This window comes from Caldicellulosiruptor acetigenus (assembly GCF_026914305.1).
GTDB classification, from domain to species: Bacteria; Bacillota; Thermoanaerobacteria; order Caldicellulosiruptorales; family Caldicellulosiruptoraceae; genus Caldicellulosiruptor; species Caldicellulosiruptor acetigenus.
This window is the reverse complement of sequence record NZ_CP113866.1, coordinates 1,057,501-1,172,843: the sequence shown is the minus strand read 5'-3', so window position 1 is coordinate 1,172,843 and position 115,343 is coordinate 1,057,501. Positions and strand designations below refer to the sequence as shown.

Sequence of the window (115,343 nt, the reverse complement as noted above, 5' to 3'; positions counted from 1 at the left end):
TCTGCCCTAAAACAGCCCATGCAACTTTATTATTAGAATCAATTCTCAGAGCTTCTTTAGCATAATCTTCTGCTTTTTTCAGATTATCAGATTCCAATTCTATAACTGAAAGTTGAATATATGCTTCTGCATTTAAAGGGTCTTCTTGTAAAATGTTTTGAATAACTTCACGTGCTTTTTCATAATTTCCACTTTCTAAATAATGCAAGACAAGGTCTCTCTGCACACCTCATAACCCCCCTGCTAATTTAGCAACTACTGCTCCTATAGCTAATCCTATGCCTACTTGTATTAAAATTCCCACGAACACAACAGCTGCCATTGGCTTGTAAAAACCATTTTTAACAGCATTATAATATACAATCTGTCTCTTTTCTAAGATTCTATAAAGAAGCAAATATAGTACATTAAATAATCTTACAATAATTTTCCTGTAAGATTTAATATCATTTTTTCTTTCATTCGTAATCTCATTTGATTTCTTTAACCGTTCTCTGATGTCAACAATTTTCTCTTTAGTCTTTCTCTCTCTTACTTCTGTAATTGTTTCATAAGTAATAACACAAGCTTCAGCAGCATAGAATAAAATAGCTAATAATATAAACACATTAATTATTTTCTTGCCAACACCCATTGTTTTTAAATTTCCAATACAAACAGCTGCTAAAGGAATAATGCCCGCAAGAATAGCCACCCACCAAAAGTTTTGAGACTTATAAATTCTTTTACTCTCATAATTTTCCAATATGGGTTCAAAAAGTTCCTGGTTCCCTTCCATCTCTTCTCACCACCTATATTTATAAATGTCTGCAGTATTTGTTAATAAACTTTGCAACATCATCAAACCTTCCATCTTCATTTGCGAAAGTAATATAGTTTTTCATGATTCGCAGCCATTCAATAGTAGAAGGTTTAACCTTTTCAATTGCTTTGAGCAAATCTCCAGTAGTTATTCCTCTTTCTTTCCCTCCGCTCAATATTTCATCTATAATCGCTTCCGCAGCAGTTTCTACTACATTTTCAATATCCGCTCCTGAGAAAAAAGAAGTCCTTTGCGCTAATAAATCGTAATTTATCTCACCATCCACAGGTCTTCCCATCAACTTTACTCTGAAAATTTCTCGTCGGGCTTCTAAATCAGGAGGTGGAACAAATATAAGTCTGTCAAATCTTCCTTGTCTTAACAAAGCCATGTCTAAATCCCATGGAGTATTAGTAGCACCAATAATAAGTATTCCTTCATTTTCAGATTTGAATCCATCCATCTGCAACAGTAATTCATCTGTGAGCACTCGGAAGGATTCTTGTCTTTGTTTTACTCTGCTATAACCAAATGTGTCAACTTCATCAAAGAAAAGTACACACGGTTTGTGAAAGCGAGCATACTCAAAAACTTCTTTTAAGTTTTTTTCGCTTTGTCCAAAATATGGATCAAGTATATCAGAAATGTTAACAGCTAAAAAAGGCAAATTACACTCACCTGCTAAAGCCCGTGCAAAAAATGTCTTACCACAGCCTGGTGGACCATAAAAGAGAATACCCCCACCTATCCTTTTCCTAAATTTCTGGAAAATAGATGGATTAAAAAGAGGTTTTATAATCCTTATAGTTAGTATGTTTTTTAACTCCTCATAGCCGCCAATATCACTAAAAGTAAACTTTTCTTCTCTTTCTTCAATAAATTTGTGTATTTCTCTTTTAGTTTTAAAAACTTGAAAGTCAATAACATTTTCTAAATGTTCATCATTACCATTTGCTTCTTCGACTTCTTCAAATTCCTCTTCTAATTCTTCCTTTTCAGCTTCTTCATACTCCTCTTCTTTTACAATTTCTTCATCCTCATCAAATTCACCATCTGCCTCAAATTCATGGTTTATTTCTATGCATTCCTTTTTGGGATTTGAATACTCTTCAATTTTCACCACCTTTTTGTCCTCTTGTATATCTGAAATTTTAGAATTCTCCTTTAAATCCGTTTGTGGAGCCTTCTCTTTTTTAACAACACTACTCATAGCAGCTACTATTAAAAGCTTAAGATCTTCCTCATTGCAATTTTTCAACGCTGCTATAAAATAATTCATGGCAGCAGTACTATTTCCATTTTCCGCGTATTCAAGCCCGAGCAAATAAAGTATTTCACTTTTATCAGGCATTTCTTGAAGCAATTTTTCAAGTACTCTTATCTTGCTCATATTTTTTATATTTTTTATATAAAGTTTGCCTAAATTATATACTATACCTAGCTAACATGTCAATATGAGGATTAAAAGCTATTATGAGAGATTGTGGAACAAAAAAGCTATATTACTGTCAGAAAGAAGATGTGTTTTAAAAAGTGCTTGGTTACAACTATTAGTTTTTCCATGACATCATTACTTAACAGCTTAAAAATAGATATTTGTTATCAGATGATAAATTTTTCAATCTCAAAATTTTTTATTATTTAACACTCTTGTAAATATCTTTTTGATATACTGGATTAGTCTATAGATATATGTAGATAAATAGCTCAAAATACTGATAAGTAGAACAAACACACTCCAAATAGTCAAAGCTGAATATTGTTTAAGTAAATAAAGTATTAAAGAAATTCCAACAAAAATAATATATAGTAGTTCTGAGGAAATTTTGCTGGCTAATCGATTTATAAAAAACAAAGGTGAATTAATCATTTTTAAGTATTCCATTATCTTCAATAAATTGTAATCTGTTGGTCTTTCTTTAAAAGCAAGTTTTGCATATTCATATGCTTTCTTGAAATTTGACCGATTGTATTCATATAAAATTAGTAACACATAAATATTCTCAATATCCATGGTAGATGAAAACAGCTTTCTGATACTTTCATTTGCTTTTTGATAATTCATTTGGTAAAGATTTACATAAAATTCATTTTGTAAAATAAGCGAATTTGTAGGTTCTAATGATTGGGCATATTTTAAAATATCTAACCCTTTTTCAACAAAGCCTGTCTCAATCAAAAGTTCACTGTAAGAAACTAATACTTCCACAAAGGCACTGTCTATTTTCAAAGCCTGTAAATAACATTTTTCTGCCTGAGAATATTCCTTTTTTAAATGATATATTTTGCCTAAAACAGCCCACACACCTTTATGATTAGCATCTATACTTAGCGCTTGCTTAGCATACTCCTCTGCTTTCTTTAAATTTTTTTCTCTAATTTCAATTAAAGCAAGGTTTAAATATAAACTAATATCATACGGATTTTCTTTTAGCAGGCCAAAAATCAAATCTTTTGCTTTTTCATAATCACCCTTGTCAATGTAAAACGATATTAAACTTCTATCTTCCATTATTTCATCCCCCAATTAAAAACCGCTAAAAATATTTGATATTGCATACAAGAAAGCTACTACTGAGAATTCAATAACCACTATACCTATTACCAAACCTATCATTGGTTTATATAGATTATTTTTAGAAATGTAATAGTATAGAATTTGTTTCCTTTCTATTCTTTTATACAGAAGAAGATATAAGACATCGAGTAATTTTTGCCCCAATCTAAACATACTCTTGTAAATTCCTGCTATTTCTCTTTCTTTTTTTCCTCTAAAATGCCTTTTCTGTACTCCTCAATAGTACTATAACCTCTTTCTTTATGTATCAATAATTTAGTAGTATAGTAATAAAAACCAAATTCAACTGCAAAAATCAAAATGGCAAGAACTAAAAACGTATTTATAACTCTTTTACTTAAACCAAGTGTTTTTAAATTAGAAATACATACAACAGTCAATGGAAGAAGACCTGCAAGTATTGCAACCCAGATAAATTTTCTTGAATCGTATATTCTTCTTTCTTTAAAGTTTTCCAATGAAGGTTCAAAAAGAAGGTTATTGTTTTCCATCCCCCAATTCCCCTCTCTTTAATTTTAAGTTCTCTTGCATTCACAATCACAACTATTATTTTATATAAATTTTAGTTATATTGTTATAATTATAACACAAAATAGTAATTGTTAGAAGCTCCACTTTGAAAAGCTGTGGTGTTTTTTAATTATGAATATATTTGAATTTAATCAAAAATTATCTTGATTGTTAAGAGTTTGTCAATCAAAATTTTGAATTTAATAAAAGAGACTTTTCAAAAGAGATTGGGTGTTCTAAAATAAATGTAGAGATAAAGAGAATACCATTTTTACTAAGTATCTTTAAATGTTTTTTTCTATTTCTTGAATCAGAATTAATTGTGATGAAATATATTGAGAATACAAAAGCAAAGATTGTAATAGGAAAACTTGTTGAAATTGGAATGGAATGCGAGATAGATACCATTGAGTGCTTGGAAAATCCCTCAGTAGCTAATGGCTCTTAGGTTAAAAATCAAAGGAAATTTGAGTATAACTTTTATTACAAAAGATTCTAATTTTGGTACAAAGGAGACGTGCTACAATGGAAGAGAAAATAGGGCTATACAGGCTGTGTTTTGAAAGTCTAAAAGTCTATCGAAACCTTCTTCATGATAGTGTTCTTGAAAAGCTGTATAATCTTATCTGCTATATTGACGATGGAAATCATGATTTGAAAAAAGTTATAAATCTTTACAGCACAGTTTATTACAATCTTTTAGAAGCCGGGAAAAGGTGCAGTTTAAAAGAATACATTATTGCGAAAATTCTCTTTAGTGAAAATACTTTTACAAAATTAGCAGCAAAAAGTATTAACAATATAGCAATAGACGAAAGTCTTAAAAAAGCCACAGCTCATGATTTAGATTGTCTTGAGTTTATATCAAACTTTTCAGGAAAAGAGATAAGGGATTACTTAAAAGATTGTGCCACCTTATCAGACTTTTTAGCTGAAAGTTTTTTAGAGTTTAAAGTCACAAATACCATGTTGCACAACACCATTGATAATTCTACAAAAACCATCATTGAAAAATTTTTGAATATAACTCCTTGGAGCAGTTTAATTGAGGAGCTTATAGAATTCCACAAGCAAAATGGCTTTGGAATTTTCGCAAGGTACAAAGGTTTTTCATGGGACGGAAATAATCTTGTGGGTATTGAAAATTTAGACCCAATAAGACTTGATGACCTTGTAAATATTGAAAGGCAAAAGAAGATTGTTGTTGAAAATACTTTGGCGTTTTTAAATGGTAAGAAGGTCAACAATATTTTGCTCTATGGCAGCAGAGGGACTGGAAAGTCATCAACTGTAAAGGCTCTTTTGAACGAATTTTCTCACAGAGGTTTGAGAGTTGTTGAGGTGTTCAAAGACCAGCTTTACACTTTTCCAAAATTAATAAGAATCTTAAGAGATGTCCCGCTTAAGTTTATAATCTTTGTAGATGATTTGTCTTTTGAAGATATTGAGGAAAATTATACCAAACTAAAAGCCATATTAGAAGGATCTTTAGAAGCAATGCCTCAAAATGTTGTGATATATGCAACTTCAAACAGAAGACACCTGGTAAAAGAAAGGTTTAGCGACAGAAGCAGTTTTTCTGATGATGAAGTACACTGGCAGGACACTTTAGAAGAAAAACTTTCTCTTGCTGACAGATTCGGAATAATAGTCACATACCCATCCCCAACCCAGCAGGAATACCTTGCAATTGTTGAGGAGATTGCAAAGAAAAGAGGAATTGAGATTACAGAAGAGCTGCACAGGCTTGCACTGCAGTGGGAGATGAACTACAATGGCCGGTCACCTCGAACTGCAAAGCAGTTTGTAGACTGGTATGAGGCAAACCAGAAAATGAAAAAGGGCTAAGGCGGCACCAGATGTGTACTTAGCCCTTTTTGGTTTTTTTAATATCTTTCTACTTTTACAGCAATTTTAAATTTGATCTTTTGACAAAATCTTCAAAAGATAATATCTCTACTAAGTCCCCCTCTTTTATGTAGTCAACGTGCTTTTGATTTAGATAAAAATCTTTTGCTTTCTTAGTATATCCTGTTCCACTAATTACAATATAAGCTTTTTTATACCTTGGATTTTCTTTTAAAATTTTTACTAAAGTCATTATCTCATAAACTATTTTTTGCTCTGCAGTCCCACGTGTTTGCTGCCATTTAGCACTTATAATTATCTCATCATTTAAAACAAAATCAGCTTTATATTTATTCCCGAAGAGATCATTGCCAATTACAACCTGTTCTTTAAAAGCACCAGCGTAATTTTCTAATAACGCTTGTTTGATAAGTTTTTCATGAACTCTTCCCGTTCGAGTACCTCTACCACCTGGTGACACAATAACACCTTCTTTTCAATAATTAGTTATAATAACTTCTTTATGACCTGTCCTCTTTCCAGCACTTGAATTAATAAGCCTTTTTGTTTCTATTACCTCAAGGTTGTAACTTTTATAAAGTTCTCTTATAAATTCTGAATCTGAGTTGCTTATCATAACAAAACAACCCTTTTTGCTAAGATTATCACAAACATTTTTCAGCCTTACCTGCTCTTCTTTTGTAAAACCTGCAACTGTGTAGTCAGTAAAATTAGCTGTTTTGGACACAGGCATGTATGGAGGATCAAAATATACAAAATCAAACTCAGAAGCTTTCTTAACCGCTTCTTCAAAGTCTGCATGTAAAATTTCAACAGACTGCAGCATTTCTGAAAAGGCAAATATTTCTTCTCTACTTGGCAACTTAGGATTTTTATATCTTCCAAAAGGAACATTGAATTCGCCCTTTGAATTTACTCTGTAAAGCCCATTGTAACAGTGTCTGTTCAAATAAAGCAATAATACTGCTTTGAGTAAATTTTCATTTTCAATTGTATTCAGACTTTTTATCTTAATAGAATTGTAAAGTTCTCTTGCCTTATAGTAATCGTCTTCAGTGTTTTTAAAATCTAAATTTTTAATATAGTAAACTACCTCATCTGGACAATTTCTAATTGCAGTGTAGAGGTTTATGAGATCAAGATTAATATCTGAAACTACAGCACTCTTTAAAATTCCTTTATTATAAAGCTCTATTAAAAGTGCTCCGCCACCTAAGAATGGTTCAAAATATGTAGAAAAGTGGTTGGGCAGTTTTTTAAACAAACTTTTTATTATCTGTCTCTTGCCCCCTGCCCATTTTACAATTGGCGAAACCTTTTGTGGTAGAAAAGTTATTTGTGTTCTCATTGAAAATCTAACTCCACTGATTAAATTAGTTTTGATTTGATTATACCATACATTTGTTTGGTGTGCAAGTATTTATTTTCCTATTATTTTTTCACCTTACAAAATGTAAGAACGCTTGTAATAAAACAATTATTCAAAAATAAAATAAATTGAATTATCATAACTTTAAAATCTGAATGTTTTCACAAATTATAAAGCCACTTAAATAGATTCCACTTATTATTAATGTTATGTAATCTTCACTTTTTTCAAAATACAATTTAAAAATTTGATCCAATTCTCCCTCATCGATTTTTATCTTTTCGTAAGAAAACTCAAATTTGTAAACATTTCTACAAATAAAACTTAACTTTGGTTGTGATTTGGGATTGTAAGGCAATGTTTACATTTTAATAGTTATTCTTATTTTGGTAATATTGTAATATCCTCAATTATATCATCATGAAATGTTGGAAAGTAACCATAGTCGGATATAATAGCATCAGCTCCAATTAAGCGTTTTATTAATAACAACTCCTTAAGCTTCTCTAAAAATGATGATAGTAGTTTGCCTTTTGTTACTATTAATTATATATTGATAACAAATTTAACCAATTCTTCAATAGGTTTGATATTTATAATTTCACTTATTTTTTTGCCTCCACCTAAAATATCATTGTTTATCTCCAAAATCGATGCCAAAGATAATTTATTTTTCTCTTTATCGCAGTATCTATTTCTAACTTGTTCGTCTATAAATAAATCTTCTATTTCTCCATATAATATAAATACCCCTAGTTTCTTTAGATCATTTATTAATTGCATCAAGTTATAATAAATCTCTTTATCATTTTCAAAGCTTGATATATGTTTTGCTTTTTCAAATTCACCTGGATATTTTTGTTTTATCTTCTTTCTTAAAGCCTTTAGAGCTACAAATATATCCTTATTATCAGAAAAAAATTTTTCAATATCTTCAATATTTGATTTTTTAACAATCCGTCCATTTTCATCTCGTTTTTCATCACGAAGAAGATAATCAAAGTCAGCTAAAATAGCACATTTCAGACCCAACTTTTCCTTTATGAGTTCTAAATATCTAATAAAATTATTTTTTCCACCAGTCTCTATAACTGAAACATTATATAAATCTAATTGATAAGGCATAATTTCATCAGCTACAAATTTTACTAAATACATATCATATCCTTCACATAGTATAACTTTTTCAGCAAAAAAAAGCTCATTCTGATTATTATCAAGAAGTAAATGCTTATAGGATTCCAATTTAATTTCTCTTGCTCTCGTTGAATTACCAACTTTTGTTACTATATATATTGTGCTCTTCTTATCAGCTCCTTTTAAGAACTCAACATTATGTGTTGTCATAATAACTTGATTAAAAGGTTGTTCTTCATTTTGAGTATTATATAGAAATTCATTGATCTTTTTGTTAATAACTCTACAACCATGCGGATGCAAAAACAATTCCGGTTCTTCAATACAAAGTAAAGAAGATGTTTTATTGGTTGTATGTTTTGTATAAAATGCAAATAAATCAATAATTACAGCACTCTGAATTCCGCTTCCTTTCTGTGTTAACTCACTTTTAAAACCATCATCAACAAATATTTCTACATTCTTATACAAATCATCAATTGTATCATTACACATTTGAAAATTAACATCTGTTTCAGGAAAACCAATTACAAATATTTCATTCTGTATTTGACTTTTTATATTTTCAAATATAATATCACTCTTAATATTTAAGGCATTAATTATTTTTTTTAATTCATTATCAGAAGTCTTATCAATTAAATTTTTGAATAACTTTCCAGACCAACTATAATTATTTAACTTTAATTGTTCGTTGGGACTCCTAAACGAAGGCATAACAAAACTCTTAATTAAACTATTTTTAATAACTGGAAAGTAAGGATAAACATATAAAGAGGTTGTTCCTTGTTGAGAATGATCAAAAACAAAAAATAATAGTTTTTTACTCAAATTTTCACAATTTCTAATGGCAAAAAATAGAAAGGCATAATGCTGATAATTTTTAATTATTTGCTCCCATGTAAATTTCTTTTTTTCGAAATCCACTCCATTTCTATCTGAAAAATCATCATCTCTAAAAAATTCAGTTATTCTTTCCAGTTCATTAAAAGTGGGTTTATATGAAGATATATTAAATACATAGAAAACTCTTTCTTCATTTGCTTTTTCGAACTCAAAATTTTCACTTTCCGATTTTCTCAAATCACAATAAATCATCAATTTGCTTTCAAAATCATTCCTTTCTTTATCATAGTAAAAATCATCGATTCTAATGTTTTTGTAAACAGGGTTAGCTTCTCCCAACACCAAATCAATTGCTTTTATAATATTACTTTTTCCGGCATTGTTTCGTCCTATAATAATATTTTTTCCTTTCGAAAATTTGATTTCTAACTCTTTTAAACTTTTATAATTTTTTACCATCAAATAATTTAAGTACATTACTTTTGCCTCCTTCCATAAGATTTATAAACTTCTTCCCTTAATTATACGCAAATTCAAATAACTGATATTATTTTAGCAAATTATTTAAATCGAAATATATCGATTTTTGTCGAAATTATATAAATAAAGTTTAAAATAAAAAACCTATTCACTCCACCCCCTACACAACCACTCTTTTCTTTGTTCATTGTCCAAAATTCTTTTGCAACTCTCCCAGTCGACTTTTTCGACATGATCCTTATATTTTATATCAAATGGGTGTTCGGAATTTAGTATCTCGACCGTTTTGACTATTTCCATCCACTCATCCTTTATAATCTCTGGAAGTGATCCAATCATGTCATATGTAGCTTTTATTCTGCCAGACAAAACCGCATGAATCTTATCTTCAATAGAATCCTTGTATCTTAAGTTATACACATATACCTTGTCAAATTGCTGACCTATCCTCCTTATTCTTCCCTGGCGCTGTTCAAGTCTGATAGGGTTCCATGGAAGGTCGACATTTATAAGAGTGCCAAGTGTTTGCAAGTTCAAACCTTCTGCAGCTGCATCTGTTCCAATCATAAGTCTAATTTTCCCATCCAATACAAGTTCTTTTATTTCATCTCGTTCAACCTTTGAATAAACTCCATTTTTGAATATGCCAGATTTATCGCCACCTGCATAAATTGCTATCCTTTCATCTGGCAAAGATGAAGACAATTTTTGTGCAACAGTCCATGCTGTGTCAAAATACTCAGAAAAGATTATGCAGCCTCTTTCGAGCCATCCCATATTCTTTAAGATATGCAAAATCATATTTAGCTTTGGATCATTGTCCTTGTTAAATTCAAGCAGCTCTATTATTTCCTCTAAACAGAAAAGCTCATCCCTGCCTGTGATGTTAATCCTATCCGGCATTTCATCGTCTTCATCATCTTCTGAAAAGTCGTCTTTGACGATCGCCCTCTTTTCATAAATTGCCTTTGCAGTGTTCAAGCCCGCCTGCATGGAAGAACCCATCCTTCGCAAAAGAAGTGTTTTGTAAAATCCCTTAGCACCTGTTTTTTGCCTCAATAAATTTGTAAACTCCTCAGCATACTCATAAGCTTTTTTGAGCGGTGCAGAAAGTACAAGTCCTTCATCATCCCCTTCACCATAAAGTAGCACATCAATCTTTTTAAGGTAAGGCTCGCCTGTCTCTGGATCGATTGTATTTTCAAGCGTGGATCTCTTTCTCTTAACAATGTGCCTGATAAAAGGATTATACTTTTCCATGAAGTTTTCTTCTATCAACTCATCTACAATATCCTGCTGGGATGGCAAAAGAGCATCATAATCATCATACGAAACATACTCATCATCGCTCATACCAAGTGATCTTCTGAGTTTCCCAATTGTAAATGGATTTTCTTTTGAAGGAGGCAAAGGATTTCTTATCCATCCCCAGTAATAAGCCTTGCTTGAAATCTCCTTTTGTCCGCGTACTAAATCAATTGCTTCTAAATGTCTTTGATACCAAAGGCTGAACTCATTGCCTAAAACCTTTGGTGAGCCTTGTGCAAGTATGTATAAAAGGTCCCAACCTTCAACAGGATGCAGCTGAATCGGAGTTGCAGTTGCTAAAATCATTGTTTTTGTCCTTTGCGAAAGCTCAAGCAAAAACTTCATAAGGTTGTTGGGCTCTGGCTTTTCAGCAGGCTTATTTAGATTTTGGCGCCTTGCCCTGTGTGCCTCATCAACAATCACGCATTCATAATCAATTTCAAGCAGTGGTTTTGTAATATCTGAATTAGAAGTAATCAAACCCTGGGAAATTATTCCTATTCGCCTTGGACACTGCAATATTGGTGGAATCCCATTTGCCTGTGGCCTATACTCTTGCCCTGTTTCAACTATCCACTTTTTACCGTCCCACACAGCAGAAGGTATGTCAAACATTGTTTTGAGCTCATCCTGCCATTGCCACAAAAGTGTCTTTGGAACAATTATCAAAACAGGTTTGTCCCCGTAGAGTGCTGTTAGCTGAGCAATCATACCAAGCTGGGCAGTTTTGCCAAGCCCAACCTCATCTGCAAGAATGTATCTTGCCCCATCTTTGCAGTGCTCTTCAAACACCATTTTTACAAAATACTTCTGGTGATTCCAAAGCCCAAAACCTTCTCGGTAAACAGGTGCTTCTATCACGGGTGAAGCAGGGTCAGGCCATTTTTGCCACTCTTCAACGCTAACAACATTCTTTTCTGCCAGCCTTCCTATGTTTTCAATTATTAAATCACAAAGCTCACAGGCATAAGGACTATTCCAGAAAAAGTCAAACTCATTTTGCACCCACTCCACGCTCTCAATACTGTCATCTGCCCAAAGTATCTCATAGTTTCCTTTCCAGGCAGGTAGCGTTTCATTGACACTTCCAACAAATGCAATCTTTCCGCCATCTGATAGGGTGATGACACCAGCTTTGCCATGTACAAGTCCATACACATCATTTGGTACAACCCTTACCTGGAGTTTTCCGCATTTTAGAAGTTCATAGAGTTTTTTAAACCTATCTGGAAACTGTTCAGCCTTTAATTCAGGTTTTGATTTGAACCACTCTCTGACAAGCTTTTGTTTTGCAAGCTTTGCCACTAAAACGTCCTTGCTCTCAACCTCAGAGTTGCAAACAACCCTTGCAATTCCTTCTATGCTCTCAATTGCCTCACCTGCAATTTCTAAAATAGATGAGCTAAAATAGCCTGCAAGTCTATCATAGCTTTTAGCATTTCGCAGGTGTTTGTTCAAAAACCCCTCTGCAAGGTCAATATGACGCGATGAATATCTTTCAAGCATATTTTTAAAAAGGCAATACCCTGCATCCTTTTTGCAGGATACTGCCTTTTTTGACACCTCCTTCTTACTTAAAATTTACAACCTATCGTTTGCCACACGCTCAGCAAGATATGACGCTATTTTTGAGTCGTCTTGCCAATGCTCCATTCCGCTTATTTCTTCAAGCTTCGCAAGATATCTAAATATTATTTCTATCTTGCTTTTGTTGTTCCAGTACTTTGTGCCAAGTTTGGTTTTTAACATCTCATGTGAAAGAGCAACTGCCTCGGCAGTGTCATTTATTTCCTGGTCCTTTTTTATTGCACTATTTATAGCCAAAAGACACAAGCGCAAGATTGTTGTGCTAAATGCATGTTTTGTATCAACCAAATCTTGACCAAGCTCGCTTGCTGTCTTAAGTCTTGCCGAATTTGATTTCTTGACTGCAAAAAGTTCATCATAATCAGCAACACCAAGACTCCTTGCAGCATCTTGATATGCACCTATTCTTTTTTCGCCTCTTATTTCAAACTCTATGCCTCTTATATAAAACTTCTCATAGCTTTCCATCTTGCGCCAAATCTCATAAATGGTATCTTGATCAAACCCAAGGTATTTCAAACCTTCTGGTACTATGTAGCTGCTTGCATATTCGCGCATAGAATCCAAAAACTCTTTAATCTTTTGATTTGTAGCTTTAAGATTGCAGGATGTCAAAACGCGCAGTGCTGCATAGTAGCCTGATAGTTCCAAATCTGTTGGACTAAAATTAGGTTCTGCCTCATCCTTGTCAAGCTCGTACATCAGCTTTATCTGCCTCTCAACCTCTTCTTTGCCAAAAGGATATAACTCCTCAATAAATACAGGCTCAAGCTGAGTTCTATCAATCTTTTTTAAGACAACACACACAGTTGACTGTACAAAATTGCCCTCTGACATATTGTCCTCTCTCTCTGTTGCAACGCTCCATGCATTGACAGACAAAAGCCCAGATTCAAGCAAAATCTCTGTTAGGTCTGCAAAAACTTGTGAGTCTTGATGAGTAAACATTAGAACAAAATAGCCATTTTCAGGCATACTTGACACAATGTTTCTTAAAATTCCTGTAAAAGTTTCTTTGAACTGCTGTGCTTCACCTCTAACTGCCAATGCTCTTTTACTGTCTGTATACCACTCTGGAAAAACCTCTTTCAAAAACTTCTTATCCCATGCTAAGAAGAACTCTGACAGCTCATGGTAGTTTATAGCATCAGCATAAGGTGGATCTGTTATCCAAATGTGGCAAGGTAGATTTATATCGCGGGCATCGGATAACATCATAAAAACTTTATTTTCAGTAGTATCAAAAAGATTGTTAAGTCCAATAATAATATGCCCCTTTAAGTATAGAAATGACATAGTTGAATAATCATAAAGCGTATTTAAAGCCTGATTATAAAAGGTATCTATCACTTGTTCGTTCTTTCTAATCCATCTTGAAAGTTTAGAATTCCAATTACAGCACCTATTTACCCCCAACAACCCCACAATCTTCTCCTCTTTTGTCTTTGCTTCTTTGTCAATCAGCTCCATCAAAAGCCCATGTAAAAGTAACTGTCGTGGATTGAAAAGCTGGTGCCAATATGCCCAACCTCTTTCTCTGTACAATCTGCTTGTTTCTTCACCTTCTTCAATCATATCACTTGGAATATAACCTTTTTGCTGCCACTCATCAAATCTTTCTTTCAAAAGATCTATAACTTTCTTTTCCCTTTCCAAATCCTCATCATCCGGGGCTTTGTAGTATCTTTGCCCTTTTTCATCCTCATATCTTATGCAGTACAATCTTTCTTGAAAAACATCATCTTCTCTTGGTATAAATTCATGTTTTTCCCAGCGTCTTAGTCCCCAAATTGTTTTGCCACTTTCATCAACCTTATCTCCCCTAATTGACGAAATACTTGTCTCCATTTTACAATGTGGACAAATTAGATAACCATCCTTTACAGTCCCATTTTTGGCTGCTTGTTCGAGCTCTGATTGGCTGACATTCATTTTGATTTCTATATCAAACCCTTTTTTAGCTGGGTTTTCGTGCAATACTGCAATGGTCTTAGAATTTTTGCCAATTACTAAAGAGGGTATAAGAGGTACTTTGAACCCACACTCAGGGCAAATTGTTTCTGTGCAGTATAAATATGCATTTGCTCTATGCCCTTTTGAGTTGTGCTCAATCCCCCATTCCGTTACAATCTTGTCTGCCTGCTCAAATACTCTTTTTTGAAAATCTTTTAGCTTTTCAATCTCATCTTCGGGCAGACTCAAAAGATTCAAAGCTGCCCATGTAAGAAGCATTGCAATTGGATTTAGGTCTGATGCAAAAACACCAAACCCAAGCCTTGCTGCTTCAAATGGAATACTCCCTCCACCGCAAAAACAATCTCCAACTGTTGGAATCTGCCCAAATCTTTTTTTGCCAAGCTCTTCAACAAGGGCTTGATATGAATATGCGTTTGTTCCAAGATGCTCATTTATCTCATCCCAAGCGCTTTTGGGTAGATTTTCTACCTCTTCGGGACGCTTGCAATATCTTAGCTTCTGTTCATATGGCATCCTTTTAAATATTCTTTCTTGAAATTCTTCCCTCTCAGCTTTTTTTAAATCTTTTTTGTAGCTTATTTTCCCCTCATCTGCAACATCAAAATATTTTGCCTTTTCTTCTTCTGTTGCAAACTCATAAGCATCCTTTGCTGATATGCTGCTTTTTCTTCTTAGCTTCAATCCCTCTTCATCCATAGTCATAAGCTTAAGAAAAATTTTCATATCTTTTTTGGGGTCATCTGTTGCAGGCAAAAGAAGCCCCAAAAGTAGTGCGCGCACAAGCACAAGAGGTTTTCTGCCCCACCATTTTCCAAGACCTGTTAATGTCTGCCCTGCACCTGCTTTTCGCTCTTTAAATGCCTCCTTTGAAAGTTTTGAAACTGGAAATTGAACCTCTATTAAAGATTTCTCCATCTTTTTCCATCTCCTTAAGTCAAAAATTTTTTGTCAGTATTATTCTTCATATATAACTGTTTGTCCTTTGATACTTTCAAAGTCAAGCTGTTCAATCTGCTTTTGACTTACTGGATTATCAAGCAAGGCATATTTTAGTGCCATTCTCCAGCCTTTTCTGTCATTTACCTTGCCTGTTGCAGCATTTGTAACTCCGTACAACCACCATCTCTCTTCAGGTCGCAAACCTTGCCAGTTGACAATCGCAACAGGCACCTGCGAATCATCGGTGCAATCTTCCAGTGCCCAAAGCAAAACCACAAGTTCTTTTCCCAAAAGCCTGTGAACGGGGTTTTGCCCAACCTTCCACTTAGATTTCTTAAAACCCTCCTTTTCAAGCCTGAAATTGAACTCCTGTGCAACATACGGTGCAACCCTCTGCCACAACCATTTAGGAACAGCTACTTTGAGTTGGTTGCGAAGAGGGCTGCCCTCATTAATATCTTGTATATCTTTGTCTTTATCCCAGATAAATCTTTCGTATACCAATACTTTTTCATTTTTCCCTTGAGGAATAACTACCATAAAGTGATGCTGCGTCTCCTCTGGTACATAGCCAAAGCCAACTGATGCTACAGCATTTTTCTTTTTTGATTTACTCATCCTGTGTTATTGCCTCCTTGAAGTCCTGCAGAGCTTTCCCTTTCTGTTTTGCCCATTCTTCAAAATCTTTTGCTTCTTCAAATAAGAGCTCTGTAATAACTCCTATTACATTTTGAATACCTTCGTTATAAAAATCAGACTTAACTTTTTCAATAAGCGCAAACACTTCTTCAGGGTCTGTGCCTTGTGGTTTTTTGCAGGTTAGCACAATATAGTTGTCATCATCTTTATATACGTCAAGAGAGTAGCTAACAAGTTTCCCATTGCAATTTTTTAAAAGTTCAATCTCTCTTTTAAGTTCTTCTAAACCGTAAATTAGAATTTTCTTCTTATTTAAAAGTTTTAATCTTACATGTTTTGTATAATCAAGTTCAATTTGCTTAATTAATATATTTCCTGTAACATCTCTTTTCACAGGAATATTCTTTGTCTCTGAAAAAACGCCATCTTTTTCTGCAACTACAATAATAACCTTTGCATCATCCGGAATTACAATATCACCATTTTCAGCAATTTTCCCATCATAGCGCGGGTTTGTACCATCAGTTGTATATTTTACAGTAGCCTGTGGTGCTGTTCGTACTTTTATATGAGCTCTCCCTTCTTGGTCAGTAAACCTCACATTGTCATCAATTAAAATCGGGCACACGTATTTTACGACATCACCTTTTGGATGATACCCTGTGGAATCGATGCAAAGAAAATTAACTTTAGCAGCTTTTGTCCTGAACTCATTGACATTTGGCACAACCGGTGAGTTTTCGGTTACTTCCTTATCACCTTCTTCATAGTGTACAACATCACCAAACATTGGAATGAGTTTTAAAACTACTTCACCTGTGTCAAAGTCAGCAGACAGAAAATTGACCTTTACTGTTGTTTTGTCTTTTGCTGCCTCACCTCTTAAAACAAGCCCTGCACTTTCTTTCCACAAGCCTTTTGAAAGCATCTCGCGCTTTAAGTTTTCAAGAGCTTCTGGCGGATGCCAGAACCACCTTGCATCCCGCGCTGCTCTTTCAATAATCTCGTTCCAGCTCATTGATTCTCTTGTGAACAAAAGATTTTCTACCTTTTCGCGAAACTCGTCAATGTCATTTACTTCTATGTATTTTTTCCCAAGTAGGACTTTTTGTATGACAATCTCTCCATCTCGGTTGTTGCCAAGAAGAGCCCTAACTCCATCTAACCCTTTTGTACCTTGAGAATCACTATTTTCACCTGCTGGCAGATATTTTAAATCCTCAGGGATAAGTTCAGCAGTCTGCTTGGTATATGGCCTTTGTGGATAGTAAATCTTGTTGAAAGTCTCTCTTAATGCTGATAAAACTGAATTTCTCATCTTACTCTGCTCATTTTCTGCACGTTGATACTCTGTGTCTGTCTCTGGTACACCTTCTTTTCTGAGCTCACTTAGCACGTTTTCCCAACACATGTACTCTCTTATCTTTTCCAAAAGTGCATTATACATAGTGGTAGAGCCTGTCAAAAAGAGAAGTCTATTTTTGTAAGTTTGATTTTGCCAAAAACCAATCAGCGTAGGGTTAAGAGAACCTTTTGAGTCATAAGGCTTTGAAATTACCAATATTACACTATTCATATCCACATTGATTTTGGATATGTCATTTGGTAAAGCGATGATTTTCTGGTACACCTTTTGATAGCAGTTTAGGTTCCTCGGTGAGAAATACTCATAAAGAAGCCTCTCTAACACTGCCTCTGCTTCATCTAAGGTATACATGCTTTTGAACTTTCTTATACGCGCAATTACATTTTCCATTGGTGTGAGATATATTCTATCATTTGCATCTATTCTTGTGTGCAATGAATTTTGCTTAAATTCTTCAATTATGTTCGCAAGACTGCTTAAATCTTTGTTTGGAGAGCTCATATATGCAAAAAGCTCACTTGTTGTAAGACCTAATGGAGATTTTGTAATTTCAGACAGCGAAGACAGCAAAATCAGTTTTGCAACTTCACTTGCTAAGTTCGTATTGTATTTTTGGTCAATAGCCTTCGCAGTTGTAATGTGAGCTGTTGAATAAACATCATGCATGACAGCATTTTCTAAACTCTGTTTTATGTTTGTAATCTCTTCGCGTGTATTGTAATCGCTTAGGTCAAAGTCATACGGTTCAATGAGATACTTCTGCTTTGCAAGTTTCCCATCTTCACTGTAAAGATATCTTATGTAGTGCCTCATAAGACGAATAAGTCCTCGTGTTTGCTGGAAATTGACATTTTCTCTGAACCTGCTAACAAGCTCCATTATTGCTGGGTGAAATGGGTATGTTCTTTTTATCTCTGTGTAAATTCTCTCAGGCTCAACTGTGGTCTGCCCTTTTTTGTTGCCTTCTTCAATAACCTCTTTGTAGGCTTTTGCAATCTCTTCTACATCTGGATCATTTTCAGGGTCTTGAGGATACTCTTCAAAAAATCTTTTTCTCAAAATACAGTATACATCATTTGTGACCATATCAACCGGCTGGATAGAAGAGGCAACACGGGTTGCTTCTTTGTCAAGCTCAGTCGCTAAAGCACTTTGTAAAAGCTTCCCTCCTTGCTCATACGCTGCTTGAAGGTCTGCCACAACCACCATTACGTTTGAAAGCTCTTTTTTCTGGATTGCATTGAAAAGATTCGAAAGCCCAATTGAAACAACCTTTCCAAAGTTGCTCTCACCAACCGGGATACTCTGGACATACTCAAGATATAGCGGAAGCTCATCAAGCAATATCAAAAGCGGATCTCCTGCAAGAAGCTCAGTCCACTCTCTATCACCCGGTGCAAACATATGGTTCTGAAGGGCTTTATTCAAAACCTCCTGCTTGCCCAGTTGATTGGCAATCTCTACCCACGGAATAGAATTTGTCCACCGCCCAGTAAATACTGCAAGTCTTATTCTACCTGTGTACATATATGGATAATCATCACCTAAAACCTTTTTTCTGAGCTCTGGGTATTTTGCCAAAAGACCCAAGGCAATCATGTTATGGGTCTTGCCACCACCCATTGCTTGCCTTAAAACAATCATGCCTTGTTCATCGTCAATACCTTTAAACCTTTTAAAAGCAACATCAAATAGTCTTTTCATACCATTTGTTATATAAGTTTGTTCAAAAAACTTTTCTGGGTTGATCTTGTCAGAAAGAAGGTCTGAAATCTCTTGCACATCTTCTGAGCTTCTTGTTGTGAACACATCATCCCTGGGTTTACAAAGTTCGAAAAGGGTTTTCATGGGTGTTTACCTCCAGTGAATTTTGGTTTTTATTTATAATTTACTGCATTTATGTTGTAAATAAACTCTTTCTAACGACCATTTTCCCCTTGCTTTTCTTCACTAATAATTTTAAATTTTTCTTTAATTTCATTATATCAATCCTGCAGGAAATGACAAATACTTTCTTTGATATGTTGTGAATTCTACTCCCCAAACCTATAAACCTGATCTTTTATAAACTGCCACTCTGGTGTTATTAAAACATCACCAAAGTTTATTGAATACCAGGGATTGCCATCTTCGTTTGCTGGGTTTTTTAAGATGTGAATGTCTTGGGCTGGCAGGTTATGAATAGTGTTTAAAGTATTAAAAACCATTCAAAATTTTATTAAAACACTATTCTTTGTTAGGCTACATTCAGCCTAACCGGGTGTAACCCCACACCCTCTATCCCCTCCGCAAATGCTTCGGGGAATACTTTTCTTATAATGTTATATCCGCTGTTTACATCAGCATTTATTAATATTCCTTTGTTGCTTCTAAATAGCCCTCTTCTTATCCTGCGACTTGGATCATAATTTTCTTTGCCCACTTCTTCTCCATCTAAAAAACTGCATCCACTTGTATAGCTCTCTTCGGTAATTATTAGATTAATTCCCTCTTCTTCGCATTTGTACTTGAGCATCTCTATGAACTGATAATAAGGAATACTCACAAAATTTTGATTATTTACCTTCCCTAACTTTATCTCCTGTTTCCAGTTTGGATTATAACCAACTATAAGGGTGTCTATTTCGTGTTCTTTACACCATTTGACTACAAAACGGCTTACTTTGTGCATGTAATCCTTAATCTTGTTATTTCTCTTTAAAGTCAACTTCTCTATCCTTCTGCTACTGCCTCTGTTGCCTACATAACTCATCAATTCTGCCTTTTTCTTGTTGTAATACTGGTTTATCGACTTAATAACTTTGCCATTAATAACAATAGGCTTTATGCCTATGTTATTTACTAAAGTTACAAAGTTATTAAGTCCCAAATCTATACCTGCTATCCTCTTTGAAGGTTTTTTTGTTTCAGCTATCTCTTTTTCATAAACTATTTCAATAACATAAACACTTCCTTTTGGGATTACTCTCACTTCTTTTAATCTGTTTTCCACCCTTGTTTTGAGCTTTAAATCTGTTCTGGGAAAAGATAAATATCCATCTTTGATTTTGCACTGTTGATTAGTAAATACAGCTATACTCCTGCCATCTTTTTTCTTATACTTTGGCAATTTAGGCCTACCTAAGAATTTACTTTTATCTTTATTCCATTCTTCTATAGATCTAAAAAATGCTTTCCAATTTCTTTCAAGAAGTCTTAAGATTTGCTGTGATGTTTGGGCAGGCAAGTTTTTATAAACCTCATGTTCTTTTAACATTATATCAAGTTCTCTATATCTTATCCACCTGCCATTGTTTATAAATTCCTGTCTTACAATGTAGTTAGAATAATTATATAAGTTTTTTGCTGCAAAACATGTTTCATCACAATAATTCCACAATTCATGATTTCTATTTATTTGTATTCTCTCCACTCTCTTGACTATTATCTTCAAACACCCCGCTTTCTAATTTTGCTTTCATATTTGTATCACCCACAAAGTGAAGTAAACATATTTTATTAAAAAACTTTAATATGTTAAATACATTTATTATTTTCTAGCACCATATGACCATAGTTTTGCCTGATTGGATTATAAAATTTTTCTTTTCTTTTATAAATTACTTGCGTCCAATACTCGTCAAACTCATTTCCATAAATCGCCTTGCATCCATTTCTTAAAATCAGCTCTAAACCCATTTGTGAAGTTAAAATGAATTTTATCATATTGCCTGTTCTTATAAAGATACTCTGAATAGAGCCTTATGACAGCATCTGCACACTGCTGCAGATCTCTTGTGCTAACATCTATGTCAATTACTGCAACATATACGTCGTTTGGTTTTTCTTCACCATTATAGTACCTCACTTTTGTGCCATGGGGCTTGAATGGTAGATTCCTCAAGTATTCAGCAAAAGATCCTCTTGGAACTTCAACTCTTTCATACCCTTTTGGTACTTTTATTCCTTCGCCTATCGTTTTGCCATGGCTATTTATGAGACTTTCTTTGTAACTTTGTTCTGGTGTATTTGGCAGGGAAGAAATACCATTCTTCTTTTCTAACTTTGGTTTTTCTGCAATTTCAGTTTTTTTATTCAATTGGGATTGTTCAGATGTGCATCCAACCATTAAAGCAAAAATAAGGACAGCTGCTGCCCCTAACTGCATTATTTTCCTTAGCATAGGCATTGAATCAGCTCCTCATTTAAACAGCTTTTTCAAAAGAGTAAATATGCTAAAAGTTGTTTTATTGTATATTTTGTTGTACACGTACTTCTTGGGATTAGTCACCCAGCCATAACCACGTGGTGCTTTTAAACCCAAACTGTGCCTGATAAATCTCTTAACACTCGTCCTGGTAGCTATGCTTTTCCTTATACTTGGTTTTCTCATGCCAAATTTCATTTTAGCTACCCCCTCGCAATAATAAAAAATATTTTAGCCTTTTGCAGAAACGCTCAAGATGAGCGTTATCAAGCTTTATATAGAATCAAAAAAGTCTGGACCCCCTCCTCATAGTTGTAGTAAAATATGTGTATATAAAACAAATTTTCTACTATGAGGAGGGTCCAAAATGTTCAAAAACAAACCTAATCAGCTTTCATTTTTAGACTTGTATTCCCACATAAAGGCCTCGGCTCTTTACAAGCCTGAAAGCCTCTTGGGCTTGTTCAACAAATTCATCGACTTGTCCAACTACATACCTTCTTCTTTCTACAAAGCCTACTACAAATACTTCGGTAAGCATAGATACTTCTCTTTAGAATCTATGCTTCTTTGCTTTTTTGTCCAAAAAATCCTTAAACTCAATACCTTAACCCAACTTCGCGCTGTCTTGCTTAACTCATATGAACTTCGCTCATTTTGTAATCTACATGGCAATGTCCCTTCTATCTCTACTTTCTCTCGCTTCAGAAAAATATTTGCAAGCGAAATCCAAAAACTTTTCCAAAATATCTCTATCCATGCACACAATATCTCTATCCAACAATGCCCTGAACTTGCTTCAATCCTAGTCTTCGATACAACCGGTATTGTCCCAAAGGTTCGTGAAAACAACCCTAAATTCATTCAATCACTCTTGAAAAATACCTCAAAAGCTAACCCTGAGCTGTCTTCTGACAAAATCTACTCTCTTGTTTATTCTTCTTTGCCTAAAACTGCTAACGCTAATTCTAATATCCGCCTTATGTTCGTAAATGGCCATTTCTGCTGGGCTTTAAAATTTGCTGTCATTACCAACGCTCTCGGTATTCCTTTAGCTTTAGTTCCTCTGTTTGACTCTGATTCTCCTTCGTCAGACCCACTGCAACATAAAGCTATCTCTGACTCTAAAGCTTTAATTCCTTCACTCGAAACTCTATTCTCTTATCTACCTAAAAATTTCTCTACTTTCATCGCTGACAGTGCCTTGGATTCACACAACATCTACTCCACTTTAAAAAATTCTTTCAACTTCTCCAAAATTGTTATCCCTCTAAATACAAGAGCCTCTAAAAATACTACACCTACTTCAGACCCTAATATCGTTATATCTGAAGATGGTGTCCCAATCTGCAAAAAGTTCAATAAACCTTTTAAACCTGAAGGCAAATGTCAAGGCAAAAATCGCTCATTGCGCTTTAAATGGATTTGCCCTATGTCTTGTTACAAAGACGGCAAACGCATCTGCTCTTGCCCTCAGCCTTGTACTACCTCTAAATCGGGCAGAATGTTCTATACATACCCAGATAACTTTCGCTCTTTCCCAGGAATCAACAGAAATTCCCAAGAGTTTTTTGACCTCTACAAAAAACGTGTCGCTGTAGAGCAGACTATTTACCACCTAAAATCCTACATGGGCTCTGATACAACACAAACTCTTGATCATATTCCTATTTTCTCTGATTTCTTGCTCTCTGCTATTACTTATTCGCTCTTATTTATCCTTGCTCACAACATTAAACTCTATTGTTCTAAATTAACTATCAAAAAACTGAGCAAACTTAAAAAACTTATAGCTTAAAACTACAATTTTTCTTGAGTAATTAATCCACTAAAGTTAACCTACTAACTAAAGGTTTATGATTTTGTTTTTTATTTAACCTTCTAAAACTTAGAGTTTAGAAGGCTTAGGATGCTATTGTCTTTTTTGAACTTTTCAATCCTTGTCGTATATTTGCTCCTGAATACTTTTGTTATCATTGATAATATATGGTTTCAATCCTTCTCTTCTTTTTATATTTTAATTGTATTTCCTGTTTATACTGGCATCTTTTCCCTTCAATCACCACCTATTTTGCAAACGGCTAATAAAAAATATTTTTTTATTATTAGGACTCACTCTTTTTTTCAATCCTTCTGACAATCTCAAGCAAAAGACCTGTCTGGTCATTTTTGTCAACAAGTTTATATGTCCCATCCATGTTAAGCCTAAATTTCCAATAGCTTTGAATTGGTTTTCCATTAATTTTAACATCCCATATGTTGTAAAATGAAATCAAAGCCTCATTGTCGTTAAACTTTTCAAATACAGTTTTGTGTGTACATTCTATAGGAGTTTGAAAATTGTAAATCATATAAAGCCTCTTGATGCTTCCTGATTCTATAAAGTTCCATCCTGTTATCTCTGAAACTTTTAGTAAAAGGTTATATGCCTGTTGAAAATACCAGTTGTTAGAAGGCTTTGTTTGAACATATCTTGCTATTTTAACATTTTCCTTGCCAATGCTTTTCAAATATTCTTTAGCGTAGTCATAGATTTTTTCTGAAAACTGGTAATTCAAAAGAAGCTTCTTTGTCTTTTCACTTCCAAATATTCTTTCGATTGACTTTGAAAAATACTTCCCCTGTCCTGTAGGTATTGTAAGAAAAATACTCTTTATACTACCATCACTATTCAGAAGAATTTCACCCTTTGCAACTTCAAGCCCCCCTAAGGCCTCTGCAGCAAATTCACTATTCACAAAAGAAAAACCCGCAAAAGAATACACAACCCCAGCCATGACTTTATTTTTCTCATACTCTTTAAACACAATTTTATAGTCCACAAAAATCTTTTCAGAAAGCGGAGCTATCGAATAAAGTTTTGCTTTTCTCAGATAAACATTGAATGCTTCTTTGATAGCATCTCCAATATCTTTTCTGTTTACCCAAGGTGGCAGTTTAATCTCATATTTTAATGCACAAATTCCTATATTTTTATCTTTTACCTTCTCAATAAGTACTGCCGCTGAGTTTTCATATTTTGGCCAATCTCTATCAACACATACAAACCATTTATAAACACTGCTTGACACAGACTCTTGTCCGCTACCTAAGTTACTGAAGCCATATGAGTACTTTAATATTATCTTCCCTATCTCTTTATTTACTCCCCACCACGGCTTATCTTTATTAAAATCGACTGCTGGGACATACTTAATAAGTGTACCTGAGTCTGAGGAATAAGAATACAAATGAGATTTGCCGTTTTTTTCAAATATTTCAATATGGTAATCATTATTAAGAACTGTGTTGGCTAAGCTAAACTTTTTCCTTGTTTTATTTATGCTTTTCACAATAGTTTCAATATCTTTTTTGTCAGTAATATCTACTTTAGCTGGCAAGTCAATTTCTTTTTTGCTTCCAGCAATTTCGATTAAGGTAGGGATACTCTTTTCTATTTTTATCTTTTCAATATTTTGCGACCAACTTTTAACATCTTCTTGGGGCAAAAACAGACCAAATGCAAGATAAACAGTGGCAAATATTGCACAGGCTGTCGCCAAACAAATATAAATTTTCTTGAATTTATGAGTATCGCCTTTCTCTACTTTGTTTTCTGCTTCAGCTAATATCTTAATTCTATTTTTGAGCGAAGGGTGTGACTGAATCTTTTCTAAAGCGTTCGAAACATCAGCTTTTATGTAATTGATAGCATATAGAGTTTTTAAAGCATTTTCATAGACCTCTTTCTTTACCCCACTTTCCAAAACAAACAAATCAGCTTCTATTTCGGCAGTTCGGCTAATATAACTTGGTAAAAAGAGAAACTGAATTGCTCCTATCAATAAAATTGCCAATCTTATAAAATTTAACATTTTAGATTCTGAAACAAAATAGCCAGCTAAACTTTCAAGACCAAATACAAGTGCTAAATAATAAAGTATCGCAATAAGCCAACCAAATAGAATTTTCTGCACATGTTTTGCTTTTATATGACCTATCTCGTGAACCAAAACTGCATCAAGCTCATCTTCTTTTAGATTTTCCAAAGCATACGACGTTACTAAAAGCTGAGGCTTAAAAATGCCCGCCGCAAAAAGATTTGCAAATTTTTGTCCAAGTGTATCAAGCACAGTCACTCTGAGTGACTCAATACCAAACCTTTTTAAAGTATTTTTTATAATCTTCTCTTCACCCTCATTAAGTCTTCTTTTTGGATACTGCAAATTTAAAAATATTATATAAAACAAATAATTACCAATAAAAAAGGCAACAGGCAGAAAATAAATATATTTAATATTATCGCTTCTTAAACTTTTAACAATAGGCAAAAAAATTATACCCAGCATTACAACGTAACCTAAAAGTCCAGACACAAACTGACGAACCAAAAATAAACCTTTCACTTTCTGATTTAAAATTCTTGCTTGTACAGTTGTTGTCACAAATACTGCTACTATAAAAATTTCAAGTACATAAATTAGTAATATAAAGAAGTCTGCCAAGTAGTTGTGTCTTTTTGAATCCAAAATTCCAACTAAAAAGCCGCCTATTGCTCCCATTGCTAAGCTAATTATAAAAATTGCTCTTATTAAAAAAGTGTTCAATCTCGTTGCTTCTTTTTCTTTTTCCTCACTTTTTTCGTATCTGCTTATTATATACTTTTTCAGTGCAATCATAATTAAGATGTAAAATATAAGAAATGCCAAATTTGCTATGACAATTTTAATCCAAAACACAAAACTTCACCTCTCATTGTTTATAAACTAAGCTTGAATATTTATAACAATAACATTTTATAACAAAAAATCCTTCAAATCAACAACAATAGTTTTGCATTTCAGAAATAAAGAAAAAGAGCAAATAATAATTTTCAGAAGAAAAAGCCTAAATTAGACGGCAAATGTCCAAAAAAATCAAAAAATTTTAAAAAATTTGACTTTTTCTGACCTTGACAAAGTATTAATTTGTAATAATATTTAATATTGGAAGGTTGTATGGTCCTCCTTTAAGAAAGAAAGGAGGTGCAATAAAGTGGCAGCAAAAGAGACAGCAGCTCAGAAAACTCAAGACACAGCAGCTCCAAAAATTCAAGAGACAACTATTCTTCAAGATGCTGTGAAGCTCAAAGACCTATCTAAAGCTGCACCTGAACTTTTTGGTGTAAAGACAGGAGTTGAAGGGATAGACAAGCTATTTTACAAGCTTGAGTTTTCAAAAGAGCAGGGAAAACCTGTGATAAAACCACTCGGTGGGATTCCTGCGTACTCGGTCATAAACGTAAGTGGTGTTGCAGACACAGGTAAAAGCCTTTTTGCTGAACAGTTTGCTGTTGTGCAGGCAAATGAAGGAAATAATGTCCTGTATGTTACCGTTGAGACACCTGCTGAGTTTTTGTACTCATCATTATTATTTCGTGCAAATGCAATGAACATCGATAAATCTAAAGTGGAAGAAAACATCTATATACTTGACGTGACAAGAGATTTTAACATCCGTGGAAATACAAACAATTTTATAAAGACCATTGATAATGCCGCATCAAAGTTTAACATAAAAAATGTTGTCATTGACTCTATCACTGGCCTTTTTGAGTCTAAAGAAATCTACGCACGAGAAATTGTAAGGACAATTTATAACTTTTTGAAGTCAAAAAAACTTACCACTCTTATGATTTCACAAAAAAGAAGTGGGCAAGAACACCTGTCAGCAGAGGCTGCAGGTGGATATGCTGTAAGCCACATTGTAGATGGTACAATTGTATTTTCAAAACAGGTTATCATGAACAAGTTTGACAGCTCTACTTTCAAAAAACCAATCGGTGAGGTTATTCGTCTTTTGAGAGTTGATGGGTGTAGAATGTGCGGTCACGACTCAAAAACATATGTGTTTGAAATAGACCAAACAGGACTTATTAAAGTGCTGTACCCTCTTTCTACTCTCACCAACCAAAACTCTAGTGAAAAGGAATGAGATAAAAAACTGGTAAAACAAGGGAGGTGCAAGCCATGAAAAGGATTGAACTTTTAAAACAAGACATGGACAAGGTGATAAAAGAAATATTTATGATTGCTATAGACATCTTAGGTGGACCTAAAAAGCTTGTTGAGTACAAGAGGCTTACATGGCTTGCATCATTGATGGAAGCAATATTTGTGATTTATCTTCATAACGAAGAGAACCAATCAGCAGATGAAATTGCTGAGTTTTTAGGAATCAGCAGTCAAACAGCAAAGGCAATCTTGCAAAGCAAACCTGAATATGCAAAGATCAAGTTAGAAAGTGGTGAAAGCAGTGAAAAAACCCATATTGCAGGCGGTATAGCAAAGATTGCATACAAAAAATGGAAAGAAGAAAATGAAAAAGGCTCTATGTCGCATCAAGAGGCATAGAGCCAAAATTTTATATCCCGACATCAAACAAATCAGTAGACAAATATCTCTCCCCTGTGTCTGGAAGAAGAACAACAATCATCTTCTTTTTGTTTTCTTGCTTTTTTGCAACCTCTAAAGCACCATAGAGTGCTGCACCAGATGATATCCCAACCAAGATGCCTTCTTCTCTTGCCAAATACCTTGACATCTCATATGCATCTTCGGCTTTTACCTTGATTATTTGGTCATATATTTTTGTATTTAATACCTTTGGCACAAACCCTGCACCAATTCCCTGTATCTTGTGAGGACGAGGCTTTTCCCCTGACAAAACTGCAGAGTCAAAAGGTTCAACTGCAACAACCTTAACAGACGGCTTTTTCTCTTTCAAAACCTCACCAACTCCTGTGATTGTTCCACCTGTACCAACCCCAGCAACAAATATGTCAACATTACCATTTGTATCATTCCAAATCTCAAGTGCGGTTGTTTTTTTGTGAATTTCAGGGTTTGAAAGGTTTTCAAACTGCTGTGGCATAAATGCATTAGGAGTTGAATTATAAATCTCAAAAGCCTTTTCAATCGCACCTTTCATACCCTTTTCACCAGGTGTCAGAACAATTTCTGCTCCATATGCACGCAACAATTTTCTTCGCTCTATAGTCATTGTTTCTGGCATTGTCAGTATTAACTTATACCCTTTTACAGCGCACACCATGGCAAGAGCAATACCTGTATTGCCGCTTGTTGGCTCAATTATAACTGTGTCTTTGTTTATCAAGCCCCTCTTTTCAGCATCCTCAATCATAGCAAGACCAATTCTATCCTTTACACTTCCGCCGGGATTAAAATATTCTATCTTTGCAACTATTTCTGCATCATACTCTTTTGAAAGTTTATTTAATCTTACAAGTGGTGTTTTGCCAATAAGTTCTGTGATATTATTATAAATCATAAATATACCCCCAATTCCAGTCGAAATAGTATGTTTTTATTTTATTATAATCCTTTTTTATCCTTGCAGTCAAAAAAAATTAAAGAAAAGGTCTTACTGATTGTTAATTTTAGAAAGCTCTTCTCTTATTATTTCTCTTATTCTCTCTTCTGAAATAACTTCTGACTTTGTTGCAAGGTTCATCTTGTTTAAAATATTTTCAACCTGTTTTGCAATATAGTCGTTGAGCTCCTTTTTTTGCTCTTCGCCCTTCTCCATAATCTTATTTACCATTTCCTGTACTTCATTTTTGCTAATCTCACCTTTTTCGGCAAGCTCATTGACGAATTTTTCTACCTTTTCTTTTGAGATGGCAAAAACTCCAAGCCCAATGTTGATAATCTTTTCTAATAATTCTTTCATTTCTTACACCTCCATAAATATTATTTTTCTTTTCTGATAATCATAACAAGCATAATGATAATAAGAACAATCAATATTAATATACCCAATCTTAAAGCCCACAAATACCATGCTGATAAAATTGTTTTATACAAGGCTGGAGATAATAACCCTCCAACCGTCATACCTGCAATTATTATGCTAACTGAAAGAAGAATAACCGAAAGCGAAACCTTGTTTGCGAGTCTTTCCATTTGGTGCAGAATCTTGTCTATGTTTTTAATCTCGATATTAACTGTAAGTTCGTCCTCTTCAAGCTTTTCTAATATTGTCTCTGTCTTTTTGGGCAAAAACTCAAGTAAACTGAAGTAAGATGACAAGATGTTAAACAAATTAGCAATGCTGAGTTTGGAAAGCCTATTTTTGAACACAAGCCTGTTTACATAGGGCAAAATGGCCTCCAAAATATTTAACTCAACTTTCAAAAGAGCAATGTCATTCTCAAGAAGGCTGAGCGTCCTGCCAAACAAAACAAACTGCTGCGGAATTTTTAGCTTGTACTTAAACGTAAGCTTAAAAACATCATTGAACACATCTGCTACCTTAATAGAACTGATGGGCTGGTTTATATAGTGATTAACAATACTTTCAATATCATTGTAAAATTTGTTGGCATCAATGCCTTTTTGAATTATTCCAAGTTCTTTGAAAGCCTTTAATGTCCTTTTTTTGTCGTTAAGAACTATTCCCAAAAGCAAGTTAGAAAGATTTTCCCTGTCTTGTTTGGTAAGATAGCCCATCATTCCAAAGTCTACAAAGGCAATCTCGTGATTATCTGTAATTAAAATATTGCCTGGATGAGGGTCTGCATGAAATGTCCCAAGCTCAAATATCTGCGAAAGATACAGATTTACAAGTTTTTTGCCAAGCTTCACCCTCTCTATCAACGGAATTTTTTCAATTTCTATAGTGCCTAAGGTGCTTGCATCAACAAAACTTGTAACAAGAACCTCTTCAGAGCAAAGCTCATCATACACATCAGGAATAATAACTTCTTTTGTTGAAAGAGCTTTCCTGAGCTTTTTTATATTGTTTTGTTCAAACCTGAAATCTATCTCTTTTAAAAGCACATTTGCAACTTCGTTTACTATATCAGAAAAACTGACAATATTTTTCACTGGTGAGTACTTGTCCAGAATTGAACTAATTCTTTTTAATATCTCTATATCAGTTTTAACTTCATTATCAACATTAGGTCTTCTTATTTTCACAGCGACCTTTTTGCCATCTATATAACCTATGTGGACCTGGCCAATTGAAGCTGTTGCAATTGGCTCTTTTTCTATATACTCAAACTTATCAAAGATGCCATTTCGGACCAAAATACTTTTTGCCTCATCAAAAGAAAATGATTTTACGTTTTCCTGAAGATTTTTAAGCTCTGCTATAATGTCTTCTGGCACAAGGTCAGGTCTGTTAGCAAGAAGCTGACCCATCTTTATAAATGTTGTTCCAAGTTCCTCTAAAGCACTTTTGAGCCTCTGACCCCTGTTTGCCTTGTTATCAGAAAACCTTTTAAATTTTACAAGTGGTGTGCTGCTAAAGATATAGCCAAATCCGTGTTTTACAAAGACATTTATTATAGTCTTAAGCCTGTTTATCCTTTTTCTTTTTGTGTTTGGCAAACAAACTCACTCCATTAAAATCTTTTCTACTTCCTCGCAGGATGAAGCTTTTACTAACTTTTCAAAATCCTCTTCGTTCAAAATCTTAACACCAAGCTGCTGAGCTTTTGTAAATTTGCTACCAGGGTCCTGACCTACAATCACAGCTGTTGTCTTTTTAGATACACTTTCTGTCACTTTTGCCCCAAGACTTTCTAAAATCTCTTTTGCCTCATTTCTGCTATACTTTGACAGTGCCCCTGTCAAAACAAATGTGTAGCCTTTTAAAATATCCGATTTTGCTTTCTTTTCAGAAACTGTATTGACACCAGCTGCTTTTAATCTTTCTATTAGGTGTCTTGTCTGCTCCTGCCTGAAAAATGTCACAACGCTTTTAGCCATCTTTTCACCAAAGTCAGGAAGACTTAGAAGCTGATCTTCTGTTATAGTAAAAAGGTCATCTATAGACGATATATGCTCAGCAAGAGTTTTTGCAGCTTTTTGCCCAATGTGCCTGATACCAAGCGCGTATATGAGCCTGTCTAATGGTCTGTTTTTAGATGCCTGTATAGCTTTCAACAAATTATTTGTCGACTTTACGCCAAAACGCTCTAAATTTACCAAGTCTTCAAACTTCAAATAGTAAATATCTGCAGGAGTCTTTATAAGACCTCTTTCAAACAAGGTTTTTACAACCATTTCGCCCATGCCGGCGATGTCCATCGCATCGCGCGAAACAAAGTGCAAAATTAACCTGTAACTTTTAGCAGGGCATTCAACACCTGTGCACCTGTAAGCAACCTCATCTTCAAATTTTATAACATCAGCTCCGCAAACAGGACATTTTTTGGGCATCTCAAAAATTCTTTCTTGCCCCGTTCGTTTTGAAAACACAACCTCAACAACCTCAGGAATAATCTCTGCAGCTTTCTGCACTATCACAGTGTCGCCAATTCTAATGTCTTTTTGCCTTATATAGTCCATGTTATGAAGAGTTGCTCTTGAAACAACAGAACCTGAAATTCTAACAGGCTCTAAAATTGCTGTTGGTGTAAGAATACCTGTTCGTCCCACATTGACTTCAATATCCAAAAGCTTTGTCTCCTTTTTTTCAGGCGGGAATTTATAAGCAACAGCCCATCTTGGCGACTTTGCAGTCGCACCCGCAATATCTCTCAGTCTTAGCTGGTTCAGCTTTACAACAGCACCGTCTATCTCAAAAGGAAGCAAGTCCCTTTTTTCTTCAATCTTCTTTATAGCTTCAAATGCTTCTTTAATATCCCTGCAAACAACATAGTCAGGTGAAACTTTAAAACCAAGACGCTTTAAAAACTCAAGCGCTTCTGCATGTGTTTCAATCTCTTTTTCACACCATTGGACATTGAACACAAATATATCAAGCTTTCTTTGGGCTGTTATTTTTGGGTCAAGCTGACGAAGCGACCCCGCCGCTGCATTTCGTGGATTTGCAAAAAGAGGTTCTTCATTCTCTTCCCTTTCCTGGTTGAGCTTTATAAACTCATCCTTTGGCATGAACACCTCGCCGCGCACAACTATTGAGATGTCCTCTTTGAGCCTTAGCGGAATAGACCTTATAGTCTTTAAGTTTTCTGTCACATCCTCGCCTACATTCCCATCCCCACGGGTTGCACCTCGGACAAAAAGACCATTTTCATACTCAAGTGCAACAGAAAGCCCGTCAATCTTGTACTCAACAACATAGTCAAAATTAGATGTACCAAGAAGTTCCTTTAGTCTTCTGTCAAAATCGTAAAGTTCCCCTTCATTGAACACGTTTGAAAGTGAAAGAAGAGGCACACGATGTACAACCTCTTTAAAGCCCTCTTTTACCTTTCCACCAACCCTTTGAGTAGGAGAATCTGGAAACACATATTCAGGGTATTGCTTTTCAAGCTCAACAAGCTCACGATATAACATATCATATTCATAGTCGCTAATTTCTGGATTATCTTCAACATAGTATTTATAATCATGATAATTGATAAGATCAACAAGCTCTCTTATTCTCTTTTTTATAAACTCACTCATGCGCCTTTTTCACCCTCTTTGTTTACAATTTTAAAATTTAGGTTTAGTAAATGTTTGTAAAGCTGGTATTGATTTTGGATTTATATATTTTCAGATCATCTTTTTTCTTAAAGTCTTCAAAAAGGCTGTAAACGATATCCACAAACACCTTCTCGCTCTCATAATGACCAAGCTCTATTATGCTCATGGATAGCGACTTTGCCAACAAAATCCCGTGGTGACCAACTTCCCCTGTGATAAGACAGTCTGCACCTTTGAAATATGCATCCTTTATAAGATCCTTACCAGAACCACTGACAATGGCTATCTTCTTAAAAGCATCTTTTTGAATGCTTGCTTTTACAAAGTCAAGTCCAAGTTTTTGTTTTAGCTCTAAAATAAGTTCTCTTGCCAAAACCTCTCTTTCACCAATAACTCCTAAACTTTCATATGATATTTCATTTTCAAGCCGGTATATGTCATATGCAACCTCTTCATAAGGATGAGCTTTTAACATCGCTCTTATCACATTTTTAAGCTTATCTTCAGGTACTATGCTCTCAAGTCTCACCTCTTTAACCCTTTCAAGCTTACCTACCTCTCCCAAAAAAGGTTTTGCACCTTCTTGAGGTTTAAAACTTCCTTCACCTTCTGTGGCAAAAAAGCAGTGGCTGTATTTTCCAACAAAGCCCGCACCTTCATTTGCCATTGCCTCTAACACATTTTGAACATAGTCTACCGGCACATACACCACAACTTTAAAATACCCATTTTTTTGTTTGACGCTCAAACCTTCAATGTTTTTAAGACCTATGAGATTGGCAAGCCAGTGGTTTATACCGTATTTCGAGACATCTGCACTGGTGTGAGCAGAGTATATATTTATGCCGTTTTTGATAGCATCTATGATAATCCTTCCTTCTGGTGTGTCATCTTTTATGCTTTTGATTCCCTGAAAAATAAGGGGATGATGGGAAATTATAAGCTTTGCTCCAAGCTCTAATGCTTCTTTTATAACCTCTTCTGTTATATCAACACAGATTAAAACCGAATCTAATTTGTCTGAATAACTTCCAACCTGAAGACCACAGTTGTCCCATTCATATGAGAGCTTTTTGGGAAAATAGGTCTCTATAAACGAAATTATCTCCTGAACACTTACCACTTTTTCAATTCCTCCTCAATCATAATTAAAACCTTTTCTTCATATGAGGTATCTAAAAAGCTCTTCTTTTTCATCCCTATGATTTTCTTCATCTTTTCTTTCATTTTCAAAAGAAATTCGTAAGCTTCTTCTGTTCTGTCAAGAATGTGTCTTCCAATGTAAATATCTTTATCTGAAAAAGATATTTTTTCCGGCAAGTAGCTGGATTTTATAATAACATAAAACCTGTTTTTGTCTTTTATAACTTTTTCCTTTAATATATCAAACCCATTTTCAAAAAGCCATTTTCTTAAAAGCTCAACATCTTTCATTGGCTGCAATATCAAGGTGGTATTAAATATTCTGTCCTTTGCCCTGGATAAAATACTACAGATGTTTTCTGCTCCCATCCCTGCAATAACAGCTTCATCAACACTGCCCTCAATTGGGTCAAATCCGTTGCCAAGTAAAAACTCTATTTTATCATCCACATTTTCTTTTTTAGAAAGCTCTTTTGCTTTCAAAAGAGGTTGAAGATTGATGTCAACTGCAAAGACTCTATTTGCAATTTTTCTTTTGATAGCTTCTACCGCAACATATCCGTGGTCACATCCTATATCAGCAAGAGTATTGCACCTATCCAATAGATTTATGATTTCCTCAATTCGCTTTGAAATCACTAAAACCTTTCTCCCCAAAATCTATCTTTTTCTTTCTAATAACAATTATAATTTTTGTCAATAATAATATCAAACACTTTACTTAGCAGGAATAAAAGAAATGAAAAAGCCAAGTGATATTGAAAGAATAACAGAAACATTCCAAAACTATTTGAATCTTAGCAAGGAAGATAGTCAAAACAATCTCAAAACAACCATAGAAAATCAAAATACACCAATTTTTAAAAAATTAGAAGAAAAAAAGAGGTTGTGAGAAACTTACACAACCTCTTTGTTCTTTTCTTCACTTTTAACAAGCTCTTCAATGAAAAGCCTTGCTAAGAGGTAGCAAATGGTAGACTCTGCACCCTGGTTCTGGTTAATGCCATCCTCTTCTATACCGTCTCTACATCCTCCTGTTTTTTCATCATACAGAGGTTTTCTGTGAATATTTTCACCCAAAAACCACCTGAAAGCTTTGAGAGCTTTTTCTTTGTATTCTTTTTCTTCAGTGATTTTATAAGCCTCAGTATAGGCAATCACACAGTCACATGCATCAATTGGTTGTTCATCAAAATAAGGACGTTCTTTCCCTTTTTCATACCATCCTCTGTTCCCTATAACTCTCAAAAAGCCATTTTCAAATAAAATACCAGACAAGAAATCAAGAGCTTCTTTTGCAACCTTTAAATACTTTTCTTTTTCTGTAACAGCAAAAGCTCTAAACAAAGCATAGGGAATTATCGCATTGGCATATGTGAGCTTGTCTGAAAACCATTTCCAGTTTTCATCTGAGTGTTTGTGGTAAAAGTTTAAAAGTTTTTCAGAAAGAGCTTCTAAGTACATTTTTGCTTCACTTGAAAACTCTTTTATGTCGTGCAGTATTGAAAGTGCAATCACTGAATATGCAATGCTAATTGGATAGGTGAGATGCAAAACATTTCTGAGCGAGCGTTTTAACATCACATACGCAAGCTCTTTAATAGAGCTATCAAGTATCTCAGAGCTGTAAACATACGAAAGAGCAATCAAAGACCTTGCAAAACAGTCTTCTGTGCCTTTCTCGTCCAGAAACACCCTTGAATAATTCATAAAGTTTCTGAAAAAGCCATCCTCAGTGTAAGCATTGTATAAAAACGCCATGTATCTGTAAACAAGGTCAAGGTAAGATTTGTCTCCTGTCTTTTCATAAAGCCTCAAGGCAACAATCAGCGCTCTTGCATTGTCATCTGTGGTATATCCTTCTTTGTAGTTTGGGACTGAGAATTTAGCGTGCTGCAAAATTCCTGTTGAGTCTGTCATTCTAAAAAGATGTTTTGTGTTCAAAGAAGGAAGGGCAAGCCTTTTTGTTCCTCTTTTCATGCTATCACCCCTACCTTCTTATTTATCTCAACAACATCATAGAATATATCTATCATTCTCTTTGCAACATTGTGCCAGTACATTTCTTTGCCAATCTCCAATGTCTTTCTTTCAATCTCTTTCCTGAGACTTTCATCTTTCAAAAGCATCAATATACCATCTGCAATCGACTGTGCATCTTCAAACTCTACAAGAACACCTCTGCCACTTGATAGCATCTCCTGAGCGTAAGTATAAGGCGTCGAAACTATAGCCTTGCCAGAACCAATAGCATATGCGAGCGTACCTGATACTGCCTGCTCCCTCCCTATGTAAGGAGTCAGGTAAATGTCGCTCAGTCGCAAATACTCCATTATTTCTACTTTTGTTAGATATTTGTCAACAAACTGGACGTTGTTTTCTAACTTTAATTCTTTTACCATATTCATAAGTTTTTCTCTATACTCTTCGCCCTTTATTCTTTTGATATTTGGATGTGTTTGACCCAAAATTAAATACACAGCCTCTGGAAATTCTTTTCTTACCTTGTCCATTGCTTCAATCGCATACTCTAAACCCTTGCCAGGGCTAATAAGCCCAAACGTGGATATCACTTTTCTACCTTTTAATCCATACTTTTCTTTTAAAGTCTCTCTATCTTCAAGTTCCATATAAGGAACACCATGATGAACAATTTCAATCTTTTCTTCTTCTATGTCATACACTTCCATGAGAATATCCTTTGTTGTTTTTGCCATTGTGATGACCTTGAAACTTGCATCTGCCAACTTTTTCAGTATCTCAAATTGTTTTGCAGTTGGATTTTTCAAAACTGTGTGGAATGTTGTAATGATTGGTTTTTTGATAAGCTTCACAAATGGGATTATATAATCTCCATCCTCCCCGCCAAATATCCCATATTCATGCTCAATTACCACAACATCAATGTCAGACATATTAATAAGATTAGCTGCTTTTACATAATTTGAAAATTTATCTTGGTTAATATCATATATTACTCTATTGTCATAAATATGCTTGTCTTTGCTCAGAGCAATTATATAACAACGTCTTACATCATTATATTTTTCAATTGCATTTACCAAATCCTGTGTAAAAGTGGCAATACCACATTCTCTCGGAGGATATGTGCTTACAAACACTGGCTTTATAGCCATTCCAATCCCTCCTTTTCAAAAAATATTTAGCTTGTAGCTAAAATTATTTTTCCCACTGCCACTTTTACTTATACCTTACTTACGAAAACCGCTGGAAACCCACAGACGACATGAGACTTTGACTTTATACCCTGACTTGTTTTACTTTGACCTTCCTTGATTTTCATTATACCCATCTGTGAATACTTGTCAATTATTAAAAAAGCCTATTTCGGGCAATTTAAGACCAAAATCCACGATTATTTTTTAATTTTTTGAGAAAAACCAATTCTATCTTTAATTATCTCCTAAAATCTAATGTTTATTATAGAAATCTTTTGCAAAAAATTATTTTTAAAAATGTTGACAAAATGAAAAAAGAGGGTATAATAAATAAGTGATAGGGGTATATGGTATAGGGAGGGTTTGAAAGTGGATGAACTGAGCAAGGAAAAAGAGAATCTACTGCTGAGACTCAGAAAGATTGAAGGACAGATTAAGGGTATCCAGAAGATGATTGAGAATGACAAGTCTTGCAACGATGTTTTGACACAGATTGCAGCTGTAAAAGCTGCACTCAACAAGGTAGGAGCAATCATACTTGAAAAGTATTCAAAGTCATGCATTGCCGAGTACAAAAATACTGAAAATGAAAAAAGCATTGATGAGCTGATTGAAACCTTATTAAGGTTTATCAAATAAATAAAAAATGGGTATATATAAAAATTGAAAGGGGATGTGATAAAGATGGCAAATAATATTGTAACCCTGACAAGTGAAAACTTTGAAAGAGAGGTCTTGCAATCAGATATTCCTGTTGTTGTTGATTTCTGGGCAGCGTGGTGCGGACCTTGCAGAATGGTTGCACCTGTTATAGAAGAGCTTGCTCAGGAATATGCAGGGAAAGTAAAATTCGCAAAACTCAATGTTGACGATTATGGCGACATAGCATATGCATTTAGAATCATGAGCATTCCGACAATAATGCTCTTTAAAAATGGCAAGGCAGTTGACAAGATTATCGGTGCAAGACCTAAGAGCGACTTTGTAAACTTTATAAACAGAAATCTGTAATATCTTAATGCTACTTGAAAAAACTACCTGAAAAGGCGGCAGTGATAAAACTGCCGCCTTTTTGCATATATTTTAGAAAATCTCAATATACCAATGTTACCTCTGCCTTTATCTCAATTGTTCCAGGCTGAATTTGGGTTGATGTTGAAGAAGCCATAGCTTCTGCTTTGTAGTAGACTATAGGAGGATTGTTCACATAGCTATTTTCAGTAACAGATTTTGGCTTGCCAAGGCTTATGCCAAGCCCTTTTGCAATTGTTGATGCTTTTTGCTTTGCATTTTCAAGTGCTTTTGAGAGTGCCTGGTTGTAGTAAGACGATGAGTTTGAGACATCAAATGTAAGGCTACTGAATGTATTTACACCATTTTTGAATGCAGTATCAATCACCTTCCCAACAATAGAAAGATTTCTTACAGTTACAGTCAAATCAGTTGATGCATAAAAGCCCACTATCTTTGAAGTGCCGTCATCTTTGTTGTAAGAATATTTTGGATAAACATTTACTCTGAGTGTCTTTATATCCTTTGGGTCAATTCCAAGCTTTTTTACTGCATCAATGGTTTTGTTAATCTTTGCTGCAGTCTGAGAGTATGCAGCATCTGCACTTATATCTTCACTCACAACTCCAAATGTCAAAATGGCTATGTCAGGTTCTACATACACCGATGCCTGTCCTTTTACAGTAATCTCTGTTTTTGGCTGGACAGATGCAGATGAAGCATCCACCTTTCGCGCAAAAAATACCAAAAAAGTTGCCAGCAGCAGCAGCAAGCTTGCCAAACTCACAGCTACAATCTTTTTGTTTTTCATTTTCGATTAAATTCCCTCCCATAAAACAATTTTTTCTTGTTTTTCACTCTACCTTATATAACGCTTCACTTTCATAAATGTTGTGCTCCTTAGAAAATTTTTTAACCAAATAGCCTTTTGAACTGCATTGGAGTTATACCTTCTAATTTTTTGAACATGTAGCAAAAATAACTTGGATTTTTGAATCCAACCTCATAGCATACTTCTTTTATTTGAATCATCGGATTTTTTATCAAAAGTTCTTTTGCTTTTTGAATCCTAATTCTTATCAAGTATTCGTAGGGCGTTGTTTGAAAAGTCTTTTTAAAAACTGAGCAAAGATGCTGCGGTGAAAGACCAATCTGCTTAGAAAGTTCATCTAAGGTGATGTTTTTAAAATAATTCTCTTCAATATATTTCAAGATTGGAAGTAACTTTAAATAGTTGCTCTCAAAATTTCTCTCAATTTTATTTTGCAGATTTAATGCCATGTGAAGGATGAAGCTATAAATGAGCTGTGAACATTCAATCGACACTATATAATTGTAAAATGATGCTTTGTTTGAAATAGCTTCTAAGATGCCTTCCAAATATTGCTTGCTTGAGAGTTTAAATATTTCAAAAGGTTTTATTCCCATAGTTTTTAATATCATTTCAGAGGCAGGTCCATTGAAAGTAAGCCACACTGTTGACCACTCAGAAGATATTGCATAATATTCATGAGGCACACCTGGCCACAAGAAAAATGCAGTAAACTCATCAACAATGTATTCCTTCCCATCCACAATTAAAACTCCACTACCGTGTGCGGTATGAAGATAATGAAAATCCGGATGCCCATTCTTTCTGATAATATGCTCTTGACACTGATTGTAACCCACACTCTTGAGATAAATAGGAAGTCCTTTTTCCAAAGAAGTGTTGACTATAAAACATGTCTTCATACTGCTGTCTTTCCCCTCTTAAAAGTCTTTAATCTACATTTTTCCTAAAATAACTTCTCAGCCCAGTGCAACAAATATAGAACCTGCGGCAATTAGCAACACTCCAATTGCTGTGTAAAATGAAACCTTCTCGCCAAGAAAAATGGCAGCAAGTACAATTGCAAACACAACCGAAAGCCTGTCGATTGGCGCAACCTGCTGAACCTTCCCATTCTTGAGAGCCAAAAAATAGAAAAGCCATGATAGAGCTCCTGCAACGCCACTTAAGACAATAAACAAAATAGCCTTTTTATCAGCTAAAACATCTGAAACCTTGCTCAGTCTCCCCTGAAATGCAACTACAATGATTAAAAAAGTAGCCATAATCACAGCTCTTATAGCTGTTGCAACGTTTGTATCAATGCCTTTTAGACCAATCTTTCCAAATATTGCAACAAGAGATGCAAACAGAGCTGATAAAAGTCCGAATATTAGCCACAAATAGTTCATTATATGAATCCCTCCGTTTTCATCAGATGTATAGTTAATTACATTTTAGCCAATAATCAAAATGATAGCAATTAAAAAATTTTAAAACAGAGGGAGAGGTATTGAGGTCAAATGAAAGGGTCAATTGATATTTTATCTCAGATTTCACAGCTCAAAGAGGTTGACTATAAGACTACTTTGATGATAACCTCGCTGATTGAAGTTTTGGTTGACAAAGGTATTATCGCACGAAAAGAAGTTTTTGAAAAATCTATATTTTTGGATAGACTTATAGAAAGCGAAGCACAAAGGAGGATTGAGAAGAGCACATAAAAGTTGTGCTCTTTTTCAATTTTTGTGGTATTATTTATATATATCGCACTTTTTTAGAAAGGGGAAATGAAGGCTTGAAAGGAACTGTTGTTTTAACCTGGCTTGAAACAATTGGAAATATATGGGGAGATGATGTTAAAAAGTATGCACGGCAAGGTATGGGACTTGACGAATCGGTGATAATTTCACCCACAGATGATATTGACGATGAGCTTGTTCACAGGATGATTGAAAAGGCGTGCGAAAAGGCAAATATTCTTCCATCGCAGATGTGGAGAGAGATTGGAAAAAACAACATAAGAACCTTTAGTAAATGGTTCCCTTCATATTTTCAAAGACTGTCTCTCAAAGGCTTTTTGGAATATATGGACGATGTTCACAGCCAGCTTACCCGAATGATAAAAGGTGCAAAGCCTCCGCGAATAATCTTTGAAGAGATATCACCAAACGAAGCCTACATAACGTATGTATCCAAAAGAGGATTTTACGATTATTTTCTTGGTCTTCTTGAAGGAAGCGCTGAATTTTTCAATGAAAAGCTTGATTTTGAAGAGCTTGAAAGATTTAAAGATGAAGAAGGATTTTATCATTTAAAAATTAGAATTAGATTTGAAAAGACAAATCGAAAGGTTAAAAAAGCTTATTTTAATATAATAGCGGGTTTAGGTTTTATAAGGTCTTTGGAGTTTAAGATTTCTATATTCTCATCAATCGCAGTTATAGTTTTAAGTTTTATATTCGAGTCAAACAAAACTGAATATGCCAGCCATCTTCTTACGGCAGGCCTCACTTTTATAACCACATTCTTTGCTGCGTTTTTCATCTTAAGACCTTTAAAGCCTATTTATGATGAGTTAAATTCTCTTAAGAACTTGGATTTTAGTGGCTCACTGATTATAAAGACAAATGACAAATTAGAAAACTTTGCAAAAATGTTAGCAACCACAAAATCTTCTGTTAAAAAAGATTTGCTTTTGCTCAAGGGTGGAAGTGACGAGATATACAATTTCTCAAAGAACATAAAAGAGATTGCTGACAAGATGAAAAGTCTTTCTGATTCAGTATCTGGCATTGTAAACGATGTTGCTCAGGGTGCAGTACATCAGGCAGAAGAGATTGAAAAGGCTATAACAACTCTGAATGAAAATATTGAAAATCTAAAATCAATTGTGTCACAGCAAACTCAAACAAAAGATATTTTGACAGACGTCAATCAAATACTTAACAATTCTGGAAAAGACATAAGTGAAGCTGCAAAGGATATAAACATAATTAGCACAGAGTTTTCTGAGATAGTTCAAAAAGGTAGTAAGCTTTCTGAAGAGGCAAATGAGGTTATGAAGATAACATCAACAGTTGCAGAAATTTCAAACCAGATTAACATGCTTGCACTCAATGCCTCAATTGAAGCTGCAAGGGCTGGAAATGTTGGTGTTGGATTTGCAGTTGTTGCAGATGAGATAAGAAAACTTGCAGACAGCACAATGTCATTTGCAAAGACAATTAATAAGAATCTCAAGACCTTTGTTGAGGAAATTGAAACTCTTTCAACCACTTTAACTCAGCAGTTTGAAAAACTTACAAAGAGCGAGTCTACTTTAAATGACGTTGTGAATAGAAACAACCAAAACATTGAAAGAATATCAAATGTGGTTGAGACTTTGATTGTGCAAATTGAATCTCTTTCGCAGGAAGCTGAAAGGATTTCAAGCGTATTTGAAACAATCACATCTCTTTCGGCAATATCACAAGAAAACTCTGCATCTGCGCAGGAGATGGCAGCTTCAATTTCTATGTATGCAGAGAGTATAAAAGATCTTTTGAGCAAGGTTGCTGACCTTGAAAACCTCTCAAATGTATTTAAAGAAGAGCTTTCGAAATACCGATTATAAAAATTAAGGGGAGGGTTTTGAAAATGTGCAAAACTTTTATAGCTGCAATTTTAGTTGACAACAGGCTACACGATGCACCAAAACTTCAGGAGATTTTGACAAAGCACGGATGTCTTATCAAAACAAGACTTGGAATTCATGAGGCAGGTGAGAGCTGTTCAAACCAGGGACTTATCATCCTTCACATGCAAGCAACAGAGGATGAAATAAAAGCATTTGAAAACGATGTGAAACAGCTTGAGCATGTGAAACTTCAGTATATGAATCTTGAATGCTAAATGTTTTTAAATGAAATTAGCTGAGGGGATTTTGTTATGGCAATTTATAATGTTCAGGATTTTATTGCGCAGAAATTTTCCCAGATAGCGCAAAGAATATCAAGCAAAACTAACCTGCCCCAAAATTTTAAAGATATATTTGTGCAGAGCTTTGAAAATGCCGTTCAAACAACCAATGTAGAAACTGATACACCAATTTTGAGCACACAGACAAAAGCTGCAGATATTATTTTGAACAAAAGACTTGGCAGCTACAACCTGCAAAGCTCAAGCTATTCTTTTGAGCCTTCGACCGACAAATTTAATCTTAGCAAAGACGATATAATATCAATCGCAACACAAAAGGCAAAACAATATGGAGTTTTGCCAAGCCTTGTCTTGAGCGTAATTGAAGCAGAATCAGGTTTTCGTCAAGATACAGTCTCTAAGGCTGGCGCAATTGGTCTTATGCAGCTTATGCCCCAAACCGCAAAATCTCTTGGTGTAAATCCATATGACCCTATTGAAAACTTAGACGGTGGTATAAGATACTTGAAGGAAAAGATTGAAGAGTTTGGTGGAAACATTGAACTTGCACTGGCAGCCTACAATGCAGGACCAGCAAATGTTTTAAAGTTTGGTGGAATTCCACCGTTTGATGAGACCATTAATTATGTTCAAAAGGTACTTTTGAACTCTCAAAAATATAGAGAATATGACTAAAAACACTGACAAAATTTATTGAATTATATGAAAGATTTTGCTAAAATTTATTTGTACTTTCTTAATTCTAAGGGACTATGAACTTATGCACAGAGGTTGAGAACCCCTCGGTGGGATTCGCTTACTGTAAGACTTTTAGTCTTGCATAGTTAGACGCCGAAATAATGGTGTGCATAAGGGAGTCAACCAATCAAGAATTAGAAAGTATTCCCCGAAGCGTTTGCAAGAGGGGATAGAGGGTGTGGGGTTACACCCAGTTAGGCTGAATATAGCCTAATAAAGAATAGTGTTTAATAAAATTTTGAATTGCTTTTAATAGCTTAAGCACTATTCATAACCTGATGTATAATCCCCCTCATAAGTTGCACACATTAATAGAAAGAGGGGGAGATTTAAAGATGGTCAGAACAAGAAAGCTGTATAATCGCCAAAGAAGTAGGTACAGCATGCTCAAAGCAAAAAAGAATATGCTGTGTATGCTTGGGACATACCTTACAGGGCTTTTTAAGGGTATGATGATTGGAATGATAATTGGAAAAAAACTTAGAAAAGATTAAAAGGTTTTAAAAATTTTTTAGCGCCACCTTGTAAAATGGCTCAAAAGAAAGCGGGGTGGCGCTTTTATTTTGCGCAATTCTAAATTGATTTTTGACACAAAGTATTCTATACTGTTTATTTGTAAAAAACAAAAGATTTTCATAGGGGGCAAAAAAGAAAAATGCGACTTGGAATAGTTGGACTTCCAAATGTAGGAAAGAGTACTCTGTTTAATGCAATAACAAAAGCGGGTGCAGAAGCTGCCAACTACCCGTTTTGTACAATTGAACCCAACGTGGGAGTTGTTGCAGTGCCTGATGAAAGACTCGATGTACTTGCAAAGATATACAATCCTGAAAAGGTGACACCTGCTTTTATTGAATTTGTCGACATTGCAGGGCTTGTAAAAGGTGCAAGCAAAGGTGAAGGCCTTGGCAATAAGTTTTTGTCTCATATAAGAGAGGTTGACGCAATTGTTCATGTTGTTCGCTGTTTCGACGACACCGATATAGTCCATGTGGAAGGAAGTGTAAACCCAAGAAGAGACATTGAAACAATCAATTTAGAGCTGATATTTGCTGACATGGAAGTGCTGGAAAGAAGGCTTGACAAGACAAGAAAACTTGCAAAAAACAGCAAAGAAGCAGCACATGAACTTGAAATCATGGAAAAGATTTATTCTACACTGGAAAGTGGCAAAATGGCAAGAACGCTCAAATTCGATGATGAAGACGATTTGAAGTTTGTAAACTCGCTCAATCTTCTTACATTCAAACCTACCATCTATGCAGCTAACATCTCTGAAAAGGATATTGGAAAAGAAAATGAATATGTAAAAGTAGTAAAGGAAATTGCAGCAGAAGAAGGGTCAGAAGTAATTGTCATCTGCGCTAAAATCGAAGAGGAAATTGCTGCACTGCCAGATGAAGAAAAGAAAGAATTCTTAAAAGAGCTTGGCATTGAAAAATCGGGACTTGACAATCTAATCCAGGCAGGATACAGGCTTTTAGGACTAATTTCGTTTTTGACAGCGGGAGAAAAAGAAGTAAGAGCATGGACAATCAAAAAAGGAACAAAAGCACCTCAGGCGGCTGGCAAAATCCACAGCGATTTTGAAAAAGGATTTATAAGGGCTGAAGTTGTGCCGTTTGAAGTGCTGGTAGAGTGTGGCGGGTTTGCCCAGGCAAAAGAAAAAGGACTTGTCAGGTCAGAAGGAAAAGATTACGTCATGCAAGATGGCGATGTGGTCATTTTCAGGTTTAATGTGTAAAGATTTCAACTCTTCAAAATTCAAAAATAAATGGGATGTGCAGCTGATGGATTTTGTGCACATCCCCTTTTTTATCTTTTCATTCACTTAGCTTTTTGATATCTTCAAACTCAAGTTTTACTTTTTTTATGTCTTTATAAGAGCTTATTTTTAATCTCATTTCGGGAACATCGTTAACCTTTCTCACTTCTCTTTCCATCTCTATTCTTTGCATCTTTACAAATCTTATACCAATTGTTGATGTCCAGCGAAAAATTGCAGAGGCTACATCCTCAAAGTTTTGAGCTTTTGTTATAACCCCAATCTTGTAAGCAGGCCGACCTTTTTTCATGAAAATTGGAGTAAAATAGACATCCAAAGCACCGCTTTGCATTATTTTCTCAAGCGCAAGCGAAAGATGCTCACCCGTCATATCATCAATGTTTGCAAATATCTCAAAATAATCACCGTCAGAGTTCAGTTTTTTTTTCCAGCTATAGCTCTTACAACATTGGGAATAGGAAGTTCTTTTGTCCCTGCACCATACCCAATCTTTTCGATGGTCATGCTCGGCATTTGTGAAAAGGAGCTTGCAACTGCTGCTGCAATCCCAATGCCCGTTGGGGTTATAAGCTCAGATTCAATATCCTTTGTGGAAAGTGGAATGCCATTTTGCCTTGCTATCTCCAAAACAGCTGGTGCTGGCACGGGAATAATACCGTGCATCGATTTTGTAAAACCTCTGCCGTCACAAAGAGGCGAAAAGATTATTTTTTCAGGCTTTAAATAGTCTATACAAAGAGAAAATGCAACAATATCCACTATTGAGTCATCTGCTCCAACCTCGTGGAAAGAAATTTCTTCTGGGTTCTTGCTGTGCACTTTAGCCTCTGCCAAGGCTATTTTCTCAAATATCTTTATTGACATTTCTTTTACAGCCTCTGGCAAAGAGCTCTCTAAAAGCATCTTTTTTATGTCTTTAAAAGTTCTGTGATGATGGGTGCTATCGCTGTGATGTTCATGGTCATGTGAATGAGTATTTACTATAAACCTTTTTGCCTTAATACCATTTACAAATTTCTCTTCAACCGAAAGCTCTACATCAAGCTTTAAAAGTGAAATATTTGATTTTATATACTCAAAATCAACTCCACAGTCAATCAGCGATGCAACAAGCATATCACCCGCAAGGCCCGAGATTGCATCAAAATAGAGAATCATAAAAACTTTTCCTCCTCTTTTCTTCCTTCTTTACAAGTTCTGATTTGCAAGCGAATTTATCATATGGGCAACAATGGCCGCACCAAATCCGTTGTCAATGTTGACAACACAAACACCGTTTGCACACGAGTTTAGCATGGTAAGAAGGGCTGAAAGCCCCTTAAAATTTGCGCCATAACCAACAGATGTTGGAACAGCAATAACAGGCTTTGAAACAAGCCCGGCAACAACTGACGCAAGTGCACCTTCCATACCGGCAACTGCAACAACTGCGTTGGCTGACTGAATATCATCAAGGTGGGCAAACAGCCTGTGGATTCCTGCAACACCAACATCGTACATCCTCTTTACATTGTTCCCCAAAATCTCCAAAACTATAGCCGCTTCTTCCGCCACCTTCAAATCGGCAGTTCCAGCAGACACAACCGCAACGTGTCCTTTTGGATTTTTGATAATCTCAACCCTCTTTGCACAGATAATTCTACCTGTTTCATAATATACCACATCATCTTTTAGATGTTCTCTCAAGTATTCATACTGCTCTCTGCTTGCCCTTGTCCCAATAATGTTTATTTCTCCTCTTTCAATCATCCTCTCAAAAATCTTTAAAACCTGCTCTTTTGTCTTCCCTTCACAAAAGATGACCTCAGACATGCCCTGTCTGAGCTTGCGGTGATGGTCAATCTTCGCAAAGTCAATGTCTTCAAACGGCATCTTGGCAAAAGCCTTCAATGCCTCGTCAACCGAAATTTTGCCGTTTCTGACATCCTCAAGTATTTTTCTTACATCCATATTGTACCTTCTTCCTTTCGTGTCAAATCAGTTCATGCTTCCTGTTCTGTAGCCGGAAAGGTCAAGCGTCACATACTTAAATCCCAAGGCTTTCAAAGCGTTTGTAACTTCATCAATCAGTTTAAGGTCGAAAAACCTTGAAATCTCATCCCTTGCAACCTCAATTCGAGCAGTGCTACCGTGATGTCTTACTCTCACCTGTGAAAATCCTTTTTGAACCAAAAAATCTTCCGCCTTTTCTATCATTTGAAGTTTTTCCAATGTAATTTCATCACCATATGGAATTCTTGTAACCAAACATGCAGCAGATGGTTTTTGATATGTAGAAAGCCCAAATTCTTTCGACAAATACCTTATCTCCTCTTTTGTAAGTCCTGCTTCAAACAGGGGGCTTTTGATACCTTCTTCCTGAAGAGCTTTTCTGCCGGGCCTGAAATCCTGAAGGTCATCTATATTTGAACCTTCAACTATCTCGTTTAGATTTAACTCCTCTTTTAATACTTTTAATCTCTTTATCAAATCTTTCTTGCAATAATAGCATCTAAGCCTATCATTTTTCATAAAATCCTCATTTGAAAAAACGTCTCTCTCTATAACAATCAGCCTTGCTCCAATGTCTTTTGCAAGCTTTGCTGCATCTTCTTTTTCCCTTTGCGGGCTCAAAACTGAACTTGAAAATACTCCAATGGCTTTTTCCCCCAGAACATCAAACGAAACCTTTAACAAAAATGTAGAGTCAACTCCCCCCGAAAATGCAACAAGTACGCTTTCATATCCTTTTATAATTTCTTTTAGCCTTTCAAGTTTTTGATATACAATTTTTTTATCGACCAACGTTTTAATCCCCGCCTTTTTTAATTACTCATTTACAAGTTTTATTGCAAACCATCCTTCAAAGATTGCTCCAGGTTCTAAGTAATAAAACTTGTTATGAAGATATCCTTCATGCTCGCCCATCCAAGGCTCAACACATACAAAGTCAAAATCTTTTAAAGACCAAACTACTATGTTTTTGAAATTCTCATCTTTCAAAAGCACTATTTTTTTGTCCCTGTCAAGAGTAATTTCAACTTCGCTACTTCCTACATCCAAAAAGTCAAGATTGACCTCAGGTTTTGAAAAATCAATCTCTTTGAAATCCTGAAGGTCAATAAACCTTTTTTCAACATCGTCAAAACACTTTTCACATTCAAGCTTGAGAGTAAACTCGTCTTTATTGCATAAAAAATAAGGGTGAAATCCTGCATAAAAAGGCATTATACTGTTATCCTCATTTTTAACAATCATCTTCACTTCAAACATTTCATCGCTTAGCAGATATTGCATCAAAAGCTCAAAGTCGTACGGATAAAACCTTTTTGTAAACTCGCTGCTTAAAAGCCTTAAGACTATACCATTTTTATCTGGCATATCAATGTAACCTGCTATGTTGAAACTGCTGTCTCTTGCAAACCCATGATTTTTCATCTCAAACTCTTGACCTTTGAAAAAAATCTTGCCGTCCACAACTCTGCCACATATCGGGAACAAAACTGGTATTCCACCTCTTATGTTTTTTGTTCTGTCAAAAAGTGTCGCCTCATTCAAATAAAGAATCTCTTTGCCTGAAAGATTGAGTAAAACAACAATTGCACCCCGCTCGGGTGCAACTGTAAAATATGAATTTTTTGTCTTTGAATATATCTTAACAAGCTCCAAACCATTTTCAAATGATTTTTCAACAAATTCCAAAACAGCTTTCCTCCCCTATTCAAAACTTCTGACTACTCAACATGAACCGAATAGTTTGGTGCTTCTTTTGTAATATAGATGTCATGCGGATGGCTTTCTCTGACACCAGCCTGGGTAACCTTGACAAACTTTGCCTTTTGTTGAAGCTCTTTTATAGTCCTTGCACCGCAATAGCCCATACCAGACTTTAAACCACCAATGAGCTGGAAAACAGTGTCTTCAAGCGGACCTTTATATGGAACTCTACCCTCAACCCCTTCAGGAACAAGCTTTGAAGCATCTTCCTGGAAATATCTATCTTTACTTCCTGCTTTCATTGCAGAAAGCGAACCCATACCCCTGTAAACCTTAAACCTTCTTCCCTGGTAAATCTCACACTCTCCAGGGCTCTCTTCACATCCTGCAAAAAGACTTCCTATCATGACAACATCAGCACCAGCTGCCAGCGCTTTTGTTATGTCCCCCGAATACCTAATTCCACCATCAGCAATGACAGGAATGCCATATTCTTTTGCAACCTCAGCAACATCCATTATGGCAGTTATCTGCGGCACACCAATACCTGCAACAACTCTTGTTGTGCAGATAGACCCAGGCCCAATTCCAACCTTCACACAGTCTGCTCCAGCCTCAATCAAATCACGGGCAGCCTCAGCCGTTGCAATATTGCCCGCAACAACCTGAATGTGTGGATACCTTGACTTTATTCTCTTTACCGTTTCAATTACACCTTTTGAATGTCCGTGAGCTGTGTCAACAACAATCACATCAACCTGAGCTTTAACAAGAGCGTCAACACGCTCATCTGTGTCTCTCGACACACCTACAGCAGCAGCACAAAGTAGCCTTCCTTTGCTGTCCTTTGCCGCATTTGGGTACTTTACTGCCTTTTCAATGTCTTTTATGGTGATAAGACCTTTTAGATTTCCTTCATCATCAACAATAGGAAGCTTTTCTATCTTGTGTTTTTTCATGATCTCCTTTGCTTCTTCTAAGGTGATGCCTTCCTTTGCAGTGATAAGGTTACTTGATGTCATAACCTCTTTGATTGGCTTTGAATAGTCTGTCTCAAATCGAATATCCCTGTTTGTGATGATGCCAACAAGCTTGCCATTTACTGTTATCGGAACACCTGAAATGCGATACTTTGCCATGAGCTCCATCGCTTCATATATCTTGTTGTCGGGGGACAAATAAAACGGGTCAACTATTACACCATGTTCAGACCTTTTTACCTTGTCTACCTCGCTTGCCTGCTCTTCCACTGTCATGTTCTTGTGGATAACACCAATTCCACCCTCACGGGCAATGGCAATTGCCATGCGCGACTCGGTAACAGTGTCCATACCAGCTGACATAAGAGGAATGTTGAGTTTTATCGTCTTCGTAAGATAAGTTGACACATCCACATCCTTTGGCAAAACTTCGCTGTATTGAGGTACAAGCAAAACATCATCAAATGTCAGTGCTTCTTTGATTATTTTGTCTTCAAATGCCATCCCAATCTCAATCTCCTTTAGAAAAATTTTTATCTATAAATTTGGTAAGGCTTTTTCTGGAAGAACTTGTTTATTGCCTGAACTATCTCTTCGTTCGGCTCAAACAAGATTCTTGTTTTTTTGCCTTCTACATTGGCAACAATAGCATACACATTCTCATCGCCACTGTTTGACGTGCAGTCAAATGACTGGACAATACTCTTGTCGTTCTTTTGAGCGTTGAACATACTTGAGTCTTTTGAAGAAATAAAATAGTCAATCTTTCGGATATCCAAAGACACAACCCTGCTTCGCTTTCTCTGAGCAATTATCTTGTCTATGTCAAGATAGTGGTTTGTTACAGCATATTCATACTCAATGTTGTAGTTTCTCGAAAGATAAATTGCACCCCATATAGCCAAAACTAAAAGAACAGGACCTAAGGTGTTTATGATTGGTATAAAGAATGTTATAAGTCCAACCAACACCCCGCCGATAATAATCAGTACTTGTTTTACCTTTTCACCAGAGGTCTTTTTTCTAACAATCAACTGTTCATGGAAAACATCATTCATAACTTACAATCAACCCTCCGAATTACTCAAATTTTTGTAAAACAACAAATCTATTATAAAGATAAATTTTTATTGCCATTAGCGGTTTTTAGCCTCGATCTATTTTACTACTCCTGCGCGGCTGAGTGGCCATACCCTGAAGACTACCTTGCCTATAATATCGTCTCTTGGAACATACTTGTGTTCCCAGAACCGGCTGTCGTGAGAGTCGTTCCTGTTATCACCCATCATGAAATAGTGTCCAGGCGGAACTTTATATGGTCCAAAACTTCCTACCATGGGTTCTTTCAGATAATTTTCTTTATAAACTTTACCGTTGATGTACAAAACACCATCTTTGATTTCTATAGTATCGCCTGGAAGACCTATGACTCTCTTGACGTACAAAGTCTTTTTATCATCAGGATACTTAAAAACAACAATGTCTCCTCTTTTGACATCTTCTATATGAAGGACATAACCAAGCCTATATACAAAGAGCTTATCATTTAGCTGAATTGTATTGAGCATCGAGCCGGTTGGGACAATCACAAGTGAAAAGACATAAGTGCGCAGGATAAGAGCAATAAGCACTGCACCGCCAATCCATAAAATCCACTCAACTGCTTCTTTTACCACTTTGTTTTGAAGTTTGAGCGTTTGTTGCTGTTCCATCATCAATATTCGTCTCCTTCTTTTTTAAGTTAAAAAATAGAAGCTTAAATATAAGTTTAATTGAATTTATCTGCCAAGTCAATATCAAGAAATTCATTAGTCTTTCAGCTCAACCACTGTTACACCCTGCTCACCTTCACCATATGTTCCGTCTCTGAATGATTTTACATGCGGATGTCGTCTCAAAAAATTCCTTATCGCTTGGCGCAAAACCCCCGTACCTTTCCCATGGATTATTGTCACCTGTTTTAGTCCCGCTGTGTATGCATCATCCAAGTACTTGTCAACCTCTAAAATGGCATCGTCGCTTGTCTTGCCCCTTACATCAATGGACATGTCAATACTTTTTTGATTGACTTCAACCGCTTTTTTAGAAGAAACCAGGTTTTTGGTAGCTGTTTCTTCCTCTATTTCAAAAACGTCTGATATGTTCACAGAAAGTTTCATAATGCCAATTCTAACTGTAAGATTTCCTTTAGAGTCAGGCAGTGACTCAACAAACCCTTCTGCATCAAAACTTTTGACATATACCTTTTGCCCAAGCCGAAGGTTTTCAGGTAGCTTTGACTGCAGTTTTTCCTCTTTTTGTGATGCCTGCTCTATGCTCTTTACAAGGTTTTCATACTCTCTCTTCTTCTCCTCAAGCTGTTTTAACATCTCTTTTTCCTTTAAAGCTTCTGCAATCTTCCTAAGTTCTTTGAATAGCTTTTCAACCTCATCTTCAACCCTTTGCACAAACTCACGTGCTTCTCTCGAGGCTCTTTCTTTTATCCTTTGCTTTTCTGCTTCAAATCTTCTTCTTTCTTCTTCCAAGGTTTTCTTTAAGTTCTCTGCCTCAATCTTTAGCTTATTTGCATTTTCCAGGGTCTCTTCCAGTTCTTTTCGTTTTCTTTCCATCTCGTTTATAATGTCAGTCAGCTCCAGCGTCTTTTTAGACATATAGCTTTTGGCAAGCTCTACTATCTCTTCTTTCAAACCCAGATTGGAAGATATATAAAGCGCATTGCTCATACCGGGAATTCCAATCAAAAGCCTGTATGTTGGTTTTAAAGTATTGATATCAAACTCACAAGAAGCGTTTTCAAACCTCTCTTCCTGCTGAGCGAATGTTTTAAGCTCTCCATAGTGTGTTGTAGCAACAACTTTAGAGCCTTTTTTAAAGAGAAACTTTAAAATTGCTTTTGCAAGCGCAGCGCCTTCTTCGGGGTCTGTGCCAGAACCAATCTCGTCCAAAAGAACAAGTGTTGAGCTGTCTGCATTTTGTGTTATCTCAATTATATTTTTCATATGTGCTGAAAAAGTTGAAAGGCTCTGAATTATGCTCTGCTCATCGCCAATATCTGCAAATATCTTTGAAAATACACACACCTCAGACCCTTCATCTGCCGGAAGAAACATTCCACTTTGAGCAAGAAGACAGAAAAGCCCAATGGTCTTTAACGTCACAGTCTTGCCACCTGTGTTTGGCCCTGTAATGACAAGAACGTCAAATTCTTTTCCCAAATGCACATCAATTGGCACAACCTTTTCTTTTTCAATTAGCGGATGCCTTGCTTTTTTGAGATTAATATATCCTGCTGTGTTGAGGATTGGCTTTGAAGCCCGAAATTGATGTGCCCACTGCGCTTTGGTAAATAGAATATCAAGTTCAGAAAGACTCTCGAAATTTTGTTTTATCTCATTATAGCTATCTGAAATAAGCTGAGAAAGCTCCTGCAATATTCTCTCAATCTCTTCTTTCTCTTCTGACCTTGCAACCCTTATCTGGTTTGAAATTTCAACACACACAAACGGCTCAACAAAAAGTGTTGCACCTGTTGCAGACTGGTCGTGAATAATACCCTTGATGCTGTCTTTGTGTTCAGCCTTCACAGGAAGCAAAAGCTTATCGCCTCTAACTGTTATAATCGGCTCTTGCAAAAACCTCTGGATTTTAGGATCTCTTATCATTTTGTTCAGTTCATCTCTTATCCTTGCCTCAAGCCGTCTTATCCTATCTCTTATCTCTTTTAGCCTTGGCGATGCAGTGTCTAAAATCTCCTCAGGTGTCAAAAACGTCTGGTCAATACGGGCTATAATCTCTTTCAGATTAAAAAGCCTCTCTCGAATAGTTTTTAGATAGCTACTATCTGCATTTGCAAGATATGACCTTACTTCTTGTGAAAGCTTTAATACCTTCTCTACTTCTAATATTTCGTGTGGTGTCAAAATTGCCTGTGCTTTTGCCTTTTTCAAAATCAATAAAATATCAGAAAACTCTAATGCGGGTGGTCTTCCATATTTTAGTATATAGATAAAACACTCTTCAACCTTGTCAAGTTCTTTTTGGATAAAATCTTTATCGCTTGAGGGCACAAGGTTTTGAAAGTACCTTTTTGCAGGTTCAGAATGTGCCGCAGTCATTAGCATTTCTAATATTCTGTCATATTCTAAAGCTCTGAAGGTCTTTTGATTCAAGCTTGCATTACCCCTTCTTGTTCAGTTTTTAAATCGCAGCAAAAGTGCTTCTTTTGTTTTATTATAGCACATAAGACTTTCTTTCATAAAGAAAAAAGGACAACAACATAGTCGTCCTTAGTTTTTATCTTTGTGTCATCCATATAATACTATCCCTTTCTCCTCAATACTTTTATAAAATGGCAATATCTCTTTTAGTTTTTCAAATCTTCTAAAGGGAAAATCTATAATCGAAAATACTTTTAAAGTCTTATATCCAAACTCGGTTGCAATGGCATCTAAGCTATCTTCATACTTTTTTAATTGATCCTCATCTAAATCTACTAAAACTGCTATATCAACATCAGACTCTAAATCGTACTTTCCTGTAGCGTATGAACCAAACAAAATCACTTTTATTAGCTTATCACCATAAATTTTCTTCAGCTCCTGGGTAATTTGTTCTAAATCTTGACGCAAATGAATGTCTTTAAATCTTGTTTTTTGTTCCATATAATAAACACCTCTAAACATTTATTTTCTTATTTGTCCGCTGCCATAGATGATATATTTTATTGTTGTGAGCTCTTTTAACCCCATAGGACCTCTTGCATGAAGTTTTTGAGTTGAGATTCCAATCTCTGCTCCAAACCCAAATTCAAAGCCGTCTGTGAACCTTGTTGATGCGTTCACATACACGGCCGCAGCATCTACATAGTCCAAGAACTTTTGAGCGTTGAAGTAGTCCTTAGTTACAATAGCTTCTGAATGTTTTGAGCCATATTTGTTAATATGTTCAATTGCATCATCAATGCTGCTAACTACCTTAACACCCATTATCAAATCTAAATACTCTGTATACCAGTCATCTTCAGTGGCTTCTTTTATCTCAATTCCATTTTTACTGCAAATCTCAACTGCTGTGGGGCATCCTCTTATCTCAACGTTTCTTTCCATCAACTCTTTTATAATCATCGGCAAGAACTGCTCTGCAATGTTTTTGTGTACAAGAAGCTTTTCAGCAGCATTGCAAACACCCGGTCTTTGAGTCTTTGCATTTATCACAATTCTTTTTGCCATCTCAAAATCAGCGCTTTCATCAACAAAAACGTGACAGTTTCCAACACCAGTCTCTATCACAGGAACTGTTGCGTTCTGCACAACAGTTTTTATAAGGTTTGCACCACCGCGTGGAATCAAAAGGTCCAAATACTCATTCAATTTCATCATGGCAACAGCAGTCTCACGTGATGTGTCCTCAACAATCTCTATACTACCTTCCTCAATCCCAGCTTCAAGTAAACCTTCTTTCATTACCTTTACAAATGCAATATTTGAGTTTATCGCTTCAGACCCGCCTCGCAAAAGAACACTGTTTCCAGCTTTTAAACACAAAATGGCTGCATCAACAGTAACATTTGGTCTTGCCTCATAGATTATTCCTATTGCACCAATCGGCACTCTCTTTTGACCAATCACAAGCCCGTTGGGACGCTTCCACATAGAAATAACTTCGCCAACCGGGTCAGGAAGTTTTATAACATCCTCAATTCCCTTGCAAATTTGCTTTATCCTATCTTCTGTGAGTTTTAACCTGTCCAAAAGTGCTCCTTTGATGCCTTTAGAAACAGCATTTTCCATATCTTTTTGGTTTTCTTGCAAAATAAAATCCATCTTCTCTAATATCTTTTGAGATATGCATGAAAGTGCCCTATTCTTTTCATTTTCAGAAAGGTTCATGAGCTTTTTTGACGCTTCTTTAACCTTTTTTGCTTTTTCAATCAAATCGCTCATCTTTATTTCCGCCCCCTTTGCATTTATCTTGAAACGGTGTTTTTACTAACAAACAAAGTTCCTATCTCCTTGCCCTCTAAAATCTCTTTTACAATTGACGGATTTTCACCGTTTGCAATGACCATAGGAATCCCATGTTGCATTGCAATCTTAGCAGCTTCTATTTTGGTCTGCATACCGCCTGTTGAGTTGACAGTACCTGCACCACCTGCAATACTTTCTATATATGAGTCAATCTCAAAAACCTCTTTTATAAGCTGTGCATTTTTATCAAGTCTGGGGTCACATGAGTAAAGCCCGTCTATGTCAGAAAGAATTATCAAAAGGTCAGCATCAATTATTGTCGCAACATAAGCAGACAGAGTATCGTTGTCGCCAAACTCAAGCTCTTCAATCGCAACAACGTCGTTTTCGTTCACAATTGGAATTGCACCATATTTAAACAGGTATTCAAATGTGTTCTTAACATTCAGCATCTTCTTCTCTTCATCGACAACATCCTTGGTAAGAAGCACCTGGGCAACCACAACTCCGTATTCACCAAAAAGCTTTTCGTAAATCTGCATTAAAATTCCCTGGCCAATTGCCGCGAGCGCCTGTTTTTCTTGAGTTGTTTTGTGATTTTTGGTAAGCCCAAGCCTGCCCAAACCTGATGCAACAGCACCAGATGTGACAAGCACAACGTCCCTTCCTTCATTTTTTATGTCAGAAAGAACTCTTGCAAGTTTTTCTAAGCGCGAAAGATTTAGCTTACCTGTGGGATATGTTACAGTGCTTGTTCCAACCTTTACAACAACCTTTTTTACATTTCCAAAGTCTCGCATTTTCCACTTTCTACTCCTTTTCTATGGTAAAATCTTTCAAGCTATTGTTAAAAATGATTTTATACTTTGAATTCTCGTCAACCACGTAAAGCTGGGTTTGGGTTACAATATCAATATTTATTCTGTTTAGAAGCTCTTCTTGTATGATGGAAGCAATATTTGATATAAACTTCTTCGGGTCGTTTTCATCAAGGCTTTTGATGTATATTGGAAGTTTGCCTTGTTGTGGTTTGTAAATTTCAACGTTTATGACACCTGGTGATACAGGGATGTCTGTTGGATATAAAAGTTTTACGTTATAAAGTACTTCCATAATGCCCTTCCCCCTGATAAAATTTAAGATATGAGCTGTTTATATTTATTCTACCAAATAAAATGTTACCGTTCAAAGATTTTTCTAAAAATTCAGTATTGAAAGGAATGAAGATAGAATGCGAACATTCATTGGTATTGACTTTCCAAAAAGCTTAAAAGAGCAGATTGTTGAAGTGCAAAGCTTTTTAAAGTCAATCAGCAAAAAAGGCAGATGGAAGTACATTGACAACTTTCATTTAACCCTCAAATTCTTGGGTGAGATTGAATATGAAAAGGTGGAAAAAATCAGACAGGCGCTTGAAAAGATTCTAAAAGATTTTTCCCGTTTTTCATTGAAAATCTCATCGTGCGGATATTTTAAAGGGCATGGAAACTTGAGAGTTGTGTATCTAAAACCAGATGGCAATCTTGAAAAACTTAATACCCTTTTTTCTCTTGTTGAGGATGCAATGGCAGAGCTTGGATTTGAAAGAGAAAAAAGAGAGTACACACCCCATATAACAATTGCCCAGGATGTTGTATTAAATGAACCTTTTGAGAGTTTTCAAAAGTATGTTGAAAGCTTTTCTTTTGATGAAATTCCTGTTGAAAAGGTCATTCTTTTTTTGAGCGAGGAGATAGATAGAAAAAGAGTCTATACACCTATATTTGATATTGAGCTTGAATAAATAAATATTTCTTAAATTTTATAGGAAGGGATGAAAAATTGTGCCACAGCTCAGTTCAAAGCAGGGTTTAAAAGTTCTTCTTTCAAGTATTTCCTTGTTTATTTTGGCAAATGCTTTTATGGGAATTGGCGGTGGGATAAACGACACAATATTTAACAACTACATTGCTGCAACATACAAGATATCCCCCATGGCAAGAGGAGTTCTGGAGTTTCCGCGCGAAACCCCTGGTTTTTTAATTATCTTTCTTATTGGTTTTTTATACTTTCTTGGCGATCTGAGGGTAAGCATTATTGCTACTTTTTTATGCTCATTTTCTTTAATTGGTCTTGGATTTCTTGCCCCAAGCTTTCTACTTTTGATTGTTTGGACAGCCATATACAATACAGGCACACATCTTAATATGGTTCTGACCTCAAGTATTGGAATGGAGCTTTCAAAAGAGGATGAGTATGGTAAAACTTTAGGACTCATTGGTTCTGTTGCAACAGCGGCATCTATAATTGGATATTTCATAGTAATGGTGGGTTTTAAGTTTTTAAATTTTTCTTTTCAAACTGCGTATGTTGTTGCTGCTGTGATGTATCTTTTTGCAGCCCTGTTTCTTGTGCCAATAAAACTTCCAAAAAAGACACAGCACAAGGGATTTAAGTTTGTAATAAAAAAGGATTACTGGCTTTACTATGTGCTTTCAATCTTCTTTGGCGCAAGAAAGCAAATATTTATCACCTTTGCACCCTGGGTTTTGATTAAGATCTTCAAACAGCCTGTTGCGAATTTTGCACTTGTGGGAATCATCTGTTCATTTTTGGGAATTGGTTTTAGAAACATAATCGGCAGGCTCATTGACAAGCTTGGCGAAAAGAAGATACTCACATTTGATGCGGTAGTAATTTTTCTTATATGTCTTGGATATGCTGCAACTGAGAATATAAAGATAAAATGGCTTGCGCTTGCCATTGCCTATGGGTGTTACATCATTGACAACTTGATGTTTGCAACATCAATGGCAAGGTCAACATACATAAAGAAGATAATAAAACATCCTGATGATCTGACTCCTACTCTTTCAACAGGCACAAGCATGGACCATGCAGTTTCAATGAGCCTTCCAATGCTATCTGGTTTTCTGTGGAACAAACTTGGGTATGAGTACGTATTTGTCTTAGCAGCAGCTTTTGCGTTGGGGAATTTGTATTTTGTGAGGAAAATAAAGATTGAAAGCTAATTTTGATTTAACTTTATAAGTGTGATTTTAAGCAAAATTTAATTTATAATTTTTTTAGAAGAGCTATCATTGGGCATTGAGGTGGGATTTGGAAAATTGATAGAAATTTGTATCTTCTATGGCATAAGGATTACAATGTATTTTGACGACCATAACCCTCCTCTAATGAGAATTAATCCTTTAGTTTAAGTTCTTTGGGGTGATTAATATATGATGGAATATTACCCTGAGGTTGTGCAGGTTATTCCTACCGAGGATTACAAGGTGTATATATACTTTGATGATGGCAGCATAAAACTTTTTGATGCTTCTACCCTGCTTGAAAAGGGTGAATTTCAAAGACTCAAAGATAAAAAATTCTTTATGGAAAGATGCACTGTTCTAAATGGAACACTTGCGTGGGATGTAAGTGGAAACTACGATGAGACAACCTGCCTTGACTTAGACCCACTTGTTCTGTATGAAACTTGCCCTGAGGTGGAGGAGCCTACATGGCTTTTTGAAAAGATTGAAAATGAATTTAGGCAAAAGACAAACAAAGAAGGGGCTTTTTAAGCCCCTCTTATTCTTTCCTGTCAAACCCGGATGGAAACTGGGTCTGTTTGTACTGGGAATAGTCTTTCAACGCCTCTTTTTTGTACCGCATGCTTTTTATAGTCTTTTTTATCTCATAAAATTTTGCTCGAATTAGAATATTATTCTTTTCGTCTATGTCCTTTATAACCTGCAGTTTTTGCAAAATAGATGATGTGAGGCTTTTGAGCAAAATACCCGTTTCTTTGTCAATATCTGTTATCTCATCAAAACTTTTTATTCCTTTTTGTTTTTTGATGCGTTCAAACTCCTCTAAAAATTCGCTGTCTATTCTATTTATTCTCTCAATCAAATCCCCTTTTTCATCAACAATCTTAGAAAGTTCATCAAAGTTGTCATTTAAAATATACTCCTGTTGCAAAGTGGTAAGAGTCAAAAACCTATCCACAAGCTTTTCCTTTTCTTCGAGAAGACTTACAAGCTTATTATACATAAACCCCAGCCCTTTTTATTTATTCTTCTGCTGTCTTGCAATCTTTATTGCCTCTGCCCAGGTGTTTCGCAAATCCTGCACAATCTCAAGTGCCTCTTCCAAATACTTTTTGTCTTTTTTGAGATTTGCTTGAATGAGCCATCGGTAAACAAAATCATAAAGGCTCATTAAATTTTTAGATATTTCATAGCTCATATCAAGTGTTGACATGAGCTCTGTGATGATATTCTCTGCCTTGATAATATTCTCATTTGCTTTGTCAAGCTTTTTTTCATCAATTGCCTGCATTGCAAGTTTTATAAATCTTATGCATCCATCATAAAGCATCAAAGTGAGTTCCTCTGGTGGCTTTGTCATTATTACTTCTTCTTGATATCTTGCAGCTGCGTCCATAAAATCTTCCTGGTTATCTAAACTGTACAAAAGTGTACAGTTTAGATAGCTGGGGTATTTGTAGTCCGCCATTCAAACTTTCCCAGCCCCAGCAGGCGGTATTTGGGAAAGCCATAGCCCCTGTCCCAAGAAACAGGAACTTACGCCCTTTTTAGCCGGGTCTCCCCACTTGTCCTGAAACCAGAAGCAGTTTCAGGACAGAGAGGTCTCTTAAAACCCTCTCAGGAGAGAGTGGAGTTACCACCGCTACCCTGAGAACTCGCCAGAGATTACAGGATAATTTCCTGTGACTATCCTCGCTTGTTCCATCCAGAGACTCGGATAGCCTCCCTGGCTCACTCCCAGAGCTTTGTAAAATCTTTATCGCCCAGTCTATCTCCCTGAGCTGTCTTTTACTAACGTTCGGGTTCTTGACCGTCTTTTTCACGTGTTCCTTCAGTTCTTCCAAACTGTTTACATCAAGACTACTGAGGTGCTCCATGTAGTTGTGCGGTATCCTTTCTTTTAATCCAAGACCTCTTCTTGCTATCACATACGCTGCCGCTACATCCTTGCTTACCATGAACTGCGGCGCGTACTTCAGCATACCTATTATCGAAGTATAAGCCGGGTCTGCTTCTATAACCTCTATTCCTTCCCGCTTTGCCAAAAGTTTTACCTTCTCTAAAAGTGACCTGTACCCAAAATAGTGCCTTATACGTCTTGATTTTCTACCTGAAAAGTCTCCTCTCCTGCCCCTGTCCTTTATGTCCAAATTCTCGATTACTATGGCTTTTTGTTTCTCCTTTGCCATTGCTACTATCATGTGAGCGTACTGCCACCTGTAATACTCCCTCTTGTCAAAGTTTCCGCTCTCAAGCTCCGGCATTGGTATCTCACCGTAGCTCAGAAATTGTCCACTGCTGTCTGTTTCTACCCATGCCAGGTGTTTGGGATATGCGTTCGTATCTATCCCTATAACTCCGTTTGCTCTTGTTATCTTGACTTTCGGGAAAACCTCTTCAACGGTAAAATAAGCATATATCTTGCTGTTTTTGAGCTTCAATTCAACAGAATAGGGCTCTCCTGAGGTGGCAATCGCCTGCAGAAGTTGATTCCTGTCTGTGTACGTTCCACCTTTCACTTCCCATCCAGGCCGTATAATTGCATATACATACTCCCTTTCATCTACGTTTATTCTGAGTTTTGTGCTGTTTCCGTCTATCTCAATCCTTGTGTTGAGATTCCCTTTCTTGCTCCTGTCTCCCCTTGAGTACAGATTCCCTTTCCTCTTCTCCTGCCACTCAAGCTGAAGTTTCCTGTACGCCCTGCCGTTTATATGCCTCTTTTGAAGCTTTTCAAACAGCGTTCTTCCACCAAAGATTACCTTTTTGGGATTTTCTCCCTTCTGTTCGCAAGATTTTTTAACACTTTGCGACTTCATTATCGCATCATCAACGTATCGGGAGTTCAGGTTGAAAATCCCCTGAAGCTGTCTTTTGAGTTCATTTCTCTTATGTCCTTCTAAAAGCCTTTTGTATGCATATCTCATACAAGCCGACCATTTTCTCATAAGGTTTAATACTTTCTGCTTATCCTCGCTGCTGTCAAAAATCAGCTTAGCCTGGATGGTTAGCATGTCTTTAACACCTCTTATAGCACGTAGCTCTTTAACATTCTTTATAGTTAATAACATTCATTGTCATCCGACTAAAATTATATCATTTTTTACTACTAATTTCAACTGTTTTGACCTCCTCAACAAACAAATTTTCTACTATTGCACCCTTTCAATTATTTTGCGCTAAACTGCTGGGAAAGCCATGAACTTTGGGTGTTCATCTGCGCAATCAATCTCTCAAGCTGGGTAAACTGACGATAATACCTATCTTCAATTTTCTGAAGTCTTTCCTGTTCTGCATTCATCTGGTCTATAATACTCCTCAGCTGTTTTCCTATCGAACTGTTGGGATCATAAGAACTTGTAAAATATGGTTTGCCTGCTTTGTCATAAATCTTTTTGAGAGTATCATTAGCAATATTGTAAAAACGCTGTAAAATTCCATCATCTTCAATGGTGTTTGTATCGCTACCACTTGATGTAAAAAGCTTTACAAATGCATCAAAATTATTTGAAATTGCCTGTCTTAACTTGCTTTCATCTTTTATATAAATCTTTCCTTCTTTGCTTTCAAAGTAGCTATACGTTTCTATACCCGCTTCTGAAATTGTATCTAAATTAGAAGGAAGCCCTGGAACTGCTTTGTATAGGTAATAACGCAAATTGTTCAAAAAACCTGATAAAATTGAGTCACCATATAAAAGCCCTTTTTTAGCAGCTTCTTCCCATTTTTGAATGTCAGTATCTTTCATTTGAGACTTTTGTTCTTCTGTCAGCGGCAGATAATCTCTGTTTCTCTTTTCTGTGATTTTGCTGTATATCTTGCTAACAAGTTCATTGTATTTGTTTATAAGCTCTTTGATGTTGTTTACAATAGCATCAACATCTTTTGAGATGGAAAATGATTTATAATCATATGTGTTTGTTTGAGCATTATAAGTCGTTTTATTCAGAGTAATACTCATACCATATACATTAATTGTATTTGTAGCTGAAGAAGGTACTTGTGACTCATTGCCAAAACTATCCTTGATATAAGCTTTTGCATCTGTACCAGTCCCACTTGCTATTACAGTATTATTGTTATTTAAATCTTTTACAGTAAAGCTAACACTGCTGCCAGTTTTTTGAGAAGTTATCACAAGCTTATTTAAAGTTGAGTCATAATAGGCTTTTAAGCTACCATCAGTACTGAACGCTGAATTTATTGCCTTCGCTAAATTAGCACCAAAAGTTGCTACAGAATCCCCTGGATTCCAAGTAAGCTCTACTGTCTTTGTAACAGTTGAACCATCAACTGTCAAATCAATCTGAAGCTTCACGTTGTTTTGAGCATCTCTTGTGATCACTGTCAGATCATTTACAACAGCATTCGCTTGGGTTGCAAGCTGCTCAACCTTTATTTGATAATTTCCTTCAAAAGTATTGGCTGTTCCTGTAACAGATACATACCCTGCATCTACTGCTTCACCAGCAGTTTTATATTTTACAAAGTTACTGGAAAGTTTGAGGTTGAACACATAATCTTTAAAGCTTGATATGGCACTTGCCATATCCATATAATCCTGTCTTTGCCATTCAAGAAGCTGCTTTTGTTGATAGAGTTTATTATACTTTGTCTTTTCAACACTCATTAAACCTTGAATAATTGAATCTGTGTCAAGTCCGCTTGCAAGCCCACCAATTCTTGTGTAATATTTGTATGCATCGTAGGGATTTGTGTAACTTGTAGAGCTTGTTGAATTAACATTCATCTTTTATCACCACCTATCTTCTCTCATCCACAAAAATGCCTGCAAGCTCCCACAGCTTTGCAATTATATCTAAAATCTTCTCTGGTGGTATTTCTCTTATAAGCTCATTTGTTTCTTTGTCATACACCTTTACAACAATCTCATGTGTCTCTTTGTGAATAGAAAACTCAAGTCTTGTGTATTTTGCTTCAAATGCTTTGTTTGCCTGGTTTATCATCTTTATGAGTGTATCTTCATCAAGTTCCTTCTTGTCATCCTTCTCTGTAAATTTATCATTAACTCCTTCTTTATTTATACCCTTTTCGTCTTGCCAACTAACCTCTACATTTTCAGGTCTTGTTCTGCTTTCTTGAATTCTTGATACTGCATTCGATATATCAATGGTTTTGACTCCAATGCCATCAACAACCATTATCGTTTCCCTCTCTTTTTGGTGTTTCTCTATATATTATCGGTTGGGAAAAGGGAAAAATTTAATGAATGCTTTTTTTGCACTCTTTGGTTCATATTAGGTTGAAATGTCAGTCCCATGTTTCTCATTGCGTAAGAGACTATCTCCCTTAAGTAAGGTCACAAAAATCTTACACTTTGAATTTCCAAAAATTTCTGAAAGTCTTCATTTGTAAATACCCTGTTATTATTGAGACATTTTCCCCTATAGATTAATTTAATTTCAAAGATTTTAGAATCCTCATAATTCCCTTCTAACTTCATATCAACATACATATATCCTTCATTTTCGCTGATAACCTTACCCCAACTTTTCACTTCCAAATGAAATGGTATCTCCCCTAATTTAACATTAGCAAAACTTTCAGTTCTCCTTACATTCATTTCTACTAATTCTGTACTAATTAATTGGATAGGATGATAAACAATATCTTCCCATTTAAGCATTTTCAATCAAGCACTCCTTAATAATTTTTTGAACACTTTAATATAAATAAAAACCTGCGTTTATTTCGCAGGTTTCAAATACATTTTCATTTATATTATCCAATTTTTCTTGAAAAGTAAATTCTAACTTTGTAACTTCATTCAAATCTAAGTCCTTACCAACATTAACTCTTTCCAATAGCCTATTTTTTACACTCTTAAAAATTTCATATAACCAATCAATTATTTCATATGAATCGTTATTTTCCATTGCATCTTCTAAATAGAACATGTAATAATCAATAATAGCATCAAAATTTTCTACATACTTTCCATATCTCTTAACAACTTCAATTAAATCATTTAAATATTGCTTTCCTTTTTCTTCAAACCACTCATCAAACATTTCTTTTTCTCTAATGTCAATTTCCGAATTTTCAAAAATAAATAAAAGTGACTTGAGATATAAAGCCAAAAAAGAAACCAATTTTAAATATTTTTTATCAATACTTTCAAACAAGATTTCCATTTTATTCTTGATATATTCAATACTAACACAATTTTTCATTATAATCACCTGCTCTGCTTTCACACTAATTAGGAAAACTTATTGCTATTTAATTATATGCATAACAAAAGCGTTAGTCAATAGTCGCCTATTAATATTATCGAAAAGTGCATAATTAAATATTTTTCAGCCTTAATAATAATTTTTAAAACCTATACTTAGTGGAATATAAAACTTATATATATATGTATTATACCCCAGAAAATAACGTCTAAACTACCTCATTCTTTTATATTTGAGTAATTTAATAGATTTTCTGGCTGTAACTTTAATAAAATTGTATTATTAATTGCTAAATTAAAGCACCTCGGAAATATAATAAGCAGAAAATATATTTTCTTTAAAACAGCCTCTATTTAGTCTTAACCTTAAATACTTTCTTCATCTGCAACTCATATACTTCATTGATAAGTTCTTCATTGCTAAAAAATGAATGTTGACCAGTTGTTTGAGGAAAATACCTAAAAATAAGACTCTCTTCTAATGCACGCTGATCTACTTGTACCCATTTCCCCATCAAATGATTGATAGCTATGTTGTGATAACTCAATAAATATCGTCCAATTATAAGTGCTCTGTGACATTGTGCAGGATCAAATTCACTACACATCAAAGCTATTGTTTCTCTTTCCGCAAGATCAAGTAAAGTTTCTATACCTTCTTTAAACTCCATTGACTGGATTATTATATTGTAGTTCCAATAACCCTCGGGAGTATAATAAGAAGGGTTTTCTGGCTTTCCGCCAAGGAGATTCCCAAGAAATAAGTAGCCAATATTAGCCTGTTTTAAAGCTTTTTCTAAATTTTCTTTCCTATACTCTGGAACGAATCTTGAAAAAGGGTTTGTTCTTACATCTACAAGTACTGAAATTTTGAAACTTTTAAGTATGTCTAAAAAATCAACAAATCTTGTTGATGAATAGCCAATGGAATATATTGGCTTCACAAAAGCGCCTCCTAACTGTGCCTAAATATTTTAAAAATTCAAAGTTGTCCTATCTGTCAAAAAATGATAAATTCTCATAGTGATTAGACTGTGATTTTTTTGCCTTGTTATAAAGCTCAATAAATAATTTTTCATACGTTTTATTACTTATTTTCTTTTCACTTTGTAAAAGTTTTAACCTTTTTATTGGTATCTGTTTTAAAATAGCATCTCGAAGGTCATGCCTCAATTTTATCTCAGCTAAAAATCTGTCGCCTTGTTCATTTAATATCCTTACCATCTCCTTCTCAATACCTTCAGCTTCTTCCAATTCGTCAAGACAAATATAAACAGGAATATCGACCTTTTTGAGGTATTCAACCATAACTGCTTTGACTTGCGACCAAGGCAACTTCCCTGCATTTGTTCCCAGTTTGGGAAATGCTATAGATTTTATATTCCACTCTTTGTAATGCTGAACAAAATACTCAAGTCCCATCTTAATCCACTCGATTTTTGAAGGATATCTCCAGTGATATTTTGTTGGAAAATTAACAATTTTAGTTCCATCTTTTGCAATATACAAATATGGTTCACCAATTTTGACCCTATTATTTTTGCACCTAACAACGTAATCTTCGTACATCTCTGGATATCTCAACTTGAATTCTAAGGCTATACCTGCTCCCATAACACCCATGCAATTGACTGTATTTACCATTGCATCAGTATTTGCGTTGAAAACAGTACCAGGAAATAATATAATATTCTCTATTCTTTCCATTGATTTCAAACTCATAGTATTATTCTCCTTTTCTAACAATTATACTTTTCATAATTTTATTATCTACCATATAGTTTATTACTTCAACATCTTCTTTTTGAATATTATAATATGTTTGCTTCAATAATATTTTTTCAAAAGAAATAATTTTACTCTCTTCTAAATCAGGATATTTCCTTTCGTCATTTGAAGTATACAGCCAAGCGCTGTGTTTACTAAACAAAAGACTTACATCCACAATCATTATCTCGAATAGAACATCAACACCCTTCATACATGAATTTAAATTAATTTTGACATCTTTTATTTTAAATCTATCTAAAAACTCCTCTACACAAACAATGTTGTTCATCAATACTTCTACTTTTTCCACATAAGAAAAATCTCCTTTTATATTGTACAAATCCACGTATAAAAACATTCCATCAGTAATTGAAATATTGGTTGATTTTTCAATTCTAAAATTGTCAAAAGGGAGAACATATCCTCTCTTATCGAGAAACCTTACCTCAATTTTATAATCTTCATGATGTCTCCAGGAATATAGTTCCAATTTTATTGAACTAATTCTCCTTTGTTTATTAAAATAAACATCAATGTTGTAATCTAAAATAAAATTTACCATTTTTTCTTCTGAATAATAATTCCTACTTTTGTCCGAAAAATAATTTATGTCTACACAAAACTTTTTATTCATACCAAACAAATTACATGCTCTTTTAAAATCTGCTTTAGTTCGAAAAATCACTTTCTTCAAATATTTCAATGATACAGGTTTAGTACTTAATAATTCAGAATTCCTCCTGTTGACTATTTTATTCCTTTCAAAAGGTTCAATATATCTTTCATGAAATATCAAATCCCATTCCATTGATTTAAAAAAAGCATATGTAGAACCAATCTGGGTGTACTTAATACTTGTTGCGTTACCATTTGAAAATTCTGTGGTGTCAAGTAAAATCAATTCATCATCAAATAACAAACACACAGGAATAGGCATATGAGCTTTACCAATGTAAGCTGGAAGTTTTATACCCTCATTTTCAAAAAGAGTCGGTGTATTAGGTCTAAAATAAAATCTAACCTTGTTTTTTACATCATCAGGTGCAATACTTAATACATCATGATCTGCTCCATCTGTAAATTGTAATCCTTTCTTTACACAATCCACTCTGCTATACAAGAAACCCTCTTTAAAAATAGATTCTAAGTTAGTAAAATCAGTATAATGATAAATTCCGAAGTTTTTGTATTTCTGCCTTAGCTGCTCAATAAAGGTTTTAAACATAAAATATGCTGGTTTATAGCCTTTTTTCTTCGGATAAAAATATCTTCTCTTAAATCTTTTTGAAATAAATAACTTCCTTGAAAAAATGATCGAGTACTTTTTTTGCATCCACTTGTTAATTATTTTTAATTTCTTACTGGGGAGCTTAACTGATTGAAAATATATCTCAAAACTTTTCATGCTGAAATTAAAAACCCCATCGTTCACAAATTTCACAGTTATCAAGAAGTCGCCCGCATTCTCTTTAAATGATTGTATTTTCCCACATCCAAAGTTTTTATTCTTAACTTCTAAGCCTATAAAAATATTATTGAAATACTTAAACCTTTTAAAAATTTCATAAAATTCTTTGGCAGATATTTCTTTAACAATCTCATCCACTTTTATTTTCCTCCCAAACGCTCTTTATCTCCTTTATCAAAATGCAATATACACCACGATGTCGATGTAGTTTTTCTTAGGATTTTAAGCAGGTTTGCTAGGTATACAGTCTTGTGTTCAATGGTTTTTGAAAATGATTGAATAAATTTTACTACAACATCTTCTGTGAAATCAGAGTCATAATAGCTGCAAAGCCCAACAAGAAGAAGTTTAACTGTTGCCAAATGAGTACAAAGGAACATGTAGCTTTCAAAGGGTGTATCACAGTCAAATGGAAAGAGGTTTTTAAATACATGATTTACTGCATAGTTTTCAAATATATACTGATGTTCATTGAAAAACGGCACAAAATAGTATTTTTATGCTTTTTTCATAGTTTTGGAGAATTTGACTATTATCTGCATTCTATTTTATGCAAAGTCCCTGTAAAATCTTTGCAAAAAAAGTTTAAAAGCTTTTGGTTAATAAATCTACCAATATATGGTAAAATTTAAACAAAAACTTAATCTATTGTTAATTCTTCACCATTTTTAAACCACTTTATCAAAGATTTTTCTTTAGCTTTATCACCAATATAAAAGCCTATAAAAACTCCATATTTGTAGCAAAATTTATTTTTATTATTTATGGTTGATTTAGTATACTGTTTTAACTTATATATATCCTTTTCAATCTCTAGAACATGCGATAAATTCACTTTTTTTACTTCAATTATAAACAAATTAAATTTATTCACTCTTCTCTTGTGAACAATTATATCTGGATATACACTTACTTCATTGCGGCAATTATTACAATTGAACTTTTTACTGTTATTCCCACTGTATTTGATACAAATATTTTCAATTATTTTCCGTCCACTTTCATGTTCTTCGTCACCGTTATATTCACAATCTACGTCGAACCACTGACCAAACAACCACTCAATGTATACAGCAAGACGATGTGAAATTGCTCTTTCGTGTAATCCTTTTTTCAATAAATATAAATCCCGTTCAAGAAGTGTGTCAATCGCTTTATCTAAATATATTTTTAACAATTTAGGGTGATCTGTAAAGAGATTAAAAATAACTTCCAGCATTGTGTTACTATCTTCCATACCTATTATTCACCTTTCCCTGTAACCTTTTTCGTTTATACTACTTACATCAATTCAATAAATTTTACTAATGAACGCCACCTTCTTCGTTTATTTTTAAATCATTGCATCAAATATAGCAAAAAGAAACTTTTTCTTCTGGAAACTTTTAATTTCACAAAATAATTACATGTTGTAAATTTTGCAAGACCCTAAAATGGTGGATTTTAAAAACTCAGTCTCACATAACTCATAAGTAATTTCTTCAATCTTTTGTGTGGATACTCCATTTACCACCATCTCTCTAAATAGCTAATAAAAGCACTTGTTCACTTCGCTGATAACGTTCAAAAAGGTCGCAAGTCAAATTTACCATTACGAAGTCTCGGTACTTTCAAATCAAAGTTCCTACCCTGGTAATTAAATTCACAGAAATAATAACCGTTACGATAATCTTGTCTTTCCTATGTCCTCTCGTAAGATTCAGCCTTAATTTGTTCAGTAGCAAGAAATGCTAAAATTTGATTAAGTATTAATTCTAAAAACTTGCCTAATTTTTCGTCTTTTGTTCTTGTTTCAAAAGGGTAATGCAAAATTTCAGAATTTAGTTGGTATTGAGCAACTCCCCATTTTTCCTGTTAGATTTGATTTTTGGTCCTTTTTAATTTCTATTTTAACCAGAGGGTGCGGGAGTAGCTCAATCCCTTTTTACATAATTATATAGACTCAACTCAAATGAAATTACTGTCTAGTAAATTAAAAAAAACAATTCATTTTTAAGCCTACAAGTTATTTTATGTCAACTAAACCGTGTATCAAATCACCTGCATACTGAGAATATTTAATTATGCTTTCATACAATATCTTATTTTTTAAATAAAAACTCTTTAGAAATTCTTTTGGTTCTAAAAAGCTGTCATCCATATTGTTTATAATATAGTTTTCCTTTATCATCAACTCTTCAACTAATGTATACGCCAACTCTTTTTCCAATAACTCATTCTCAATATCAGTTAATAAATCAGAAAAATAATTAGCCATATGAAATTTTTCTTCTCGAATAACCTTTTCAAAAAACTGATTACATATACTAATACCAATTTCCCCAATTAACTTTAACTCCGACAATTGATTTTTAACTTCATTTAACAATTTAATGTAAATTTCTTTATTAATGAGATATTCATGTGATATAGTATTCATATATTTTTCAATGTTAATCGTTTTATAACAATACTCCTCTATTACTGTACCTAGTCTCATTACTATTGTTCCTTCTATTTTAGCCCCTCTTTCTGAAACATTAATAACCCTTATTTTTTCTTGGTCTTTTTCGATTTCATTTTCAAACCATTTTAAAAAGCCAAAATATATTTTGTTTGTCGCGACTTTTCTCCCATCGTTGCTCTCTACCCATAAAAGCTCATCTTCTCTTATTTCATTCTTTTCGCCTTCATGCAAAGAAATATTAGAATATACCTTATTGTCTGTAAAAGCAAAGTCCTGACCAACCAAGATTATAGGATTAGCACCTATAACCCTTGCAAATTCATAGGCAAAACAAGAAACAGAACCTCCACCTTTAAAGAGTTTGTATTCATAACCCATTTCAGCAAGCAATTTGTTCACACACGAATCAGCAGTTGTTAGCATCAATATTTTTTTACCATTATGATTTTTTAATATGTTAAAATTTATCCCCATTCCATAAACTAACATAATATTTGAGTAATTAATTCCCTTAAAAAAATTATAATTTTTTTCACTATAATCCACCGAAACTACAAAATCAGGTATAACACCCACTTGCAATAATCTCTTTAATACTCTGCCGACAGCAATTAAAATAGCTTTACCTTTTGCTTTTTTCAATTCATTAATATTATTGTCAAGTGAAGGACCAGCACCTATAATAATAGCAGGTATGTCTTTAAAATAATTTTCCAATTTATTCCCTAAGCTACTTTCTGGAATAAATATAAGGTTAGCAAGCATATTTTTCTTTATGACATGTGATGAATAAAAGATAGTTTTAATTTCTGTTTCTTTTATAATTCTAAACTCATCCAACCTATTTTTTATTCTTTCTATATATGCGCCAAAACATTCTTTATAAAATGGATGAACAAGATTTTTCAATCTTAAACTTAATTCCCAAGGTATAACCTCTTCGATTATATTTATTAACTTTTCACTTCCATTGTCAATAATAAGAAATACTCTATCATCTGTTAAAATATCTTCAAAACTTTCACTACAAAAAACTTCATTTAATAACTCATATGAAGGTTCAATTATAATTAAAATACTATCTTCTGATAATGATTTTAAAATTCTCCTAATAAAATTTCCAGTACCAAAACCAATAAAAACAATGATATCGTTCGATTTCAATTGATTTATTTCGATGCTATCTACATTCTTTTCATATTCAGTTAATTCACGCATCAAATTTAACGTTTTCTCTTTCAAATACCCTTGGTTCATCTTAAATATTATGTTAAACCGTTCTCTAAGAATTTGTACATTCTTTTTGAATATTTCCTCCAACTTGTCATTCTCCTTTTTAATAACAAGGTTTATTTTTTATTTCTTTTAGACTCTCCTGTAAAATAGGCAGGGAATACTCAATAGCTTTCTTAATTCCTTTGTACAATTTCTCACCTTTCTCAACAACATCAACATTAGCTTTTTCTGGTATCTCATAATTTATTTCATGATTTAAAACCTCATAGCTAATTGTAAGTAAAAGATCATCCACTAGACTTCCTGCTTTAAATTTATCATTTAAAAAATTATCTATACTTTCTAATTTTTCCAATATAGACTTATCATATCCCATCAATAGTCTCTTGTTTAATTCCAATGCTTCATTAACTTTTTCCAATATTTCACTTAAATCTTTGCTAATATTCTCCAATTCTTTTATAATTCCAATTCTTGTATGGTTGTCCACTACTTTAAACCTCTTCTCTAGCTCTTCTTTTTTCTTTCCTTCAATTGAAGTAGCTTGAGCAAAATAGGAATCTATTACTTCGCTCAATTTCATTGGAATTGTCCCTTTAATGTTAGCTCCGCCTTCTGTTGCATTTATGTACAGTCTGCCACTGTTATCATAGATTATTCTTCTTTCAAACCATCTTAAAAAATTATATAATGAATAATCAGTTACTACTTTATCTCCCATAATTCCATCCACATATAATAAGTTGGGATTACCTTCTATTCTTATTTCATTTAATCTATCATGTGCTCCAATGGCATGAATTAACCCATTAGTATATGCCAAATCTTGACCTACAAAAATTATAGGAGAACAATTAAAAATTCTAGTAGCTATATCAAATGCAAAACAGGAAACTGAACCTCCTCCTCCTACAAATCCAGTGTCTATACCATACTTCATAAACAAGTTATATGTAAAATGATCACTATTAATCATTATTTTAAATTTTCCTTTATGCTGTTCCAAAATACGATAGTGGGTCCGTGGGCTATAGAGTAGTGGAATATCTGAATAATCAACATTCTCAAACAGTTTATAATTCTTCTCACTGCCATCAATAGTAACTACAAAATCAGGTTTGACACCGTGTTCTATAAGTATTTTTAAAGTTCTTCCCCCTGTTAAGATTATGGCTTTGTCATTGATTTGTTTCAAAAGATGTATGTTCTTATTTAAAGATGGCCCAGCTGAAACTATTACTGCTGGTAATGAAATAAAAGAATCTTTAAAATTATTTATCCATGAACTCTCTAATAAATATCGCAAGTTTTTCAGAATATTTTCTTGCCACATCTTGTCAAAATATAATATTGTGTTTACAGTCAATTTATTATCTACTAATAAATCTCTTATGATTTTTAAAACAATTGTTGATTCTTCTTTTGAAAATTTATCATAATTTGGGGATAAAATGAATTTGGTCTTTTCCGTTTTTGTCCAATCTAAATATATATCTAACATATTCTCTAATGTTTCTGCATCTTCATCAAAAATCCAAATTATAACTCTTTCGTCTTCAAGAATATCTGTAATATCTATTAATTCAATTATCTTGATAAAAATATCTAAATAAGGCTCAATTATTATCAATCTTCCATCTTCATATATATAATTTAATAACTCTCTTACCAAATAAATATTCCCTATTCCGAAAAGAATATTAATTCCTTCTCTTCTTAAATCTTGTGCATTAACCAATTTTTTTGCCTCTTCTACTGGCTTATACTTGCTACTCAAATAATACTCTTTTGAACCCATATTAACCTTTAGAATTATATTGCTATCTTTTGCAACTTCACTTCTTACTTCAATATTTTCCTTTATCCTGTTTGCTGTATTTAACTTATCCAACTTCTCATAAATATACTTAAAACGTCTTTTAATAACCTCCAAATTCCTTGCAAAAATATTTCTCTTCATAGTTGGACTTCTCTCCTGTTTTACTTAATTTCAAGCATATCTTTTTATAATCCTGCAAATAAGTTCTATTTCTTTTTCTTCCAAACTAACTGAACTGGGCAAATTAACGCCATGTGAAGCTAAATATTCCGTATTACCCATCTCGCTTTTTTTACAATTTCTGAAGTTTCTCATCAGATGAATAGGCTGAAAAAACGGCCTGCTTTCAATTTCATGTTTTTTGAGTTCATCTATTAGTTCATCTCTTGTAATACCAAAATTTTCTGTAACAACAATAGAATAAAGCCAATAAGAATTTTCCACTTCTTCAGTATCAAACGGAGTTATAATTCCTTTTATATCTTTCAAGTATAAATTGTATATCTCTGCATTCCTTCTTTTAGCTCTTAAAAATTCTTCTATTTTTTCTAACTGGGCTAAACCAAAAGCTGCAAGCAAATTAGGCAGTCTATAATTGTAACCTATTTCATTGTGAACAAATCCATTATTACTTAACATTGTCTTTGCTTGGGAAGAAAGATACCTAACATATTCAGCCAAATCGTCTCGGTTAGTAACAATCATTCCTCCATTCCCTGTTGTAATGAGCTTATTACCATTAAAACTAAAACAACCAAATTCTCCGAATGTCCCTACATATCTCCCTTTAAACTTTGACCCTAAAGCCTCAGTTGCATCCTCTATAATAAACAAATTATACTTCTCAGCAATTTTTTTTAATTTCTCCATATCAGCTGCATAACCGTATAAATGAACAGGAATTATAGCTTTGGTTTTAGGAGTTATCATCTCTTCTACTTTCTCTACATCTAAAACAAAAGTATCCTTTCTTACATCAACAAAAACAGGCTCAGCTCCAACATACTTCACTGCATTAGCAGTAGCTATGAATGTAAGTGACGGTATTATGACCTCATCTTCTTCTCTTATGTTTAAAGCTCTCAATGCTAAATGCAATGCTGCAGTACCACTGCTTACTGCAATCGCATGCTTTACTCCTAAAAATTCTTTAAACTTATCCTCAAATCTTTTAATGAATTCTCCATATGTAGATATCCATCTTTTTTCTATACATTCTGAAATATACTTTATTTCATTTCCAGCTATTGCAGGTTCGCACAATGGAATCATTTTTATCTTACCCTCTCAAAAATTATATATTTCCCATTTATACAAATTATAATTGTCCCTAAACCAATTTACAGTCTCAATCAAACCATCTTTTAAATCGTACTGTGGATACCATCCTAACTTGCTTTTAGCCTTACTATTATCGCAGCACAGTCTCATTACCTCACTTTTATCTGGTCTAATCCGTTTTTCATCAACTACCACTTCAACTTCAACACCAATTACTTCACTAATCAAGTGAATTAGATTTTTTATGCTAATCTCTTTACCAGAGCCGATATTATACACTTCACCTTTGCCCCCGTCATACTCTGCTGCTTTTATAAAACCCCTTACCGTGTCCTTTACATAATTAAAATCCCTTATGGTTTGGATATTACCTACTCTTATATTCTTCACTCCACCTAAAATCTGAGTTATAACCGTAGGAATAATAGCTCTTGCAGATTGCCTTGGTCCATAAGTATTAAATGGACGAACAATGGTAGCATTTAGATCATACGAGTTAACAAAACTTTCTACTGCTTTATCAGCTGCAATCTTTGAAGCCGAATAAGGAGACTGTGCCTGTAGAGGATGATTTTCGTCTATTGGAACATACAAAGCTGTTCCATATACCTCACTAGTTGAAGTGTGAATAAGTTTTTGAACAGTATTCTCCATACACGCTTCTAAAACATTTAAAGTTCCTTCCACATTTGTTTTGTAAAAAGCCATAGGAGTTTGATAAGAATAAGGTATGGAAATCAAAGCAGCTAAGTGAAAAACTACGTCTTTCCCCTTCACTGCTTTTTTCACAGAATCATAATCTCTAATATCTCCTACATAAATTTCTATCTCTCTTATAATCTCCCTATCTAAAGTCTCAATCCAACCCCATCTATTTAACGAGTTGTAATGAACAAAAGCCGAAACATTCGCGCCTAATCTTACTAATTCTTCTACTAAATGACTTCCAATAAAACCAGCTGCTCCTGTAACAAGAACTTTCTTATTACTTAAATTCACTTCTCTATCTCATCCTTTCTCACTTTCTTAACAATTTTCTCTAATTATTTTTGCAGGTATACCTGCCACAATTACATTATCAGGAACATCCTTAGTTACCACAGCTCCAGCCCCCACTATTACATTGCTTCCTATTTTTACATTCTCAATTACTACACTACCCACCCCAATATGTGTGTGGTCTCCTATAATTACACCGCCAGCTAATGAGGCATTTGGAGCTATATGACTATTAAATCCAATATAACAATCATGTTCTATAATTGCTCCTGTATTGATAATACAATTCTCTTTTATAACACTCCCTGCATTAATTATGGAACCAGCCATAACACATGTTCCTTCACCAATTTCTGCATAATCTGAAACAATTGCCTTTTCATGAACCAAGATAGGAATTTCATACCCTATTTTTTTTAGATAAAAAAACATTTTACCTCTTTTTTCAATCCGTTTTATGCCGTCAAAACTTACAAAAGCATTTGTAGCTATTTTCTTTCTAAAAATTTCTTCTAATATCTCATCAGTCCCAATTATAGGAATATCATATATCGGTCTTTTTTTTAAATCATTGTCGATTATTCCTATCACATTAAATTCTGCTCTACTCCGTATTATATCAATAATTACTTTAGCATGTCCTCCCCCACCAACCAAAACAATACTTTTCAACTTTATCACCAACTTTTTTACTATTCCGTATAACTAAATTCTGGTAATCTTGATAAATACATTATTCTATTATTTTTTAATCAATACTATTTCAGCTTCCATTTTAAAATCTTTCTCTTACAAGCATAAATGCTTCAGCATAGTCAACACCACATGAAGCTCCTCTATATCTTGCTAACGCCCTTATATTTTCTATGCTTCTAGGCAAAGGTGTTTCTTGAATTTCTGAACGATATAACTTCATAATTTCTATTTTCTGTTCAATAAAGTCGGTTATATCACTAAATACATTAGGTATAAAAATATTTTCTGGAAAACTAGGTGCTATTTCGGTTTCAGAAATACATTCATACATGAGTATTTTCTTTATAAATGGATACCTAAAACTTTTGGTACAACTTATCAAAGCTTTTGCAGCAACCTGGTGGTCAGTATGTATATCCGACCTATTGTTCATATAAATAATCTCAGGTTTTACCTCGTTTATAACTTGTGATATAGATTTCATTAAAGTACTAAAATCAATTGCATGTAACTTTGTAGTATTGAATTCAAGTTCATGCACCGCTTCAAATCCATAAATGTTGGAAACTGCCTTAATTTGATTTTTTCTTTCTTTAATAAACTCTTTACAGAAACCTGTGGATTCGTCTGGTTTTGTTATTATCATCCAAAATAACTGATCTCCTTGTTTTCTATGTTTTAATAATGTGCCTCCACATCCCAATGTTTCATCGTCAGGATGAACAGATACAACTAAAACTTTCATTATTATCACCCCTTAAATTTATCTTTATTAGTAAACAATTTGCTTGTTCAATAATTTTGAATCTACAGGTGTATTTAATATTATATCTACTATTCTTTTAGAACTGTATCCGTCACCATATGGATTAGAACAATTCTTGCATATGTTGATAAACTCTTTATCATTTATTGCCTTATTTATAGCTTCCTTTATCTTCTCTTTATCATGAGGCACAAAAATTATATTCTCGGAATGTTGTCTTTGTTTTTGTCTATTGCCAATATTAACAACTGGTATCTTCAAAAAAGGTGCTTCCAAGATTCCCGAACTTGAATTACCTACCAAGACAGAAGTTTTTCTTTGCAAATTAACAAATATATCCCGTGGCAAAGTTTTGAAAGCTTTTATAAATTCATATCTTCTTTCAAATTCATTTATAACTTTTATCATTTCATATGAACCTGCATCTGAATTAGGATATATTACTACTGTATAATAGCCCAATTCGCTAATCGCTTCTAAAGTTATTCTCATCTGTTCTCCCGCCTGATCAACCTCAGAACTTAATGGATGTTGAATTAATAATATAAATGGAGTATTTTCATTCAAATTTGTCCCTAATTTTTCATTTATATAATCAAACGACAGATCAGGTTGTTTTCTTATAGAATCCAGTGCAGGATTTCCTACTACATGAACTCTCCATGGTTCTTCACCCATCTTTAAAATTCTTTCCCCATTTTCTAATGTAGCAGGAAAATGTAAATGTGCTAATTTAGTTACTGCATGTCTTACAGAATCATCTATATTTCCAACTACCCTATCTCCTCCACAAATATGTGCCACTGGTACATTTAAATAAGTTCCCACAATAGCTGTTGCAATACTCTCTTCCCTATCTCCCAAAACTAAAAGCCAATCTGGCTTTTCTCTAATTACAATATCTGTAAGTCCCATAATTTGAATACCAACAGATTTACACCTTCCTGATAAAAAATCAGAAGACAAAAGACTTTCTAACTTAATTATCTCATACCCATCATCTTCTATCATCTTGTATGTATACCCATGCATAGGAGATAAATGCGCTCCCGTCACAACCACTTTTAAACAAACATTCTTTCTTATGGAGAATTCTTCTAAAACTGGTTGCAAGATAAAATATTCAGATCTGATTCCAGTAACTGCTAATATCTTTTTCATTGTAAATCATTCCCTTGCTAACATTTATATTATATATTATTTCCTAATATCGTTTAATCACATAATCATAGTTGATAAAGTTAATAAACTTATAACACTTTATAACCATAATTTCTACTTTATTCTTGTAAAAGGTTACTTTCATGAATAATTAAATCATTATAAAATCTAAACATGTAGTTACTATAAATAACCTTCTTGGGAACATATTCTTTATTATAAAAGAAACACTCTATAGCCTTAAACCAATTATCAGAAGAAGCAAATGATAAAGAAATTCCACCTGCCATTCTAGGATTTATCTCAATAAAATTCAACTTATCCTTATCTTTAAAACATTGTATATTTATAATTCCAATAGGCTTCAGCTTAGAAACAATAAATTTAGTATACTCTATTATTTGTTCATCGTATACTGTAACACTCTTGGTAGATACACCCGATTCAGTTTCAATTCTTTTTCTTGGAATAATATATATAGGATTTGATCCTAAATCACATAATACATCAATTGTATATTCTTCACCTTTAACTAATTCTTGAGAAATATATCCATTCATATCAAAATCCTCTGGTAAAACATTTTTGTAGTAAATCCCTTTACTGCCCCTGCCAAATCTGGGTTTAATTAAATCATAATCACTTTTTAAAGAAGTTTTCGGTGTGGGTATACCATTTTCTTCAAAAAAATATATGTTTTCCACTTATCTACACAAATTTCTATTACTTCTTTATCTGATATAACAACATTTGTATTGTATTTCTTTTTAAAATATTCCTTTCGCTTACTCCATTCAAGTAACCCTTCATCAACAGTACAAAATACTAAATCAACTTTTTCTTTGCTAATTATCTCTTCTATTACCTCAAAGCATCTTTTATCAGAATATTTAGGAACAATATATGGCTTTAATACCTTGTAAAGACCAAAGGATTTGTTAGTAATATCGATACCTATAAGTTGCCAATTCAACTCATTATAATACTTTAATTGAGATCCAAAAACCATACTACCTATACCTTCAACTAAAACTTTCATAGTAGTTACCTCACATAAATTTTTATAATTGAATAGTGCGTAATATTGGAATTAAATTTTAATTTTTATTTTCAATTTACTTTGCCTCACAAACTTCCAAAAGTAGGGCCATCATATTAGGCAATAACATAAAATTACACTTATTCTTTGAGAGGAACTCCACCCATTCTGCCTTAATAATTCCATTTAGGTTTATCTCCTAAAATTAAATTTACTGCCTCATAAAGATTATTAGCTATATAATCTGGACACACTCTATAAATTTTATCAGAACCTCCTAAACCGGTTTTTACAAGTATAGTTTTCATATTACAATTGATACCTGTTTGTATATCAATTGTACTGTCTCCTATTATATATGACTTAGACAAATCAATATTATATTTCTGTCGTGCCATTTCAATCATTCCTATATCTGGTTTTCGACAATTACACCTAATTTTAAATTCAGTATTCTCTCCAGGATAACCTTTATCAGGATGATGGGGACATACAAATATGTCATCTAAATAGGCCCCTTTTTCTTCTAACAATTTTCTTAATCTATCATTGATTCTCCATAATTCCTCTAGACTACACAAATTTTTTGCTACAACGGGTTGATTAGAAACAACTATACATAAATATTCACTTTCATTTATCATTTTAATAGCCTCAGCAGCATTTTTTTCTAATTCTAAATCCTCAGGCCTACTTATCAATCCTTTATAGACATTAATTGTCCCATCTCTATCCAAAAATATGCATTTATTCTTCTCCATTAAAATCACCCTATTTTATCAAAATCAATAAAAGTATCCTTTTCTATATCACATACAGCTCTTTTGCCCAAAATATATTCAAGCATAGTTGGAGGTAATCCCTTTTCGGGTCTCTTAAAATCTACCATATCAGCTTCTATTCTTTCACCCTTCTTAATTGTTCTCTTAGCTACTATACTTTTTCTAGAAAAGAATTTATTTTCTTTTTCACTTTCAAGACATCTTTTTATACCATCTCCCAATGCCATTTCTACATTTCTTATACTTTTTATAAAAGCTTTTAATTCATCGGGAGTAAGAGAAAATCTATGGTCTGGTCCTTTCAAGTTTTTGTCTAATGTAAAATGCTTCTCTATAATTACTGCTCCCATTGCAACAGCAGCTATAGCAACTTCTATACCTGTAGTGTGGTCTGAATATCCTACAGGAAGCTTGAATGCATTTTTCAAAGTTAACATAGCTGTTAAATTTACATCTCCATAATCTGTCGGATAACTTGAAGTACAGTGTAATAATGCAATATTGCCATTTCCACATTTCTTTATTGTATTCACTGCCATTTCAACTTCACCTAAGTTTGCCATGCCCGTTGATATTATTACAGGTTTATTAAATCTAGCAATATATTTTAATAAAGGTAAATTTGTCAAATCTCCTGAACTTACCTTATATAAGGGCACATCGAGTTTTTCAAGCAAATCTACACTTTCAAAATCAAATGGAGTTGATATAAATATTATTCCTTTTTCATCACAATACCGCTTTAATATCTTATAATCATCATAAGATAACTCTAATTTCTTAAGCATTTCAAACTGTGTACCATACCATGTTAAACTTTCCTGATAGGGAGCTTTAGGAGCATCCTTGGTTACAAGGTTTTCTGACTTGAAAGTTTGAAATTTTATTGCATCAGCTCCCGCTTCAAAAGCTACATCTATAAGTTTTTTCGCAATATTTATGTCTCCATTATGGTTTACTCCTGCTTCTGCTATAATAAAGCACTTACTTTTATCAAAATAATTGTTCATATGCTTTCTCTCTCCTTTTTTATCAAAAACTCAGCAAAATTAAAATCCATCATATCATCAATGTCGATAGAAGAATATCTATCCATTATATACCCTATAGTCTCTTCTAAAAACCATGTTTTCCTTTCAAGCAATATTTCTCTTTCTGCTACATATATAGCACCATTTAACCGAAATATTGTTGGTAAATCTTGTCTTCTATAGAAGTTAGTATTGGTTTTTATAAAATCTATAAGTCTGTTGTTTTCATCCATAACCTTCATCCAATAAGGATTAACCTCACTCTCACACACACTTACTAAAGCCGGAGCTTGCTTTTCTTTTATCATCTCAAGAGCTTCGTCAATGTGATACACTCTCCTCAATGGTGATGTACATTGCAGACACATAACATATTTGGGCTTATAATTTTCTTTCTCTTCTAACCATTTTATAGCATGCAATATTGGTTCAATCCCCGGTGTATCATCCTGTGCCAATTCCTTAGGTCTCAGAAACGGCACTTCAGCACCATATTTTAAACTAACTTCTGCAATCTGTTCATCATCTGTTGAAACTATAACCCTATCAATATATTTACTTTTACATGCTTCCTCAATGGTATAACTAATGAGAGGTTTTCCTGCTAACAACTTGATGTTTTTATTTTTTATCCCTTTTGAACCTCCTCGAGCTGGAATAATGGCTACAATCTCTTCATTCTCTATCACTTTTTTCACCTACTTTATTACTTTTAAAGTCTTCATTTATTTTATAATAATCTTCTACTTGACCTATGTCTACCCAATATTCATTAATTTCATAATATCCAACTCTTTTGCCTCCTAATATGCATCTTTTGATTAAATCAGTTATTTCAAAATATTCATCAAAAGGTATAAAATCAATCACATTTGGATTTAAACAGTAGATACCAGCGTTAATTAAGTAATTAATAATTGGCTTCTCAACTATATCTATAATTTCTTTATCCTTACTTTCTACTACACCATAAGGAATTTGATATTGAAAATTCTTCACACCTACTGTTATATCAAAGCCTTGTTCTAAATGATAATTTAACATTCTTTCAAAATTGAGTGTAGTATATACATCACCATTAACAACATAAAAAGGTCCATCGATAAGCTCCTTTGCCAATCTTATACTCCCAGCTGTCCCCAATGGTTTTGTCTCTTTTATATAATCAATTTTAACTCCATGCAAATATCCATTCTGGAAATAATTTTCAATTATTTCCGACTTATAATTAACCGAGATTATAAATCTATAAAATCCATATTGCTTAAAACTATTAATAATATGATGGAGAAGAGGTTCATTACCAACTTTTAGCATGGGTTTAGGAATTTCTTTTGTCAATTCTCTCAGTCTTGTTCCTTTCCCACCTGCTAAAATAAACACTATATTTTCTTTTCCTTTTGGAATCAATATTTCTTCAATTGAAATTAGGTCTACAACTCGAGACTCTTCATCAACAATAGGGATTTGCTTTACAGCTTTTTTTATAAATAATTCTTTTAATTCCTCATTATTCAACTCCTTAGAGGCAATAACAGGATTATAGTGGACAATATCCTCTATCTTATCTTCTAACTTGTAACCTTTCAATAATGCCCTTCTAATATCACCGTCTGTCAAAGTCCCTATTAATTTTTCATTTTCATCTATTACTAATAAAATACCCTTTCCTGTATCATTTAATATCTTCAATGCTTCGATTATTTTTATGCCTCTATCTACTGAGATATTTTTTACCTTTACATTCATTCTTGATAACCTCACATATTTTTAAGTAAAGTTAAGGTGAATTATAGCAATTTAATAATTTCGTCTAGATGCATTGGTATAGTTCCCTCAATTTTGGCTCCTCTTAAAGATGTATTAATAAAAGTTATATGCTTGTTATTTTCTATCTTTCTTTCTATCCCTCTTCTAAATATATTTAAACTATGATTTGTATAAATTTTTTCACCTAAATAATTTGTTGTTTCTATTAAATTATTATAATTGTGAATCACAGAACCTTCAAAAGCATGTACTTTATTGCCAGTAAATGCCAAATCCAATCCTACAAATATTATAGGATTACATCCAAATTTAATTGCTACTTCAACCGCTAATGTAGAAACCGAACCTCCCACTTCTAATGTTTCTAATGAATTTCCTTTAGCATATTCTTCAGCTAAATTAAAATTTTTTTGGAATGCAAGGTATTTAGTACTACTCCATTCATTTATAACTCCTTTATACGCAGTTGAAAGAGCTACAAGTGGAATATTGAATTTGCTACTTATATTGGTTAAATGTTCTTGCACAATTGGAAATGGATCACTTACCGCAATGTAATCTGGAATTATTCCATTCTGTAGTAGATTTTTTGAAACCCTTGAAACTGCAATTACTATTATATCACTTCTTAATTTTCTAATTTTTTCAATATTTTCTTCTAATGATGGTCCAGCGGCAATTATTATTGCAGGCACATTCCTATAGCAATTAAAAAGTTCATTAATGGGTTTATCATAAGTCAAAATATTGCTTTCAAAATTATCTTTGAGAATATTATAATTTTCATTATTATTAAAAGTTGAATCTAATATTTTAAATTCTAATAGCAGATCTCTTATGTTTTTCATCTTTGGTGGTATAGATCTGATTAAAGGTTCGTGATAAATTATCTTGTAATTATCTATCGGTATCCTATTTAATATGTTTTGCAAACACCTATTAAAGACCTCTATATTTTCAATCAAGAAAAAATGTACTCTCTCATCTTCCAAAATAGAAGCAATTTTTATTGTTTTCAAAGCATTTAAGAAAATTTCATTATTAAACTCGAATACAAAAACATTTTTCACAAATTCATATTTTAGAAGTTCTACCACATGATAACCTAATCCAAATCCAAATACAATATAATATTCGATATCATTAATAATATTTTGTCCTATAAATTTTTCTGCTTCTTTTCGAGGGTTATAATTGCTATGGATATAATAAAAATTACTCCCATCATAATATTTCAAAGTTAAGTCTCCGTTTTTTGCTTTTTCAACAGTAACACTATTCATCACACTTTCATTCTTACCTATTTTCATTATTAAATTGTAAATCTCTTTATATGCATTTTTTAAATATTGTAAATTGCAGTCGCACAATGTCATCTTCCTATTTCACCTTCATTTGATTTAATAGCATCAAAACTTATCTTTTAGCTCATACTCCAGTATATCTGCAATTAAAACCATATCTCTATTTTCTATTGCTTTTAAAAGTTCTTGTAATGTCTCTATATCTTCTTCTTCCTTATTTTCATTATAATACGTGATTAGTATATCAATCAATTCTATTAAAGCTGAGTATGCTTTTCCCTCATTCTGAGTACGAAAACATTCAACAACTTGATCTATCTTATCTTTAATGATTGCTTTAATTTCTTTCATAATTCATTATTCCTTTCCTTTTCTTTAGATTTCAATACTACTTAGCAACATAACAACATTATGTTAAAAAATAGGCTGATACTTTATTTAAAAAAGTATCAGCCTATCTCTCCTTTCCTAAGCAAACTCATCGCTAACTATCTGAGTAACTGCAAAACAGCCTGTGGAAGTTGATTTGCTTGTGCAAGCATAGCTGTCGCAGCCTGATTCAAAATGTTAAGTTTTGTGAAATTCATCATTTCTTTTGCCATATCGACATCTCTAATTCTTGACTCTGCTGCTTGCAAGTTTTCAGCTGCATTATCCAAGTTTGCAATTGTATGTTCAAGTCTGTTCTGCAATGCTCCCATTTTAGAGCGTGATTTAGATACTGATACAATAGCTTGATTAATTGCAGAAATAGAAATTTGAGCTTTAGAATAGGTACTGATGGTTAAAGCTATACTTACCCCCGAAGCAACCTTGTATTTCAATAAAGTAATCTGATCTTCACCTAATGAACTTGCCTTTTGTTTTCTCCAACTTAGTGTTATAACCTGACTCTTGTTAGCTCCCACTTGAATATTAGCTGTAAAATCAGCTTTAAGAATATCTTGTTCATTAAACTGAGTATTATTTGCAATTCTTTCAATTTCCGATATTAATTGTTGAAATTCATCATCTAAAGCTTTTCTATCAACTGTTACGTTCGTATCATTTGCTGCTTGGACTGCCAATTCTCTCATTCTTTGTAAAATAGAATGCACTTCGTTTAAAGCACCCTCAGCTGTTTGAATCATTGAAATACCATCTTGAGCATTTCTCGAAGCCTGTTGCAAACCTCTAATTTGAGCTCTCATCTTTTCTGAAATTGAGAGACCTGCTGCATCATCGCCTGCTCTGTTGATTCTCAAACCTGATGAAAGTTTTTCAACTGATTTAGCCAACTGAGTATTGTTAATTCCCATCTGTCTGTAAGTGTTCATAGCCATAATGTTATTATTAATACGCATCTTAACAACATCCTCCCTGAATTTAATTTTTTGGCTTCACGTCCCTGTGAAGCTTTGTTTTGTTTTCAATATATATATCGGTGAAATAGTTTTTGTAGTTTAGCTCAAATTCAAAAAAATTTCTAATTACTCTGCTACAACATTTAGTAAGATCTCTTCAATAAAAGCATTTTCATCAAGCTTTGATGCCAGTCTGAATAATAACTTGCCAGATTTGGGCCATTGCCTATGCTGTTTTTTTTGTTCGTGATATTGTCGAAATCTTTGATAAATAAACGGTAAGATATCGTCTTTTAATGAAAGATGTCTTCCTATGTCATTTATATGATTTCTATTCTTATTATTTCTATTCTTCGTGACTAAAATTAATTCTATATATCTTTTATCATCTTCCCATTTCCCGTTAGCATTCAGACATTCTTTAACCTTCTCTGCCTCTTCATCCTGAACAAAACCCACTCGTCGCAAAATTTCATCGAAATTTCGTTTTGTCGCAGAGTTAAACGAACATTCATTCAATTTTCCTTCAACAATAAATAACTGCACCTTTTGATTTGAGAAGATAGGATGGTCGCGCATATCTAATTCTTTCCTACCTGGAAATCTAACAGCTAAAAGGTCGACTTCGGTCTCTTGTACCGCATTCCTTTCGTTATGCACGATAAAGTTTTGTATTGTAAAACAACCGTTTAATCTGAAAAAACCAATAAACAATATCGCCTAATGAAATATTTGCTCCCACCAGAAACACCACCTCATTTTTTATTCTTTGATACATTTATTACCCACAAAATTTACAAAATAACACTCTTAATTACCTTCTCCCAAACAAATACATAAACACAAAAGCAGGAATCTTTATTATTGGAACTTTTGCTGAAACTTCGGCCTTTTCATAATCTTCTGCTCTCTTTGTAATAAGCATTGCTGAGATTATATCTTTTTCTTTTTGGCACATCTCCACAATTGCATCACTCTCAGGAAGTGTGCTATCCTCTCTAAATTTTACCTCAATCAGGCTTTTCCCATTTGGAAACTCAACAACTATATCAATCTCTTTTTGATTATCAGTTGATTTTCTAAAATAACCTATCTTTGCATTTGCTTCGCTGTAAAAGTTATATACATGCTTAAAAATGGCTGTTTCAACTGTAATTCCAAGTTCTTTGCTGTCGGTGAAGAGATTGTCTATCATCAAAACTGCATTTCTAATAGCAGGATCAGATATATATATTTTTGGTTTTGCTTTCAAAATCTTTTTGCATTTTATAAAGTATGCTTTAAATTTTTAGCCCAAAAATATAAAGTATACTTTATATTTTTAAGCTAATTTTTTAAAGTATACTTTAAATTTTTGAGTCTATCCTTATAAAATTATCCCACCAAAAATAAAAAGGCAGGTCTTGTTCCTGCCTTTAGTGGTCCTCTAACATTTTTAAATTTTACAATTTCATCCTTGCTCATCAGACAAAATCTCTTTTAAATCTTTAATTTTGTTGAGTCTCTCTCTTCCATGCAACGCTTCAACATTTTCGCTCTTTACTTCTTGAAGCAGCTCATATCGTAAAACCTTGACATTTTTTGGAGCTTCAATGCCAAGTTTTACACAGTCCTTTTCTATGCTTATGACTTTTATGATTATATCCTCTCCAATTAAAATCTGGTCGCCAACTTTGCGCGAAAGAACAAGCATCTTTTATATACCTCATTTCTGCACATTTGAATTTGAATTTTCAAAGAGGTAATATCTCAGAGGATACCTTTCATCATCTAAAAGATATTGCATTCCCTTTCTCTTGTTCACATTTATAATAATTGGAGCTTTGAGATTTACTCTTGTTTGCTTTACATCTTCTGGAATTACAACAATGCAAAAAACTGCAACATTTTGAGGAGAGTCTATTTCTAATTTACTTACAACTTCATCTGGCAAATCAAATTCATAGTCTGGTTTTATTTCAAAAGGATTGATTATTACAAAAGCAATATCTTTGTCTTCAATTGACTGAAGCCAATAAAATGGACTTTCGTCTTCTTTTATGATGACAAATTTTTTTAAATTCTCAAACGCAGGAATACCTTCTTCAAAGAATATTATGTTTTCTTCGCTTACTTCAAGCTCGCCAAAAACTCTTGATTTTACAACTGATTTTTGAACTACCATCTTAAATCTCCTCTTCTTTTACTTTATAGATTTATTGTTTAAAGCTTCACATAGTTTATAATCTCACTAAGGACTTTCTTTATATCATCAATGCCGTTAATTAAAATATCATAGACTTTTGCCAATTCTATCTTTGAATACTCATGCACAATTATATTTCGAAAAGAAATCATTTTTTTAAAAACTGAAGCCAAACTTTCCGAAATAACCTTTTCTTTTGATAATATCTCAGGAATCTCTCCATAATAACCTGGTGTTTCAAAACCTTCATCTGCTATTATATGATTTCCTATATCTATTAGATTTTGAATTATCAAAAAAAGATTATGAATAACTATGTCCTGAGCATCTTGATCTTTTTTAAATTCTTCCAAGCTCATATTTTGAAATCTTTTTATTCTATTTAAGCTGAACCATATCCTATCTATTTTCTCACTGACCAATTCTTTCTTTACCATCAGCTGATATCCTTTCCTTTATATACATCATCTTGATTTTCATAATATTCAGCCAATCTTGATAATAATAAAAACTCATTTTTTTGAAATTTACTAACTTATTATGGTCTTTTTCGACCAATAAGATGCCTTCCGAAATTACTTCATGCCTCAATAGAGGTGAGGCATGATTCAAAATTACTAAATCAACTTCTTTTTTTAATATATCAGAAATATTTGACATATGTTTAATTTGAAAATCTAATACTTTTTTTGAATCATTTGCTATCTCTTCGTTAACATACACAGCAATGTCTACATCACTATTCTCGCGCTCTTTCCCTTTTGCATATGAACCAAACAAATATGCAAATATGACATTATCCTCTTTCTCAAAATACTCCTTTAAGATTTTTACAATCTTATCTTTTTCCATCATACCCTCACATCAACCTTACCCATCTCGAAATCTATATAAACCTTGCCACCTTCAAAATATATTTCTGGGCGGCTTTTGGGGATTATATCAACGTTGTAGTCATAGGTTGGGAAAGCCTCTTCTATGCAGATGTCAATTATAGGCTCCCCACCATCTTCAATTCTGGCAAGCCTGTTGCCATTTTCAGCTGTCTTTTCTATATACCTTAAAACCTGCTCATAACCTCTTTGTGCAGAACTTCGCACAAGGTAATCTGTTGAGCCAAGGTTTACCTCTTCCCAGCATCTGTCCTGGTTTATTTTAACCTTTACATGTTCCTGGGAAAGTTTTACCTTTACAAACTCCTGGTGAATCTGAATCCTTGCAATTTGCATCTTTAGCACTTCCTCAAGCTTTTCTGCCAAATGCTATTTAAAATCTTAGAAAATCCAAAAGTGTTGGTGGCAGAATCTGGGCACCTGTCTGAAGCGCTGCCCTGTAAACATTTTCTGCGGTTTTGAGCTGCATTATAATCTCTGCCATGTCAACATCCTCGTTGTTCGAAAGCAATGTGGTAAAGTTCACATTGTCATCACTCAGCCTATTTTTTATAAGCTCAAGCCTGTTCTGAAGCGCTCCAACATCACCACGTTGTGCAACTACGTTGTCGATGTGCCTATCAATGTCGCTTAAAAGTGAGTTTACTGTATTTACATCTCCGCTTTCCAGTGCATTTATCAGATTATCTAAAACTTTAAATAGATTTCCTTTGTTTTCATCCGCTTCGCCCTGGATGTAAAAAATCTGGTTGGCTGTTTTGTTAATACCAATATAGTTTGCTTTCATAAGCTCAAACTGAATGATATTATTGCCAGTCGACAAATCAATCGGATACCCGCCAGATGAAGTAAAACCACCAGTATCTGAAAAAGAACCATCTGAATTCAGTGGTGCTGTGTCTGTTTTAAACCCAGAGAAGATATATCTTCCTGCATAGTTTGTATTTCCCACCTGAATTATATGCTGTTTTATCTGAGCAACCTCTTTTGCAATCTGAGCCATGTCCTCTTTTGTGTTTGTTCCGTTTGCACCTCTTACTGCAAGCTCTCTTACCCGCTGAAGACTTTCATTGATATCCGCAAGAGCACTTTCTGTTGTGTCAACCCAGGATGTTGCATCGTCTACATTTTTTTGAAGCTGTTCTATTTCAGAGACATCAGTTCTGAGCCTTAGCGACCTTGCGGTTATAACAGGATCATCTGATGGGTAGCGAATTTTCTTACCTGTTGCCATTTTATACTGAATGTCATCTAATCTGCTAAGGTTTTTATTCAGATTTATCAAAAAGTTATTGACCATCATATTGTTTGTAATTCTCACAGCACATTCACCTCACAAACTCCTCATTTAGCAAAAGCCTCTTATCTTCCAACAAGTCCAAGTCTGTTGACTATTACATCCAGCATCTCGTCAAAAGCATTAATCATTCTGGCTGATGCCTGAAAACCATGCTGGTATTTAATCAGGTTTGTCATCTCTTCATCTATGGAAACACCTGATACTGCCTGGCGTCTGTTATCAAGCTGGGTGACCATAACCTTTTGGTTCTCTGCAAAGTTTTTTGCCCCCTGGGAGTCAACTCCAAGGTTTGAAATCAAAGACTTTAGAAAATCTTCAAACTTTCCTTCTTTGAAAATTGAGGTGTCGTTTCTTAGCTTTAGCATATCAACAACAAGGTCATTTCCACCTGGAAGATTGTTTACATCGTAAGTTGTTGCAATGTTGTTAAGGTCGTTCATAATGGCATCAGAGACCTTTATATACCTTGCATAGAAAAATGTCTGACCAACAGGCGGCTCGAAAAAGTATATGCCTCTATTTTGTCCGTTGAGTGACCAGCCCTGTGTGTGAAGTTCATTGAATTTCTCGATAAGCTTTTGTGCAAATTCATTGAGCCTGTTCAAATAATAAGGAATACCTGTAAAGCTATTTTTATTTGGAACATCAACACCCGCCTGGCTGTCCTCATCCAGACCGCCAACGCCATCGCGCATATCCAATAGCCCTTTTAGCTCACCAGACTTTATATTCAAAACCTGCCCTGTGTCCTTCCACATAACAACAAAAAGTCCTGGGACGTCGTAAAGATTTTGCTGTGAACGTGGGTCATCAGTGTCAAATTGTGTTGGAAGACCATTTGAGTCAAATCCACTTTTTCTCATAATTTTTGATTTATCCGTCTCAAGCTCATAGACTGTAAAGTGATTTACAAGTGTCTCTCCTCCAGCTATCTGCACAATGAACCTGCCATCTTTGTCTTCATAAGCAGTTGTATCAACAATTTTTGAGAGCTTGTCAACAAGAAGATTTCGCTGGTCGCGAAGGTCGTTTGCCTTTTCGCCTCGAAGCTCTAAAATAAATATCTGCTGGTTTAAATCTGCTATTTGGAATGCTATGCTGTTTATCTCCAAAATCTTATCATATACCTGGTCATTTAGCTCGCTCTGCAAATCTTCAAGCTGTTTGTACATCTTATGTATCGCATCAGTGAGAGCTGAAGCTCTCTGGCGAACAAGCGCACGCACTGTTAAGCTTTCTGGATTTTTCGAAAGCTCCTGCAAACTTGAGAAAAACTGGTCTATAACAGCAGATAAGCCCGTATCACTCGGTTCATTGAATATGGCTTCAATAAAATTCAGGTTATCAGCTTTTATTTCATACTCTCCCTGGCGTGAATATTCGTTTCGGTATTGCATATCCAAAAACATGTCTCTTATCTGCTGAAGGCTTTGCACATCAGCACCCATCCCAACTTGAAACTTTGGACTGTAAAAACCAACCTTGCTGGATGGCGGATTTGACTTTACATTTAAAACCTGCCTTGTATATCCCGGTGTTGAAGCATTGGCAACGTTGTGCGATGTCACCTCTAACCCTTTTCTGTTTACAAATATACCTGTTCTTGCAATCTCAAGCCCGTAAAACGACATTCTATTTCAACCCCTTTTTCCTACAGCTTAACATCAAAAAGGTTTTTCTTTTGGTAGCTTCCTTGCCCATCCTTTTGATATGTAGTGGTGTCTGAAAAATACGATGAAATTACATTTGTCATAAAATCTATATACTCAAGCGCACTTGAAACTAAAGAAGCGTTAAGGTCATTTGCTTTTTTTAACTTGAAAATAATCTCACCAAGTTTTTCTTTCAAATCATTTATCTTCTGCCATTCATCTGGTGTGACGATGAATGCAAGGTCGTTAAGATTTGAAATAGCCTTATTTTTTTCTTTTACTAAGGCATCTAAAATTTTCTGTCTTTCTTCTTCAAGCTTGCTAATTGTTTCTGCTTCTTTTTTCTCCTGATTTAAAATTTCAATTATCCCTGAAAGATTGTTCTCCACAATGTATTTTGTTTTTTCATTGCTGAGGTTCAAGACCCTTTCAAATACCTTATATTCTTCTTCTAAAAGCTCAATTATTCTTTCTACATAGTTCATCTCAATGCTTCCTTCCTAAAATTCTAATTTGCTATTAAAATCCTTAATGCTTACAAATAAACATTAAGGCTGCTATTGATTTAAAAGCAGCCAGAAAATTTACTCACTCTTTTTTGAAGCTTTGTACTCTCTTATTAGCTTTTCAACAACATCTCTGCCAGATACGTTGTATGTGCCAGAGTCAATCTTCTTTTTTATTTCATTTACCTTCTCCTCACGAATATCGGGTGTGAGCTTAATTGCATTCAAAACTGCCTGAAAATCTCTTGCTTCGCTTGATATTTCAACCTTATCAGCAGAAGCTTTCTCCTGCTTCTTTTCTACTCTGCTTACCTTTGCTGTTTGGCTGTAAATCTGAAATATCCTCATTCTATCTTCTATCCTCATTTTCCATCCCTGCCCTGCATCTAAAAAGCTTTTCCTACAGTTATTATCGTGAGAAAATTCAAAAAAGTTTAATTAATTTTTTACTTGCTATCATCTTCTTTTAAGTCCTTCGAAAGATACCTGTAGCCCGCCTCTTTTCTTTTAGCAAACTCTTCGTTTTTCTTTTTCGACTCTTGAAGTTTTTTATCATCAAGATAGCTCAAAAACCTTGTTCCAACTTCTTTCTTGCACTCATCACAAAGCCTTCCTGTTTTAATTGCTTTTCCGCATCTTTCACACTCTAAAATAATATTGCTCTCACCGACAATCTCAAGCCTTTCTTCCTTTAAGAACCTCAAAATCTTTTCTGGTGACACGCCTGTTGCGTTTGACACTTCTGGCAAGGTTGCACCAGGATGGTCATAAAGATATTCTTTCACCTTTTTGAAATCCTCTTCTTCCTCTTTTCTGCACTGAGGGCAGATAGGACTTCCGTCATAAAGATAAATCTTCCCACATCTTCTGCAGTTTCTGACATCCATCATTTAAAACCCCCTTTTAAAATTTTAAATTGGCACTTTACTTTGTAAGCTTTGTTATCGCAAGAACAGAGACAAAAACGCACTTTGCCCCATTTTCAAGCAAAACTTTTGAACACTCATTTGCTGTTGCACCTGTTGTGAAGATGTCGTCAACAAGAATGACTCTTTTGTCTTTTATAATATTTTCATACCCTTTTTTAAGCTCAATTTTACCCTTTATCTCTTTTTGTCTTTCTTGTCGTGAGAGGTTATAAAAAGGTTTTGTAAAACCTACTCTTGCAAGAAGGTCAACGGTTGGAATTTTAAGTATCTTTCCAATATTTTTTGCAAGCAAAGAGGAATGGTTAAAACCCCTTTGCAGAAACCTTTCATAGCTTGTTGGAACAAAGGTTATTATATCGGCATTTATATTGGCTTCAATAATCTTTTTAGCCATAAGCCTTGAGAAGGTTATTGCATTTTGATAAAAACCTCTGTATTTGAAAAGATGAACGCCTCTACGAACTACCCCTTCATAGTAGAATACTGGAAAGACTCTTTCAAATACAAAGTTTTCTCTCAAGCAAGAAGGACAAAACGGCAAAGTAGTATCACCAATAGGTATTCCGCATTTTTGACACGTGTTGCCTGTAATAAACCTTATATTTTTCTTGCAATCATCACACGGGCTTTTTCCAAGCCTGCCGCAAAATGCACACCTCGGAGGGAAGAAAAATTCAATTATTTTTTCCATTGAAGTTTTTAAAAATTGAACAGGGAATTTTATTTATATTAAATCACAAAAGGGAAAAAAATTCTATATAAAAATAAAAGACACGCTTTCTCAATCACAGCGTGTCAAACAAACTCCCTTTTTATCCTCTCCAAAGCTCTTTTTTCAATCCTTGATACATGCACCTGGGAGATGTTTAGCTCTTTTGCAATTTCAGATTGTGTTTTGTTTTTGAAGTAGCGCATAAATATTATGTAGCGTTCCCGTCCTTTTAATTTCTTAAGCCCTTCTTTTAGTGCCATCAAATCCAAAAGTTTTGTTGAATAATCCTCTTCATCAGATGCAATGTCCATCAGTGTGATAGGTTTTCCCTCTTCCTGATTTACAACCTCATTGAGTGATGCAACCTCTGAAGATGCATCCATGCAAAGCAAAATCTCATCGCTGGAAAGTCCTGTCAGCTGGGAAATCTCTGAGATTGTGGGTTCTCTTCCATTGCTTGATACAAACTGGTTTCTCAGTTTTTTTATTTTACTCTGATTTTCTTTTATCTTTCGTGAAACCTTTATCTTGCCATCATCACGCAGATATCTTTTTATCTCACCAATTATCATAGGAACAGCATATGTTGAAAACCTGACATTAAACGACGGGTCAAACCTGTCAACAGCTTTAATAAGCCCTATGCAACCTATCTGGAACAAATCCTCAAGCTCTACTCCTTTTGCAGCAAACTTTTTTACAACACTCCACACAAGCGCAAGATTGCTTTCTATTAGCTGCTGGCGTGCAAGTTTATCGCCGTTTTTAGCCTTACTTATCAATTCCTCCTGGGAAGCCTTGCTCAATTTCTACTCCCTCGCTCTTTCGTTTTTTAATAGCTTTAAACATCCTGACGCATGTACCCTTACCAACCTCTGATGTAACCTCAAGCTTATCCATGAATGTTTCCATCACAGTAAATCCCATACCAGAGCGTTCCTGGTCAGGTTTTGTTGTAAAGAGTGGTTGCCGAGCAAGCTCAACATCTTCAATTCCTTTCCCAAAGTCAATTACTTCAATCTCAACAACATAATTTTCATAAATCTTTCCTTTTATTATTATTTCCCCAATTTTATCCTCATATGCATGAATTATTGAATTTGTTACAGCTTCAGATACAGCAGTTTTTATTTCAGTAACCTCATCTAAAGTAGGATCCAGCTGAGCAACAAACGCAGCAACAGCAACCCTTGCAAATGCCTCGTTTTGAGCTTTTGACGGGATTTTCAGTTCCATATAATTTAAAACCTTCATTGTTAAAAATTCACACCCTTTCAATTCTTTTAGTTTAACTCAATGCCTCTTCAATAGTTGTATATTTCTTTATCAGCTTTTCTATTCCACAAGTTGAAAGAAGCTTGTTGATATAGTTCGAGTTGCAAACCAGGACAAGTTCCTTGGCAAACGCTTTTGCCGTTCTGAACCGGCCTACAAGAAAGCCAACACCTGATGAGTCCATAAACGAAAGTTCTGAAATGTCTATCACAACTTTTTGAACTTCTGGACTTACAATTTTCATATCAAATCTGAGTCTGTATCTGTCTGCATTGTACTGGTCAAGCTCACCTTTTATCTTTAAAATCAATATTCCTTCCATCATAATTGCTTCAAAATCCATTTTATTGCACCTCGATTTGAAAGTTATATTATTTCTAATTCTATATTACCCCAAAAAACCCTTCAGTATTTTATGTAATATTTTGTCGAAATAGAATATTTTGTTTTTAAGTAGAAAACAAAAAACCCTCAACAGCTTATTTGCTGCTGAGGGCATCATATTCTTTTTTGGAGCGGGTGATGGGAATCGAACCCACGCTGCCAGCTTGGAAGGCTGGTGTTCTACCATTGAACTACACCCGCTCGTTTTTTCCCCTTGCACATTGAATATTATAATACCTTATCTTGATGTTGTCAATAGGTATTTGGGCGGGAAAAATCAGAAAGATGTAAGAGTTTTGAGAATCTCATACCACACAGCTACACTTTCGCGCACAAAACCGTAGTATTCTTCATGCAAATATTGTTTTACATATACACCTGAAAAAGAAGCATTCATTTTTAATTTTTTAGCAATCAAACTTGCCCTTCTTAAATGAAACATGTTTGAAACAATAATAGCGCTTTTGAAACCTTTCTTGTTCATAATCCTTTTTGAATACAGCAAATTTTCATATGTAGAAAAAGATTTGTCTTCCTTTAAAATGAGCTCAGGCAAAACTCCCCTTTCCACAAGATACCTCTTCCCCGCCTCAGCTTCAGAAATATTTTCGCCCGGCCCTTTTGCGCCACAGACAATTATGTATCTTGCATAGCCTTTTTTATAAAGTTCAAAAGCTCTGTTAAGTCTTTCCCGAAAAAACGGACTTGGAAAATCACCATAAACTGCACAGCCTAAAACAATTATACAGTCTGATTTTTTAGGTTTTGAAAAAATGCCAAAAATAATTATTGATGCTTCTGTAACTGCAAATATCAAAATTACAGTAGCCAAAGTGCAAATTGAAATTTTCAAAAACTTTCTCATTTAAAGTACTCCCCGTTACATTCTTCAAATTTTCCTTTATGTTCAATTGCAGCCTTCATTTGATATTTGCATTTTACAAAATATATGTTATAATACATACTGCAAAAAGTAAATAGCTAACTGGTGGGGATATAGCTCAGTTGGTTAGAGCGCTTGCTTGACATGCAAGAGGTCATAGGTTCGAGTCCTATTATCCCCACCATTTATTTTTGTCAGTAAACCACATCCACAAGGTAAAGCCCCCAGGGTGGCAATGTTTTTCCTGCCTTGGTTCTGTCTTTGCTCTCTATTACAAGCGGAATATCCATTGGTTTTAATTTTCCTGCTCCCACGTCCAAGATTGTCCCTGCGATAATCCTTGCCATGTTGTAAAGAAAGCCATTGGCTGTTATATATATTGCAATGCACTCATTTTCAAAGGTCAAATATGCATTGTATACACGCCTTATGGTTGTCTTTGCTTCAGAATCAGCAGAACAAAAACTTTTAAAGTCATATTCCCCTATAAAGTATTCACATGCTCTTTGCATGGCGTCAACATCAAGCTCGTATGGATAATAATACGCATAGTTTCTCAAAAGCGCGGGACGACTTTTTTTGTTATATATAAGATACTTGTAAGTCTTCTGCTTTGCACTGTAGCGTGCAGAAAAATCTAAAGGTACCTCAACTGCGTCTTTTACAGATATATCGCCAGGCAGCACAGAATTTAAAGCAAGAGGAAACTTGTCTGTTGGAATTTTGCTGTTTGTTTTGAAATTGGCTTTTTGATTTAAAGCATGAACACCTCTGTCTGTTCTTCCAGAACCAATTAAGTTTACCTCTTCGCCTGTCAACTTCTTTATAGCCTCTTCAATTGTTCCCTGAATGGTTTTCTTATTGGGCTGTTTTTGCCATCCAAAATATCCTGTGCCATCATATTCTATGGTCAAGAGAATGTTTCTCAAGTTTTTCACCTCACAACAATCGCAAGTATGATTAAAATCCCACATACAACAAACGAAATATAGTCAGGAATTCCAAACTCAAGTTTTTTGAGTTTTGTACGTCCTTCTGAGCCTCTATAGCAGCGTGCTTCCATTGCAATTGCAAGTTCATCTGCTCTTTTGAAAGCTGAAATAAAAAGTGGAATCAAAAGCGGCAAAAGCGACTTTGCTTTTTTTATCAATCCCCCTGTTTCAAAGTCCGCACCCCTTGACATTTGAGCCTTCATAATCTTGTCTGCCTCTTCATAGATGGTTGGTATAAACCTTAAGGCAATTGACATCATCATAGAGATTTCATGAACTGGAAATTTCACCTTTTTTAGAGGTTTTAATAACACTTCCAGAGCATCTGTTATTTCAATCGGCGATGTTGTGAGAGTAAGAAGGCTTGTTGCAAAAACAAGTAGCAAAAGCCGAATCACCAAAAAGATTGAAAGTACAATTCCTCTGTCGGTTATAACAAGCCCTAATATCTTGAGCACTGGTTTTCCCTGTGTCATAAAAAGATTAAAAATTACTGTTATAAGGATTAATACAAATACCGGTTTTGTTCCGCGCAAAAGTATGAGTGGGTTTACCTTTGAGAGCAAAAGCCATAGAACTATTAGGGCAAACAAAAATATATATCCATAAAAGTTATTTACCACAAATATTGAGATACAAAAAAAGAATAGCACTATTATCTTTGTTCTCGGGTCAAGCCTGTGAACAAAAGAGTCTTTTTTGATATATTGACCAATTACAAAATCAACCATCAGAATCCATCACCTTCTTCTGCAAATGGCAAGTGTAGGTTTTTTACAATCATATCAGCAACCTTTTCAATACTATATTCAAACCTGTCAATCTTAAAACCCTTAAGTTTTAACCTGTGCTGAAGGCAAAGTATGTCAGGTGGCAAAAGTCCGCTTTTTTCAAGAAGTTCTACATTCTCAAAAGCCTGATATTTTGGCCCGTCAAAATGGATTTTGCCTTTGCTTAGAATAATAACCCTCTCACAAAGCATTGCAACATCTTCTAAGCTGTGGGAGATTAAAATTATTGTCTTTTTTGCTTCTTTGTGAAGTCTTTCTATGATATTAAAAATTCTTTTTCGACCACGCATATCAAGCCCGGCTGTTGGCTCATCAAGAATTATACACTGCGGGTCCATTGCAAGTATCCCTGCTATTGCAACCCTTCGTTTCTGCCCACCAGAAAGCTCAAACGGCGACTTTTCTAGCAGTTGCTGGGGTATTTCTAAAAGCTCGCATACCTCTTTTACTCTTCTTTTTACTTCATCTTCAGAAAATCCAAGGTTTTGAGGACCAAACGCTATGTCTTTGTAAACTGTCTCTTCAAACAGCTGATATTCAGGGTATTGAAACACAAGTCCTACTCTTTTTCGAATTTCTTTTACTCTTTTTTTATCCTTTGTATTTATCCCATCAACAACAACATCACCTATCTGCGGCACCAAAAGCCCGTTCATTAACTGAACCAAAGTAGATTTGCCTGAACCAGTTTTACCGATAATCCCAATAAACTCTCCCTTTGTTATCGAAAGGTTGATATTTTCAAGCGCCTTTTTTTCAAATGGTGTTTTGTAGCCATATATGAACTCTACATTTCTCATTTCAATGAACATAAAAATCTCTCCATTTCGTCAACCGACCAGATTTCCTTATCAATCTTTACGCCTCTTTTTTTAAGCTCAATTGAGAGCTTCAAAATTTGTGGCATGTCAAAGCCCATCTCATAAAACCAATCAAGCTTTAAAAGCTCAAGCGAAGGGCCGTCAAACTTTATACGTCCTTTATCCAGCACAATGCTTCTTTGGCTCAAGAGCATCTCGTCGATATTGTGCGTAACCAAAACAATGGTCTTTTTCTCTTCTTTGTTTAATCTTTCTATGGTAGAGATTACCTCTTTCCTTCCTTTGGGGTCAAGCATAGAGGTTGGCTCATCCAATATGATGCACTCTGGCTTCATCGCCAGAACACCAGCAATTGCAACCCTCTGTTTTTGCCCACCAGACAGTTTGTACGTGGCATGGTTTTTATATTCCATCATCTCAACAGCCAAAAGTGCGCTGTCAACAGCTTTTCTTATCTTTTCTCTCGGCATTCCTAAGTTTTCAGGTCCAAATGCAACATCTTCTTCCACAATTGAAGCAACAAGCTGGTTGTCAGGGTTTTGAAATATATACCCGCACTTTCTTCTGATATCCCAGATTTTTTCTGTATCTTTTGTGTTCATACCATCTACAATCACATCGCCTTTTTCTGGAATTAAAAGGCCGTTTATTAGTTTTGCAAGGGTTGATTTGCCAGAACCATTCAGTCCCAATATCGCAACAAATTCTCCTCTTCCTATCTTAAGGTTTATATCAATCAAGGCTGGTGTTTTTGTTCCATCAGAACTTACATACGAAAAACTGACATTTTTAAACTCTATAAAAACGCTCATTTTACTTTTCTCCTTTTTGCCAAACTATATTTTATTATAGCAAAGATTTTGGGATTTAAATATACATGTATTTTTGAAGTATCCCTGCATACATCGAACAAATTAACGAAAAAGAGGGTATAATATATATTGGAAGGGGGGATTTGAAATGTTTTCTCCCAGGTGTGACATCTATTTTGATTACAACCTGATAAATTTAAAAGAATTCAACCTGCCAGTTGAACTTGAGAATGTTGAGGCAGAAGAGTTTTCAAAAATTGAGGAGACACCAAAGAAAATCAGTCGGCTTTTGAAAGAAACCGAAAATCCGGAGGCTCCTGTAAACTGAAGGGTAGCACGGTAGGAAGGCGAAAATATAAAAAGGGGATGTTTTTTGCATCCCCTTAAATTTATTTGTCTTTTAGACTTTCAGAGATTTCTTTCAAGAAATCTTCAAGCTTGTCTTTCCCTTCATCTATCTTTGTGATTATTGCGCTTCCAATGACAATACCATCTGCAAGGTCTTTGAACTTCTGAACATCTTCTTTACCCTTTATACCAAACCCAACTGCCAAAGGTGTTGGGGTAACAGTTTTCAGTTCTCTCAAGAAAGTAAAAATCCTGTCCTCAATCTGCCCTTTAAAACCTGTCACGCCTTTTCTTGAAACACAGTACAAAAAACCTTTAGACTGCTTACCTATCATCTTGGCTCTCTCAAGAGAAGATATAGATACAAGGTCAATATAAGTAACACCAAACTTTTCAGCTGCTTCTTTGAACTCAAAGCTCTCCTCGAACGAAACATCGGGGATTATAACGCCATCTACACCGCAAGCTTTGCTACTTTCAAAAAACCTATCAATTCCCCTTTTGTAAACTGTGTTTGCATACAGCATTAGCACAACCGGCTTATCTTTTTTAAACTTTTCAATGCTTTCAAAAAGGTGGCTCAATTTAACACCTTCACTAAGAGCTTTTATAGAAGCTTTTTGAATAATTTCACCATCTGCAATAGGGTCAGAAAAAGGAAAACCAATCTCTAAAATGTCTACATATGAATATACAAGCTTTATAAACCCAAGTGTCTCTTCAAAAGAGGGATACCCAAACGTTACATAGCCTATGAAAGCTTTTTTTCCCTCTTTTTTTAGCCTTTCAAATCTTTCATCTATTAAATTCATAGCTCATCATCCTTCCAAAGCTCAAGTACTGTATTTATATCCTTATCACCTCTTCCAGAAAGGTTCACAACAATAATGTCACTGCTCTTGAAAAGTCCCATCTTCGCCCTTTTAATAACCTCTGCAAGTGCATGGCTGCTCTCTAAAGCCGGAATTATCCCTTCAAGCCTTGTGAGCAGCAAAAATGCATCCACAGCTTCTTTATCAGTAGCCCCCACATACTCAACCCTTCCTGTTTCTTTCAAATACGCATGTTCAGGTCCAACACCCGGGTAGTCAAGCCCTGCTGAGATTGAATGAGTGTTTTGAATTTGCCCTTCCTCATCCTGTAAAATATATGTCTTTGCACCATGCAAGATTCCAACAGACCCACTGCATAGCGTTGCAGCCGTTTTGCCTGTATGTATTCCCTCTCCTGCACCCTCAACACCAATAAGCTTTACCTCATGATCTTCCAAAAACGCTGAGAAGATACCAATTGCGTTAGAACCACCACCCACACACGCAAAGACATAGTCTGGAAGTCTTCCTTCTAAGCTTTTTATCTGCTCTTTTGTCTCTTTCCCAATCACACTTTGAAAGTATTTTACAATTGTTGGGAACGGATGAGGTCCTGCAGCTGTACCAAAAAGATAAAAGGTGTATTCAAACGTCTCGCTCCAGTCACGCATTGCCTCGTTTATTGCGTCTTTCAATGTCTTGCTTCCCTTGTTAACTACTCTTACCTTGCTGCCAAGCATTTTCATCCTTTGCACGTTATGAAACTGCCTTTTTGCATCTTCTTCACCCATAAATATCTCGCATTCCATCCCAAAAAGAGCAGCAACGGTGGCTGTTGCAACACCATGCTGACCTGCTCCTGTCTCGGCAATAAGTCTTTTTTTGCCCATATGCTTTGCCAAAAGTGCCTGGCCTATGCAGTTGTTTATTTTATGGGCACCGGTGTGGTTTATGTCTTCTCTTTTGAGATATATTTTAACTCCAAGATGCTCGCTCAAGTTTTTGGCAAAGTAAAGTGGCGATGGTCTTCCAACATAGTTTTTGAGATAGTACTCATACTCTTGATTGAATTTTTCGTCTTTCACAAGCTTGCAAAACTCTTCTTCTATCTCTAAAAGAGCTGGCATAAGAGTTTCTGGTGCATACATTCCACCAAACCTTCCAAAATACCTATCCATTTTTTGTTTCACCAACCTTGTATTTATTTACCTTATCAATAATCTTTTTCATCTTTGCAAAATCTTTAAAACCATCTGTCTCAATTCCTGAGCTGATATCTATACCAACTGGATTTAGATTTAGGTATTTATCTACATTCTCAGGCGTTATCCCACCTGCAATGATGTAAGCAAAGTCTGCAAATTTTGTAACCTCTGTTATATCTATGCTGCTTCCTTTTGGCCTGTCAAGAAGCACAAAGTCAGCTATTTCTGTATAGCGTTTAGCTCTCTTTATATCTTCTGCTGTCTCAACTTCAATAGCCTTTATTACCTTAAATCCAAGGTCTTTCAAATGCTTTATATACTCATAATCTTCTTTGCCGTGCAGCTGCACAAAGTCAAGTTGAAGATAAGTTGCTATTTCTATAACCTCTGATATGTTCTGGTCTTTGAAAACTCCCACTGATTTTATTGAAGGACTTTTTGCTAAAACAATATCTTTTGCAAGGTCTTTTTCAACCTTTCTTGGACTAGGAGCAAATATTAAGCCTATCATATCAGGCTGAAGTTTATTGCACATCTCAATATCAATAAGCCTCTTTAGCCCGCAAAACTTTACTATCATATCCTATCACCAATTATTTCAAGCGGATTTTGCGATTTCATAAAAGATGTCCCTATCAAACATCCATCAACACCAAGCGAAAGTATATAGTCAAAATCCTCTCTTGTCTTAATTCCACTTTCGCTTATCACAGCAACTTCTTTTGGAATATACTTCAAAAGCCTTTCTGTCTTTGTTATGTCGATGGACAAATCATCCAGGTTTCTGTTATTGATTCCTATGAGTTTTGCACCACACTTCAAAGCTTTTTCAATTTCATATTCATTTTCAACCTCAACAAGCGGCACTATGTCAAGAATTTCCAAAATTTTGATGAATACTGTAAGCTGTTTTTCTGATAAAGCTTTTGTGATAAGCAAAGCTGCGTCTGCACCTATCATCTTTGTCTGGTAAAGCTGCCAGATATCAATGATAAAGTCTTTTCTTAGCACTGGCAGAGATACCACTTTTTTTACTTCCATCAAATCTTGTTCCGAACCCTTGAAAAAAAACCTTTCTGTCAAAACTGATATGGCAAAAAACCCTAAATCTTCATACATCTTTGCTATTGCTTTTGCATTGGCATCCTCTGATATTACACCCTCCGAAGGTGATGCCCTTTTTATTTCACCAATTATACAGAATTTATCTTTTTTGAATATTCTTTTGAACTTGTTTTCTAAATAGCCACCTTTAATCTTCTCAACTGCGAGTTTTTTCATCTTCTCAACAGGTATAAGATTTTTGCACCTTTCAACTTCTTCCTTTTTATAACTTAAAATACGCTCAAGCACACTCATTTTCAATTACACTCCCGATTTATAAAACTGCTGAAGCTCTTTGAGCTTAAAATAAGCTTCTCTGCTCTCGATTGCTTTTGAGGAAAGCTTAATTCCTTCTTCAACATCTTTTGCAACCTCACAAATGTAAAGTGCAAATCCACAATTTAAAACAACAGCCCAAAAATAAGGCGACTTTTCTCCCTCAAGCACACTTATCAAAATCCTTGCGTTTTCTTCAGGCGAAAAGCCTTTGATTGAGCTTGTATCAAATTCAATTCCATAGTCTTTTGGGTCAATATAATATTCTCTGATATTCTTGTCTTGTATCTCAAGCACCCTTGTCTTTTTAGAAATGGAAATCTCGTCAAGCCCGTCAAGACTATGTATGACAGCGGTTTTTTTTCTTTTGCCTCTTAGCACAGAAGCCACTTTCTCCTGCGCATCAAAGCTGAATGTCCCAACCACCTGGTATTTTAGTGGTACAGGGTTCAAAAGCGGACCTAAGATGTTAAAAACTGTTCTGATACCAAGCGCTCTTCTTAAATTTGCAACCTTTTTCATGGCAGGATGATACAGCGGTGCAAACAAAAACGCAAAGTTCAGCTCCTCAAGCCCTTTCAAAACTTTATCTTCCCCAGCTTGGATATCAATCCCAAGCTTTTCTAAGATATCAGCTGATCCTGAATTGCTTGTAATGCTTCTGTTACCGTGTTTTGCTACTTTTACGTCAAAACAGCTAAGGACAATAGCTGCAGCCGTTGAGATGTTAAATGTGCCTTTTCCATCGCCACCTGTTCCACATGTATCAATTGTTCTTTGATGGTCAAAGTTAAGTTTTTTTGCCCTGTCATAAAAGGCATCAACAAATGCCGAAATCTCTTTTTCTGTTTCGCCCTTTGTTTTTAGCGCCGCCAAAAATGCACCAAACTTTATCTCATCAAGTTCTCCTTCCAAGATGTTGTCAAGAAGATTTTTTACCTGGTCATATTCCAAATCCTTTTTGTTTGTGACAGCTTCAAGCACATCGATGAGCATCTTTTTCCACCCCATCATAGCATATTTCTAAAAAGTTTTGAATAATAGTCTCGCCATCAGGAGTCAGGATTGACTCAGGATGAAATTGAATTCCATAGACTCTCAAGCTATCGTTTACCAGGGACATGACCTCATCATCTTCACTCACAGCAGCTACTTCAAGTTGTTTCAAAGACGCAGATTTCTCAACCACAAGTGAATGATACCTTCCTGCAAAAAATCTCTCTGGCACACCTTTAAAAAGTCTGCTTCTTTTTCCACTTTCAAGCAGGTCGACCCTCGATCTCATTCCATGGTAAATTGTTTTTGCATGAATTACTCGTGCTCCAAAACATTCTCCAATCACCTGATGACCAAGGCACACACCCAAGATTGGAATACTACCCGCAAATGTATTTACAACCTCTAAGCTCACACCCGCATCTTTTGGACTGCCCGGACCTGGAGAAATTATAATACCGGCTGGATTTAATTTTTTTATTGTATCCACTGTCACTTTGTCGTTTCTGAACACAATAACCTGTGTCTTGCTTGCAATCATCTGGTAAAGATTGAATGTAAAAGAGTCATAGTTATCTATTAACAATATCATTTTCATCCACCTCCATTATCCTCAAAAACGCTCTGAGCTTGGTCAAACACTCTTGATATTCATTCTCGGGCACTGACAAATTCACAATTCCCGCACCGCTTTGAAGTCTGAAGATGCTTTCCTTTTTGTCCTTTACAGCCATTCTTATAGCTATGGCAAGGTCAAACTGGTCTTTGTAGATATATCCGATTGCTCCTCCGTAAAGGTCTCTTCTCTGCCTTTCGTACTTTTCAATCAGTTGCATAGCTCTTATCTTTGGTGCGCCGGTCAGCGTCCCGGCCGGGAAAACAGATAGTATCGCTTTTGTGAGGCTCTTTTCTTCAAGTTCACCTGTAACAACTGAATATATATGAATGAGATTATAAAGCCTTTTTATTCTCAAGTACTCTTCTACTTTTACAGTTCCGGGTTTTGAAATCCTGCCAAGGTCATTTCGCGCAAGGTCAACAAGCATGACATGTTCACTTATCTCTTTCTTGTCTTTTAATATCTCTATCTTTTTCTGGGCAATATCATCGCCTTCGTTTATCCTGTATGTTCCTGCAATTGGAAATGTTTTTATTGTGTTTCCCTTTTTCTTTATAAGAGTCTCTGGCGAAAAACAAATTATTTGGCTTTCTTCATTGTTTATCACAATGCTGTACTCTGAAGGATTTCTCTCTTTCATTGTGTAAAAAAGATGGCTGGTTATGATATTGCTTTTGACCAATATTATTTGAGACAGAACAATCTGAAAAATCTCACCATTTCTGATATCCTCTTTTGCCTGCTTGACTGTGCTGATAAAGTACTCTTTTGGAGTTGAAAAGACCACATTGCTTTTTACATCAAACAAAGTTCTTTGATACTTCTTTAAATTTATTTCAGCAGCTTTTTCAAATTCTTTGCTCACCAAAAGAGTTTTCTTGCCTGTAAGTTTGTCAACAAGCACATTTTTTCTGTAAACATTTAAAACTATATAAGGACTGTCAGTTAAATATATGTCTTCTAACAGATTTACCGCATGGTAGTTAAACTGACAGGTGATATAAGCATTCTTTTGAATTAAGACTTCCAATATACTATCAAGCATTGCAGGAACATCGCCATAGAAAACCTCTTTAGCCCCTTCAAAATCAATCTCAATCCTGTCACGGTAAACTGTGACGCACAAAAGCCTATCAAGGCAAAATGCTGCCATCTGGGAATTTTCAAAGAAAAAGAAATCCCCTTCCATTGAATCAAAATCTATATTTGATAGGTCAATTGAATCGTTTGAATATTCTTCAAAGAAAGGTATATTGATCCCAATATCATGATAACAAAAAAGCCCCGATGAGCTATCGGGGCGCACGTTTGCCACCTTTTCCATTTTACAGCTCATCTCCTCTCATCTCTTCTATTCTCTTCTCATCTAAAGCTTCTTCCAAGCTTAAAAAATATGCTCTTCCTAAACTCTCTAAAGCTGTTCTTATTTTTAAGTATATCAGAAAACTTCTCATCTGACAATACCAAATTTCTAAATTACAATCAGCTCCTTTGACGACTTTGTCAAAATCTCACATCCACCACTTTTTACAACAACTATATCTTCTATCCTCACACCTCCAAAATCCTCAATATAAATGCCCGGTTCAATTGTTACAACCATATTTTCTTCTAAGACCATTTCAGACTTTGGTGAAAGTCTTGGAAGCTCGTGAATTTCAAGTCCAACACCATGTCCCAATGAGTGTCCAAACTTTTCCATATAGCCAAAAGAGCCTATATAGTCGCGAGCAATTTTGTCAACTTCGTTTGCTTTTAAACCTTCTTTTATAAACTCTTCTGCCTTTTGCTGAGCTTCCTTTACTATATGGTATATCTTTACCATCTGATTTTCCACTTTCCCTACAAATACCGTCCTTGTCATATCAGACATGTAGCCGTCAAAGTTGCATCCAAAGTCTATTGTAACAGTATCGCCAGATTCAATCTTTTTGTCTGTTGCAACACCGTGTGGCAAAGAACTTCTTTTGCCGGAAGCAACTATAGGTTCAAATGAAAAGCCTTTTGCACCGTTTTTCAGTATAAAGTAGTTGAGCTCTGCAACAATCGCATTTTCTGAAATACCCGGCTTTATGAACTTTAAAATGTGTTCAAAGGCTCTGTCAGCAATCTCAACAGCTTTTTTTATTTTCTCTATCTCTTCATCGTCTTTCACAGCTCTTATCTCATCCAAAGAAAATGAAAGTGCACATACCCTGTCTTCAAGCTTTTCTTTCATCTCACTCACAAACGAAAAGGACAGATGATACCCTTCAACAAAAAGCTTTGAAATGTTATGAGATACCATCAAGTCTTTTATAGTATCATAGAGTTTTCCTTTATAGTCAACAACCTCAAATTCAGTTGCTTCTTTCTTTGCTTGCTCGGTATACCTAAAGTCTGTCAGAAGATACTTTGCTCCCTCTCTTGTAATAAGCAGGAAACTTTCATCGCCTTTGAAATTGCTAAGGTATCTGACGTTTTCTTTTTTGGACACAAAAACTGCTTCAATGCTCTCATCTCTTTTGAACACTTTTTCAATTCTTGTGCTCACCATTGCCAAAGCTTTACTCCTTTCTAAAATATAGAATAACAACTGCAGCATTAATTTAGTCTAAAATTTCTTTCAAAGCATAAAGTGCTATTATATAGCTTTTGATACCAAAACCTGAGATTTGACCTGTACAAGCAGGAACGATCACACTTTTGCGTCTGAACTCTTCTCTTGCATGAATGTTGGAAATGTGCACTTCAATAGTAGGAATGTTTACAGCTTTTATCGCATCATGGATTGCATAGCTATAGTGAGTATAAGCACCTGGGTTTATTATAATAGCATCAACCTTTTCAAAATATGCACTGTGGATTTTATCTATTATTTCTCCTTCATGGTTAGATTGAAAAAACTCAACTTCAAATCCAAGTTCCTGTGCTTTTTGTGAAATAGATTTGAGAACATCCTCATACGATACGCTGCCATATATATTTTTTTCTCTTATTCCAAGAAGATTAAGATTTGGGCCGTTTATGACCAAGACCTTTTTCATGGTAAGTACTCACATCCTCTTTTCTAAAGTCTCTTGATAAATCTTTTTCAGAACAAGAGCATCCTCTGCCATATAGTCTTTTGATTCACAGATTATCACAGGTTCAAGTTTTAGCTTGCAAAGAACCTCTGCCAATGGTTCAAAGTCAGGCTCAAACTGTTTGTCTTCATAGTTCCAGTGTTTTTTCTCACCCTGTGATGTGTATTCTATCCTGCTAAAATGGCTGTGAAAGCATTTCATCCTCTCATATCCAAGCTGGTCAATAAATTTCTTGAGCAGATTTTCAAAATCCTCTTCTGTCTTCAAGCTGCCGCCTTCGAAAGCATTTATGTGCCCAAAATCAATGGTTGGAAGCAGCATCTCGTCCATTTTGCAAATCTCTATTATCTCATCGCTACTGCCAAGATTGTTTTTCTTGCCCATTGTCTCCGGGCACAAAAAAATCCCATCTGCATGCATCTCTTTTACCACGTTTACAACTTCCAATATTGCCTTTTTGGCTGTTTCAAAAGCCAATCTTCTATCTACCTTTGCGCACGAACCCGGGTGAAATACAATTCTTTGCGCTTTCATCTCCTTTGCAACTTCTACACATTCATAGATGTACTCTTTTGACTTTTGCAGCTTTTCTTCTTCCTGGCTTCCAAAGTTTATATAGTAAGGTGCGTGGATGGAGACAAGTATATTATACTTTTGCGCTTCCTGACCAATCTGTCTTGCCTTTTCTTTTGAAATGTTCACACCTTTGTTGCACTGGTACTCATAAGCAGAAAGACCTATTGATTTTAACCACTTTGGCGCATCAACGCTTGATTTATAACCGGCATCGTAAAAACTCTGAGAGTTTCCTGCAGGACCAAATCTTATCATCTTTTACTCTCCTTTGCTAAGTGAATTGAGATTATCTTTTCTGCTGCAAGCTCTGGGGTGAGTATGTCTGTGTTTATTTCAAAATCGCAGTTTTTATAAAATGGCATTCTCATGTTCAAAAGCCTGATGATGTTGCCAAGCTTATCACCACTTTTCAAAAGAGGTCTTGTATCATCGTCTTTTAGCCTTTTGAGAATACTTTCGGCAGAGGCATACAAAAAATATATTACACCGTTTTCTCTCAAAAGCTTTACATTTTCGGGATTCAAAACAACTCCCCCGCCTGTTGAGATAACAACATTTTCAAGCTTTGAAACTCTCTCAATTACCTTTGTTTCGACCTCTCTGAATTTTTTCTCACCATGCACTTCAAATATCTTGTCAATTGTCATACCAAACTCTTTTATTACTTCCGAGTCCGTGTCAATAAGCTCTATATCGAGTTTTTCGGCAATCAATTTTCCTATGGTTGTCTTGCCACTTCCCATAAAACCTGTGAGTACAATATTTTTCATCCGATACCCTTTCCTTTTTCGCTTAAGTTTTTGTGTGAAAGTTTGTATCTATTATATCATAAATTTTTGCCATTGAAAAAATAAAAGACCATTCTCATGAATGGCCTTTTTGGTTATTAACTTTAATTTTACTGTCCCTGAGTTTTCACAATGTCAATGCAGTTTATAAAATCTTTCAACATTGCCCATCCAAGCAAACCTTTTTCGGTCTTTATCATGTACCAATCGTACATCTTATTGTTCTTCTTTGATTGGTCCTTAAACCAGTTCGAAGAATCGCATTGTACTATCTCTATCTTTTCACCCTTTTTTGTGGTTGTGAGCTTAGTTTTCTGTTCCCTGTACGAATATAACACAAAAGGTTTTTTAACATATGCAAACACCCCAACATAGTAAAGCTCTTGAGGAGAAAGTTTTAAGGTTCGCGCTCCAAGTGCAGTTTGCTCCAAAACGTATCTTTCTTTTTTTACCCAAAAATCCATATTCCTTTCAACAATGACCTCTTTATTTCCATCGATGATTGGTTTTGAATCAGTATTCAGAAGCTCTCTTAAAGTTTTCCCATTGTATTCTAATATAACATACTTTTCGACTTTATTTGATTTGTAATGAAACAAGATTTCTTTGTATCCATCACTGCTGTCTATATCCACAATCTCAGTTCCAATTATCTGCAAAATGTTTTCTTTTGGTTGATAAAGGCTACTGTTTACACTCAGCACATACTTTTTCTGGTTCTTATCAAGCCAAATGCTTACTGTATCTACCTGGGCATCTGAGTTCAAATCAATCTGCTGCTGGAAAACCAATTCTCTCTGGTTATTCTGTTTGGCTGACTTTAACCCTTTTTGAATTGCAGCTGACACCTTGTTTAGGCTTTGTGCACTTGCTGCCATAAACAAGCTTTCGATAATAAGGGCTATTATTAATGATATCATAAGTAATATCAGAGCTTTTGTTATTATTCTTTTGAGCATTCTTACTCATCCTTTACATAATATCTGTCCTTCTAATTATAATCATACTCCATCAAAAAAGGAGTATCAATACTGATAAGCAAATTTACAAGATTTTTTAATATTTTTGTAATCCAAATCACTTTGAACTTTTTTGCAATCAATAGCGTTTAATTTATAGCAGGAGTGATAGGTAGTGGATGAAAAAAGGTTAATAGAAGAGGCAAAGAAAGGAAATAAAGAAGCCCTGCACACGCTCATTGAAAATAACTTAAATATTCTCTCAGGTTTTGTGACGAAGATGACTCAAGATTATCATTTTGCCCAGGACGTTGTGCAGGAAACTCTTTTAAGAGCTATCATGAACATAGATAAGTTCTCACCAGATGCAAAGTTTTCAACATGGCTTATAAAAATCTCTATAAACGTATATAAAGACTTTTTAAGAAAAATTAAAAGATATACCTACTTGGATGACTCATACAAAGATTATGTGCAGGACGTAGAACATGCTGCCATATCAAACAGTGAATACAAGGACATCTGTAGTGCTATTTTGTCGCTTGACTATAAATTCAGGGCTGTTTTTATTCTAAAACATTTTTATGGATATAAATACAAAGAAATTGCCAAAATTTTAAACTGTCCTGTCGGGACAGTAAGGTCAAGGCTCCATTTTGCCATAAAGTTTCTGATAAAAGAGCTTGAAAAGAAAGGAGTGCTGGAAAGTGAAAGCAAAAAAGAATGAGAAAATTCAAGATTTAATTATTGATAAATACTATGAAGAATTAGAAAATGAAGCTTTAGAAAAATTAGATTTTAATGGTGCTTTGCTTGAAAAGCTAAAACTTTTAAAAAACAAACTTGAACCTATGAATGAATCTCCTTTGGTAAAGATAGATATCCAGAAGGTTATCGAAGATGGAATGAGAGCAAAAGCCAAAAAGCAGGAAAAGGTTAATTTTCTATTATTCTTGCTTTTGAGCTTCCTTGTCTTTACCACTTATGTTTTGCTAATTAACATCAATGGTTTTGGATTTTTTGTAAGGCTTCAGATACTTTTCGGAACGCTGATGCCATGGATTTTGATTCCTGCAGCATTGATATTCTCAAAAGGAAAGGTGTGAGAACATGAAGATTAATAAAACATTTATATTTTTTCTCATCACTGCTACCGTTTGCCTGGTTTTTTTACTTTTTTTGGTCCAGAAGTTTTCCAATGAGAAAATACCACTTGGTCTTTTGATAATTTTGTTCATCCTTTTGATGGCTCAGGCTTTATATATATTCTTCGATGCTAAAAGCAAGGGCGAAAAATACTATTTTCTCTGGGGGCTATTTGGACTTTTAAACTTCCCCAGTAGTCTCATAATATATCTTCTTATTACAAGAGTAATTTTAAAAGATAAAAACAGAACAACTTACTGAAAAGGAGTGTTTTGGAATGTTCGGAAATATGAATATGGAAGAAATGCTAAAATTGCTTGCGCCTGTAATTGTTCTGCAGTTTGCTCTTATGATTTTCTGTCTTATTAAGTTGAAAAACGATAAAGTAAAATATCTTCCAAAATGGGCATGGGCACTAATAATAATTATTTTCAATTTTGTGGGGCCTATAGTTTACTTGTTACTTGGAAGAGAGCGTGATTAGTTTGCTGAAAGTGATAAATCTTCACAAAAGCTTTGGAAAGGTAAAAGCTTTAAAAGGCATATCATTTGAAGTAAAACCTGCTACTGTTCATGGTTTTCTTGGACCAAATGGAGCAGGTAAGACAACCACAATGAAAATTCTCTCTGGACTAATTAGTTTTGATGAAGGGACAATCTTATTTGACAATCTTAATTTTAAGACAAACAAAAAAGATATAGTGAAACAAATTGGATTCCTTCCTCAAAACCCTGTATTCTATGGTTATCTCACACCAGTTGAGTATTTAAGCTTAATAGGACAAATTTGCAATTTTGAAAGTAGAACTATTAAAAAGAGGACTGAAGAAGTCCTTGAAATTGTAAAACTTTCAAACGTTTCTAAAAGAAAAATCTCAACTTTTTCGGGCGGAATGCTTCAAAGACTTGGAATAGCTGTCGCAATATTTAATAAACCAAAACTATTGCTTCTTGATGAACCAACCGCTTCTTTAGACCCAGAAGGAAGAGCTGAAGTGTTAGAACATATAAGATCCTTGAAAGAAGAAGGAATTACCGTATTTTTTTCTACACACATATTAAATGATGTTGAGAGAATATGCGACCACGTCACTATATTACATGAAGGCAAAGTAATTGTCAGTGACAGTTTAGAAAACCTCCAAAAACGATACATTCAACCTGTTTTTTGTGTTGAGTTTGAAAGTATCCCCGACAAGTTGGAAGAAAAATTGTCTCAGTTTCCTTATATTCGAAAAATCGATATTGACAACTTTGGGAAAGTCTCAATTTATGTTAACAATGTTGAAATAGCAAAAAAAGAGTTAATAAAGGTATTGGCACAGATAGATAAGCCCATTTTATCCTTTTATTTAAAAAAGCCTTCACTGGAAGACATATTCATAAAGGTGGTAGATAAAAATGACGACATTTAAAGCATATCTTAAAAAAGAATTCATTGAAGGGATAAGACAGTACAAATACATTGCTCTTGCAACAGGCATAATATTGTTCTCTATCTTAGATCCAGTAATGTTAAAGCTTCTTCCTTCTTTTGTTGGCAATAAGATTCCTGCCAATTTAATACACCAGCTATTTGAGTTTAAGCCTAAAGATGCATTGGCAAATTATATCAAAGATCTTTTTCAGATTGGTACGCTATTTGTAATATTCACTGCTGCTGGGAGTATAAATGAAGAGATTTATTCCCAAAAAATAGTTTTTCCTTTTTCAAAAGGTGCTAATAAATCCCAAATTGTACTGGCAAAGTATTTACATTTTGCAATTGCAATTTGCTTTCTCTTGTTTGTAGGTTTATTCTTCAACCAATATTACGCCAATCTTCTTTTTGAAGGACAAAAAATTGCTGTCTCTGACATAGTTTCTGTTTATTTTCTTTTGTGTATTTACTACCTGTTTGTGATTTCACTTACATTATTTTTTAGCAGCTTTACAAAGAAAAATATCTCAGCCGGAATTTTGGCATGTACACTTGCATATTCTACTGCTCTACTCTCTCAGTTTGAAAAACTTAAAAAGTTCAGTCCATATAATTTGGTTTTGCTTACAAGTAATTTTGGCTTACAAGATGCAAAAACAACGCTGGTTTTTACCCTTCTGCTAGCTTTCTTATTTTTGGTAACAACCATTATCCGATTTAATAGCTTAGAAGTAAATTGAATTCTCATTTTCAGAAATTTTTTAGTTAATGCCATAAGTATTAAAATGTTGTGTTGAATAAACAAAATACGCTAAAATCTTTTTTATGTGGTTATTGTAAAAAATTTAACATTCGAATATAAAAATAAAAAATCCGGCAGCCACCTACTTTCCCGTGCCGTCTCCAGCACAGTATCATCGGCGTTGCGAGGCTTAACTTCCGTGTTCGGAATGGGAACGGGTGTTTCCCTCGCTCTTTCGCCACCGGATTTGTTTCCTGTATTCATTTTTTTCAGCAGCCTCGCAAGTGAATAGGGAGAAAGCTTCTCTTTCGGTCAAGCTCCTCGGGCCATTAGTACCGCCTTGCTCAACGCCTCACAGCGCTTACACATGCGGCCTATCTACCTGGTAGTCTTCCAGGACCCTTACCACCTCATCGGTGTGGGGTATCTCATCTTGGGGTGGGCTTCACGCTTAGATGCTTTCAGCGTTTATCCCATCCGGACTTGGCTTCCCAGCCGTGCACTTGGCAGTGCAACTGGTAAACCAGCGGTCCGTCCAACCCGGTCCTCTCGTACTAGGGTCAGCTCCCCTCAAATACCCTGCGCCCGCGGCGGATAAGGACCGAACTGTCTCACGACGTTCTGAACCCAGCTCACGTACCGCTTTAATGGGCGAACAGCCCAACCCTTGGGACCTACTTCAGCCCCAGGATGCGATGAGCCGACATCGAGGTGCCAAACCTCCCCGTCGATGTGGACTCTCGGGGGAGATCAGCCTGTTATC

At 34.7% G+C, this 115,343-nt stretch carries 126 protein-coding genes, 2 tRNA genes, 2 rRNA genes and 3 pseudogenes (2 of these 133 only partly in view); 25 read left to right on the top strand and 108 right to left on the bottom strand.

Annotation, left to right across the window (positions count from 1 at the left end):
• The 5 genes from OTK01_RS05780 to OTK01_RS05760 all read right to left on the bottom strand — a co-directional run.
• Nucleotides 1-226, bottom strand: partial view of a tetratricopeptide repeat protein gene (locus OTK01_RS05780; protein WP_029228880.1) — the start only. Its footprint begins 659 nt before the window's first position; the window shows 226 of its 885 coding nt (coding positions 1-226); the start codon lies at nucleotides 224-226; its stop codon lies beyond the left edge, outside the window.
• Nucleotides 227-229: 3 nt separating this feature from the next.
• Nucleotides 230-778: a hypothetical protein gene (locus OTK01_RS05775; RefSeq protein WP_013432863.1), complete on the bottom strand. Its 549-nt coding sequence runs from the start codon at nucleotides 776-778 to the stop codon at nucleotides 230-232.
• 19 nt (nucleotides 779-797) lie between these two features.
• The gene (locus OTK01_RS05770; protein WP_029228881.1) at nucleotides 798-2,192 is read right to left on the bottom strand and encodes an AAA family ATPase; all 1,395 of its coding nucleotides are present in this window, start codon (nucleotides 2,190-2,192) and stop codon (nucleotides 798-800) included.
• 234 nt (nucleotides 2,193-2,426) lie between these two features.
• A complete protein-coding gene (locus OTK01_RS05765; protein WP_013432865.1) occupies nucleotides 2,427-3,314 on the bottom strand; it encodes a tetratricopeptide repeat protein in 888 nt (295 codons plus the stop codon).
• Between the two features lie 236 nt (nucleotides 3,315-3,550).
• Nucleotides 3,551-3,871, bottom strand: coding sequence for a hypothetical protein (locus OTK01_RS05760; RefSeq protein ID WP_013432867.1), 321 nt, complete (start codon nucleotides 3,869-3,871; stop codon nucleotides 3,551-3,553).
• A gap of 344 nt (nucleotides 3,872-4,215) precedes the next feature.
• Here OTK01_RS05760 and OTK01_RS05755 point away from each other — a divergent pair, with 344 nt between their 5' ends.
• Both OTK01_RS05755 and OTK01_RS05750 read left to right on the top strand, forming a co-directional pair.
• Nucleotides 4,216-4,338, top strand: coding sequence for a hypothetical protein (locus OTK01_RS05755; protein ID WP_269011795.1), 123 nt, complete (start codon nucleotides 4,216-4,218; stop codon nucleotides 4,336-4,338).
• Between the two features lie 77 nt (nucleotides 4,339-4,415).
• The gene (locus tag OTK01_RS05750; protein WP_029228882.1) at nucleotides 4,416-5,738 is read left to right on the top strand and encodes an ATP-binding protein; all 1,323 of its coding nucleotides are present in this window, start codon (nucleotides 4,416-4,418) and stop codon (nucleotides 5,736-5,738) included.
• A gap of 55 nt (nucleotides 5,739-5,793) precedes the next feature.
• Here the strand turns inward: OTK01_RS05750 and OTK01_RS05745 are convergent, their stop codons facing one another.
• The 12 genes and pseudogenes from OTK01_RS05745 to OTK01_RS05695 all read right to left on the bottom strand — a co-directional run bounded on the left by OTK01_RS05745 (nucleotide 5,794) and on the right by OTK01_RS05695 (nucleotide 21,791).
• Complete coding sequence (locus OTK01_RS05745) at nucleotides 5,794-6,219, bottom strand: PD-(D/E)XK nuclease superfamily protein (RefSeq protein ID WP_014042415.1); 426 nt, start codon at nucleotides 6,217-6,219, stop codon at nucleotides 5,794-5,796.
• Between the two features lie 15 nt (nucleotides 6,220-6,234).
• Nucleotides 6,235-7,107 carry a DNA adenine methylase gene (locus tag OTK01_RS05740; RefSeq protein ID WP_029228883.1) on the bottom strand — a complete coding sequence of 291 codons (873 nt, stop codon included), beginning with the start codon at nucleotides 7,105-7,107 and terminating at the stop codon, nucleotides 6,235-6,237.
• 567 nt (nucleotides 7,108-7,674) lie between these two features.
• Nucleotides 7,675-9,588, bottom strand: coding sequence for an ATP-dependent nuclease (locus OTK01_RS05735; RefSeq protein ID WP_013432871.1), 1,914 nt, complete (start codon nucleotides 9,586-9,588; stop codon nucleotides 7,675-7,677).
• A gap of 147 nt (nucleotides 9,589-9,735) precedes the next feature.
• The gene (locus OTK01_RS05730; RefSeq protein WP_029228885.1) at nucleotides 9,736-12,405 is read right to left on the bottom strand and encodes a phospholipase D-like domain-containing anti-phage protein; all 2,670 of its coding nucleotides are present in this window, start codon (nucleotides 12,403-12,405) and stop codon (nucleotides 9,736-9,738) included.
• A gap of 75 nt (nucleotides 12,406-12,480) precedes the next feature.
• On the bottom strand, nucleotides 12,481-15,378 hold the full coding sequence (locus OTK01_RS05725; protein ID WP_029228886.1) for an anti-phage-associated DUF1156 domain-containing protein: 2,898 nt from the start codon (nucleotides 15,376-15,378) through the stop codon (nucleotides 12,481-12,483).
• Between the two features lie 39 nt (nucleotides 15,379-15,417).
• A complete protein-coding gene (locus tag OTK01_RS05720; protein WP_029228887.1) occupies nucleotides 15,418-16,020 on the bottom strand; it encodes a DUF3780 domain-containing protein in 603 nt (200 codons plus the stop codon).
• The gene (locus OTK01_RS05715; RefSeq protein ID WP_029228888.1) at nucleotides 16,013-19,255 is read right to left on the bottom strand and encodes a DUF499 domain-containing protein; all 3,243 of its coding nucleotides are present in this window, start codon (nucleotides 19,253-19,255) and stop codon (nucleotides 16,013-16,015) included. The genes OTK01_RS05720 and OTK01_RS05715 overlap by 8 nt, the downstream gene beginning before the upstream one ends.
• Nucleotides 19,256-19,440: 185 nt before the next feature.
• Nucleotides 19,441-19,581 (bottom strand): annotated as a pseudogene (locus tag OTK01_RS05710) (DUF4846 domain-containing protein); the annotation flags it as partial.
• Between the two features lie 62 nt (nucleotides 19,582-19,643).
• Complete coding sequence (locus tag OTK01_RS05705) at nucleotides 19,644-20,840, bottom strand: RNA-guided endonuclease InsQ/TnpB family protein (protein WP_269011793.1); 1,197 nt, start codon at nucleotides 20,838-20,840, stop codon at nucleotides 19,644-19,646.
• A gap of 110 nt (nucleotides 20,841-20,950) precedes the next feature.
• Nucleotides 20,951-21,052: pseudogene (locus OTK01_RS13340) on the bottom strand (NERD domain-containing protein); the annotation flags it as partial.
• Nucleotides 21,033-21,515 (bottom strand): DUF4846 domain-containing protein, encoded by a 483-nt coding sequence (locus tag OTK01_RS05700; protein WP_307742484.1) that lies wholly within the window; start codon nucleotides 21,513-21,515, stop codon nucleotides 21,033-21,035. The gene OTK01_RS05700 and the pseudogene OTK01_RS13340, both read right to left, overlap by 20 nt.
• Nucleotides 21,516-21,587: 72 nt before the next feature.
• Complete coding sequence (locus OTK01_RS05695; protein WP_029229281.1) at nucleotides 21,588-21,791, bottom strand: hypothetical protein; 204 nt, start codon at nucleotides 21,789-21,791, stop codon at nucleotides 21,588-21,590.
• Between the two features lie 169 nt (nucleotides 21,792-21,960).
• Between OTK01_RS05695 and OTK01_RS05690 the strand changes: the two genes are divergently transcribed.
• Nucleotides 21,961-23,391: a transposase gene (locus OTK01_RS05690; RefSeq protein WP_269011792.1), complete on the top strand. Its 1,431-nt coding sequence runs from the start codon at nucleotides 21,961-21,963 to the stop codon at nucleotides 23,389-23,391.
• Nucleotides 23,392-23,698: 307 nt separating this feature from the next.
• Here the strand turns inward: OTK01_RS05690 and OTK01_RS05685 are convergent, their stop codons facing one another.
• The gene (locus tag OTK01_RS05685) at nucleotides 23,699-26,311 is read right to left on the bottom strand and encodes a M48 family metalloprotease (RefSeq protein WP_029228713.1); all 2,613 of its coding nucleotides are present in this window, start codon (nucleotides 26,309-26,311) and stop codon (nucleotides 23,699-23,701) included.
• Nucleotides 26,312-26,606: 295 nt separating this feature from the next.
• Between OTK01_RS05685 and OTK01_RS05680 the strand changes: the two genes are divergently transcribed.
• Together OTK01_RS05680 and OTK01_RS05675 are read left to right on the top strand one after the other, a co-directional pair.
• The gene (locus tag OTK01_RS05680; RefSeq protein ID WP_013432882.1) at nucleotides 26,607-27,545 is read left to right on the top strand and encodes a KaiC domain-containing protein; all 939 of its coding nucleotides are present in this window, start codon (nucleotides 26,607-26,609) and stop codon (nucleotides 27,543-27,545) included.
• 35 nt (nucleotides 27,546-27,580) lie between these two features.
• Nucleotides 27,581-27,964 (top strand): hypothetical protein, encoded by a 384-nt coding sequence (locus OTK01_RS05675; RefSeq protein WP_013432883.1) that lies wholly within the window; start codon nucleotides 27,581-27,583, stop codon nucleotides 27,962-27,964.
• A 10-nt stretch (nucleotides 27,965-27,974) separates the two neighbouring features.
• Here OTK01_RS05675 and cysK read toward each other — a convergent pair whose 3' ends face one another.
• From cysK to OTK01_RS05645, 6 genes are all read right to left on the bottom strand, one after another.
• Complete coding sequence (gene cysK / locus OTK01_RS05670; protein WP_029228712.1) at nucleotides 27,975-28,901, bottom strand: cysteine synthase A; 927 nt, start codon at nucleotides 28,899-28,901, stop codon at nucleotides 27,975-27,977.
• 93 nt (nucleotides 28,902-28,994) lie between these two features.
• Nucleotides 28,995-29,303: a phasin family protein gene (locus tag OTK01_RS05665; RefSeq protein ID WP_029228711.1), complete on the bottom strand. Its 309-nt coding sequence runs from the start codon at nucleotides 29,301-29,303 to the stop codon at nucleotides 28,995-28,997.
• Nucleotides 29,304-29,323: 20 nt separating this feature from the next.
• On the bottom strand, nucleotides 29,324-30,967 hold the full coding sequence (locus tag OTK01_RS05660; RefSeq protein ID WP_029228710.1) for an ABC1 kinase family protein: 1,644 nt from the start codon (nucleotides 30,965-30,967) through the stop codon (nucleotides 29,324-29,326).
• Between the two features lie 6 nt (nucleotides 30,968-30,973).
• Nucleotides 30,974-32,995, bottom strand: a complete 2,022-nt coding sequence (gene ligA / locus OTK01_RS05655) for an NAD-dependent DNA ligase LigA (protein WP_029228709.1) — start codon at nucleotides 32,993-32,995, stop codon at nucleotides 30,974-30,976.
• 43 nt (nucleotides 32,996-33,038) lie between these two features.
• Nucleotides 33,039-34,139: a Nif3-like dinuclear metal center hexameric protein gene (locus OTK01_RS05650; protein ID WP_029228708.1), complete on the bottom strand. Its 1,101-nt coding sequence runs from the start codon at nucleotides 34,137-34,139 to the stop codon at nucleotides 33,039-33,041.
• Complete coding sequence (locus tag OTK01_RS05645; RefSeq protein WP_029228707.1) at nucleotides 34,133-34,798, bottom strand: class I SAM-dependent methyltransferase; 666 nt, start codon at nucleotides 34,796-34,798, stop codon at nucleotides 34,133-34,135. Before OTK01_RS05645 ends, OTK01_RS05650 begins: the two co-directional genes overlap by 7 nt.
• Before the next feature lie 100 nt (nucleotides 34,799-34,898).
• Here OTK01_RS05645 and OTK01_RS05640 point away from each other — a divergent pair, with 100 nt between their 5' ends.
• Nucleotides 34,899-35,051, top strand: a complete 153-nt coding sequence (locus tag OTK01_RS05640; protein ID WP_167321285.1) for a hypothetical protein — start codon at nucleotides 34,899-34,901, stop codon at nucleotides 35,049-35,051.
• 5 nt (nucleotides 35,052-35,056) lie between these two features.
• Here the strand turns inward: OTK01_RS05640 and OTK01_RS05635 are convergent, their stop codons facing one another.
• Both OTK01_RS05635 and OTK01_RS05630 read right to left on the bottom strand, forming a co-directional pair.
• The gene (locus tag OTK01_RS05635; protein ID WP_013432891.1) at nucleotides 35,057-36,139 is read right to left on the bottom strand and encodes a D-glucuronyl C5-epimerase family protein; all 1,083 of its coding nucleotides are present in this window, start codon (nucleotides 36,137-36,139) and stop codon (nucleotides 35,057-35,059) included.
• Entirely contained in the window at nucleotides 36,136-37,296 is a 1,161-nt protein-coding gene (locus tag OTK01_RS05630; protein WP_029228706.1) for a glycosyltransferase family 4 protein, read from the bottom strand. The genes OTK01_RS05635 and OTK01_RS05630 overlap by 4 nt, the downstream gene beginning before the upstream one ends.
• 411 nt (nucleotides 37,297-37,707) lie before the next feature.
• On the opposite strand from OTK01_RS05630, the gene OTK01_RS05625 reads away from it, so the two are divergent.
• Together OTK01_RS05625 and trxA are read left to right on the top strand one after the other, a co-directional pair.
• Nucleotides 37,708-37,977 (top strand): metal-sensitive transcriptional regulator, encoded by a 270-nt coding sequence (locus OTK01_RS05625; protein ID WP_013290262.1) that lies wholly within the window; start codon nucleotides 37,708-37,710, stop codon nucleotides 37,975-37,977.
• Between the two features lie 45 nt (nucleotides 37,978-38,022).
• Nucleotides 38,023-38,349 (top strand): thioredoxin, encoded by a 327-nt coding sequence (trxA, locus tag OTK01_RS05620; RefSeq protein WP_029228705.1) that lies wholly within the window; start codon nucleotides 38,023-38,025, stop codon nucleotides 38,347-38,349.
• A gap of 82 nt (nucleotides 38,350-38,431) precedes the next feature.
• On the opposite strand, the gene OTK01_RS05615 is transcribed toward trxA, so the two are convergent.
• From OTK01_RS05615 to OTK01_RS05605, 3 genes are all read right to left on the bottom strand, one after another.
• The gene (locus OTK01_RS05615) at nucleotides 38,432-39,160 is read right to left on the bottom strand and encodes an SIMPL domain-containing protein (protein ID WP_029228704.1); all 729 of its coding nucleotides are present in this window, start codon (nucleotides 39,158-39,160) and stop codon (nucleotides 38,432-38,434) included.
• A gap of 101 nt (nucleotides 39,161-39,261) precedes the next feature.
• Nucleotides 39,262-40,083, bottom strand: coding sequence for a helix-turn-helix domain-containing protein (locus OTK01_RS05610; protein WP_013432894.1), 822 nt, complete (start codon nucleotides 40,081-40,083; stop codon nucleotides 39,262-39,264).
• A 57-nt stretch (nucleotides 40,084-40,140) separates the two neighbouring features.
• Entirely contained in the window at nucleotides 40,141-40,572 is a 432-nt protein-coding gene (locus OTK01_RS05605) for an EamA family transporter (protein ID WP_013432895.1), read from the bottom strand.
• A gap of 111 nt (nucleotides 40,573-40,683) precedes the next feature.
• On the opposite strand from OTK01_RS05605, the gene OTK01_RS05600 reads away from it, so the two are divergent.
• The 6 genes from OTK01_RS05600 (at nucleotide 40,684) to ychF (ending at nucleotide 45,563) form a co-directional block, all read left to right on the top strand.
• Nucleotides 40,684-40,884: a hypothetical protein gene (locus OTK01_RS05600; protein ID WP_013432896.1), complete on the top strand. Its 201-nt coding sequence runs from the start codon at nucleotides 40,684-40,686 to the stop codon at nucleotides 40,882-40,884.
• Between the two features lie 5 nt (nucleotides 40,885-40,889).
• Nucleotides 40,890-42,776, top strand: coding sequence for a heme NO-binding domain-containing protein (locus OTK01_RS05595; RefSeq protein WP_029228703.1), 1,887 nt, complete (start codon nucleotides 40,890-40,892; stop codon nucleotides 42,774-42,776).
• A 23-nt stretch (nucleotides 42,777-42,799) separates the two neighbouring features.
• Complete coding sequence (locus OTK01_RS05590) at nucleotides 42,800-43,054, top strand: CPF_0552 family protein (protein WP_013430076.1); 255 nt, start codon at nucleotides 42,800-42,802, stop codon at nucleotides 43,052-43,054.
• Between the two features lie 36 nt (nucleotides 43,055-43,090).
• On the top strand, nucleotides 43,091-43,756 hold the full coding sequence (locus OTK01_RS05585) for a lytic transglycosylase domain-containing protein (protein ID WP_013432898.1): 666 nt from the start codon (nucleotides 43,091-43,093) through the stop codon (nucleotides 43,754-43,756).
• A gap of 398 nt (nucleotides 43,757-44,154) precedes the next feature.
• The gene (locus tag OTK01_RS05580; RefSeq protein ID WP_013432899.1) at nucleotides 44,155-44,313 is read left to right on the top strand and encodes a hypothetical protein; all 159 of its coding nucleotides are present in this window, start codon (nucleotides 44,155-44,157) and stop codon (nucleotides 44,311-44,313) included.
• Nucleotides 44,314-44,474: 161 nt separating this feature from the next.
• The gene (ychF, locus tag OTK01_RS05575) at nucleotides 44,475-45,563 is read left to right on the top strand and encodes a redox-regulated ATPase YchF (RefSeq protein WP_013432900.1); all 1,089 of its coding nucleotides are present in this window, start codon (nucleotides 44,475-44,477) and stop codon (nucleotides 45,561-45,563) included.
• 79 nt (nucleotides 45,564-45,642) lie between these two features.
• Here the strand turns inward: ychF and larC2 are convergent, their stop codons facing one another.
• The 13 genes from larC2 to OTK01_RS05510 form a co-directional block, all read right to left on the bottom strand.
• Nucleotides 45,643-45,975, bottom strand: a complete 333-nt coding sequence (larC2, locus tag OTK01_RS05570; protein WP_029672150.1) for a nickel pincer cofactor biosynthesis protein LarC2 — start codon at nucleotides 45,973-45,975, stop codon at nucleotides 45,643-45,645.
• Nucleotides 45,976-46,019: 44 nt separating this feature from the next.
• A complete protein-coding gene (gene larC / locus OTK01_RS05565; protein WP_029672148.1) occupies nucleotides 46,020-46,763 on the bottom strand; it encodes a nickel pincer cofactor biosynthesis protein LarC in 744 nt (247 codons plus the stop codon).
• A gap of 30 nt (nucleotides 46,764-46,793) precedes the next feature.
• Nucleotides 46,794-47,555, bottom strand: coding sequence for a nickel pincer cofactor biosynthesis protein LarB (gene larB / locus OTK01_RS05560; RefSeq protein ID WP_029228702.1), 762 nt, complete (start codon nucleotides 47,553-47,555; stop codon nucleotides 46,794-46,796).
• Nucleotides 47,556-47,582: 27 nt separating this feature from the next.
• The gene (gene larE, locus OTK01_RS05555) at nucleotides 47,583-48,389 is read right to left on the bottom strand and encodes an ATP-dependent sacrificial sulfur transferase LarE (RefSeq protein WP_029228701.1); all 807 of its coding nucleotides are present in this window, start codon (nucleotides 48,387-48,389) and stop codon (nucleotides 47,583-47,585) included.
• A 24-nt stretch (nucleotides 48,390-48,413) separates the two neighbouring features.
• Nucleotides 48,414-49,286, bottom strand: coding sequence for an aldose epimerase family protein (locus OTK01_RS05550; protein WP_029228700.1), 873 nt, complete (start codon nucleotides 49,284-49,286; stop codon nucleotides 48,414-48,416).
• A gap of 32 nt (nucleotides 49,287-49,318) precedes the next feature.
• On the bottom strand, nucleotides 49,319-50,785 hold the full coding sequence (guaB, locus tag OTK01_RS05545) for an IMP dehydrogenase (protein WP_013430070.1): 1,467 nt from the start codon (nucleotides 50,783-50,785) through the stop codon (nucleotides 49,319-49,321).
• A gap of 29 nt (nucleotides 50,786-50,814) precedes the next feature.
• Nucleotides 50,815-51,339, bottom strand: coding sequence for a DUF6106 family protein (locus OTK01_RS05540; protein WP_029228699.1), 525 nt, complete (start codon nucleotides 51,337-51,339; stop codon nucleotides 50,815-50,817).
• Between the two features lie 99 nt (nucleotides 51,340-51,438).
• Nucleotides 51,439-51,996, bottom strand: coding sequence for a signal peptidase I (gene lepB, locus OTK01_RS05535; protein ID WP_029228698.1), 558 nt, complete (start codon nucleotides 51,994-51,996; stop codon nucleotides 51,439-51,441).
• Between the two features lie 93 nt (nucleotides 51,997-52,089).
• Nucleotides 52,090-54,450, bottom strand: coding sequence for an endonuclease MutS2 (locus tag OTK01_RS05530; protein WP_029228697.1), 2,361 nt, complete (start codon nucleotides 54,448-54,450; stop codon nucleotides 52,090-52,092).
• Nucleotides 54,451-54,585: 135 nt separating this feature from the next.
• Nucleotides 54,586-54,942 carry a nucleotidyltransferase domain-containing protein gene (locus OTK01_RS05525; protein ID WP_013432907.1) on the bottom strand — a complete coding sequence of 119 codons (357 nt, stop codon included), beginning with the start codon at nucleotides 54,940-54,942 and terminating at the stop codon, nucleotides 54,586-54,588.
• Between the two features lie 21 nt (nucleotides 54,943-54,963).
• Complete coding sequence (locus OTK01_RS05520; RefSeq protein WP_029228696.1) at nucleotides 54,964-56,223, bottom strand: glutamate-5-semialdehyde dehydrogenase; 1,260 nt, start codon at nucleotides 56,221-56,223, stop codon at nucleotides 54,964-54,966.
• A 23-nt stretch (nucleotides 56,224-56,246) separates the two neighbouring features.
• Nucleotides 56,247-57,047, bottom strand: a complete 801-nt coding sequence (gene proB, locus OTK01_RS05515) for a glutamate 5-kinase (protein WP_029228695.1) — start codon at nucleotides 57,045-57,047, stop codon at nucleotides 56,247-56,249.
• A 10-nt stretch (nucleotides 57,048-57,057) separates the two neighbouring features.
• Nucleotides 57,058-57,360: a hypothetical protein gene (locus OTK01_RS05510; RefSeq protein ID WP_013432910.1), complete on the bottom strand. Its 303-nt coding sequence runs from the start codon at nucleotides 57,358-57,360 to the stop codon at nucleotides 57,058-57,060.
• Nucleotides 57,361-57,478: 118 nt separating this feature from the next.
• Here OTK01_RS05510 and thpR point away from each other — a divergent pair, with 118 nt between their 5' ends.
• The 3 genes from thpR (at nucleotide 57,479) to OTK01_RS05495 (ending at nucleotide 59,813) form a co-directional block, all read left to right on the top strand.
• Entirely contained in the window at nucleotides 57,479-58,030 is a 552-nt protein-coding gene (thpR, locus tag OTK01_RS05505; protein WP_029228694.1) for an RNA 2',3'-cyclic phosphodiesterase, read from the top strand.
• A gap of 40 nt (nucleotides 58,031-58,070) precedes the next feature.
• Nucleotides 58,071-59,258 carry an MFS transporter gene (locus tag OTK01_RS05500; RefSeq protein WP_029228693.1) on the top strand — a complete coding sequence of 396 codons (1,188 nt, stop codon included), beginning with the start codon at nucleotides 58,071-58,073 and terminating at the stop codon, nucleotides 59,256-59,258.
• Nucleotides 59,259-59,471: 213 nt separating this feature from the next.
• A complete protein-coding gene (locus tag OTK01_RS05495; protein WP_013432913.1) occupies nucleotides 59,472-59,813 on the top strand; it encodes a DUF2442 domain-containing protein in 342 nt (113 codons plus the stop codon).
• Nucleotides 59,814-59,820: 7 nt separating this feature from the next.
• On the opposite strand, the gene OTK01_RS05490 is transcribed toward OTK01_RS05495, so the two are convergent.
• The 47 genes and pseudogenes from OTK01_RS05490 to OTK01_RS05265 form a co-directional block, all read right to left on the bottom strand.
• Entirely contained in the window at nucleotides 59,821-60,285 is a 465-nt protein-coding gene (locus OTK01_RS05490; protein WP_029228692.1) for a flagellar protein FlgN, read from the bottom strand.
• A 15-nt stretch (nucleotides 60,286-60,300) separates the two neighbouring features.
• Nucleotides 60,301-60,678 (bottom strand): flagellar export chaperone FliS, encoded by a 378-nt coding sequence (gene fliS, locus OTK01_RS05485; RefSeq protein WP_029228691.1) that lies wholly within the window; start codon nucleotides 60,676-60,678, stop codon nucleotides 60,301-60,303.
• A 151-nt stretch (nucleotides 60,679-60,829) separates the two neighbouring features.
• Nucleotides 60,830-62,296, bottom strand: a complete 1,467-nt coding sequence (locus OTK01_RS05480) for an IS200/IS605 family accessory protein TnpB-related protein (RefSeq protein ID WP_035168465.1) — start codon at nucleotides 62,294-62,296, stop codon at nucleotides 60,830-60,832.
• A gap of 155 nt (nucleotides 62,297-62,451) precedes the next feature.
• Nucleotides 62,452-64,032 carry a flagellar filament capping protein FliD gene (gene fliD / locus OTK01_RS05475; protein ID WP_029228690.1) on the bottom strand — a complete coding sequence of 527 codons (1,581 nt, stop codon included), beginning with the start codon at nucleotides 64,030-64,032 and terminating at the stop codon, nucleotides 62,452-62,454.
• Nucleotides 64,033-64,045: 13 nt separating this feature from the next.
• Nucleotides 64,046-64,444, bottom strand: a complete 399-nt coding sequence (locus OTK01_RS05470; RefSeq protein WP_029228689.1) for a flagellar protein FlaG — start codon at nucleotides 64,442-64,444, stop codon at nucleotides 64,046-64,048.
• 158 nt (nucleotides 64,445-64,602) lie between these two features.
• Nucleotides 64,603-64,935, bottom strand: coding sequence for a hypothetical protein (locus OTK01_RS05465; protein ID WP_156844450.1), 333 nt, complete (start codon nucleotides 64,933-64,935; stop codon nucleotides 64,603-64,605).
• Between the two features lie 31 nt (nucleotides 64,936-64,966).
• Nucleotides 64,967-65,476 carry a hypothetical protein gene (locus tag OTK01_RS05460; protein WP_029228688.1) on the bottom strand — a complete coding sequence of 170 codons (510 nt, stop codon included), beginning with the start codon at nucleotides 65,474-65,476 and terminating at the stop codon, nucleotides 64,967-64,969.
• A 352-nt stretch (nucleotides 65,477-65,828) separates the two neighbouring features.
• Nucleotides 65,829-66,422, bottom strand: coding sequence for a DUF488 domain-containing protein (locus tag OTK01_RS05455; RefSeq protein WP_029228687.1), 594 nt, complete (start codon nucleotides 66,420-66,422; stop codon nucleotides 65,829-65,831).
• Nucleotides 66,423-66,471: 49 nt separating this feature from the next.
• A complete protein-coding gene (locus OTK01_RS05450) occupies nucleotides 66,472-67,200 on the bottom strand; it encodes a macro domain-containing protein (protein ID WP_051129957.1) in 729 nt (242 codons plus the stop codon).
• A gap of 4 nt (nucleotides 67,201-67,204) precedes the next feature.
• Nucleotides 67,205-68,854: a DarT ssDNA thymidine ADP-ribosyltransferase family protein gene (locus tag OTK01_RS05445; RefSeq protein WP_029228685.1), complete on the bottom strand. Its 1,650-nt coding sequence runs from the start codon at nucleotides 68,852-68,854 to the stop codon at nucleotides 67,205-67,207.
• Between the two features lie 2 nt (nucleotides 68,855-68,856).
• A complete protein-coding gene (locus OTK01_RS05440) occupies nucleotides 68,857-69,201 on the bottom strand; it encodes a hypothetical protein (protein WP_029228684.1) in 345 nt (114 codons plus the stop codon).
• 155 nt (nucleotides 69,202-69,356) lie between these two features.
• Nucleotides 69,357-69,953, bottom strand: coding sequence for a hypothetical protein (locus OTK01_RS05435; protein ID WP_029228683.1), 597 nt, complete (start codon nucleotides 69,951-69,953; stop codon nucleotides 69,357-69,359).
• Nucleotides 69,954-70,133: 180 nt separating this feature from the next.
• Nucleotides 70,134-70,528 (bottom strand): annotated as a pseudogene (locus OTK01_RS13335) (transposase); the annotation flags it as partial.
• A gap of 193 nt (nucleotides 70,529-70,721) precedes the next feature.
• A complete protein-coding gene (locus OTK01_RS05430) occupies nucleotides 70,722-72,482 on the bottom strand; it encodes a motility associated factor glycosyltransferase family protein (RefSeq protein WP_029228682.1) in 1,761 nt (586 codons plus the stop codon).
• A 16-nt stretch (nucleotides 72,483-72,498) separates the two neighbouring features.
• Nucleotides 72,499-74,358 (bottom strand): motility associated factor glycosyltransferase family protein, encoded by a 1,860-nt coding sequence (locus OTK01_RS05425; RefSeq protein WP_029228681.1) that lies wholly within the window; start codon nucleotides 74,356-74,358, stop codon nucleotides 72,499-72,501.
• 30 nt (nucleotides 74,359-74,388) lie between these two features.
• Nucleotides 74,389-75,489, bottom strand: coding sequence for a LegC family aminotransferase (locus OTK01_RS05420; RefSeq protein ID WP_029228680.1), 1,101 nt, complete (start codon nucleotides 75,487-75,489; stop codon nucleotides 74,389-74,391).
• Between the two features lie 15 nt (nucleotides 75,490-75,504).
• Nucleotides 75,505-76,497, bottom strand: a complete 993-nt coding sequence (locus OTK01_RS05415; RefSeq protein WP_029228679.1) for an SDR family NAD(P)-dependent oxidoreductase — start codon at nucleotides 76,495-76,497, stop codon at nucleotides 75,505-75,507.
• A gap of 27 nt (nucleotides 76,498-76,524) precedes the next feature.
• Complete coding sequence (locus OTK01_RS05410; RefSeq protein ID WP_029228678.1) at nucleotides 76,525-77,169, bottom strand: acetyltransferase; 645 nt, start codon at nucleotides 77,167-77,169, stop codon at nucleotides 76,525-76,527.
• A 103-nt stretch (nucleotides 77,170-77,272) separates the two neighbouring features.
• Nucleotides 77,273-77,938 (bottom strand): PIG-L deacetylase family protein, encoded by a 666-nt coding sequence (locus tag OTK01_RS05405; RefSeq protein ID WP_029228677.1) that lies wholly within the window; start codon nucleotides 77,936-77,938, stop codon nucleotides 77,273-77,275.
• Between the two features lie 27 nt (nucleotides 77,939-77,965).
• Nucleotides 77,966-79,120 carry a UDP-N-acetylglucosamine 2-epimerase gene (gene neuC, locus OTK01_RS05400; protein WP_029228676.1) on the bottom strand — a complete coding sequence of 385 codons (1,155 nt, stop codon included), beginning with the start codon at nucleotides 79,118-79,120 and terminating at the stop codon, nucleotides 77,966-77,968.
• A 119-nt stretch (nucleotides 79,121-79,239) separates the two neighbouring features.
• Entirely contained in the window at nucleotides 79,240-79,824 is a 585-nt protein-coding gene (locus OTK01_RS05395; protein ID WP_269011790.1) for an ATP-grasp domain-containing protein, read from the bottom strand.
• Nucleotides 79,767-80,159: an ATP-grasp domain-containing protein gene (locus tag OTK01_RS05390; protein ID WP_269011789.1), complete on the bottom strand. Its 393-nt coding sequence runs from the start codon at nucleotides 80,157-80,159 to the stop codon at nucleotides 79,767-79,769. Before OTK01_RS05390 ends, OTK01_RS05395 begins: the two co-directional genes overlap by 58 nt.
• Before the next feature lie 173 nt (nucleotides 80,160-80,332).
• Nucleotides 80,333-80,920 carry a D-glycero-alpha-D-manno-heptose-1,7-bisphosphate 7-phosphatase gene (locus tag OTK01_RS05385; protein WP_029228674.1) on the bottom strand — a complete coding sequence of 196 codons (588 nt, stop codon included), beginning with the start codon at nucleotides 80,918-80,920 and terminating at the stop codon, nucleotides 80,333-80,335.
• Nucleotides 80,921-80,925: 5 nt separating this feature from the next.
• Nucleotides 80,926-81,951: an N-acetylneuraminate synthase gene (neuB, locus tag OTK01_RS05380; RefSeq protein WP_029228673.1), complete on the bottom strand. Its 1,026-nt coding sequence runs from the start codon at nucleotides 81,949-81,951 to the stop codon at nucleotides 80,926-80,928.
• Complete coding sequence (locus tag OTK01_RS05375) at nucleotides 81,948-82,661, bottom strand: acylneuraminate cytidylyltransferase family protein (RefSeq protein WP_029228672.1); 714 nt, start codon at nucleotides 82,659-82,661, stop codon at nucleotides 81,948-81,950. Before OTK01_RS05375 ends, neuB begins: the two co-directional genes overlap by 4 nt.
• Nucleotides 82,648-83,721 (bottom strand): nucleotidyltransferase family protein, encoded by a 1,074-nt coding sequence (locus tag OTK01_RS05370; RefSeq protein WP_029228671.1) that lies wholly within the window; start codon nucleotides 83,719-83,721, stop codon nucleotides 82,648-82,650. Before OTK01_RS05370 ends, OTK01_RS05375 begins: the two co-directional genes overlap by 14 nt.
• Before the next feature lie 41 nt (nucleotides 83,722-83,762).
• Nucleotides 83,763-85,118, bottom strand: a complete 1,356-nt coding sequence (locus OTK01_RS05365; protein ID WP_029228670.1) for a motility associated factor glycosyltransferase family protein — start codon at nucleotides 85,116-85,118, stop codon at nucleotides 83,763-83,765.
• A gap of 33 nt (nucleotides 85,119-85,151) precedes the next feature.
• Complete coding sequence (locus OTK01_RS05360; RefSeq protein ID WP_029228669.1) at nucleotides 85,152-85,397, bottom strand: hypothetical protein; 246 nt, start codon at nucleotides 85,395-85,397, stop codon at nucleotides 85,152-85,154.
• 137 nt (nucleotides 85,398-85,534) lie between these two features.
• A complete protein-coding gene (locus OTK01_RS05355; RefSeq protein WP_029228668.1) occupies nucleotides 85,535-86,389 on the bottom strand; it encodes a flagellin N-terminal helical domain-containing protein in 855 nt (284 codons plus the stop codon).
• Nucleotides 86,390-86,515: 126 nt separating this feature from the next.
• Nucleotides 86,516-86,968, bottom strand: coding sequence for a hypothetical protein (locus tag OTK01_RS05350; protein ID WP_269011788.1), 453 nt, complete (start codon nucleotides 86,966-86,968; stop codon nucleotides 86,516-86,518).
• Nucleotides 86,969-87,203: 235 nt separating this feature from the next.
• Nucleotides 87,204-87,659 carry a DUF4143 domain-containing protein gene (locus OTK01_RS05345; protein ID WP_333782354.1) on the bottom strand — a complete coding sequence of 152 codons (456 nt, stop codon included), beginning with the start codon at nucleotides 87,657-87,659 and terminating at the stop codon, nucleotides 87,204-87,206.
• 180 nt (nucleotides 87,660-87,839) lie between these two features.
• Nucleotides 87,840-88,082, bottom strand: a complete 243-nt coding sequence (gene csrA, locus OTK01_RS05340; protein WP_029228665.1) for a carbon storage regulator CsrA — start codon at nucleotides 88,080-88,082, stop codon at nucleotides 87,840-87,842.
• A 12-nt stretch (nucleotides 88,083-88,094) separates the two neighbouring features.
• Nucleotides 88,095-88,553: a flagellar assembly protein FliW gene (fliW, locus tag OTK01_RS05335; RefSeq protein ID WP_029228664.1), complete on the bottom strand. Its 459-nt coding sequence runs from the start codon at nucleotides 88,551-88,553 to the stop codon at nucleotides 88,095-88,097.
• 38 nt (nucleotides 88,554-88,591) lie between these two features.
• Nucleotides 88,592-89,011, bottom strand: coding sequence for a type VII toxin-antitoxin system HepT family RNase toxin (gene hepT, locus OTK01_RS05330; protein WP_014042479.1), 420 nt, complete (start codon nucleotides 89,009-89,011; stop codon nucleotides 88,592-88,594).
• Nucleotides 88,986-89,429, bottom strand: coding sequence for a type VII toxin-antitoxin system MntA family adenylyltransferase antitoxin (mntA, locus tag OTK01_RS05325; protein ID WP_232841695.1), 444 nt, complete (start codon nucleotides 89,427-89,429; stop codon nucleotides 88,986-88,988). Before mntA ends, hepT begins: the two co-directional genes overlap by 26 nt.
• Entirely contained in the window at nucleotides 89,426-89,803 is a 378-nt protein-coding gene (locus OTK01_RS05320) for a DUF6470 family protein (RefSeq protein ID WP_029228662.1), read from the bottom strand. The genes mntA and OTK01_RS05320 overlap by 4 nt, the downstream gene beginning before the upstream one ends.
• 37 nt (nucleotides 89,804-89,840) lie before the next feature.
• A complete protein-coding gene (gene flgL, locus OTK01_RS05315; RefSeq protein ID WP_013432938.1) occupies nucleotides 89,841-90,788 on the bottom strand; it encodes a flagellar hook-associated protein FlgL in 948 nt (315 codons plus the stop codon).
• 41 nt (nucleotides 90,789-90,829) lie between these two features.
• Complete coding sequence (gene flgK / locus OTK01_RS05310; protein ID WP_029228661.1) at nucleotides 90,830-92,398, bottom strand: flagellar hook-associated protein FlgK; 1,569 nt, start codon at nucleotides 92,396-92,398, stop codon at nucleotides 90,830-90,832.
• Between the two features lie 20 nt (nucleotides 92,399-92,418).
• Entirely contained in the window at nucleotides 92,419-92,904 is a 486-nt protein-coding gene (locus OTK01_RS05305; protein ID WP_029228660.1) for a flagellar protein FlgN, read from the bottom strand.
• 99 nt (nucleotides 92,905-93,003) lie between these two features.
• Nucleotides 93,004-93,291, bottom strand: a complete 288-nt coding sequence (flgM, locus tag OTK01_RS05300) for a flagellar biosynthesis anti-sigma factor FlgM (RefSeq protein WP_013432941.1) — start codon at nucleotides 93,289-93,291, stop codon at nucleotides 93,004-93,006.
• Between the two features lie 80 nt (nucleotides 93,292-93,371).
• Nucleotides 93,372-93,812 (bottom strand): TIGR03826 family flagellar region protein, encoded by a 441-nt coding sequence (locus tag OTK01_RS05295; RefSeq protein ID WP_013432942.1) that lies wholly within the window; start codon nucleotides 93,810-93,812, stop codon nucleotides 93,372-93,374.
• A gap of 37 nt (nucleotides 93,813-93,849) precedes the next feature.
• Nucleotides 93,850-94,545, bottom strand: a complete 696-nt coding sequence (locus tag OTK01_RS05290; RefSeq protein WP_029228659.1) for a ComF family protein — start codon at nucleotides 94,543-94,545, stop codon at nucleotides 93,850-93,852.
• 104 nt (nucleotides 94,546-94,649) lie between these two features.
• Nucleotides 94,650-95,372, bottom strand: coding sequence for a SigF/SigG family RNA polymerase sporulation sigma factor (locus OTK01_RS05285; protein ID WP_029228658.1), 723 nt, complete (start codon nucleotides 95,370-95,372; stop codon nucleotides 94,650-94,652).
• On the bottom strand, nucleotides 95,338-95,820 hold the full coding sequence (spoIIAB, locus tag OTK01_RS05280; protein WP_013432945.1) for an anti-sigma F factor: 483 nt from the start codon (nucleotides 95,818-95,820) through the stop codon (nucleotides 95,338-95,340). Before spoIIAB ends, OTK01_RS05285 begins: the two co-directional genes overlap by 35 nt.
• 34 nt (nucleotides 95,821-95,854) lie before the next feature.
• Nucleotides 95,855-96,184: an anti-sigma factor antagonist gene (locus tag OTK01_RS05275; protein ID WP_013432946.1), complete on the bottom strand. Its 330-nt coding sequence runs from the start codon at nucleotides 96,182-96,184 to the stop codon at nucleotides 95,855-95,857.
• Nucleotides 96,185-96,352: 168 nt separating this feature from the next.
• Nucleotides 96,353-96,426 (bottom strand) — tRNA-Gly (locus OTK01_RS05270).
• Nucleotides 96,427-96,502: 76 nt separating this feature from the next.
• Nucleotides 96,503-97,090: a YdcF family protein gene (locus tag OTK01_RS05265; protein WP_029228657.1), complete on the bottom strand. Its 588-nt coding sequence runs from the start codon at nucleotides 97,088-97,090 to the stop codon at nucleotides 96,503-96,505.
• A 125-nt stretch (nucleotides 97,091-97,215) separates the two neighbouring features.
• On the opposite strand from OTK01_RS05265, the gene OTK01_RS05260 reads away from it, so the two are divergent.
• Nucleotides 97,216-97,292, top strand: a tRNA-Val gene (locus OTK01_RS05260).
• 10 nt (nucleotides 97,293-97,302) lie between these two features.
• On the opposite strand, the gene truA is transcribed toward OTK01_RS05260, so the two are convergent.
• The 4 genes from truA to OTK01_RS05240 are packed head-to-tail and all read right to left on the bottom strand — an operon-like array spanning nucleotide 97,303 to nucleotide 100,524.
• The gene (truA, locus tag OTK01_RS05255; RefSeq protein WP_014042490.1) at nucleotides 97,303-98,037 is read right to left on the bottom strand and encodes a tRNA pseudouridine(38-40) synthase TruA; all 735 of its coding nucleotides are present in this window, start codon (nucleotides 98,035-98,037) and stop codon (nucleotides 97,303-97,305) included.
• A gap of 5 nt (nucleotides 98,038-98,042) precedes the next feature.
• Complete coding sequence (locus OTK01_RS05250) at nucleotides 98,043-98,831, bottom strand: energy-coupling factor transporter transmembrane component T family protein (protein WP_029672140.1); 789 nt, start codon at nucleotides 98,829-98,831, stop codon at nucleotides 98,043-98,045.
• Entirely contained in the window at nucleotides 98,831-99,703 is an 873-nt protein-coding gene (locus OTK01_RS05245) for an energy-coupling factor transporter ATPase (protein ID WP_029228655.1), read from the bottom strand. The genes OTK01_RS05250 and OTK01_RS05245 overlap by 1 nt, the downstream gene beginning before the upstream one ends.
• On the bottom strand, nucleotides 99,688-100,524 hold the full coding sequence (locus tag OTK01_RS05240; protein WP_029228654.1) for an energy-coupling factor transporter ATPase: 837 nt from the start codon (nucleotides 100,522-100,524) through the stop codon (nucleotides 99,688-99,690). The genes OTK01_RS05245 and OTK01_RS05240 overlap by 16 nt, the downstream gene beginning before the upstream one ends.
• A 148-nt stretch (nucleotides 100,525-100,672) precedes the next feature.
• Between OTK01_RS05240 and OTK01_RS05235 the strand changes: the two genes are divergently transcribed.
• On the top strand, nucleotides 100,673-100,852 hold the full coding sequence (locus OTK01_RS05235) for a hypothetical protein (protein ID WP_013432952.1): 180 nt from the start codon (nucleotides 100,673-100,675) through the stop codon (nucleotides 100,850-100,852).
• A 61-nt stretch (nucleotides 100,853-100,913) separates the two neighbouring features.
• Here OTK01_RS05235 and trpA read toward each other — a convergent pair whose 3' ends face one another.
• The 13 genes from trpA to OTK01_RS05170 form a co-directional block, all read right to left on the bottom strand.
• Entirely contained in the window at nucleotides 100,914-101,684 is a 771-nt protein-coding gene (gene trpA / locus OTK01_RS05230) for a tryptophan synthase subunit alpha (RefSeq protein WP_029228653.1), read from the bottom strand.
• On the bottom strand, nucleotides 101,681-102,862 hold the full coding sequence (gene trpB, locus OTK01_RS05225) for a tryptophan synthase subunit beta (RefSeq protein WP_029228652.1): 1,182 nt from the start codon (nucleotides 102,860-102,862) through the stop codon (nucleotides 101,681-101,683). Before trpB ends, trpA begins: the two co-directional genes overlap by 4 nt.
• Nucleotides 102,855-103,469 (bottom strand): phosphoribosylanthranilate isomerase, encoded by a 615-nt coding sequence (locus OTK01_RS05220; RefSeq protein WP_029228651.1) that lies wholly within the window; start codon nucleotides 103,467-103,469, stop codon nucleotides 102,855-102,857. The genes trpB and OTK01_RS05220 overlap by 8 nt, the downstream gene beginning before the upstream one ends.
• Nucleotides 103,466-104,248 carry an indole-3-glycerol phosphate synthase TrpC gene (gene trpC / locus OTK01_RS05215; RefSeq protein ID WP_029228650.1) on the bottom strand — a complete coding sequence of 261 codons (783 nt, stop codon included), beginning with the start codon at nucleotides 104,246-104,248 and terminating at the stop codon, nucleotides 103,466-103,468. The genes OTK01_RS05220 and trpC overlap by 4 nt, the downstream gene beginning before the upstream one ends.
• Nucleotides 104,249-104,254: 6 nt before the next feature.
• Nucleotides 104,255-105,265, bottom strand: coding sequence for an anthranilate phosphoribosyltransferase (gene trpD, locus OTK01_RS05210; protein WP_029228649.1), 1,011 nt, complete (start codon nucleotides 105,263-105,265; stop codon nucleotides 104,255-104,257).
• Nucleotides 105,246-105,857: an anthranilate synthase component II gene (locus OTK01_RS05205; RefSeq protein WP_029228648.1), complete on the bottom strand. Its 612-nt coding sequence runs from the start codon at nucleotides 105,855-105,857 to the stop codon at nucleotides 105,246-105,248. Before OTK01_RS05205 ends, trpD begins: the two co-directional genes overlap by 20 nt.
• Nucleotides 105,838-107,208 carry an anthranilate synthase component I family protein gene (locus OTK01_RS05200; RefSeq protein WP_029228647.1) on the bottom strand — a complete coding sequence of 457 codons (1,371 nt, stop codon included), beginning with the start codon at nucleotides 107,206-107,208 and terminating at the stop codon, nucleotides 105,838-105,840. Before OTK01_RS05200 ends, OTK01_RS05205 begins: the two co-directional genes overlap by 20 nt.
• 1 nt (nucleotide 107,209) lies before the next feature.
• Complete coding sequence (locus OTK01_RS05195) at nucleotides 107,210-107,338, bottom strand: hypothetical protein (RefSeq protein ID WP_269011787.1); 129 nt, start codon at nucleotides 107,336-107,338, stop codon at nucleotides 107,210-107,212.
• Nucleotides 107,339-107,355: 17 nt separating this feature from the next.
• Entirely contained in the window at nucleotides 107,356-108,420 is a 1,065-nt protein-coding gene (locus tag OTK01_RS05190) for a M24 family metallopeptidase (RefSeq protein ID WP_029228646.1), read from the bottom strand.
• Nucleotides 108,421-108,472: 52 nt separating this feature from the next.
• Entirely contained in the window at nucleotides 108,473-108,910 is a 438-nt protein-coding gene (aroQ, locus tag OTK01_RS05185; protein ID WP_013432961.1) for a type II 3-dehydroquinate dehydratase, read from the bottom strand.
• 9 nt (nucleotides 108,911-108,919) lie between these two features.
• Nucleotides 108,920-109,780 (bottom strand): TIM barrel protein, encoded by an 861-nt coding sequence (locus OTK01_RS05180; protein WP_029228645.1) that lies wholly within the window; start codon nucleotides 109,778-109,780, stop codon nucleotides 108,920-108,922.
• Nucleotides 109,777-110,295, bottom strand: a complete 519-nt coding sequence (locus OTK01_RS05175) for a shikimate kinase (protein ID WP_029228644.1) — start codon at nucleotides 110,293-110,295, stop codon at nucleotides 109,777-109,779. The genes OTK01_RS05180 and OTK01_RS05175 overlap by 4 nt, the downstream gene beginning before the upstream one ends.
• A gap of 128 nt (nucleotides 110,296-110,423) precedes the next feature.
• Nucleotides 110,424-111,272: a hypothetical protein gene (locus tag OTK01_RS05170; protein WP_029228643.1), complete on the bottom strand. Its 849-nt coding sequence runs from the start codon at nucleotides 111,270-111,272 to the stop codon at nucleotides 110,424-110,426.
• A 175-nt stretch (nucleotides 111,273-111,447) separates the two neighbouring features.
• Between OTK01_RS05170 and sigY the strand changes: the two genes are divergently transcribed.
• The 6 genes from sigY to OTK01_RS05140 are packed head-to-tail and all read left to right on the top strand — an operon-like array spanning nucleotide 111,448 to nucleotide 114,578.
• On the top strand, nucleotides 111,448-111,999 hold the full coding sequence (gene sigY / locus OTK01_RS05165; RefSeq protein ID WP_029228642.1) for an RNA polymerase sigma factor SigY: 552 nt from the start codon (nucleotides 111,448-111,450) through the stop codon (nucleotides 111,997-111,999).
• The gene (locus OTK01_RS05160; protein WP_029228641.1) at nucleotides 111,980-112,378 is read left to right on the top strand and encodes a hypothetical protein; all 399 of its coding nucleotides are present in this window, start codon (nucleotides 111,980-111,982) and stop codon (nucleotides 112,376-112,378) included. The genes sigY and OTK01_RS05160 overlap by 20 nt, the downstream gene beginning before the upstream one ends.
• A 4-nt stretch (nucleotides 112,379-112,382) precedes the next feature.
• The gene (locus OTK01_RS05155; RefSeq protein WP_029228640.1) at nucleotides 112,383-112,679 is read left to right on the top strand and encodes a hypothetical protein; all 297 of its coding nucleotides are present in this window, start codon (nucleotides 112,383-112,385) and stop codon (nucleotides 112,677-112,679) included.
• A gap of 16 nt (nucleotides 112,680-112,695) precedes the next feature.
• Nucleotides 112,696-112,902 (top strand): PLD nuclease N-terminal domain-containing protein, encoded by a 207-nt coding sequence (locus tag OTK01_RS05150; RefSeq protein ID WP_013432968.1) that lies wholly within the window; start codon nucleotides 112,696-112,698, stop codon nucleotides 112,900-112,902.
• Nucleotides 112,895-113,833 carry an ABC transporter ATP-binding protein gene (locus OTK01_RS05145; RefSeq protein ID WP_029228639.1) on the top strand — a complete coding sequence of 313 codons (939 nt, stop codon included), beginning with the start codon at nucleotides 112,895-112,897 and terminating at the stop codon, nucleotides 113,831-113,833. Before OTK01_RS05150 ends, OTK01_RS05145 begins: the two co-directional genes overlap by 8 nt.
• Nucleotides 113,820-114,578 (top strand): ABC transporter permease, encoded by a 759-nt coding sequence (locus tag OTK01_RS05140; protein ID WP_029228638.1) that lies wholly within the window; start codon nucleotides 113,820-113,822, stop codon nucleotides 114,576-114,578. The genes OTK01_RS05145 and OTK01_RS05140 overlap by 14 nt, the downstream gene beginning before the upstream one ends.
• A 131-nt stretch (nucleotides 114,579-114,709) precedes the next feature.
• On the opposite strand, the gene rrf is transcribed toward OTK01_RS05140, so the two are convergent.
• Both rrf and OTK01_RS05130 read right to left on the bottom strand, forming a co-directional pair.
• Nucleotides 114,710-114,826, bottom strand: a 5S ribosomal RNA gene (gene rrf, locus OTK01_RS05135).
• A 62-nt stretch (nucleotides 114,827-114,888) separates the two neighbouring features.
• A 23S ribosomal RNA gene (locus OTK01_RS05130) occupies nucleotides 114,889-115,343 on the bottom strand; it runs 2,496 nt beyond the window's last position.

Bases quoted from the DNA above. Each gene is read 5' to 3' on its own strand.
- OTK01_RS05690 (WP_269011792.1), top strand. From the start codon at position 21,961: ATGTTCAAAAACAAACCTAATCAGCTTTCATTTTTAGACTTGTATTCC.
- fliD (WP_029228690.1), bottom strand. From the start codon at position 64,032: ATGAATGTTAATTCAACAAGCTCTACAAGTTACACAAATCCCTACGAT.
- OTK01_RS05180 (WP_029228645.1), bottom strand. From the start codon at position 109,780: ATGATAAGATTTGGTCCTGCAGGAAACTCTCAGAGTTTTTACGATGCC.
- trpC (WP_029228650.1), bottom strand. From the start codon at position 104,248: ATGAGTGTGCTTGAGCGTATTTTAAGTTATAAAAAGGAAGAAGTTGAA.
- OTK01_RS05150 (WP_013432968.1), top strand. From the start codon at position 112,696: ATGTTCGGAAATATGAATATGGAAGAAATGCTAAAATTGCTTGCGCCT.
- OTK01_RS05360 (WP_029228669.1), bottom strand. From the start codon at position 85,397: ATGAAAGAAATTAAAGCAATCATTAAAGATAAGATAGATCAAGTTGTT.
- ligA (WP_029228709.1), bottom strand. From the start codon at position 32,995: ATGAGTGAGTTTATAAAAAAGAGAATAAGAGAGCTTGTTGATCTTATC.
- OTK01_RS05585 (WP_013432898.1), top strand. From the start codon at position 43,091: ATGGCAATTTATAATGTTCAGGATTTTATTGCGCAGAAATTTTCCCAG.
- OTK01_RS05775 (WP_013432863.1), bottom strand. From the start codon at position 778: ATGGAAGGGAACCAGGAACTTTTTGAACCCATATTGGAAAATTATGAG.
- OTK01_RS05140 (WP_029228638.1), top strand. From the start codon at position 113,820: ATGACGACATTTAAAGCATATCTTAAAAAAGAATTCATTGAAGGGATA.
- OTK01_RS05740 (WP_029228883.1), bottom strand. From the start codon at position 7,107: ATGAGAACACAAATAACTTTTCTACCACAAAAGGTTTCGCCAATTGTA.
- OTK01_RS05665 (WP_029228711.1), bottom strand. From the start codon at position 29,303: ATGAAAGAATTATTAGAAAAGATTATCAACATTGGGCTTGGAGTTTTT.
- cysK (WP_029228712.1), bottom strand. From the start codon at position 28,901: ATGATTTATAATAATATCACAGAACTTATTGGCAAAACACCACTTGTA.
- OTK01_RS05175 (WP_029228644.1), bottom strand. From the start codon at position 110,295: ATGAAAAATATTGTACTCACAGGTTTTATGGGAAGTGGCAAGACAACC.
- OTK01_RS05540 (WP_029228699.1), bottom strand. From the start codon at position 51,339: ATGAATGATGTTTTCCATGAACAGTTGATTGTTAGAAAAAAGACCTCT.
- OTK01_RS05385 (WP_029228674.1), bottom strand. From the start codon at position 80,920: ATGGAGAAGAATAAATGCATATTTTTGGATAGAGATGGGACAATTAAT.
- OTK01_RS05220 (WP_029228651.1), bottom strand. From the start codon at position 103,469: ATGATAGTAAAGTTTTGCGGGCTAAAGAGGCTTATTGATATTGAGATG.
- OTK01_RS05640 (WP_167321285.1), top strand. From the start codon at position 34,899: ATGAAAAAGCCAAGTGATATTGAAAGAATAACAGAAACATTCCAAAAC.
- OTK01_RS05630 (WP_029228706.1), bottom strand. From the start codon at position 37,296: ATGGCTATAAAGCCAGTGTTTGTAAGCACATATCCTCCGAGAGAATGT.
- spoIIAB (WP_013432945.1), bottom strand. From the start codon at position 95,820: ATGAAGGTTTTAAATTATATGGAACTGAAAATCCCGTCAAAAGCTCAA.
- OTK01_RS05760 (WP_013432867.1), bottom strand. From the start codon at position 3,871: ATGGAAAACAATAACCTTCTTTTTGAACCTTCATTGGAAAACTTTAAA.
- OTK01_RS05675 (WP_013432883.1), top strand. From the start codon at position 27,581: ATGAAAAGGATTGAACTTTTAAAACAAGACATGGACAAGGTGATAAAA.
- OTK01_RS05240 (WP_029228654.1), bottom strand. From the start codon at position 100,524: ATGAGCGTTTTTATAGAGTTTAAAAATGTCAGTTTTTCGTATGTAAGT.
- OTK01_RS05420 (WP_029228680.1), bottom strand. From the start codon at position 75,489: ATGATTCCATTGTGCGAACCTGCAATAGCTGGAAATGAAATAAAGTAT.
- OTK01_RS05365 (WP_029228670.1), bottom strand. From the start codon at position 85,118: ATGACATTGTGCGACTGCAATTTACAATATTTAAAAAATGCATATAAA.
- OTK01_RS05265 (WP_029228657.1), bottom strand. From the start codon at position 97,090: ATGAGAAAGTTTTTGAAAATTTCAATTTGCACTTTGGCTACTGTAATT.
- OTK01_RS05750 (WP_029228882.1), top strand. From the start codon at position 4,416: ATGGAAGAGAAAATAGGGCTATACAGGCTGTGTTTTGAAAGTCTAAAA.
- OTK01_RS05600 (WP_013432896.1), top strand. From the start codon at position 40,684: ATGAAAGGGTCAATTGATATTTTATCTCAGATTTCACAGCTCAAAGAG.
- OTK01_RS05295 (WP_013432942.1), bottom strand. From the start codon at position 93,812: ATGGATGTCAGAAACTGCAGAAGATGTGGGAAGATTTATCTTTATGAC.
- OTK01_RS05770 (WP_029228881.1), bottom strand. From the start codon at position 2,192: ATGAGCAAGATAAGAGTACTTGAAAAATTGCTTCAAGAAATGCCTGAT.
- OTK01_RS05205 (WP_029228648.1), bottom strand. From the start codon at position 105,857: ATGATATTGTTAATAGATAACTATGACTCTTTTACATTCAATCTTTAC.
- OTK01_RS05200 (WP_029228647.1), bottom strand. From the start codon at position 107,208: ATGGAAAAGGTGGCAAACGTGCGCCCCGATAGCTCATCGGGGCTTTTT.
- OTK01_RS05635 (WP_013432891.1), bottom strand. From the start codon at position 36,139: ATGAAAAGAGGAACAAAAAGGCTTGCCCTTCCTTCTTTGAACACAAAA.
- flgK (WP_029228661.1), bottom strand. From the start codon at position 92,398: ATGTCGTTTTACGGGCTTGAGATTGCAAGAACAGGTATATTTGTAAAC.
- OTK01_RS05235 (WP_013432952.1), top strand. From the start codon at position 100,673: ATGTTTTCTCCCAGGTGTGACATCTATTTTGATTACAACCTGATAAAT.
- trpA (WP_029228653.1), bottom strand. From the start codon at position 101,684: ATGAATTTAATAGATGAAAGATTTGAAAGGCTAAAAAAAGAGGGAAAA.
- csrA (WP_029228665.1), bottom strand. From the start codon at position 88,082: ATGCTTGTTCTTTCGCGCAAAGTTGGCGACCAGATTTTAATTGGAGAG.
- OTK01_RS05305 (WP_029228660.1), bottom strand. From the start codon at position 92,904: ATGAACTATGTAGAAAGAATAATTGAGCTTTTAGAAGAAGAATATAAG.
- OTK01_RS05765 (WP_013432865.1), bottom strand. From the start codon at position 3,314: ATGGAAGATAGAAGTTTAATATCGTTTTACATTGACAAGGGTGATTAT.
- OTK01_RS05390 (WP_269011789.1), bottom strand. From the start codon at position 80,159: ATGAAAGTTTTAGTTGAAGGTATAGGTAGTATGGTTTTTGGATCTCAA.
- OTK01_RS05510 (WP_013432910.1), bottom strand. From the start codon at position 57,360: ATGGAAGTACTTTATAACGTAAAACTTTTATATCCAACAGACATCCCT.
- OTK01_RS05355 (WP_029228668.1), bottom strand. From the start codon at position 86,389: ATGCGTATTAATAATAACATTATGGCTATGAACACTTACAGACAGATG.
- OTK01_RS05460 (WP_029228688.1), bottom strand. From the start codon at position 65,476: ATGAAAAATTGTGTTAGTATTGAATATATCAAGAATAAAATGGAAATC.
- OTK01_RS05720 (WP_029228887.1), bottom strand. From the start codon at position 16,020: ATGAGTAAATCAAAAAAGAAAAATGCTGTAGCATCAGTTGGCTTTGGC.
- flgM (WP_013432941.1), bottom strand. From the start codon at position 93,291: ATGAGGATAGAAGATAGAATGAGGATATTTCAGATTTACAGCCAAACA.
- OTK01_RS05250 (WP_029672140.1), bottom strand. From the start codon at position 98,831: ATGGTTGATTTTGTAATTGGTCAATATATCAAAAAAGACTCTTTTGTT.
- trpB (WP_029228652.1), bottom strand. From the start codon at position 102,862: ATGGATAGGTATTTTGGAAGGTTTGGTGGAATGTATGCACCAGAAACT.
- OTK01_RS05405 (WP_029228677.1), bottom strand. From the start codon at position 77,938: ATGAAAGTTTTAGTTGTATCTGTTCATCCTGACGATGAAACATTGGGA.
- OTK01_RS05755 (WP_269011795.1), top strand. From the start codon at position 4,216: ATGAAATATATTGAGAATACAAAAGCAAAGATTGTAATAGGAAAACTT.
- OTK01_RS05425 (WP_029228681.1), bottom strand. From the start codon at position 74,358: ATGAAGAGAAATATTTTTGCAAGGAATTTGGAGGTTATTAAAAGACGT.
- hepT (WP_014042479.1), bottom strand. From the start codon at position 89,011: ATGGTAAAGAAAGAATTGGTCAGTGAGAAAATAGATAGGATATGGTTC.
- OTK01_RS05275 (WP_013432946.1), bottom strand. From the start codon at position 96,184: ATGGATTTTGAAGCAATTATGATGGAAGGAATATTGATTTTAAAGATA.
- OTK01_RS05730 (WP_029228885.1), bottom strand. From the start codon at position 12,405: ATGCTTGAAAGATATTCATCGCGTCATATTGACCTTGCAGAGGGGTTT.
- OTK01_RS05490 (WP_029228692.1), bottom strand. From the start codon at position 60,285: ATGTATAATAAGCTTGTAAGTCTTCTCGAAGAAAAGGAAAAGCTTGTG.
- OTK01_RS05350 (WP_269011788.1), bottom strand. From the start codon at position 86,968: ATGCGCGACCATCCTATCTTCTCAAATCAAAAGGTGCAGTTATTTATT.
- OTK01_RS05725 (WP_029228886.1), bottom strand. From the start codon at position 15,378: ATGGAGAAATCTTTAATAGAGGTTCAATTTCCAGTTTCAAAACTTTCA.
- OTK01_RS05590 (WP_013430076.1), top strand. From the start codon at position 42,800: ATGTGCAAAACTTTTATAGCTGCAATTTTAGTTGACAACAGGCTACAC.
- OTK01_RS05580 (WP_013432899.1), top strand. From the start codon at position 44,155: ATGGTCAGAACAAGAAAGCTGTATAATCGCCAAAGAAGTAGGTACAGC.
- OTK01_RS05715 (WP_029228888.1), bottom strand. From the start codon at position 19,255: ATGAAAACCCTTTTCGAACTTTGTAAACCCAGGGATGATGTGTTCACA.
- neuB (WP_029228673.1), bottom strand. From the start codon at position 81,951: ATGAACAATTATTTTGATAAAAGTAAGTGCTTTATTATAGCAGAAGCA.
- OTK01_RS05370 (WP_029228671.1), bottom strand. From the start codon at position 83,721: ATGAATGTAAAGGTAAAAAATATCTCAGTAGATAGAGGCATAAAAATA.
- neuC (WP_029228676.1), bottom strand. From the start codon at position 79,120: ATGAAAAAGATATTAGCAGTTACTGGAATCAGATCTGAATATTTTATC.
- larB (WP_029228702.1), bottom strand. From the start codon at position 47,555: ATGGATGTAAGAAAAATACTTGAGGATGTCAGAAACGGCAAAATTTCG.
- OTK01_RS05525 (WP_013432907.1), bottom strand. From the start codon at position 54,942: ATGGAACAAAAAACAAGATTTAAAGACATTCATTTGCGTCAAGATTTA.
- OTK01_RS05170 (WP_029228643.1), bottom strand. From the start codon at position 111,272: ATGCTCAAAAGAATAATAACAAAAGCTCTGATATTACTTATGATATCA.
- OTK01_RS05290 (WP_029228659.1), bottom strand. From the start codon at position 94,545: ATGGAAAAAATAATTGAATTTTTCTTCCCTCCGAGGTGTGCATTTTGC.
- fliW (WP_029228664.1), bottom strand. From the start codon at position 88,553: ATGGTAGTTCAAAAATCAGTTGTAAAATCAAGAGTTTTTGGCGAGCTT.
- OTK01_RS05450 (WP_051129957.1), bottom strand. From the start codon at position 67,200: ATGAGTTTGAAATCAATGGAAAGAATAGAGAATATTATATTATTTCCT.
- lepB (WP_029228698.1), bottom strand. From the start codon at position 51,996: ATGATGGAACAGCAACAAACGCTCAAACTTCAAAACAAAGTGGTAAAA.
- guaB (WP_013430070.1), bottom strand. From the start codon at position 50,785: ATGGCATTTGAAGACAAAATAATCAAAGAAGCACTGACATTTGATGAT.
- trpD (WP_029228649.1), bottom strand. From the start codon at position 105,265: ATGCTCATCGATGTGCTTGAAGCTGTCACAAACAAAAAGGATTTGGAA.
- OTK01_RS05195 (WP_269011787.1), bottom strand. From the start codon at position 107,338: ATGAGAAGTTTTCTGATATACTTAAAAATAAGAACAGCTTTAGAGAGT.
- OTK01_RS05480 (WP_035168465.1), bottom strand. From the start codon at position 62,296: ATGCTAACCATCCAGGCTAAGCTGATTTTTGACAGCAGCGAGGATAAG.
- OTK01_RS05495 (WP_013432913.1), top strand. From the start codon at position 59,472: ATGGAATATTACCCTGAGGTTGTGCAGGTTATTCCTACCGAGGATTAC.
- aroQ (WP_013432961.1), bottom strand. From the start codon at position 108,910: ATGAAAAAGGTCTTGGTCATAAACGGCCCAAATCTTAATCTTCTTGGA.
- OTK01_RS05470 (WP_029228689.1), bottom strand. From the start codon at position 64,444: ATGGTTGTTGATGGCATTGGAGTCAAAACCATTGATATATCGAATGCA.
- ychF (WP_013432900.1), top strand. From the start codon at position 44,475: ATGCGACTTGGAATAGTTGGACTTCCAAATGTAGGAAAGAGTACTCTG.
- OTK01_RS05735 (WP_013432871.1), bottom strand. From the start codon at position 9,588: ATGTACTTAAATTATTTGATGGTAAAAAATTATAAAAGTTTAAAAGAG.
- larC (WP_029672148.1), bottom strand. From the start codon at position 46,763: ATGATTCTCTATTTTGATGCAATCTCGGGCCTTGCGGGTGATATGCTT.
- OTK01_RS05245 (WP_029228655.1), bottom strand. From the start codon at position 99,703: ATGTTCATTGAAATGAGAAATGTAGAGTTCATATATGGCTACAAAACA.
- OTK01_RS05615 (WP_029228704.1), bottom strand. From the start codon at position 39,160: ATGAAAAACAAAAAGATTGTAGCTGTGAGTTTGGCAAGCTTGCTGCTG.
- thpR (WP_029228694.1), top strand. From the start codon at position 57,479: ATGCGAACATTCATTGGTATTGACTTTCCAAAAAGCTTAAAAGAGCAG.
- OTK01_RS05435 (WP_029228683.1), bottom strand. From the start codon at position 69,953: ATGGAAGATAGTAACACAATGCTGGAAGTTATTTTTAATCTCTTTACA.
- mntA (WP_232841695.1), bottom strand. From the start codon at position 89,429: ATGATGGAAAAAGATAAGATTGTAAAAATCTTAAAGGAGTATTTTGAG.
- OTK01_RS05320 (WP_029228662.1), bottom strand. From the start codon at position 89,803: ATGCAAATTGCAAGGATTCAGATTCACCAGGAGTTTGTAAAGGTAAAA.
- OTK01_RS05700 (WP_307742484.1), bottom strand. From the start codon at position 21,515: ATGGTTGGATGCACATCTGAACAATCCCAATTGAATAAAAAAACTGAA.
- OTK01_RS05605 (WP_013432895.1), bottom strand. From the start codon at position 40,572: ATGAACTATTTGTGGCTAATATTCGGACTTTTATCAGCTCTGTTTGCA.
- trxA (WP_029228705.1), top strand. From the start codon at position 38,023: ATGGCAAATAATATTGTAACCCTGACAAGTGAAAACTTTGAAAGAGAG.
- OTK01_RS05610 (WP_013432894.1), bottom strand. From the start codon at position 40,083: ATGAAGACATGTTTTATAGTCAACACTTCTTTGGAAAAAGGACTTCCT.
- fliS (WP_029228691.1), bottom strand. From the start codon at position 60,678: ATGGACGCAGCTGCAAGATATCAAGAAGAAGTAATAATGACAAAGCCA.
- proB (WP_029228695.1), bottom strand. From the start codon at position 57,047: ATGCGAGACTTTGGAAATGTAAAAAAGGTTGTTGTAAAGGTTGGAACA.
- OTK01_RS05155 (WP_029228640.1), top strand. From the start codon at position 112,383: ATGAAGATTAATAAAACATTTATATTTTTTCTCATCACTGCTACCGTT.
- OTK01_RS05520 (WP_029228696.1), bottom strand. From the start codon at position 56,223: ATGAGCGATTTGATTGAAAAAGCAAAAAAGGTTAAAGAAGCGTCAAAA.
- OTK01_RS05190 (WP_029228646.1), bottom strand. From the start codon at position 108,420: ATGGTGAGCACAAGAATTGAAAAAGTGTTCAAAAGAGATGAGAGCATT.
- OTK01_RS05695 (WP_029229281.1), bottom strand. From the start codon at position 21,791: ATGAAATTTGGCATGAGAAAACCAAGTATAAGGAAAAGCATAGCTACC.
- larC2 (WP_029672150.1), bottom strand. From the start codon at position 45,975: ATGACGGGTGAGCATCTTTCGCTTGCGCTTGAGAAAATAATGCAAAGC.